General features: G+C 70.1%; 152 protein-coding genes, 1 tRNA gene and 3 pseudogenes (1 of these 156 only partly in view). 31 read left to right on the top strand and 125 right to left on the bottom strand.

All coding sequences use genetic code 11. From position 1 onward, the window contains the following. Nucleotides 1-62 precede the first annotated feature (62 nt). Genes ACEXOX_RS45095 through ACEXOX_RS45085 form a run of 3 tightly spaced genes read right to left on the bottom strand, consistent with a single transcriptional unit; the run spans nt 63 to nt 1,182 of the window. Complete coding sequence (locus ACEXOX_RS45095; protein WP_406526925.1) at nt 63-530, bottom strand: ATP-binding protein; 468 nt, start codon at nt 528-530, stop codon at nt 63-65. Next, complete coding sequence (locus ACEXOX_RS45090; RefSeq protein WP_406526924.1) at nt 527-979, bottom strand: hypothetical protein; 453 nt, start codon at nt 977-979, stop codon at nt 527-529. The genes ACEXOX_RS45095 and ACEXOX_RS45090 overlap by 4 nt, the downstream gene beginning before the upstream one ends. Beyond that, nucleotides 976-1,182: a hypothetical protein gene (locus tag ACEXOX_RS45085; RefSeq protein WP_406526923.1), complete on the bottom strand. Its 207-nt coding sequence runs from the start codon at nt 1,180-1,182 to the stop codon at nt 976-978. The genes ACEXOX_RS45090 and ACEXOX_RS45085 overlap by 4 nt, the downstream gene beginning before the upstream one ends. Nucleotides 1,183-1,441: 259 nt before the next feature. On the opposite strand from ACEXOX_RS45085, the gene ACEXOX_RS45080 reads away from it, so the two are divergent. After that, a complete protein-coding gene (locus tag ACEXOX_RS45080; RefSeq protein ID WP_406526922.1) occupies nt 1,442-2,302 on the top strand; it encodes a helix-turn-helix domain-containing protein in 861 nt (286 codons plus the stop codon). Further along, nucleotides 2,299-2,754, top strand: coding sequence for a DUF397 domain-containing protein (locus tag ACEXOX_RS45075; RefSeq protein ID WP_406526921.1), 456 nt, complete (start codon nt 2,299-2,301; stop codon nt 2,752-2,754). Before ACEXOX_RS45080 ends, ACEXOX_RS45075 begins: the two co-directional genes overlap by 4 nt. On the opposite strand, the gene ACEXOX_RS45070 is transcribed toward ACEXOX_RS45075, so the two are convergent. The 51 genes and pseudogenes from ACEXOX_RS45070 to ACEXOX_RS44820 all read right to left on the bottom strand — a co-directional run bounded on the left by ACEXOX_RS45070 (nt 2,695) and on the right by ACEXOX_RS44820 (nt 33,835). Then, on the bottom strand, nt 2,695-3,066 hold the full coding sequence (locus tag ACEXOX_RS45070; RefSeq protein WP_406526920.1) for a hypothetical protein: 372 nt from the start codon (nt 3,064-3,066) through the stop codon (nt 2,695-2,697). The genes ACEXOX_RS45075 and ACEXOX_RS45070 overlap by 60 nt on opposite strands. Next, nucleotides 3,020-5,569, bottom strand: coding sequence for a Helicase associated domain protein (locus ACEXOX_RS45065; RefSeq protein WP_406526919.1), 2,550 nt, complete (start codon nt 5,567-5,569; stop codon nt 3,020-3,022). The genes ACEXOX_RS45070 and ACEXOX_RS45065 overlap by 47 nt, the downstream gene beginning before the upstream one ends. Nucleotides 5,570-5,619: 50 nt before the next feature. After that, the gene (locus ACEXOX_RS45060; protein ID WP_406526783.1) at nt 5,620-6,078 is read right to left on the bottom strand and encodes a helix-turn-helix domain-containing protein; all 459 of its coding nucleotides are present in this window, start codon (nt 6,076-6,078) and stop codon (nt 5,620-5,622) included. A gap of 62 nt (nt 6,079-6,140) precedes the next feature. Continuing rightward, nucleotides 6,141-6,746, bottom strand: coding sequence for a hypothetical protein (locus ACEXOX_RS45055; RefSeq protein ID WP_406526782.1), 606 nt, complete (start codon nt 6,744-6,746; stop codon nt 6,141-6,143). Nucleotides 6,747-6,788: 42 nt separating this feature from the next. Further along, nucleotides 6,789-7,304 carry a hypothetical protein gene (locus tag ACEXOX_RS45050; protein WP_406526781.1) on the bottom strand — a complete coding sequence of 172 codons (516 nt, stop codon included), beginning with the start codon at nt 7,302-7,304 and terminating at the stop codon, nt 6,789-6,791. Nucleotides 7,305-7,624: 320 nt separating this feature from the next. Then, complete coding sequence (locus ACEXOX_RS45045) at nt 7,625-8,059, bottom strand: hypothetical protein (RefSeq protein WP_406526929.1); 435 nt, start codon at nt 8,057-8,059, stop codon at nt 7,625-7,627. After that, on the bottom strand, nt 7,978-8,238 hold the full coding sequence (locus tag ACEXOX_RS45040) for a hypothetical protein (protein ID WP_406526932.1): 261 nt from the start codon (nt 8,236-8,238) through the stop codon (nt 7,978-7,980). The genes ACEXOX_RS45045 and ACEXOX_RS45040 overlap by 82 nt, the downstream gene beginning before the upstream one ends. Next, complete coding sequence (locus tag ACEXOX_RS45035; RefSeq protein ID WP_406526918.1) at nt 8,235-8,705, bottom strand: hypothetical protein; 471 nt, start codon at nt 8,703-8,705, stop codon at nt 8,235-8,237. Before ACEXOX_RS45035 ends, ACEXOX_RS45040 begins: the two co-directional genes overlap by 4 nt. Beyond that, nucleotides 8,702-9,418 carry a DNA-methyltransferase gene (locus ACEXOX_RS45030; RefSeq protein ID WP_406526917.1) on the bottom strand — a complete coding sequence of 239 codons (717 nt, stop codon included), beginning with the start codon at nt 9,416-9,418 and terminating at the stop codon, nt 8,702-8,704. The genes ACEXOX_RS45035 and ACEXOX_RS45030 overlap by 4 nt, the downstream gene beginning before the upstream one ends. A gap of 217 nt (nt 9,419-9,635) precedes the next feature. Next, complete coding sequence (locus tag ACEXOX_RS45025; RefSeq protein ID WP_406526916.1) at nt 9,636-9,974, bottom strand: hypothetical protein; 339 nt, start codon at nt 9,972-9,974, stop codon at nt 9,636-9,638. Then, on the bottom strand, nt 9,971-10,108 hold the full coding sequence (locus ACEXOX_RS45020; protein ID WP_406526915.1) for a hypothetical protein: 138 nt from the start codon (nt 10,106-10,108) through the stop codon (nt 9,971-9,973). The genes ACEXOX_RS45025 and ACEXOX_RS45020 overlap by 4 nt, the downstream gene beginning before the upstream one ends. Further along, a complete protein-coding gene (locus tag ACEXOX_RS45015; protein WP_406526914.1) occupies nt 10,105-10,296 on the bottom strand; it encodes a hypothetical protein in 192 nt (63 codons plus the stop codon). The genes ACEXOX_RS45020 and ACEXOX_RS45015 overlap by 4 nt, the downstream gene beginning before the upstream one ends. Before the next feature lie 100 nt (nt 10,297-10,396). Continuing rightward, a complete protein-coding gene (locus tag ACEXOX_RS45010; RefSeq protein WP_406526928.1) occupies nt 10,397-10,648 on the bottom strand; it encodes a helix-turn-helix transcriptional regulator in 252 nt (83 codons plus the stop codon). Nucleotides 10,649-10,718: 70 nt separating this feature from the next. Beyond that, complete coding sequence (locus ACEXOX_RS45005) at nt 10,719-10,991, bottom strand: hypothetical protein (RefSeq protein WP_406526913.1); 273 nt, start codon at nt 10,989-10,991, stop codon at nt 10,719-10,721. Between the two features lie 160 nt (nt 10,992-11,151). Next, nucleotides 11,152-11,439: a hypothetical protein gene (locus ACEXOX_RS45000; RefSeq protein ID WP_406526912.1), complete on the bottom strand. Its 288-nt coding sequence runs from the start codon at nt 11,437-11,439 to the stop codon at nt 11,152-11,154. 54 nt (nt 11,440-11,493) lie between these two features. Continuing rightward, nucleotides 11,494-12,138 (bottom strand): hypothetical protein, encoded by a 645-nt coding sequence (locus tag ACEXOX_RS44995; protein ID WP_406526911.1) that lies wholly within the window; start codon nt 12,136-12,138, stop codon nt 11,494-11,496. 134 nt (nt 12,139-12,272) lie between these two features. Continuing rightward, a tRNA-Leu gene (locus ACEXOX_RS44990) sits at nt 12,273-12,347 on the bottom strand. A 204-nt stretch (nt 12,348-12,551) separates the two neighbouring features. Continuing rightward, nucleotides 12,552-13,040 carry a single-stranded DNA-binding protein gene (locus ACEXOX_RS44985; RefSeq protein WP_406526910.1) on the bottom strand — a complete coding sequence of 163 codons (489 nt, stop codon included), beginning with the start codon at nt 13,038-13,040 and terminating at the stop codon, nt 12,552-12,554. 27 nt (nt 13,041-13,067) lie between these two features. Further along, nucleotides 13,068-13,625: a hypothetical protein gene (locus ACEXOX_RS44980; protein ID WP_406526909.1), complete on the bottom strand. Its 558-nt coding sequence runs from the start codon at nt 13,623-13,625 to the stop codon at nt 13,068-13,070. Then, the gene (locus ACEXOX_RS44975; protein ID WP_406526908.1) at nt 13,622-14,428 is read right to left on the bottom strand and encodes a hypothetical protein; all 807 of its coding nucleotides are present in this window, start codon (nt 14,426-14,428) and stop codon (nt 13,622-13,624) included. The genes ACEXOX_RS44980 and ACEXOX_RS44975 overlap by 4 nt, the downstream gene beginning before the upstream one ends. A 113-nt stretch (nt 14,429-14,541) precedes the next feature. Further along, on the bottom strand, nt 14,542-15,009 hold the full coding sequence (locus ACEXOX_RS44970) for a WhiB family transcriptional regulator (RefSeq protein WP_406526927.1): 468 nt from the start codon (nt 15,007-15,009) through the stop codon (nt 14,542-14,544). After that, nucleotides 15,006-15,440 carry a hypothetical protein gene (locus tag ACEXOX_RS44965; RefSeq protein WP_406526931.1) on the bottom strand — a complete coding sequence of 145 codons (435 nt, stop codon included), beginning with the start codon at nt 15,438-15,440 and terminating at the stop codon, nt 15,006-15,008. Before ACEXOX_RS44965 ends, ACEXOX_RS44970 begins: the two co-directional genes overlap by 4 nt. A gap of 179 nt (nt 15,441-15,619) precedes the next feature. After that, complete coding sequence (locus tag ACEXOX_RS44960) at nt 15,620-15,799, bottom strand: hypothetical protein (protein WP_406526930.1); 180 nt, start codon at nt 15,797-15,799, stop codon at nt 15,620-15,622. A 41-nt stretch (nt 15,800-15,840) separates the two neighbouring features. Then, nucleotides 15,841-16,641: pseudogene (locus ACEXOX_RS44955) on the bottom strand (DUF5131 family protein); the annotation flags it as partial. A gap of 159 nt (nt 16,642-16,800) precedes the next feature. After that, complete coding sequence (locus tag ACEXOX_RS44950; RefSeq protein WP_406526907.1) at nt 16,801-17,100, bottom strand: hypothetical protein; 300 nt, start codon at nt 17,098-17,100, stop codon at nt 16,801-16,803. Next, on the bottom strand, nt 17,100-17,492 hold the full coding sequence (locus tag ACEXOX_RS44945; RefSeq protein ID WP_406526906.1) for a hypothetical protein: 393 nt from the start codon (nt 17,490-17,492) through the stop codon (nt 17,100-17,102). The genes ACEXOX_RS44950 and ACEXOX_RS44945 overlap by 1 nt, the downstream gene beginning before the upstream one ends. Nucleotides 17,493-17,794: 302 nt before the next feature. Next, entirely contained in the window at nt 17,795-18,232 is a 438-nt protein-coding gene (locus tag ACEXOX_RS44940) for a hypothetical protein (protein ID WP_406526905.1), read from the bottom strand. Between the two features lie 126 nt (nt 18,233-18,358). Further along, a complete protein-coding gene (locus ACEXOX_RS44935; RefSeq protein WP_406526904.1) occupies nt 18,359-18,697 on the bottom strand; it encodes a hypothetical protein in 339 nt (112 codons plus the stop codon). 173 nt (nt 18,698-18,870) lie between these two features. Next, complete coding sequence (locus ACEXOX_RS44930; RefSeq protein WP_406526903.1) at nt 18,871-19,116, bottom strand: hypothetical protein; 246 nt, start codon at nt 19,114-19,116, stop codon at nt 18,871-18,873. A gap of 143 nt (nt 19,117-19,259) precedes the next feature. Beyond that, nucleotides 19,260-19,934 (bottom strand): hypothetical protein, encoded by a 675-nt coding sequence (locus tag ACEXOX_RS44925; protein WP_406526902.1) that lies wholly within the window; start codon nt 19,932-19,934, stop codon nt 19,260-19,262. A gap of 112 nt (nt 19,935-20,046) precedes the next feature. Then, the gene (locus ACEXOX_RS44920; protein WP_406526901.1) at nt 20,047-20,316 is read right to left on the bottom strand and encodes a hypothetical protein; all 270 of its coding nucleotides are present in this window, start codon (nt 20,314-20,316) and stop codon (nt 20,047-20,049) included. A gap of 471 nt (nt 20,317-20,787) precedes the next feature. Then, entirely contained in the window at nt 20,788-21,882 is a 1,095-nt protein-coding gene (locus tag ACEXOX_RS44915) for a ParB/RepB/Spo0J family partition protein (RefSeq protein ID WP_406526900.1), read from the bottom strand. Beyond that, nucleotides 21,879-23,161 (bottom strand): annotated as a pseudogene (locus tag ACEXOX_RS44910) (ParA family protein). Before ACEXOX_RS44910 ends, ACEXOX_RS44915 begins: the two are co-directional and overlap by 4 nt. 110 nt (nt 23,162-23,271) lie before the next feature. Beyond that, entirely contained in the window at nt 23,272-23,700 is a 429-nt protein-coding gene (locus ACEXOX_RS44905; protein WP_406526899.1) for a DUF2493 domain-containing protein, read from the bottom strand. A gap of 7 nt (nt 23,701-23,707) precedes the next feature. After that, nucleotides 23,708-24,046 (bottom strand): hypothetical protein, encoded by a 339-nt coding sequence (locus tag ACEXOX_RS44900; protein WP_406526898.1) that lies wholly within the window; start codon nt 24,044-24,046, stop codon nt 23,708-23,710. A 12-nt stretch (nt 24,047-24,058) separates the two neighbouring features. Continuing rightward, nucleotides 24,059-24,859, bottom strand: coding sequence for a DciA family protein (locus ACEXOX_RS44895; RefSeq protein WP_406526897.1), 801 nt, complete (start codon nt 24,857-24,859; stop codon nt 24,059-24,061). A gap of 21 nt (nt 24,860-24,880) precedes the next feature. After that, on the bottom strand, nt 24,881-25,645 hold the full coding sequence (locus ACEXOX_RS44890; RefSeq protein ID WP_406526896.1) for a hypothetical protein: 765 nt from the start codon (nt 25,643-25,645) through the stop codon (nt 24,881-24,883). Nucleotides 25,646-25,731: 86 nt separating this feature from the next. After that, nucleotides 25,732-26,184, bottom strand: coding sequence for a hypothetical protein (locus tag ACEXOX_RS44885; protein WP_406526895.1), 453 nt, complete (start codon nt 26,182-26,184; stop codon nt 25,732-25,734). A gap of 354 nt (nt 26,185-26,538) precedes the next feature. Continuing rightward, nucleotides 26,539-26,997, bottom strand: coding sequence for a hypothetical protein (locus tag ACEXOX_RS44880; RefSeq protein ID WP_406526894.1), 459 nt, complete (start codon nt 26,995-26,997; stop codon nt 26,539-26,541). Beyond that, entirely contained in the window at nt 26,994-27,305 is a 312-nt protein-coding gene (locus tag ACEXOX_RS44875; RefSeq protein ID WP_406526893.1) for a hypothetical protein, read from the bottom strand. Before ACEXOX_RS44875 ends, ACEXOX_RS44880 begins: the two co-directional genes overlap by 4 nt. 26 nt (nt 27,306-27,331) lie before the next feature. Further along, complete coding sequence (locus ACEXOX_RS44870) at nt 27,332-27,847, bottom strand: DUF6221 family protein (protein ID WP_406526892.1); 516 nt, start codon at nt 27,845-27,847, stop codon at nt 27,332-27,334. 16 nt (nt 27,848-27,863) lie between these two features. After that, nucleotides 27,864-28,553 (bottom strand): hypothetical protein, encoded by a 690-nt coding sequence (locus ACEXOX_RS44865; protein ID WP_406526891.1) that lies wholly within the window; start codon nt 28,551-28,553, stop codon nt 27,864-27,866. 475 nt (nt 28,554-29,028) lie between these two features. After that, nucleotides 29,029-29,430 carry a hypothetical protein gene (locus tag ACEXOX_RS44860; protein ID WP_406526890.1) on the bottom strand — a complete coding sequence of 134 codons (402 nt, stop codon included), beginning with the start codon at nt 29,428-29,430 and terminating at the stop codon, nt 29,029-29,031. Then, nucleotides 29,427-29,831: a hypothetical protein gene (locus ACEXOX_RS44855; RefSeq protein WP_406526889.1), complete on the bottom strand. Its 405-nt coding sequence runs from the start codon at nt 29,829-29,831 to the stop codon at nt 29,427-29,429. The genes ACEXOX_RS44860 and ACEXOX_RS44855 overlap by 4 nt, the downstream gene beginning before the upstream one ends. After that, nucleotides 29,828-30,724 carry a WhiB family transcriptional regulator gene (locus ACEXOX_RS44850; RefSeq protein ID WP_406526888.1) on the bottom strand — a complete coding sequence of 299 codons (897 nt, stop codon included), beginning with the start codon at nt 30,722-30,724 and terminating at the stop codon, nt 29,828-29,830. The genes ACEXOX_RS44855 and ACEXOX_RS44850 overlap by 4 nt, the downstream gene beginning before the upstream one ends. Continuing rightward, nucleotides 30,717-30,998: a hypothetical protein gene (locus tag ACEXOX_RS44845; RefSeq protein ID WP_406526887.1), complete on the bottom strand. Its 282-nt coding sequence runs from the start codon at nt 30,996-30,998 to the stop codon at nt 30,717-30,719. The genes ACEXOX_RS44850 and ACEXOX_RS44845 overlap by 8 nt, the downstream gene beginning before the upstream one ends. Before the next feature lie 12 nt (nt 30,999-31,010). Next, nucleotides 31,011-31,310 carry a hypothetical protein gene (locus ACEXOX_RS44840; RefSeq protein WP_406526886.1) on the bottom strand — a complete coding sequence of 100 codons (300 nt, stop codon included), beginning with the start codon at nt 31,308-31,310 and terminating at the stop codon, nt 31,011-31,013. 176 nt (nt 31,311-31,486) lie between these two features. Further along, a complete protein-coding gene (locus tag ACEXOX_RS44835; protein WP_406526885.1) occupies nt 31,487-32,371 on the bottom strand; it encodes a hypothetical protein in 885 nt (294 codons plus the stop codon). Beyond that, nucleotides 32,368-32,574: a hypothetical protein gene (locus ACEXOX_RS44830; protein ID WP_406526884.1), complete on the bottom strand. Its 207-nt coding sequence runs from the start codon at nt 32,572-32,574 to the stop codon at nt 32,368-32,370. The genes ACEXOX_RS44835 and ACEXOX_RS44830 overlap by 4 nt, the downstream gene beginning before the upstream one ends. Nucleotides 32,575-32,597: 23 nt before the next feature. Then, the gene (locus ACEXOX_RS44825; RefSeq protein ID WP_406526883.1) at nt 32,598-33,245 is read right to left on the bottom strand and encodes a Rad52/Rad22 family DNA repair protein; all 648 of its coding nucleotides are present in this window, start codon (nt 33,243-33,245) and stop codon (nt 32,598-32,600) included. 86 nt (nt 33,246-33,331) lie between these two features. Further along, nucleotides 33,332-33,835, bottom strand: coding sequence for a hypothetical protein (locus tag ACEXOX_RS44820; RefSeq protein WP_406526882.1), 504 nt, complete (start codon nt 33,833-33,835; stop codon nt 33,332-33,334). A 221-nt stretch (nt 33,836-34,056) separates the two neighbouring features. On the opposite strand from ACEXOX_RS44820, the gene ACEXOX_RS44815 reads away from it, so the two are divergent. The 3 genes from ACEXOX_RS44815 to ACEXOX_RS44805 all read left to right on the top strand — a co-directional run bounded on the left by ACEXOX_RS44815 (nt 34,057) and on the right by ACEXOX_RS44805 (nt 35,406). After that, the gene (locus tag ACEXOX_RS44815; RefSeq protein WP_406526881.1) at nt 34,057-34,455 is read left to right on the top strand and encodes a WYL domain-containing protein; all 399 of its coding nucleotides are present in this window, start codon (nt 34,057-34,059) and stop codon (nt 34,453-34,455) included. A gap of 8 nt (nt 34,456-34,463) precedes the next feature. Continuing rightward, nucleotides 34,464-34,739, top strand: a complete 276-nt coding sequence (locus tag ACEXOX_RS44810; RefSeq protein WP_406526880.1) for a hypothetical protein — start codon at nt 34,464-34,466, stop codon at nt 34,737-34,739. A 511-nt stretch (nt 34,740-35,250) separates the two neighbouring features. Continuing rightward, nucleotides 35,251-35,406 (top strand): DUF6011 domain-containing protein, encoded by a 156-nt coding sequence (locus ACEXOX_RS44805; RefSeq protein ID WP_406526926.1) that lies wholly within the window; start codon nt 35,251-35,253, stop codon nt 35,404-35,406. Nucleotides 35,407-35,675: 269 nt separating this feature from the next. Here the strand turns inward: ACEXOX_RS44805 and ACEXOX_RS44800 are convergent, their stop codons facing one another. The 4 genes from ACEXOX_RS44800 to ACEXOX_RS44785 are packed head-to-tail and all read right to left on the bottom strand — an operon-like array spanning nt 35,676 to nt 38,216. After that, nucleotides 35,676-36,416 (bottom strand): hypothetical protein, encoded by a 741-nt coding sequence (locus ACEXOX_RS44800; protein ID WP_406526879.1) that lies wholly within the window; start codon nt 36,414-36,416, stop codon nt 35,676-35,678. Between the two features lie 48 nt (nt 36,417-36,464). Further along, on the bottom strand, nt 36,465-37,535 hold the full coding sequence (locus tag ACEXOX_RS44795; protein WP_406526878.1) for a tyrosine-type recombinase/integrase: 1,071 nt from the start codon (nt 37,533-37,535) through the stop codon (nt 36,465-36,467). Beyond that, nucleotides 37,528-37,866: a hypothetical protein gene (locus ACEXOX_RS44790; protein WP_406526877.1), complete on the bottom strand. Its 339-nt coding sequence runs from the start codon at nt 37,864-37,866 to the stop codon at nt 37,528-37,530. The genes ACEXOX_RS44795 and ACEXOX_RS44790 overlap by 8 nt, the downstream gene beginning before the upstream one ends. Continuing rightward, complete coding sequence (locus ACEXOX_RS44785; RefSeq protein WP_406526876.1) at nt 37,863-38,216, bottom strand: DUF6221 family protein; 354 nt, start codon at nt 38,214-38,216, stop codon at nt 37,863-37,865. The genes ACEXOX_RS44790 and ACEXOX_RS44785 overlap by 4 nt, the downstream gene beginning before the upstream one ends. Nucleotides 38,217-38,627: 411 nt before the next feature. Here ACEXOX_RS44785 and ACEXOX_RS44780 point away from each other — a divergent pair, with 411 nt between their 5' ends. After that, complete coding sequence (locus tag ACEXOX_RS44780) at nt 38,628-39,212, top strand: hypothetical protein (protein ID WP_406526875.1); 585 nt, start codon at nt 38,628-38,630, stop codon at nt 39,210-39,212. 11 nt (nt 39,213-39,223) lie between these two features. Continuing rightward, the gene (locus ACEXOX_RS44775; RefSeq protein WP_406526874.1) at nt 39,224-39,385 is read left to right on the top strand and encodes a hypothetical protein; all 162 of its coding nucleotides are present in this window, start codon (nt 39,224-39,226) and stop codon (nt 39,383-39,385) included. Between the two features lie 65 nt (nt 39,386-39,450). Here ACEXOX_RS44775 and ACEXOX_RS44770 read toward each other — a convergent pair whose 3' ends face one another. The 32 genes and pseudogenes from ACEXOX_RS44770 to ACEXOX_RS44615 form a co-directional block, all read right to left on the bottom strand. Next, complete coding sequence (locus ACEXOX_RS44770; protein WP_406526873.1) at nt 39,451-39,663, bottom strand: hypothetical protein; 213 nt, start codon at nt 39,661-39,663, stop codon at nt 39,451-39,453. Between the two features lie 1,041 nt (nt 39,664-40,704). Next, the gene (locus ACEXOX_RS44765; RefSeq protein ID WP_406526872.1) at nt 40,705-41,019 is read right to left on the bottom strand and encodes a hypothetical protein; all 315 of its coding nucleotides are present in this window, start codon (nt 41,017-41,019) and stop codon (nt 40,705-40,707) included. A 32-nt stretch (nt 41,020-41,051) separates the two neighbouring features. Next, nucleotides 41,052-41,417, bottom strand: a complete 366-nt coding sequence (locus tag ACEXOX_RS44760; RefSeq protein WP_406526871.1) for a hypothetical protein — start codon at nt 41,415-41,417, stop codon at nt 41,052-41,054. A gap of 30 nt (nt 41,418-41,447) precedes the next feature. Continuing rightward, nucleotides 41,448-42,818, bottom strand: a complete 1,371-nt coding sequence (locus tag ACEXOX_RS44755) for a peptidoglycan-binding protein (RefSeq protein ID WP_406526870.1) — start codon at nt 42,816-42,818, stop codon at nt 41,448-41,450. Continuing rightward, nucleotides 42,815-43,642 carry a hypothetical protein gene (locus ACEXOX_RS44750; protein ID WP_406526869.1) on the bottom strand — a complete coding sequence of 276 codons (828 nt, stop codon included), beginning with the start codon at nt 43,640-43,642 and terminating at the stop codon, nt 42,815-42,817. Before ACEXOX_RS44750 ends, ACEXOX_RS44755 begins: the two co-directional genes overlap by 4 nt. Before the next feature lie 120 nt (nt 43,643-43,762). After that, the gene (locus tag ACEXOX_RS44745) at nt 43,763-45,643 is read right to left on the bottom strand and encodes a hypothetical protein (RefSeq protein ID WP_406526868.1); all 1,881 of its coding nucleotides are present in this window, start codon (nt 45,641-45,643) and stop codon (nt 43,763-43,765) included. 1 nt (nt 45,644) lies between these two features. Then, complete coding sequence (locus ACEXOX_RS44740; protein WP_406526867.1) at nt 45,645-46,742, bottom strand: hypothetical protein; 1,098 nt, start codon at nt 46,740-46,742, stop codon at nt 45,645-45,647. Beyond that, nucleotides 46,742-47,704 carry a hypothetical protein gene (locus tag ACEXOX_RS44735; protein WP_406526866.1) on the bottom strand — a complete coding sequence of 321 codons (963 nt, stop codon included), beginning with the start codon at nt 47,702-47,704 and terminating at the stop codon, nt 46,742-46,744. Before ACEXOX_RS44735 ends, ACEXOX_RS44740 begins: the two co-directional genes overlap by 1 nt. Nucleotides 47,705-47,714: 10 nt before the next feature. Beyond that, complete coding sequence (locus tag ACEXOX_RS44730; RefSeq protein ID WP_406526865.1) at nt 47,715-48,611, bottom strand: hypothetical protein; 897 nt, start codon at nt 48,609-48,611, stop codon at nt 47,715-47,717. After that, on the bottom strand, nt 48,608-53,254 hold the full coding sequence (locus ACEXOX_RS44725; protein WP_406526864.1) for a hypothetical protein: 4,647 nt from the start codon (nt 53,252-53,254) through the stop codon (nt 48,608-48,610). Before ACEXOX_RS44725 ends, ACEXOX_RS44730 begins: the two co-directional genes overlap by 4 nt. Before the next feature lie 15 nt (nt 53,255-53,269). After that, nucleotides 53,270-53,614, bottom strand: coding sequence for a hypothetical protein (locus ACEXOX_RS44720; protein ID WP_406526863.1), 345 nt, complete (start codon nt 53,612-53,614; stop codon nt 53,270-53,272). Nucleotides 53,615-53,640: 26 nt separating this feature from the next. Beyond that, nucleotides 53,641-54,180: a hypothetical protein gene (locus ACEXOX_RS44715; protein WP_406526862.1), complete on the bottom strand. Its 540-nt coding sequence runs from the start codon at nt 54,178-54,180 to the stop codon at nt 53,641-53,643. Nucleotides 54,181-54,280: 100 nt separating this feature from the next. After that, on the bottom strand, nt 54,281-54,751 hold the full coding sequence (locus ACEXOX_RS44710; RefSeq protein ID WP_406526861.1) for a hypothetical protein: 471 nt from the start codon (nt 54,749-54,751) through the stop codon (nt 54,281-54,283). 126 nt (nt 54,752-54,877) lie between these two features. Further along, entirely contained in the window at nt 54,878-55,351 is a 474-nt protein-coding gene (locus ACEXOX_RS44705; protein ID WP_406526860.1) for a hypothetical protein, read from the bottom strand. Then, nucleotides 55,351-55,746 (bottom strand): HK97 gp10 family phage protein, encoded by a 396-nt coding sequence (locus ACEXOX_RS44700; RefSeq protein ID WP_406526859.1) that lies wholly within the window; start codon nt 55,744-55,746, stop codon nt 55,351-55,353. The genes ACEXOX_RS44705 and ACEXOX_RS44700 overlap by 1 nt, the downstream gene beginning before the upstream one ends. Continuing rightward, a complete protein-coding gene (locus ACEXOX_RS44695; RefSeq protein WP_406526858.1) occupies nt 55,746-56,186 on the bottom strand; it encodes a DUF6093 family protein in 441 nt (146 codons plus the stop codon). Before ACEXOX_RS44695 ends, ACEXOX_RS44700 begins: the two co-directional genes overlap by 1 nt. Beyond that, a complete protein-coding gene (locus tag ACEXOX_RS44690) occupies nt 56,186-56,563 on the bottom strand; it encodes a hypothetical protein (RefSeq protein ID WP_406526857.1) in 378 nt (125 codons plus the stop codon). Before ACEXOX_RS44690 ends, ACEXOX_RS44695 begins: the two co-directional genes overlap by 1 nt. Continuing rightward, complete coding sequence (locus ACEXOX_RS44685; RefSeq protein ID WP_406526856.1) at nt 56,556-56,831, bottom strand: hypothetical protein; 276 nt, start codon at nt 56,829-56,831, stop codon at nt 56,556-56,558. The genes ACEXOX_RS44690 and ACEXOX_RS44685 overlap by 8 nt, the downstream gene beginning before the upstream one ends. Before the next feature lie 33 nt (nt 56,832-56,864). Then, nucleotides 56,865-57,146: a hypothetical protein gene (locus tag ACEXOX_RS44680; protein WP_406526855.1), complete on the bottom strand. Its 282-nt coding sequence runs from the start codon at nt 57,144-57,146 to the stop codon at nt 56,865-56,867. 41 nt (nt 57,147-57,187) lie between these two features. Further along, the gene (locus ACEXOX_RS44675; RefSeq protein WP_406526854.1) at nt 57,188-57,529 is read right to left on the bottom strand and encodes a hypothetical protein; all 342 of its coding nucleotides are present in this window, start codon (nt 57,527-57,529) and stop codon (nt 57,188-57,190) included. Next, on the bottom strand, nt 57,526-58,353 hold the full coding sequence (locus ACEXOX_RS44670) for a hypothetical protein (protein ID WP_406526853.1): 828 nt from the start codon (nt 58,351-58,353) through the stop codon (nt 57,526-57,528). Before ACEXOX_RS44670 ends, ACEXOX_RS44675 begins: the two co-directional genes overlap by 4 nt. After that, nucleotides 58,350-58,682 (bottom strand): hypothetical protein, encoded by a 333-nt coding sequence (locus ACEXOX_RS44665; protein ID WP_406526852.1) that lies wholly within the window; start codon nt 58,680-58,682, stop codon nt 58,350-58,352. The genes ACEXOX_RS44670 and ACEXOX_RS44665 overlap by 4 nt, the downstream gene beginning before the upstream one ends. Before the next feature lie 78 nt (nt 58,683-58,760). Next, a complete protein-coding gene (locus ACEXOX_RS44660; RefSeq protein ID WP_406526851.1) occupies nt 58,761-59,057 on the bottom strand; it encodes a hypothetical protein in 297 nt (98 codons plus the stop codon). Between the two features lie 5 nt (nt 59,058-59,062). Continuing rightward, nucleotides 59,063-59,614 carry a major capsid protein gene (locus ACEXOX_RS44655; protein ID WP_406526850.1) on the bottom strand — a complete coding sequence of 184 codons (552 nt, stop codon included), beginning with the start codon at nt 59,612-59,614 and terminating at the stop codon, nt 59,063-59,065. Beyond that, a pseudogene (locus tag ACEXOX_RS44650) lies at nt 59,608-60,114 on the bottom strand (major capsid protein); the annotation flags it as partial. The gene ACEXOX_RS44655 and the pseudogene ACEXOX_RS44650, both read right to left, overlap by 7 nt. A gap of 18 nt (nt 60,115-60,132) precedes the next feature. Then, on the bottom strand, nt 60,133-60,882 hold the full coding sequence (locus tag ACEXOX_RS44645; RefSeq protein ID WP_406526849.1) for a hypothetical protein: 750 nt from the start codon (nt 60,880-60,882) through the stop codon (nt 60,133-60,135). Between the two features lie 115 nt (nt 60,883-60,997). Next, nucleotides 60,998-61,801: a hypothetical protein gene (locus ACEXOX_RS44640; protein WP_406526848.1), complete on the bottom strand. Its 804-nt coding sequence runs from the start codon at nt 61,799-61,801 to the stop codon at nt 60,998-61,000. 65 nt (nt 61,802-61,866) lie between these two features. Next, entirely contained in the window at nt 61,867-63,009 is a 1,143-nt protein-coding gene (locus tag ACEXOX_RS44635) for a hypothetical protein (protein ID WP_406526847.1), read from the bottom strand. Then, a complete protein-coding gene (locus ACEXOX_RS44630; protein ID WP_406526846.1) occupies nt 63,009-63,779 on the bottom strand; it encodes a hypothetical protein in 771 nt (256 codons plus the stop codon). The genes ACEXOX_RS44635 and ACEXOX_RS44630 overlap by 1 nt, the downstream gene beginning before the upstream one ends. Before the next feature lie 158 nt (nt 63,780-63,937). Beyond that, complete coding sequence (locus ACEXOX_RS44625) at nt 63,938-65,107, bottom strand: terminase large subunit domain-containing protein (protein WP_406526845.1); 1,170 nt, start codon at nt 65,105-65,107, stop codon at nt 63,938-63,940. Beyond that, the gene (locus ACEXOX_RS44620) at nt 65,104-65,472 is read right to left on the bottom strand and encodes a hypothetical protein (RefSeq protein ID WP_406526844.1); all 369 of its coding nucleotides are present in this window, start codon (nt 65,470-65,472) and stop codon (nt 65,104-65,106) included. Before ACEXOX_RS44620 ends, ACEXOX_RS44625 begins: the two co-directional genes overlap by 4 nt. Beyond that, nucleotides 65,444-65,980: a hypothetical protein gene (locus tag ACEXOX_RS44615; RefSeq protein ID WP_406526843.1), complete on the bottom strand. Its 537-nt coding sequence runs from the start codon at nt 65,978-65,980 to the stop codon at nt 65,444-65,446. The genes ACEXOX_RS44620 and ACEXOX_RS44615 overlap by 29 nt, the downstream gene beginning before the upstream one ends. A 122-nt stretch (nt 65,981-66,102) precedes the next feature. Between ACEXOX_RS44615 and ACEXOX_RS44610 the strand changes: the two genes are divergently transcribed. The 3 genes from ACEXOX_RS44610 to ACEXOX_RS44600 all read left to right on the top strand — a co-directional run bounded on the left by ACEXOX_RS44610 (nt 66,103) and on the right by ACEXOX_RS44600 (nt 67,877). After that, a complete protein-coding gene (locus tag ACEXOX_RS44610) occupies nt 66,103-66,795 on the top strand; it encodes a hypothetical protein (RefSeq protein ID WP_406526842.1) in 693 nt (230 codons plus the stop codon). A 398-nt stretch (nt 66,796-67,193) separates the two neighbouring features. After that, a complete protein-coding gene (locus ACEXOX_RS44605; protein WP_406526841.1) occupies nt 67,194-67,409 on the top strand; it encodes a hypothetical protein in 216 nt (71 codons plus the stop codon). Nucleotides 67,410-67,550: 141 nt separating this feature from the next. Continuing rightward, complete coding sequence (locus ACEXOX_RS44600; protein WP_406526840.1) at nt 67,551-67,877, top strand: DUF6233 domain-containing protein; 327 nt, start codon at nt 67,551-67,553, stop codon at nt 67,875-67,877. A 9-nt stretch (nt 67,878-67,886) separates the two neighbouring features. On the opposite strand, the gene ACEXOX_RS44595 is transcribed toward ACEXOX_RS44600, so the two are convergent. From ACEXOX_RS44595 to ACEXOX_RS44460, 28 genes are all read right to left on the bottom strand, one after another. After that, on the bottom strand, nt 67,887-68,549 hold the full coding sequence (locus tag ACEXOX_RS44595) for a restriction endonuclease (RefSeq protein WP_406526839.1): 663 nt from the start codon (nt 68,547-68,549) through the stop codon (nt 67,887-67,889). Between the two features lie 17 nt (nt 68,550-68,566). Beyond that, nucleotides 68,567-69,106 (bottom strand): hypothetical protein, encoded by a 540-nt coding sequence (locus ACEXOX_RS44590; RefSeq protein WP_406526838.1) that lies wholly within the window; start codon nt 69,104-69,106, stop codon nt 68,567-68,569. 30 nt (nt 69,107-69,136) lie between these two features. Continuing rightward, nucleotides 69,137-69,508 carry a hypothetical protein gene (locus tag ACEXOX_RS44585; protein WP_406526837.1) on the bottom strand — a complete coding sequence of 124 codons (372 nt, stop codon included), beginning with the start codon at nt 69,506-69,508 and terminating at the stop codon, nt 69,137-69,139. Then, the gene (locus ACEXOX_RS44580; protein ID WP_406526836.1) at nt 69,481-71,406 is read right to left on the bottom strand and encodes a hypothetical protein; all 1,926 of its coding nucleotides are present in this window, start codon (nt 71,404-71,406) and stop codon (nt 69,481-69,483) included. The genes ACEXOX_RS44585 and ACEXOX_RS44580 overlap by 28 nt, the downstream gene beginning before the upstream one ends. A gap of 39 nt (nt 71,407-71,445) precedes the next feature. After that, nucleotides 71,446-71,940 (bottom strand): conjugal transfer protein TraB, encoded by a 495-nt coding sequence (locus tag ACEXOX_RS44575; protein ID WP_406526835.1) that lies wholly within the window; start codon nt 71,938-71,940, stop codon nt 71,446-71,448. A gap of 9 nt (nt 71,941-71,949) precedes the next feature. Further along, nucleotides 71,950-72,180, bottom strand: coding sequence for a hypothetical protein (locus ACEXOX_RS44570; RefSeq protein WP_406526834.1), 231 nt, complete (start codon nt 72,178-72,180; stop codon nt 71,950-71,952). Continuing rightward, nucleotides 72,177-74,330, bottom strand: a complete 2,154-nt coding sequence (locus ACEXOX_RS44565; protein WP_406526833.1) for a hypothetical protein — start codon at nt 74,328-74,330, stop codon at nt 72,177-72,179. Before ACEXOX_RS44565 ends, ACEXOX_RS44570 begins: the two co-directional genes overlap by 4 nt. 306 nt (nt 74,331-74,636) lie before the next feature. Then, the gene (locus ACEXOX_RS44560; RefSeq protein WP_406526832.1) at nt 74,637-74,861 is read right to left on the bottom strand and encodes a hypothetical protein; all 225 of its coding nucleotides are present in this window, start codon (nt 74,859-74,861) and stop codon (nt 74,637-74,639) included. Then, on the bottom strand, nt 74,858-75,415 hold the full coding sequence (locus ACEXOX_RS44555) for a hypothetical protein (RefSeq protein ID WP_406526831.1): 558 nt from the start codon (nt 75,413-75,415) through the stop codon (nt 74,858-74,860). Before ACEXOX_RS44555 ends, ACEXOX_RS44560 begins: the two co-directional genes overlap by 4 nt. Before the next feature lie 14 nt (nt 75,416-75,429). Further along, the gene (locus ACEXOX_RS44550; protein WP_406526830.1) at nt 75,430-75,633 is read right to left on the bottom strand and encodes a hypothetical protein; all 204 of its coding nucleotides are present in this window, start codon (nt 75,631-75,633) and stop codon (nt 75,430-75,432) included. Then, nucleotides 75,630-76,109, bottom strand: a complete 480-nt coding sequence (locus tag ACEXOX_RS44545) for a hypothetical protein (RefSeq protein WP_406526829.1) — start codon at nt 76,107-76,109, stop codon at nt 75,630-75,632. The genes ACEXOX_RS44550 and ACEXOX_RS44545 overlap by 4 nt, the downstream gene beginning before the upstream one ends. Before the next feature lie 34 nt (nt 76,110-76,143). Continuing rightward, a complete protein-coding gene (locus tag ACEXOX_RS44540) occupies nt 76,144-77,085 on the bottom strand; it encodes a hypothetical protein (protein WP_406526828.1) in 942 nt (313 codons plus the stop codon). An 88-nt stretch (nt 77,086-77,173) separates the two neighbouring features. After that, nucleotides 77,174-77,350, bottom strand: coding sequence for a hypothetical protein (locus ACEXOX_RS44535; protein ID WP_406526827.1), 177 nt, complete (start codon nt 77,348-77,350; stop codon nt 77,174-77,176). Nucleotides 77,351-77,386: 36 nt separating this feature from the next. Beyond that, complete coding sequence (locus tag ACEXOX_RS44530) at nt 77,387-78,232, bottom strand: hypothetical protein (RefSeq protein ID WP_406526826.1); 846 nt, start codon at nt 78,230-78,232, stop codon at nt 77,387-77,389. Between the two features lie 18 nt (nt 78,233-78,250). Beyond that, nucleotides 78,251-78,499, bottom strand: coding sequence for a hypothetical protein (locus ACEXOX_RS44525; protein ID WP_406526825.1), 249 nt, complete (start codon nt 78,497-78,499; stop codon nt 78,251-78,253). Nucleotides 78,500-78,511: 12 nt separating this feature from the next. Next, the gene (locus tag ACEXOX_RS44520) at nt 78,512-78,742 is read right to left on the bottom strand and encodes a hypothetical protein (RefSeq protein ID WP_406526824.1); all 231 of its coding nucleotides are present in this window, start codon (nt 78,740-78,742) and stop codon (nt 78,512-78,514) included. 71 nt (nt 78,743-78,813) lie between these two features. After that, nucleotides 78,814-78,990 (bottom strand): hypothetical protein, encoded by a 177-nt coding sequence (locus tag ACEXOX_RS44515; protein WP_406526823.1) that lies wholly within the window; start codon nt 78,988-78,990, stop codon nt 78,814-78,816. Nucleotides 78,991-79,052: 62 nt separating this feature from the next. Next, the gene (locus tag ACEXOX_RS44510) at nt 79,053-79,247 is read right to left on the bottom strand and encodes a hypothetical protein (protein WP_406526822.1); all 195 of its coding nucleotides are present in this window, start codon (nt 79,245-79,247) and stop codon (nt 79,053-79,055) included. A gap of 12 nt (nt 79,248-79,259) precedes the next feature. Next, the gene (locus tag ACEXOX_RS44505; RefSeq protein WP_406526821.1) at nt 79,260-79,412 is read right to left on the bottom strand and encodes a hypothetical protein; all 153 of its coding nucleotides are present in this window, start codon (nt 79,410-79,412) and stop codon (nt 79,260-79,262) included. A 76-nt stretch (nt 79,413-79,488) separates the two neighbouring features. Beyond that, nucleotides 79,489-79,749, bottom strand: coding sequence for a hypothetical protein (locus tag ACEXOX_RS44500; protein WP_406526820.1), 261 nt, complete (start codon nt 79,747-79,749; stop codon nt 79,489-79,491). 22 nt (nt 79,750-79,771) lie between these two features. Next, on the bottom strand, nt 79,772-80,011 hold the full coding sequence (locus ACEXOX_RS44495) for a hypothetical protein (RefSeq protein ID WP_406526819.1): 240 nt from the start codon (nt 80,009-80,011) through the stop codon (nt 79,772-79,774). 21 nt (nt 80,012-80,032) lie between these two features. Further along, complete coding sequence (locus tag ACEXOX_RS44490) at nt 80,033-80,206, bottom strand: hypothetical protein (RefSeq protein WP_406526818.1); 174 nt, start codon at nt 80,204-80,206, stop codon at nt 80,033-80,035. Nucleotides 80,207-80,220: 14 nt separating this feature from the next. After that, on the bottom strand, nt 80,221-80,571 hold the full coding sequence (locus ACEXOX_RS44485) for a hypothetical protein (protein ID WP_406526817.1): 351 nt from the start codon (nt 80,569-80,571) through the stop codon (nt 80,221-80,223). Continuing rightward, the gene (locus ACEXOX_RS44480; protein WP_406526816.1) at nt 80,571-80,729 is read right to left on the bottom strand and encodes a hypothetical protein; all 159 of its coding nucleotides are present in this window, start codon (nt 80,727-80,729) and stop codon (nt 80,571-80,573) included. Before ACEXOX_RS44480 ends, ACEXOX_RS44485 begins: the two co-directional genes overlap by 1 nt. 76 nt (nt 80,730-80,805) lie before the next feature. Continuing rightward, complete coding sequence (locus ACEXOX_RS44475; protein ID WP_406526815.1) at nt 80,806-81,057, bottom strand: hypothetical protein; 252 nt, start codon at nt 81,055-81,057, stop codon at nt 80,806-80,808. Next, the gene (locus tag ACEXOX_RS44470) at nt 81,054-81,308 is read right to left on the bottom strand and encodes a hypothetical protein (RefSeq protein ID WP_406526814.1); all 255 of its coding nucleotides are present in this window, start codon (nt 81,306-81,308) and stop codon (nt 81,054-81,056) included. The genes ACEXOX_RS44475 and ACEXOX_RS44470 overlap by 4 nt, the downstream gene beginning before the upstream one ends. Then, a complete protein-coding gene (locus ACEXOX_RS44465) occupies nt 81,305-81,838 on the bottom strand; it encodes a hypothetical protein (protein ID WP_406526813.1) in 534 nt (177 codons plus the stop codon). Before ACEXOX_RS44465 ends, ACEXOX_RS44470 begins: the two co-directional genes overlap by 4 nt. Then, complete coding sequence (locus ACEXOX_RS44460) at nt 81,838-82,275, bottom strand: hypothetical protein (protein WP_406526812.1); 438 nt, start codon at nt 82,273-82,275, stop codon at nt 81,838-81,840. Before ACEXOX_RS44460 ends, ACEXOX_RS44465 begins: the two co-directional genes overlap by 1 nt. Before the next feature lie 226 nt (nt 82,276-82,501). On the opposite strand from ACEXOX_RS44460, the gene ACEXOX_RS44455 reads away from it, so the two are divergent. From ACEXOX_RS44455 to ACEXOX_RS44415, 9 genes are all read left to right on the top strand, one after another. Further along, nucleotides 82,502-82,732, top strand: coding sequence for a hypothetical protein (locus ACEXOX_RS44455; RefSeq protein ID WP_406526811.1), 231 nt, complete (start codon nt 82,502-82,504; stop codon nt 82,730-82,732). 172 nt (nt 82,733-82,904) lie between these two features. Then, complete coding sequence (locus ACEXOX_RS44450; protein ID WP_406526810.1) at nt 82,905-84,110, top strand: multiprotein-bridging factor 1 family protein; 1,206 nt, start codon at nt 82,905-82,907, stop codon at nt 84,108-84,110. Between the two features lie 196 nt (nt 84,111-84,306). Next, nucleotides 84,307-84,603, top strand: a complete 297-nt coding sequence (locus ACEXOX_RS44445) for a hypothetical protein (RefSeq protein WP_406526809.1) — start codon at nt 84,307-84,309, stop codon at nt 84,601-84,603. 230 nt (nt 84,604-84,833) lie between these two features. Continuing rightward, entirely contained in the window at nt 84,834-85,622 is a 789-nt protein-coding gene (locus ACEXOX_RS44440) for a hypothetical protein (RefSeq protein WP_406526808.1), read from the top strand. A gap of 71 nt (nt 85,623-85,693) precedes the next feature. After that, the gene (locus ACEXOX_RS44435) at nt 85,694-85,978 is read left to right on the top strand and encodes a hypothetical protein (protein WP_406526807.1); all 285 of its coding nucleotides are present in this window, start codon (nt 85,694-85,696) and stop codon (nt 85,976-85,978) included. A gap of 69 nt (nt 85,979-86,047) precedes the next feature. Continuing rightward, nucleotides 86,048-87,445, top strand: coding sequence for a replicative DNA helicase (gene dnaB, locus ACEXOX_RS44430; protein WP_406526806.1), 1,398 nt, complete (start codon nt 86,048-86,050; stop codon nt 87,443-87,445). A 52-nt stretch (nt 87,446-87,497) separates the two neighbouring features. Continuing rightward, nucleotides 87,498-88,451 (top strand): replicative DNA helicase, encoded by a 954-nt coding sequence (locus ACEXOX_RS44425; protein WP_406526805.1) that lies wholly within the window; start codon nt 87,498-87,500, stop codon nt 88,449-88,451. A 209-nt stretch (nt 88,452-88,660) separates the two neighbouring features. Then, nucleotides 88,661-88,825: a hypothetical protein gene (locus ACEXOX_RS44420; protein ID WP_406526804.1), complete on the top strand. Its 165-nt coding sequence runs from the start codon at nt 88,661-88,663 to the stop codon at nt 88,823-88,825. 188 nt (nt 88,826-89,013) lie between these two features. Then, entirely contained in the window at nt 89,014-89,184 is a 171-nt protein-coding gene (locus tag ACEXOX_RS44415; protein ID WP_406526803.1) for a hypothetical protein, read from the top strand. A gap of 28 nt (nt 89,185-89,212) precedes the next feature. Here ACEXOX_RS44415 and ACEXOX_RS44410 read toward each other — a convergent pair whose 3' ends face one another. Both ACEXOX_RS44410 and ACEXOX_RS44405 read right to left on the bottom strand, forming a co-directional pair. Beyond that, the gene (locus ACEXOX_RS44410) at nt 89,213-89,473 is read right to left on the bottom strand and encodes a type II toxin-antitoxin system RelE/ParE family toxin (protein WP_406526802.1); all 261 of its coding nucleotides are present in this window, start codon (nt 89,471-89,473) and stop codon (nt 89,213-89,215) included. Further along, on the bottom strand, nt 89,470-89,772 hold the full coding sequence (locus tag ACEXOX_RS44405; protein ID WP_406526801.1) for a hypothetical protein: 303 nt from the start codon (nt 89,770-89,772) through the stop codon (nt 89,470-89,472). Before ACEXOX_RS44405 ends, ACEXOX_RS44410 begins: the two co-directional genes overlap by 4 nt. Before the next feature lie 483 nt (nt 89,773-90,255). Between ACEXOX_RS44405 and ACEXOX_RS44400 the strand changes: the two genes are divergently transcribed. Then, nucleotides 90,256-90,888, top strand: a complete 633-nt coding sequence (locus ACEXOX_RS44400; RefSeq protein WP_406526800.1) for a hypothetical protein — start codon at nt 90,256-90,258, stop codon at nt 90,886-90,888. A 12-nt stretch (nt 90,889-90,900) separates the two neighbouring features. On the opposite strand, the gene ACEXOX_RS44395 is transcribed toward ACEXOX_RS44400, so the two are convergent. Then, nucleotides 90,901-91,065, bottom strand: coding sequence for a hypothetical protein (locus ACEXOX_RS44395; RefSeq protein ID WP_406526799.1), 165 nt, complete (start codon nt 91,063-91,065; stop codon nt 90,901-90,903). Between the two features lie 237 nt (nt 91,066-91,302). Between ACEXOX_RS44395 and ACEXOX_RS44390 the strand changes: the two genes are divergently transcribed. After that, on the top strand, nt 91,303-91,650 hold the full coding sequence (locus ACEXOX_RS44390; RefSeq protein WP_406526798.1) for a hypothetical protein: 348 nt from the start codon (nt 91,303-91,305) through the stop codon (nt 91,648-91,650). 66 nt (nt 91,651-91,716) lie between these two features. On the opposite strand, the gene ACEXOX_RS44385 is transcribed toward ACEXOX_RS44390, so the two are convergent. From ACEXOX_RS44385 to ACEXOX_RS44375, 3 genes are all read right to left on the bottom strand, one after another. Continuing rightward, a complete protein-coding gene (locus tag ACEXOX_RS44385; RefSeq protein ID WP_406526797.1) occupies nt 91,717-91,935 on the bottom strand; it encodes a hypothetical protein in 219 nt (72 codons plus the stop codon). After that, on the bottom strand, nt 91,926-92,528 hold the full coding sequence (locus ACEXOX_RS44380; protein WP_406526796.1) for a hypothetical protein: 603 nt from the start codon (nt 92,526-92,528) through the stop codon (nt 91,926-91,928). The genes ACEXOX_RS44385 and ACEXOX_RS44380 overlap by 10 nt, the downstream gene beginning before the upstream one ends. A 191-nt stretch (nt 92,529-92,719) precedes the next feature. Further along, nucleotides 92,720-93,112, bottom strand: a complete 393-nt coding sequence (locus tag ACEXOX_RS44375; protein WP_406526795.1) for a hypothetical protein — start codon at nt 93,110-93,112, stop codon at nt 92,720-92,722. An 89-nt stretch (nt 93,113-93,201) separates the two neighbouring features. Between ACEXOX_RS44375 and ACEXOX_RS44370 the strand changes: the two genes are divergently transcribed. From ACEXOX_RS44370 to ACEXOX_RS44325, 10 genes are all read left to right on the top strand, one after another. Beyond that, entirely contained in the window at nt 93,202-93,555 is a 354-nt protein-coding gene (locus ACEXOX_RS44370) for a hypothetical protein (protein ID WP_406526794.1), read from the top strand. Between the two features lie 88 nt (nt 93,556-93,643). Beyond that, nucleotides 93,644-94,408: a hypothetical protein gene (locus ACEXOX_RS44365; protein ID WP_406526793.1), complete on the top strand. Its 765-nt coding sequence runs from the start codon at nt 93,644-93,646 to the stop codon at nt 94,406-94,408. A gap of 141 nt (nt 94,409-94,549) precedes the next feature. Beyond that, nucleotides 94,550-94,714 (top strand): hypothetical protein, encoded by a 165-nt coding sequence (locus tag ACEXOX_RS44360; protein WP_406526792.1) that lies wholly within the window; start codon nt 94,550-94,552, stop codon nt 94,712-94,714. Then, entirely contained in the window at nt 94,711-95,208 is a 498-nt protein-coding gene (locus ACEXOX_RS44355) for a hypothetical protein (RefSeq protein ID WP_406526791.1), read from the top strand. Before ACEXOX_RS44360 ends, ACEXOX_RS44355 begins: the two co-directional genes overlap by 4 nt. After that, nucleotides 95,205-95,735, top strand: a complete 531-nt coding sequence (locus tag ACEXOX_RS44350; protein WP_406526790.1) for a hypothetical protein — start codon at nt 95,205-95,207, stop codon at nt 95,733-95,735. Before ACEXOX_RS44355 ends, ACEXOX_RS44350 begins: the two co-directional genes overlap by 4 nt. After that, on the top strand, nt 95,732-96,034 hold the full coding sequence (locus ACEXOX_RS44345) for a hypothetical protein (RefSeq protein WP_406526789.1): 303 nt from the start codon (nt 95,732-95,734) through the stop codon (nt 96,032-96,034). Before ACEXOX_RS44350 ends, ACEXOX_RS44345 begins: the two co-directional genes overlap by 4 nt. Continuing rightward, a complete protein-coding gene (locus ACEXOX_RS44340; protein WP_406526788.1) occupies nt 96,034-96,411 on the top strand; it encodes a DUF4326 domain-containing protein in 378 nt (125 codons plus the stop codon). The genes ACEXOX_RS44345 and ACEXOX_RS44340 overlap by 1 nt, the downstream gene beginning before the upstream one ends. Further along, entirely contained in the window at nt 96,411-96,731 is a 321-nt protein-coding gene (locus ACEXOX_RS44335) for a MazG-like family protein (protein WP_406526787.1), read from the top strand. The genes ACEXOX_RS44340 and ACEXOX_RS44335 overlap by 1 nt, the downstream gene beginning before the upstream one ends. A gap of 361 nt (nt 96,732-97,092) precedes the next feature. Then, nucleotides 97,093-97,923, top strand: coding sequence for a helix-turn-helix domain-containing protein (locus tag ACEXOX_RS44330; protein ID WP_406526786.1), 831 nt, complete (start codon nt 97,093-97,095; stop codon nt 97,921-97,923). An 87-nt stretch (nt 97,924-98,010) separates the two neighbouring features. Further along, nucleotides 98,011-99,060, top strand: coding sequence for a type III polyketide synthase (locus tag ACEXOX_RS44325; protein WP_406526785.1), 1,050 nt, complete (start codon nt 98,011-98,013; stop codon nt 99,058-99,060). Between the two features lie 146 nt (nt 99,061-99,206). Here the strand turns inward: ACEXOX_RS44325 and ACEXOX_RS44320 are convergent, their stop codons facing one another. Beyond that, a protein-coding gene (locus tag ACEXOX_RS44320; RefSeq protein ID WP_406526784.1) for a Helicase associated domain protein crosses the window boundary here: on the bottom strand, nt 99,207-101,319 show its 3' portion. Its footprint extends 437 nt past the window's final position; the window shows 2,113 of its 2,550 coding nt (coding positions 438-2,550); the start codon falls outside the window, past its right edge; the stop codon is at nt 99,207-99,209.

The raw sequence follows: 101,319 nt of genomic DNA, 5'->3' as shown, positions 1-101,319 counted from the left end.
ACCGTCTTTGACCGCCACCAGCAAGATCCGGTCGGCGCTGGTGTACGGATCGCGGGCCCCCGTCACGGTCCCTCCGCGGGCGCGGCCGGGCCGATGCGGAAGGCGGCGCGTACCAGCGTGCCGCCGCACAGGAGGCCGTGCCCCCAGGTCTCGGCGTGCTGGTCGACGTAGCGCAGCCCGCGGCCGAACTCCTCGGGCGGGGGGAACAGCCGGGAAGGGCCCCGGTCCAGGACCGCGACGGTGACGCGGCCGCCGCTCACCGAGACGGCCGCCGCGATCTTGTGACTGAACGTGTGACGCATCGCGTTGTCCGCCAGCTCGCTGGCCGCCTTCCCGGCGGTGTCCGCGACGGCGCCGGGCAGACCCCAGCCCCACCGCAGCATCACCGAGACCTTCACGTATGCGAGTTCGGCCGGCGCGGGGTCGGACCGGCGGAAGACCCATTTCTCACGTCGGCGCGGCTGCTCCGGGGGGACGATGCCCTGCGGCGGGACGGCGGCCAGCTCGGGCCGGGCGGGGTGGACGCTCACCGCTCCCCCTCGCGCACGCGGCGCAGGGCGGAGCGCAGCGTCTCGGGGTCGGCCAGGCGGCCGGAGCCGTCCGGTGCCGGTTCCCACCTGAAGCCGGGGTCGGGCTGGTCGGTCCCGGGGCGGGGCATGGCCACCCATCCGCCGGCGCCGATGGCCCGGGTGGGCGGCTCGTGCCATGCCCTGGCGGTGCCGGGCGGTACGAGGACGTAGGCACGGGCGCTGCCCTCGCGCAGTCCCCACAGCACGGGAGCGCCGGCGCGTTCGATGGCGTCCAGTTCGTCCAGCGCCTTGACGGCCAGGCTGCAGCCGATCCGGATTGCGTCCCACCGGGCCCCGGCGGGCAGCACCGCGAACCGGGTGGGCGTGGTGGCCCACTGGTTCCAGGCCGCGGTGGGGCTGGGGTGGGCGGCCGCCAGCCACAGCGTCCCGGCCGTATGACGTCGAGTCACCGGTGCCTCCCGCAGCCGTTCTTGCAGCGGAAGACGTCCCAGTCGCTGTGGGTGTCGCCGGAGACGATGCGTGCCGATCCGTTTCGGACCAGCTGCGCGGCGCCGCGCGGGGTGCCGCAGTCGATGCAGGCGTTGCCCTGCAGGCGGTTGAGGTCCGGAATGCCGCTGAGCAGGTCGTACTCACGTACCGGCGGGTGCCTCATGAAGCGCTCCTGTTCACCGCGCAACTCAAGATCAACAATATGCGATCGAGTCGCTACACAACGTGTTTGAAGAGTTCTAGAGTGGCCCTTCGTCAAGTGCTCCGCAAGTGCTCAGCAAGTGCTGAACACTTGCTCGCCTGCGTTTTCGACGCCAGGGAAGGGATCAGAGCTGATGGGTGCAGCGCGTCCGGGGGATACGGCAGACTGGAACTCAGCAAGTGCGCCACGTCAGCGCGGGCGACGGAGGTCAAGGGCGGGGATGGACACAGAACCGAGCAGTCCTACGGTGCATCGCCGCTCACTGGGCAAAGAACTGCGGTCACTGCGGACGGCCGCCGGCAAAGATCTCAAGGACGCGGCCGCCGCGCTGGGCTGCGACCCCACGCGCATCAGCAAGATTGAACGCGCGCGGGGCACGTTCGCCGTCCGCGAGGACGACGTCAACCGCCTGTGCGCCCTGTACGGCGTCACCGACGAACGCACCGTGCAACGCCTGCTGACGATGCTCAGCCGCAGCCAGAAACCCGGCTGGTGGGAAGCCTGGTCACTGCCGCCAGACCTCGAAGTTTTCATCGGTCTGGAGACCGACGCCACCACCGAACGCGCCTGGGAACCACTGCTCGTGCCCGGTCTGCTGCAACGGCCGGAGTACAGCCGGGCCGTGCTCAACTCGCCTCGGTCCCACCGGCCGGACGACGTCGAAGACCTGCTGCACCTCCGCGAAGGGCGCCAGCGGCTGCTGCACCGCAGCACCAGCCCCCTGGAGCTGTGGGCGATCCTGGACGAGAACGTACTGCGCCGCCCCATCGGTGGCCCGGACGTCATGCGAGATCAGCTGAGGCATCTTCACGACATGGTGGAGCTGCCGAACGTGACCGTCCAGGTGGTGCCTCTGTCACAAGAGGACAACGCCGGACTGGCCGGTGCTTTCACGCTCCTGCACTTCGCCGACGACCCCACAGTGGTCTACGTGGACAGCGCGGCCGGGAACCTCTACCTGGAAAAAGAACGTGACGCCCGCCGCTTCACCAAGACATTCGACCTGCTGACGGCCGCGGCCCTCGACCGCAGAAACTCACGCGCGCTCATCGAGCGCGCTGCGAAGGAGATCGGACCATGACCAGCCCGACCGGCGGCCGCACACCCGCCGCCGACCTCGCCCTCGACAACGCACGGTGGTTCAAGAGCACGGCCTCCAGCGCGAACGGCGGCTGCCTGGAGGTCGCCTACCTGGACGACGGACGCGTGGCCCTGCGCGACAACGAAGACCCGGACAACCCGCCGTTCGTCGTGACCCCCTCGTGTGGGAATGCTTCATCGACGGGGCAGCCAAGGGCGAATTCACCCTTCCCGCCTGATACATGTCCCCCAGCTCGTACACCCGTAGCTGACTGCCACTACGCCGATTCGAGACCGGCCCCGCAGCGCGCCCCTCTCCAGTTCGAGAGGGGCGTTGTCAGTGTCGCGTGCGAGGGTGTACGGATGGCCCGGCGGAGCTGGGCGCGGCGCATCTCATCCGGCTCTTCCCCACTCTGCCTCGATGCCGCAAAGCGGCTGGCGAACCTGGTGTGAACTGGTCACCAGGTTCGCCAGCCGCTGTTTCAGCCTAGGCGTGCCGTACCGGCCGGGGCAGGCGTTCACGCAACTTCCCGGCCCGGCGCAGCGGTCCACGTGCCGCACGTCCACACGGCCGTCCGCGTCCATTTCGGTGAAGCCCGGCACGGTGCGCCACGCGGCCAGCTTGCCGGGTGCCTGCCCGGTATCGGCTGTGCGGGGCTGCGTCAGCGTCAGCAGGTAGGCCACGACGTCGGCAAGGCTCTCGCCGGCGGGCTGCCGGTCACGTGCGCTTCGCTGAGTCTTCTTGGCGGCCGCCTTGTCCTTCATCGGTCCTCCTGAGGGTGGGGACAGTGCGGTTGCCGCGGGCCGGCCAGGTGCCGGTGGCACGGTAGTGCTTGACCTTGGTGCACAGGTAGGTGTGGCTGTAGCCAAGCGCCACGCCGATGCTGGACTGGGTGACGCCCTCCTCGACCAGTTCCAGGACGGCGGCGCCCAGCCGGGCGCCGGACAGGCCGGCGAGCCGGTGGTGCTCGTCGGGGCGCAGGTCGCGCAGGGGCGCGATGCGCCAGACCATGCCGCGCGCGTCCAGCGCGGCGCGGCGCTCGGCCGGGACGGGGCCGGCGCCGTCGCGGGTGCCGTGGTGCAGGTTGCGGTAGTAGGAGATGCGCGAGCCCAGACGGTAGCCGGTGTCGTCGGTGTAGTCCTTCTCCACGGTGGCCAGGCTGCCGTGCTGGGCGACGTAGCGGTCGCAGGCTGCCAGGAACTCGTTCCAGGTCCGGTCCGGGCCCGCGGTGAAGGACAGGCCCAGTTCCTCCAGCGAGACGCGCTCGGCCGGGTCCAGCCGCCCGGCGGATGCCTGCCGGCGCACCGCCTTCAGGCGCATGCCCAGGGGGTAGCCGTCGCCGGTGACGTAGGAGACGGGCACGTTCAGGTGGCCGTGTTCGCCGCGGTAGTCCTGGCACGCGGTGTACAGCTCCTGCCAGCGGGCGTCGCGGGCATCCCAGACCATGCCCAGGCCGTCGAGTTGCGTGCGGACGAACTCCGGGATGCGCTGCGAGCGGCTGCGGGTGCTGTTGACCTTCTGGCCGAGCCGGTAGCCGCCGGGCGAGAGGTAGCTCTGGGGTACCAGCGTGTGCCCGAACGCGGCCTTGAAGGCGCGCAGCTCTTCCAGGAACCGCGCCCACGGCAGTTCCGTGGTGTCCCAGACCATGCCGATCTTGTCGAGGGCTTCGACCCGGTCCGGGCGCAGCCAGCCCTTGCGCCGGTGATGGCGGGCGTTTTGGATCCACTGTCCCAGGCGGAAGCCGTCCTCGGTCAGGTGAGCCGAGGGGATGCGCAGGTGGTTGTTGGCGGTGTGGAAGGCGCGGGCGTGCCCGAAGCCGGTCCACCAGGCGGAGGTGGTCTGCCGTACGGTCAGCGCGGTGATCTTCGCCAGGATGTCGTCACTGGTGCCGGGCGGCATCTGCACGGTGATGCGCGAGGGCAGCTGCGGGTTCGTCTCGTGGCCCTTGGAGCGCTGGGTGTCCAGCTCGATGCCCAGGCTCTCGTCGTGGGCGCGCAGGGCCCGCAGCACCTGCCACAGGACGCGGTACTCGCCCGGATCCAGGTCGCCGACGGGCTCGCCCGAGTCCGGCACGACGATCGGCACGATGACCGTGGCGGTCGCGGCCGGGCCCGAGCGGCGCAGCGCCCGGCCGACGGCCTGGACGATGTCGACCTGCGAGCGCTTGGGGTGGGTGAACAGCACCGCATCGACGGCCGGCACGTCCACGCCCTCCGACAGGCAGCGCACGTTCGTCAGCACGGTCCAGGCGTCGGGCGGTTCGCGCAGCGTGTCCAGGATCCGCTCGCGCTGGGCGTGGGTGTGCTCGCCGGTGATGCGCTCGCTGTGGACCGCTCCGGCGGGCCGCTGGCCGGCGGGCAGCCGGGCCAGGGTGGCGGGCAGGGTGCGGGAGAACTCGGCGGCGGCGTCCAGCCGGTGGCAGAACGCCAGGACGCGGCGCAGGCCGTACTGGCGGGCGGCCTTGCCCAGCACCGCCTGCGCGGCCAGCACCCGGGCGTCGGGGGCACCGGGCTCCTGGACGTGCCGGTGTTCGTCATCGGTCAGCAGTTCCAGCAGTTCGCTCTCGCCGATCCCGGCGATGACCACCCGGTAGTCGTCCAGGTGGCCCTCGCTGATGGCGCGGGCCCACGGATAGCTGAACAGCACCGGGCCGAAGACGCCGGTGTCCGACATCGTCAGCCCGTCGCCGGTCTGTGCGCGCAGGTCGTCGATGCGGGGCGTCGCGGTCATGAACAGCCGCCTGCGCGCGGGCAGGAACGCGTCGTCCAGGATGCGGCGGGTGACGTAGTCGGCGCGGCCCGCCAGGTGATGGGCCTCGTCGTGCACGGCCAGGTCCGCTGTGACGTGCGCGTCGCGCAGCGCCTGGGCCAGCCGGTGCCCGGAGGCGTAGGTGGCCACCACCAGGCGCCGGCCAGCGCCCCCGAGAAGCCACTTAGTGATCCCGGCCGGGTCGGTGGACACCTGGGCCGGGATGTCCGCCAGGTGCGCGGGGGCGTCGGTGACGGTGTCGTCGCTGCACACAGCCAGCACCGCATCCACCCGGGACGCGGCACGCCACTCGGTGATGGTCTGGGCCACCAGGGCCAGCGACGGGGTGAAGACCACGAGGAGGCCCGTATCGGGGACCAGTCGGGCCGCGGCCCGCACCGACATCAGCGTCTTTCCGGAGCCGCAGGCCGCGTGTAACTGGCCGCGGGCCGCTCGGCCCGCGACGATCGCCTCGACCGCTTCCTGCTGGTAGGGGCGCAGCATCTTGGAGTCGCGCACGAACTCTTGCTGAGGGCTCGGGCCATGGGCAGCGCAGGAAGGCACGCGGCTCACCGGCCAGCCGTCTCCGCGGCCGCCGTGCGGCCGCGGAGACGGTCCTCGGTATCCGCGTACGCGATGGCCAGGCCCGGCACCCGCAGGGCGATACGGGCGACGACCGCGCGGTGCCAGGAGGCGGGGAACAGCGGGTCCAGCTCGGGGTGCGCCGCCCAGTACTCGGCATCCGTACGGTAGGTGAACAAGCCCGGTTCCGGCAGGTCCTGCAGTTTCTCCGCGGCCCCGGCGACGAACTCGCCGGTGCGCTGCTCCAGGTCCTCCATCTCCAGGCGCACCCCGTCCGGGATCTGGTACTTGCCGGCCTCCCAGTGCCGGACCGTGCGCGCGGACACCCCCAGGTGGCCGGACAGCCACTCGGGGGTCAGCCCCAGGTACTCGCGCACGACGCGGAACTCGGCGTCGGTCATCCGCTCGTCCTCGGGCATCCCCGGCGGATCGGTGTATTCAGTCATCGGTTCTCCAAGGTGATGCCGCCCCGGCTGTCGCCGGGGCGGCGCAGGATGAAAACGAGGGATCAGTCGTCGTCTTCCTCGCTGAGGCCGTCGCGCAGCTGCCGCAGGTAGTCGTCCACCCCTTCCAGCACGACCACGCTGCTGTCGCTGACGCTGGCCAGGTCCTGGCGGATCAGCTCCTCGATCTCCATCAGGCGGTCGTCGGTCGTCTCGGCGGTGATGCCGTACTCGTCGGCCTCGCACCTGTTGGTGGCGCCGTCCACGTCCCAGACCGTCACCTGGTCCGATTCCACGAAGCGGTCCTCCAGCAGCCCTTCCAGCTCCTCCTCGGCGGCCCGGGCATCCTCCCCGAGGCGGGCGACCAGGTTGTTGCCGTCCCAGACCTGTTCCCAGTCGGCGAGGATCCGGTCGGCCAGCGGCCTGATGTCGCGCATCGCCTGGTTGGCGGCCTCGGCGTGCAGCAGGGGAATACCGTAGCGGCGCTCGAAGCCGTAGTGGACGCTGAACGGCACGGCGTTGCCGATCTCGGCGTTGTAGCTGGCGAGCAGAACGCCCTCGCGCAGGTCCAGTTCGATGTAGCAGGGCTGGGGTTCGCTCTGGCCGGAGTACTGGCGGTACAGCTCGTCGGGGCTGGTGCACTCGATGACGCGGGTCGTGGTGGTGGTCATGCTGTCCCCCTTCGGGACGGAGCGGACGTGGCGGTGTCGGTGTCAGAGGGCGGCGATGGCGGCGCGGATGCCGGAGACGACGGCGGCCCAGACCTCTTCACGGGAGGCGACGCGCGACTCGGAGAAGCCGTAGCGGCCGTGCAGCTTGCCGTCGGCGGTGTCGAACCAGACCTTGTCGATGCAGCCAGCGAGCTTGTACGCCTGGGAGTTGGAGATGTGCTCGCCCTGCCAGGAGGCGGAGGAGATGTTGCCGGTGTTGTAGTGGCTGGTCTCCAGCCCGGCGAAGGCGGCCCAGTCGTTGAGGTAGACGCGGTCCTTGTCGCCGCGCTGCCAGCGCCTGCCGCCGATCGCGGTCATCGTCTCGACCGAGTACACGACCGCGGCGGTCTTGCGGGCGGGGCGCTTGAGGGCGCCGAGGGCGATGCGGTGGGCCAGGGAGGCGGCGTCGATGACCCAGCGGCCGGCCTGCTTGACGGCGGCGACGGCTCCGAGACGGCACCAGGTGCGGACGGTGGCGACGGTGACGCGGGCTTCGAGTGCGGCAGCGGTGGTGTTCATCGACCGGTTCCTTCCGGCGGGGTCTGGGGCTAATCCCCTGACCTCACAACACCAAGGTAGCTTCCAAATATGGAAGCCGCAAGGGGTAATCCCGAAATGGGTGCCCGAACGGTCTACCACCGCTGCCCACAACGAAGTTGACGCCCCCGGTGAAGTCGGAGGCGTCAACGTTTCGAAGGCGGCAGACCTGGTGCGTTCTCTGCATCGGGTCTGCCAGCCGGTCCCAAGTGCGGAGACCCCAGCTGTTACCCGGGGCCTCCGAAACCCGCCGGCCGACTCTCACCGTACGCCGCAGTACCCCGCCGGTCAGCCGTTCCCGCTCACTCCACATACCGGCGCAGCACCCGGGCCGCGATGCCCGCCACACGCTGCGCTTCCGCCAGGTCCGGTGTGCCGGCGTTGTCCAGCAGCAAGGCCACCAGCCGGTCGGCGGGTATCACGGTGACGCCCCGCAGGTGGAAGCCGCCGGACTCGACCGGGGCGTTGTGGACCGCGATGAGCGGCTGCACCGGGACGCCGAGGGCGCGGCTGATGAGCCCGGCTTCGTACAGGGCGGTGTCGATCTGCCGGTCCCGGTCGTACGTACCGTGGACCAGCCGGCCGCCGACCGGCCGGACGCGGGCGCGGGCGTGCCACAGCTTGGAGTCGACCGCGAACACCCGCCCGGACGGGGCTACCAGCACGTGGTCGACGTTCGCACGGCGAGCACCAGGGATGCTGCGGTCGTGTCCGCCCGCCCATCCGTGCTGGTGCAGTTGCGCGAGGAGTGCGGCGGTGCGCCGCTCCCCTCGGCACCCGCCGACCAGTTCCCGGCCCGGTGCCGGGCCTGCGCCAGCCCGGGTGTCACGTAGCCAGCCGCGGCCAGGGCCCGCTGCCACCAGCGTCCCCGGCCCACGACCGCGGCGTGCGCGGCCGCCGACGCACCCGCGTTCACCCGGGCACCTCCCCGGCCCGCAGGGCGGCCTCCTGGCGGATGGCGACGGCCGCGTCCGTGTCCGCCAGCACCTCGCCGACCGACTGCCCGGTCACGACCGCCAGGTGCCGGGCCAGAAACGATCGCTCCGTCTCGAGGCGCTCGATGACACCACGGAAGGCGTCCAGCACCACGCCGACCTCCTTCGCCGCGTCGTTCCAGGCCGTCACCCGCTCCATGGGGTGCGTGCCGATCGGATTGTCCGGGTCGGCGACGGGCTGCCCGCCCAGGTGTACGGACAGTGCCGCCACGGCCAAGCGCTCCTCAGGCGACGTCTGCCGCCGCGTGCAGGGCGGGGCAACAGCGCGGATGGCTCCTGCCGCGCACACCTCGCCGTTCGGGCCGTTCATCTCACCGCGGCACCAGCCGTGCTCCGTGAGGTAGTCCTTCGCTGTTCGGAGGAGGCCGGCGAGTTCTTCCCTGGTCATGCTGCTCCCTTCCTGAGCGGGTAGGTGTCGGGGCCGGAAGCGGTTTGGGCGTAGGCGGGGTCGATGTCGCAGCCTCGCCAGGTCAGGCCGAGAGCTGCCGCTGCGGTGCGGGAGGAGCCGGAGCCGGCGAAGGGGTCGATGACCAGTTCGCCAGGCCGGGCGATGCGCTGCAGGATGTGCTGATAGACCGCCGGCGGCTTCTCGTAGGGATGACGCCGCTTGGCCGGGTAGTCCGCTTCGATCACGTTGGGGATGGCGGCCCGGTCGACGGCATCGGGGGTGCCCCGCGACGCGACGAGGATCGGATCCCACGCCGACCGCAGCAGGTCGCCGGTGCCAGGACGTTTACGGGTCCAGGCGACACAGGTGGAGGCACGCAGCCCGACGGTGGTGGCCATGTAGCCGAGGTCGGGCATACGCCGCCAGTCCGCAAAGATCAGGACGATGCCGCCGGGACGCAGCGTCTTCGCAGCCAGGCCGAGGGTGCGGTTGAGGAACTGAAACGGCGCGAACACACTGCCAGCGGCGCCGTCTTCGCGGCCACGGACCGGGGATCCGACCGCGTAGGGCGGATCGAAGACCACAGCTGAGGCGCTGCCCGGCTCGATATCCGCGAGCCACTGCAGCGCGTCGCCGAATTCGATCGGGGGCACCGGAGCGGATGAAGTAACTGGGGCAGTCCCGCCTTCGAACAGCATCATTTCTTCAGGCATCAAGCGTCTCCAAGCCGAGGCGAGTAGGTGTCGGGGCCGGGGATGGTGGTGACGGGGCGGCTGCGGTACCTGAGCGGCCACTCGGGGATCGGGGAGTCGCAGGACGGCTGCCGTCCGGTTCCGAGGCAGGGGAAGCCGTGTCCGTGGCGCCACAGGGCACCGCCTGGGGTGAGTGCGATGCGGCGGCGGCACCACCGGCACCGGCCGCGGGCCGCTTTCACCGCACGGCCCTCGGTGCCCCGGCGGCGACCACACCCGCAGCGATCGTGATCCAGCCCTTGTGCCACGCCTGGTCGTACTGGTAGCCGGCCTGCGGAGTACTGGAGAGCCAGCCGCCCTGACCCGTACGGTGCGCGAACCGCACCATCCGCGTGGTCTGCTGCTTCTCGGGGTCTTCGGTCCAGCGTCCGCCGGACCGGTCCGCGGCGTAGTGCGTCACGGCGGACACGGCGAGCCCCGCCGCGGCGTACCGCCAGTCCAGGCGCAGACCGAGCCCACGGTCGGCTGCCGCAACCGCAAGCGCCTGGGTGAGGGTGTACGAGCCGACATGCCTCAAGCACGCGGCCCTCCCTCCCACCCTGGCGCGCCCTTCCCGCACGCGTCCCGGTCCACCTGCACCAGGTGGTCGGCGACCTCGTGGGAGGCGGTCAGCGCCGCGTACACGGCGGCGAACTGCAGGGCCCGGCTCACCGGCGGCCGCCCGTCAGACGGAAGGCGAACACGGTCAGACCGACCGCGGCGACGAGCAGCACGACAGCGGCGACGGGGAACGGCAGCCGGTCGGCGACGAGGTAGGCACCGGTCATGACAGCCGCAGCGACCACGACCGCGATGACGAGTTGGGCCCGATCGGACGGGTGCTGCTTGGTTTCGGGCATGACGAGTAGACCCCTTCCAGGGCGATGTGACAGTGGGTTACGGAATCGGTCGCGGTGGGTGTGTCAGCCCGCGTTCCCGGATACTTCGATCAACGAATGGTCACGCGCTGTGGCGGTGAACCGAGGTGCCGGCGGGCAGCATCTGCACCCCGGCGATCTCGTGAGGCTTCAGCAGCCCCCGTACCAGGGCAACCGCCACCGCGTGCGTACGGTCCTGGGCTCCGAGCTTTGCGTACGCCCGACGAAGCCCGTGGTTCACCGTGGTCGGCGTGATGTCAAGCCAGCGGGCAATGGTGACGTTGGTGTTGCCGTTCGCGGCGAGACGCAGCATCTCAAGCTCTCGGCGAGTCAGGTGAGCCCGGTGCTTGGCCGGGCCCTTGTATCGGGCGGCCGGGTGAGGGGCGGCACCTCCACAAGGATGGTCACGCGCTCTCCTCGACCAGTTCGTACGTGGCTTCGAAGATGTCCGGCTTGACCGGGTAGAACTCGCCCTTCACGCCCTTGACGATCCAGTCGCCGTCGGCGGCGTACATGGTGCCCTCGAGGGTGGGCACGGCGATGACGAGCATCCCGTGCTCGGTGCTGCTGTAGTCGTGGCCGCCGCACCACGCGATGAGAGCGGTGGCGGCGTCGTGGTCTTGCATGTCGATCCGCAGCGCCTCGATGACGATGGGCTTCTTGCGGAACTTCGGCATCACGGTCTCCTTCATCGGGGTGTGCGGGGTCGTTGGGTCCAGCGGACGAGGCAGGGAGCACGGCGGGTGCAGACGTGACCGCCCGGGACGGATGCGAAGCCGCGGCGCCCGGCACGGCCACACCACAAACAGCGACGCATGAGTCGGTTCTCTCCTTGGTTCAGGCGGCGTCGGGTACGGCAGCGGGATCGTACGTAGCGATATCGGGAAGATTTGTTACCTGCGCAGCCGCGGGATGCCCTGGGGTGCACTGCGATGACCGGCCCGATCGGCAGATGCGGATGACCAACTCGATCTGCTCGGCGTTCTTACAGGAGAACTCTGCTTCCCGCTCATCGTGGGGGGTACGCGCGTCCATCAGGAACGTGCGATTCCCGGAGCTGACCGACCGGCCGGCGGGCCACTCGCCCGGGTTGCGGAAGTCATAGTCGTTGTTACGCCAGTCCACGGCGATCTGCCGGTGTGCGGGGCACAGGTCCGTGGGTATCGGTGGTGTTGTCATTCACGCCACCCCCGCCCGGTGCCGCTTGCGAATGTGCGCGGACACTGACTTGAGCTGGGTCGGTTCCGTCTTGGCTCGCCGGTCCCGCCAGCCGCGGCGCGGCGTCTCGCCTTCCCACCACAAGGTCAGCACCGCAAGACGTGCCAGGCGTACATGCCGGTAGAAGGTGTTCAGACGCAGTCCCAGGGCGTCGGCGGCGGCCTGGTAGTCCTCGTGCAGGGCCAGTGCGTGCAGCGCGGTCTGATGCTGGGTGGTGAGCTGAGGCCATATCTGGATCAGTGCGGTGCGCTCCACGATGGGTGTCTCCGGGCTGGCGGTGGGTCGGGCGACGCTTTCCCAGTAGGCATGGAAGCGTGACGTGTCGGCGCGTCCTTGGTAGTGCTCGCCGCGGCCTCTGGGGACTCCTTGATGCTCGAGGCTGCGGCGGCTGACTGCGTCGGCGGCTCCGGCGGCCACGGTGATCAGTTCGGTGCCGGACGGCCATTCGTCGGCGGAGTAGATGTGTTCGACGATGGCGTGCCAGGCTGCGGCGTACCGCTCGTCGTCATCCAGGCCGCGGTAGTAGGGGCGCATGCTGATCCCCAGGCGGGCCAGTTGGTCGATGTCGATGGCGGTGTAGCCGTGACGGATCGGCTCGTGGTCCATACCGGTGTCCTCCCGGGGGTTGGTGGCGGGGCGTGGCGTACGTGCGGGTGCAGCACGGGGGTGAACTTCATGTCATCGATGCTGTACGGACCGGCAAGTGCCGTGGTCATTTCGGTTGTTGTTAGTTGGGGAGGGGCCCGGGACGGGATTCGAACCCGCACTTGATCCGCTTTTAAGGCGGCTGCGTCTGCCGGTTGCGCCACCCGGGCTGGAAGTGGCCCGGATGCGCACATCGGGGCCACGGTGAAGGTCCAGTTGCAGGTCACCCGGGCGACCGTGGTCGGGGATCGGGTTGTGGTGTGTCGACTCTTCGAGCATCCCATTTAACAAGTGCGTACGCAATAGTTAAACCTTGATCGGGGGCAGGCAAAAGGCCCGGCCCCACACAGGACCGGGCCCGCCGCACCCCCACCTCAGAACGGCGCGTCATCACCACCCCACCCGCCACCCGACGCCTGCCCACCCTGCGTCGTCCACGGGTCCTGCGCCGACGCCGCCCCCTGCGCCTGCCGCGCCTGGCCCACCTCCGGGCGGCTCGAGCTGGCCTTCGTCACCTTCGCCGTGGCGGTCTTCAGCGACGCCGCGACCTCGTCGGCCTCCAGCTCGTACACGGTGCGCTTGACGCCCTCACGGTCCTCGTACGAGCGCTGCTTCAGCCGGCCCTGCACCATCACCCGCGCCCCCTTGGTCAGGGACTCGGCGACGTGCTCGGCCTGCTGACGCCACACCGAACACGACAGGAACAGCGCCTCGCCGTCCTTCCACGCGCTGGTCTGCTTGTCGTAGGTCCGCGGCGTCGACGCCACGGTGAACTTCGCCACCGCCGCGCCCTGCGCTGTGAAACGCAGCTCAGGGTCCGCCGTCAGATTCCCGATGATCGTTATCACGCACTCGCCAGCCATGCTCTCTCCTCCAGGTCAGATGTACGGTCAGGCGGCGATCTCGCCGACCCGCTCCTTCGGCACGTAGCGCCCAACAGCACGCGCCCTCTTCTTCGCCCGGCCCCACGCCTGCATGACCGCCTCACGGTCCATCTGCAGCCGCTCGGCGACATCGTCGTACGACAGACCGCGCCGGATCCCCCGGTCCACACCCAGGGCCCGCTCAGAGGCGTTCAGAGGCTGCGGATCACCGGCCAGTGCGCGCTCGACCGCCACCTCGTCGATACCGCTCCTGCCCCGCCGGTCCGGCAACGCGGTACTCGCCATCTGCCGGATCGTCCGACTGGCCTTCGACGGCCACGGCAGCGGATCGCCATACTCATCGAAGTCGATCCAGGCGAACGCCTCCCCCAGGCTGCGCTCGGGGTCCGCCATTGCCGCCAGGACGACGGCCAGTGCTTCCAGCTCGTGCCGGCTCAAGGTGTGCAGCCGCTCGGTGATCTGTTGCCGGGCCTCTTCCCGCACCCCCACGACAAGGGCCGCTGCTTCCGGCCGCAGCCGTTCGACCAGGTCCCCGCACTCCTCGGCGGTCAGTTCCTGCGTCATGCCGCCACCTGCCCGATGGTGCGTGACCGGGGCGACTCGAGCTTGCGACGCCAAGGAACAGGCTGTCCTGCGTCGCGAGCGTCCTTCTTGATGCGCTCCCACGCCCGGGACACGGCTCGAGCCGACACCTCCATACGCACCGCGATATCCACCGGTGTCATCTCCGTCCACTCCATGAAGTGCTGGATCGCCTCCCGGCGCTCCGCGGCACCGAGCAGCACGCTCTCCCCCATCAGGAACCGCGCCACCGCCTCGGCGCCGGTCTCCACCTGCGGCTCGGACACATCCAGCATCGGCAGCGCGGCGGGGTCCTCGATCGTGTCGTCGTCCCACGCCAGCGGAGGAACCCAGCCCTTGGCCTGCGCATACAGCCGCGTCTTCACGGACCCGCCGACCGTCATCGACAGTTCGGCGTAAGCGCGCCGGATACCGGCGTTGCTCTGCACCCCGATCCGGGGGTGACGGCCGTTGACCAGGTCGCAGATGAAATCCCGGGACACCCCCGAGAGCTCGGCGATCTGCCGGTTGAAGTGGCCGATCGCGTACAGCGCCTGAACGCGGCGGACCGCACCCTCCGCTGGCACTGTGCCCACGGCGACCTTCACGCCGACCGGCACTGACAGGATCCGGTTCGCGGTACGGCGCAGCAGCGTCTTCTTGCGTCCCGACAGGGACCACCGGATCGCGGACGGGTCCACGCCGGCTTCCCGGGCCACCTGCTCAGCGGTCATCCCCGTCGCCATGAGCTGCTGGATGTGCGACACGACCGACTGCGCGGGGACGCTGCGCGGACGCCCGGCCATCCGGTCCAGGACCCGCTGCGTGGCAGCTCTCACAGCGGCCTTGGTGCACGGTTCACACCGGCATCCGTAGCCCGCATACCGGTTGCTGGTGCCGTGCGGCGAAGGCGGCGCGCTCATACCGGCACCGCCTCGGAGGCCGCGTCCAGAGCGTTCCGGGTGTCCAGCTCGCGCAGGGCCCGGTTCACGATCTGCGTGTTCAGACCGAGCTGTACGGCGATCTCCCGCCCGGTCAGCTTCTGGCCCCGCAGCCGCCGCAGGGCGGGCTCGTGTTCGCGGATGGCCTTCTTCCACTGGGCCTCGGGCTCGTGCACATACCGTGGACGCCGGCCGCTGAGCCGAATCCGTTCGTTCGGCCCCAGGCCTCCGTACACTCCCCAGTCGGCTTTCGTGGCCAGTGCGAACTGCAGGCAGTACTCGACTACCGGGCAGCCCTGGCAGATTTCCTTGGCTTCCGCGTGGAAGAAGGGGTCGTCGCTGGTGAACAGGTGGTAGTCCTCCGGGCCGCAGTTCTTGAACTCGTGCCAGGTGGTTGCGGTGGGCGCGGCGCGGCGGGTGTTGTGGGGCGGCGTGATGGTGGTCATTGGGTGGCTCCGGGCGGGTTGAGGAGGGCGAGGTGCTGGGGGTTCATCTGGTCGAGGTCGGTGATCCACAGGACGAATTGGGAGCCTTTGATGGGGGTGCCGATGCGGGGGTCGGGGCCGAGGAGGCGGGTGGAGTCGTCGTCGGGGAGGACGTGGGCGTCGACGAGTCCGTCGATGGCGGCTTTGGCGGTGGGGGCCCAGTTGCCGGGGTCGCGTCGGGTGGTGCGGGTGTGGGGGTGGATGACGTAGTAGGCGTGGGCGCGCTGGAGGTTGGGGATCTTCTGGGATCGGGCGATGGTCCAGGCGGTGGTGCGGATCGTTTTGATGAGTTCGGCTTTGCGTCGGTAGTGAAGGTTTTGGTTGGCGTTGAGGAGTTTGAGGCCGATGGGGAGTTCGATGCGCCACGTGGTGGTCGTGGTGAGGGTGGTCAAGGGGTGGGCTCCTGTGGGAGGGGAGTCGGGCCATGGTCGGAGGTGTACGGCTCCGCAGTGTGGGCAGCGTCGGGTGCGGAAGTGGGGGCCTCCGGTGCCGCGGATTTGGCGGGCGCGGCGGCGGGCTGTGCGGCGGCTGGGGAAGGTTCCCTTGCGGTAGCAGGCCGTCAGGTGCGGGTTCATCGCGGTGTGGGGAAGGCGTCGTGGGTGCGTCCGTCGAGTTCGCGGCCAGCGCGCTTCTTGCCGACTCGAGCGATCTCCACGCGGTGCCCCATGTCGTCGACGGGATCGCCGGTGAGAATCGCGCCGCGGGCGGTTCCACCGATGACGAGGTAGCCGGTGGGCGCGTACTCCCCCACTGCTTGAAGAAGAACGGGACGTTGTTCTCCTTGCACTGGTCACGAAGGCTGGTGGCCCAGTGGGGGGCCATGGGGCGGGCACCTCGGCCGGACTCGCCGCCGACAATCACCCAATCGAGTTTCCGGATGTGGCCGCTCTCGCAGCGGGCGTCGGCGCACCGGGCGCAGGCTTCGTCGTGTCCTTCGCCTTCGCAGCAGGTGCAGGCATCCCAGATGTGGTCGTTGATCCAGACGGGGCCGAGGAGGGGTTCGCAGGACAGGAAGCGGACGGCGGCCGGGGTTTCGAGGAGCACCGGGATGCGGAGGTCCGCGTGCTTCTGGTCCTCAACGCTCACGCCGAGCCACACGTTCGGGAGCGGCCATGCGCCGTCCGAAGAGAACAGGCTGACCTCAGTGCCGAACTCGCCGGTGGCGTTCTGGACCAGGCTGCGGAACCACACGCCGGGGGTGTAACCGCGCTCGGTGTCGACCTTGCTCGGGCCGGCCAGCAGGGAGCGCATCCGCCCGTGCCGCTTGGTGAGCAGTTGGTAGGTGTGCTGCGGGGTGGCCGCCATGACGGCGAATGCCTTGGCGATGTACTCGTCGGGGATGTCCCTGTGGAACAGGTCTGACATCGAATTTACGAAGACGCGGCGGGGCTTCTTCCAGGTGAGGGGGACGGTCAGCTTGTCGGGGCGAAGCTGGATGTCGAAGCCGTTCTCGAAGTAGTGGCCGGCGATGCCGCGCCAGCGCTCGGAGAAGGTGTCGGCGTAGCAGTTGTCGCAGCCCGGGGAGACCTTGGTGCAGCCGGTGACGGGGTTCCAGGTGGCGTCGGTCCATTCGATGGCGGAGTTGTCGGACACGGGGTCTCCTTTGCGGGGCCGGGGAGGCCGGTGGCTGTGGCGAGGGCGGTGCGGGCGTCGTGGTCGATGGCGGGGTTGTGGATGAACGCGGCGATGAGGGCGCTGATGCAGCGGAGGCGCTGGAGTTCGTCCTCCGCCGCTCTCAGGGCGCCGGCGAGGTCAGGCACTGGGGTGCGGGATGCCGGGCAGGGGCACGGCCGTGTCGGGGTCGGCGTCCAGGTAGTGGCGCTGCTCGGCGAGGCGGCCGTCGGCGACGTCGTGGGCCTGCTGGATTCGGTCCAGTTCGATGGCCATGAGGAGCTGGTCGCGCACCCGGCGGCAGTGCTCTTCGGTCGCGTTGTCCACGACCAGCCGCTTCTCCTGCCGGTCCCAGAGCGTCGCGAACACGCCGTTCCGGCCGATGACGTACCGCTCTGCGGGCGGTGCCTCGATCGCGGGGCGCGGGGTCGTTGTCGCCATCACTGGGCCTCCGTCCAGGGGCCGCGGCGTACGGTGCGCTTCACGAGGACGGGGTTCTTGCCGTTGGCGCGGTACAGGTCGCGTCGGTAGGTGGGGTTGTCGGGGGTGAAGTCCTGGTCGTCGATGTGGTCGTGGGTGTGGCAGTGGCAGGTGCCGGCGGGGAGGAGGACTGCGTATTCGGTGGCCTCGGTGGTGGTCAGGGTGGTGTGGGCCTTGGCGCGCTGGTGGTGCAGTTCCTCGCCGAGCCGGACGTACTCGGCGCGCAGCCGGTCGATCTCGGTGGCCAGTTCGGGCTCGGCCTCGCGCAGCACCTCGGCGAGCTTCGCGTTCACCAGCTCCGGGTCGATCAGGGCTCCGGTGAGGCGTGCGTACAGCCAGTCGCGGGCGCTCATGACGCACTCTCCTGGGTGTAGGCGAGTTCGGTTTCGGCGAGGGCGATGAGTTCCAGTCCGTGGCGGATGGCGAGGGTGGCGCTGGAGTAGCCGAGGGCGTAGGAGACGGCGGCCTTGTCGTGGAGGGGGATGTGGTCGGTGATGTTCTGGGAGCGGGCTTCGAGGACGTGGAGGGGGTGCCGGTGGTGTGTTCGTCGTAGGCGTCGGCGATGCCGGTGGCGTTGGCTTCGAGGTCGGTGTAGTTGTCGCCGTGGGGTACGGCGTGGAAGGCGGCGGTGGTCATGTGGGGTCTCCGTTGCTGGTCAGGCGGCGAGTGCGGTGGTGGGCTGGGGGTGGGCGAGGCGTGCGGCGCGGTGGAGGAGGCCGATGACCTCGCAGACGAGGGGTGGCTGGGTCTGGAAGACGGCGGTGCCTTCGGCCCAGCGGGTGATGTGCTCGATGTAGTCGGGGCGTCCGTTGGTGAGGGGCGGGCCGACCTGGGTGCGAAGTTCGATGGCCGCGGACACCCAGGTGATGGCGTCCATGGCGGCGTCGTGGGTGCGGATGGCCAGGCTGGTGAAGTCGGGGGTGAAGCGGGCGATTTCGGTGGGGGTGGTGCCGGTGGCGGCGCGGTAGAGGGCGCCGGCGAGGTCGAGGCGGCCGCGGGTGTCGGCGAAGTGGCGTACGGCGGGGTTCTGGTGGAGGCCGTGGTAGCTGATGTCGTCGGCGGCGGTGGTGAGGATGGTGGCGACGCTGAGCATGGGTGTCTCCCGTGCGGTGCTGGTGGTGTCCGGCCCGGCCGGGGGAGCTACTGCCGCCAGGGTGGGGATTTGGGGGCCGTCGGGTGTTCGACCGGGGCCGGGCCGGAGTTTGAGGGCGACGGGGTGTCAGTCGTCGCTGTGGGGGTGTTCGTCGGTGCAGGTGGGGCACTGCGGGAGGCCGTTGGCGGTGCGGTAGGTCGCTTCGTCGCCGATGGCGTCGCAGTAGCAGGTGTCGCAGGAGCACTCCACGAGTTCTGTGCCGTGGGGGACGGAGAGTCCGAGGGCTACGGCGGTGAGTTCGTGGATGGTGCGGAAGGCGGTGATGTCGCGCTGCTGGATGGCGTCGTGGGCTTTTTCGAGGGCGAGGTGCCAGGTGGTGCGCTGGTGCTCGGTGAGGTCTCGGTAGGAGGCGCTGGCGCGGGTGCTGGTGGCCGGGGGCGCGGGCAGGTCCATGACTGCGGTCATTGGGGTGCTCCTCAAGAGCGGTACTCCGTGAAGCTGTGGGCTTCGCGTTGTCGGCTCTGCCAGCATGACATTTAACGAGTGCGTACGCAATAGTTAAATCGGGTTCCGGACACACGAAAGCCCCGACCCGGGGACTGGGGGTCGGGGCTGGACAAGGGGCTACGGCCGGGCGGTCACCAGCCGCCCTTGGGAGTACGGCCGGCGTTCTCGTCCCGATGGGCGACCAGCACATCCGAGTAGCTGACCTCGTGGTGCCGGCCGCGCGGGTAGGTCGCGATGCCGTACTTGGCGATCCACCTTCGCAGGGTGGTCAGCGACGTCGGGAACGGCGTGATCCGCAGAAGGGCGAGGGCTTCCTCGAGGGAGACGAGGTCGTCCGGGATGGAGCGGATCTCGGGGGTGAGGGTGGTCAGGGCCATGGGGCCACTCCCGCGTTTCGGTGGCCATCGTCGTTCGCAGCGCCGACGACCGGCCGAATCGGGTACATCCACTACAGGTGGTGCGGTGATGCTGTGGTGCGCTCGTACTGCTGGTGATGCTCGTTGGACCTGCGAGCGGTCCGTCAGGTTGCGCGGCGGCTGCGCCGGGCTTCTCGTGCGGCCAGGTGACGGTCGGCGAGGTGCGCCAGAGACCACGTGGAGGGCCGCCCGTGGCGGTCGGTGCAGTAACGGTTCACGCAGACGGCGCGGCGGGCGGCGGCGCGCCACAGCAGTGCTCCCCAGCAGCCGCAGCCGGGGCAGGGCTCACGGCTGAGGACCGACTCGTCTCCGGCCGCGAGGGCGTGCTCCATGGCCTGGCGCACCAGCAGAGCATCGTGGTCGCGGCGGCGTTCGGCGTCCAGGTGGGCGGTGTGCTCTTCGGCCCAGGCGTAGACGGCGTCGGCGTCGTGCGGTGCGGGGCCGGCGGTGGGCACGGCCGTGTATGTGTGTGCGATGACTTCGCGGGCGGCGTTCTCGATGTAGTCGAGGAGGCCGAGGTCGAGGAGGGCCGGTGAGTGGACGCGGGTGGCGCGCGGTCCGGGGTCGGCGGGCCGGCCGGGGGTGTTCGGGCTTGGTGCTGTACGGCGCGGAGCCTGCGTGCCGCAGTGCTGCCGTAGTTGCTGGTGTTGTCGTCGGTTGTTCTTCCGCCCATGGTGTCCCCGCTTCCCAGAGGCGGCCCGTGCTGCGCGGGTGGTGGGGGCACCGTGGCGTGCGGCAGGCCGGAGTTGGTGACTCCCGGTTGTTACCGGACACCACATGATGGCATGGGATGGTCGCGAGTTGAACAAGATGCGACTGTTGATCTACTGACTGTGCACGTCGTAGCGAAGTCGTCACATGCGCCCCGCCGTTACCACCCGCCGGGGGTTGCTAGGCGTGACGGGTCTCGAGGTAGTCCGGGACCATGCGGGCGGCGTCGACCATGGCGCGCAGCCGGTGGTGCTCGCTCTCACCGAGGGCACCGGTACGAAGCGAGCCGTCCAGGAGCAGCACCATCGCCTCGAGGGCGATGTCGTAGGCGTCGGCGACGTCCGGGTCGGTGAGCGTCAGGCCGCGGGCGGTGTACAGGCCCTGGACGATGGTGGCGAGCCGCAGGTCGGTGTCGCCTGCGGGTGGTGTGGGGGCGGCGGGCGGTGCCATGGGCGCCTCCCCGGTCCGGGCCGGCGGGTCCGGCCGCTGATGTCGATGATCTCAGCGGTGGTGGCGGGGCTTGCCGGGGCGGGTGTGGTGGGCGGCGGTGTGGTGCCTGCCGGTGAGTGTCCGGGCATGGGCGTCTCCGCTCGGTCCGGCAGTGGGAAGGGCGCTCCCGGCCGGGCTGCCGGTGATCCCGGCCGGATGGCCAGAGTGCCATCTGCACATGATGTGCGGTAAGGGCGGATCGGCCTTTTTGATGCTCGTGTGACCCGGGAGGCGTAGGGTTTCGGCCCGCTGCTGGCGGTGGCGGGCTACGCCGCGGGGTGGACATGAGGACGCCCCCGGCCGGGATCCGCAACGGTTGTTTTGCCGACAACGCTACGTCCGTACCGGGGGCGGGAGACCTCACGAGCACACGCCCGTCAGATGACGGCAGTCTAGCCCCGCTGCTGACCACAGGGGTAGATGCGGTGACTGCTACCCCTGTGGGGTGGTGAGCTGCTCCGCACCTTCCTTGATCAGTTGAGCGAAGGCGTCGGGTTCCATGCGGGTGCGCAGGATGCGCAGCACCATCGGCGGGTCGTCGAAGGGCATCGAGTTCACCAGTACGAGGTCGGGCAGGTCATCCGCCGGTTCGGGGGCGTGGTGGCGGGTGGACTCGTTGCTTGGCTGCTTTTCTCCGCCCGGGTTTCCAGCCGGTACAGAGTGGTCAGTTGCAGGCGCTGGCCCTTCGTTGGGTGCGGGGGCGGCCTCGGGATTATCACGGCGTGATACTTGGGCCGGCATGTCGACGACCGCGCCGCTCCCGGCCGGAGGCGAAGACGTCGGCGCCGGGGCGGCACCCTCGGCCGCCTTCCTCTTGCGATGCGCGGTTTCGGCCCGCTCGTCGGCCTTGGCCTTCTGCTCCTCCGGCGAGAGCTTGCCCAGGTTGCGGACGTGCTCGACCTGACGCTCGCCCGTGACCAGGTCCTTCTGCAGTTCAGGAGACAGCTTCAGCAGGGACAGCTTGCTGGAGATGGTGTTCTGAGGAATGCCCAGCCGCTTGGAGGCTTTGGTCTGGCTTCCGTAGTAGTCGACCAGTGACTTCAGCGCTTGGGCTTCTTCCAGGTCCGTCATGTCGTCGCGGTGGTAGTTGGCGACGAAGGCAGCTTCGAGGAGGGCTTCGTCGCTGCTGACCCGGGCGTTGTCGACGCGGACCGGAATGGTGGCGAGACCGACGCGACGGGCCGCTTCGAGGCGGCGGTGGCCGTCGACGACGATGTACTGCGCTCCGTCGTCCAGGTCGTCGGCGCGGTCGGGCCGTTCGTGGAGGTAGGCCTCTACGGTGGCGATGACGATGGGCAGGATGACGCCGACTTCGCGGACGGAGTCCACGGTCTCTTGGAGTGCACGCAGGTGGTTGCGGGGGTTGTCGGGGTTGTCACTGATGAGGGTGACGGGCAGGTCGGTGATGGCGGCTTCTGCCGCGCCGGGGCCGTTGATGGCGCGGTCGGTCTCGTTGCGGCGGGAACTGCGTGCGGTGGTGGCCCGTCCGAAGGCCTGACTGTTGCCGAGCTGGGCTGCTTTGCTCACCGGGACGCCCCCATGGCGATCATGCGCATGGTGTTGGCCTGCTTGCTGGTGGGCGCGTACGCGAGCAGCGGTTTCTTCAGGCGGACTGCTTCCCGCTGTTCCTTCAGGTCGTCCAGGACGGCGAGCACCCTCTGGTCGGGCAGGTTGTTCCACTGCGCGAGCGAGGACGTGGCCACGTAGCCGCGGCGCGAGTCGTACTGGTTGACGACCAGGCCCAGGTAGTCGATTTCCAAGCCGAGGTCTTTTCGGAGGTCTTCGATCTGGTCGACGAGCATGTTGTAAGCGGTCGCCGACGAGTCCTCGGCCTGAACCGGGATGATGACGCCCGAGTGGCCGGCCTTCTCGTTGCGCCGGCGGCGCGCGTAGTAAAGGGCGGCATCCATGGCCAGCCCCAGGCTGGGCGGGGAATCGAGGACGATGAGGTCGTAGTCGTCCTCGAGGGGGCGCAGAGCGCGTTCGAGGGCTGCTTCCTTCTGGAAGCCGCGGGACTGGGCAGCGGTCAGGGCGAGTTTGGAGTCGAGCAGGAACCCGTCGAAGGCCCCGGGCAGCACGTCCAGGCGGCCCCGGAACCGCGGGTCGTCGATTTTGACGATGAGGTCGCGGATGTTCCCCTCGGCTTCGCCGACCATGTGCGTGACGAGGCTTTCGTCGCCGGGCGGGATCTGCGGGATGCCGAGCTGGTCGCTGAGGTGGCTTTGCGGGTCGTAGTCGACGACCAGGACGCGCTTGCCGCCGAAAGTCTGTTCGGCGATCTGGTTGAGCAGTTTGGTGCTGGTCTTGCCGATGCGCTTGAGGTCGTTGTCGCCCAGGGACTCGATGTAGCGGCGGAGGCAGGCGGTGCCGTCTTCGATGTCCTCGGCCTGGGACTCGGCGACACCGAGCGCCACAGTGGTCTTGCCGACTCCGCCCTTCTGGTTGGCGGCGACCCAGCGCTGAGGTTCGGTGGGCTGGTCGGCTTCCTTCGGCGAGGGGTGGTCGTCGAGCCAGGTGCGGATGCTCTGTGCCAGGCCCTGGATGTAGGACAGGTCGCGGTCGGTGCACACGGCTTTGAAGTCGTCGTACAGGCCCGGGGAAGCCAGGTGGAGAACGACTTGGCGCCGGCCGTGTCGACGTCGGGGCCGGGGGCCGTGCTGGTGCGCCAGGCTGTGATGGCCGCGGTGGCGGCCTCCTGGATGTCCAGGCCGAGTTCGGCGCAGCGGATCTTGAGTTCTTGCTGGAGTGCCGAGGTGAGCTTGGACGCCACCTTTTCCCGGTCACCACTGGGGTATGGAGAGGCCATGGCGTCACCTTACTGACTCGATCGAGTTGTGAGGTAACCGGTACGCGGAAGTCGTCCCGCTTTCACTCCCCGGCTCCGGGATTATCACGGCGTGATAATCCGAGGCGGGTCTACTCGGTGATACGGCGTACGGGCAGCCCGGCGGCCTGGGCGCGGGTGATGCAGTCGGCGGTGCCGCGGGAGCTGTCACGGTGGAAGGCGACGACGAGGTGGGCGCCGGCGTCGATGAGCTGTTGGTTGCGTCGGGGGCCGGCGGTGGGGCAGTAGTCGCCGCCGCGGGACCGCGGCCGCCGGTGCCCGGGTGGGCAGTCGGGCCCGCAGTGGCCCCAGTCGGCTTCGTGGACTTCGACGTCCAGGCCTGCGCCGCGGGCCCAGAGGTCGGCGAGGGTGTCGGCTCCGTCGGCGCCGCCGTGGACGATGACGATGCTGCGGTGGCCGAGCTGGGTGGCGTCGTGCCAGGTGTCGAGGAGGACGTCGGCGAGGAGCTGGGCGTCACTCCACGAGCGGCTGCCGGTCACCAAGATGCGGGCGTCGGGCACGGAGTTCCTAGTGGGAGATGCGGATGGTGGCCTTGGGGTGGGCCATGCAGGCGTCGCGCAGCTTAGTCAGATACCCCAGAGCGCCTTCGTAGCTGCCCCATCCGTTGGCGGGGTTCATGGTCTTGTAGTGGCCGGCGCGGAAGGTCATGTCGTCGACGGCCATCTGGAGGTCGGTCTGGTGGTCGCCTGCGGTTTTGCCGTGAAGGTCGGCGAGGCGGTAGCCGAGGGCTTCGTCCCACATGCCGGAGACGTTGCCGGTGTAGTTGCCGATGTCCTCGGGGCAGATGCGGTAGGGCTCGGGGTTGCCGGTGTCGACGGTCATCTCGAGGCAGATGTCGTAGCTCATGGTCGTCTCCGTTCAGGCGGTGCGTTGGAAGGCAGTGGGGATGGCAGGGGCGCGTCCGGCTTTCTGGTCGCGGGCGCGGCGGATGGCGGCTTGCCGGGTCTGCTCCGGGTCGGCGGCCGCGGTCTCCTCGAGGTCGGCGGCGAACCAGAACGCCTCGCGGTTCTCGGACTCCGGTTCGCGGTGGGCGCGCATGGCGCGGACCTGTTCTTCGGCGACGGCGCGGGTGCGTTGCTGTATCTCGGTGTCGGTGCGGTGGTCGGCGGCGGCTTGGTGGGCGGCTATCGCTGCGTGGTAGCCGGCGCATCCGTCGGCGCGGGCCTTGACCGGGGCCTCCTCTCGAGGGGCCGGGCTCTCTGCGGCAGGCGAAGTGGACATCTCCGGGAGGGGGCCGGGGGCGAGAACGCGGATGGACCGTACGGGCATGTCCTTGGCCTGGAGGCGGGCGATGAGCTGCCGCCCGAGGAGCCGCAGGTGCTGCGCGTAGGTGGGTGAGGCGGGCCGCAGGTCGAGGCGCCCGGTGTCGGGGTCGAAGTGGGCGGGGGCGACCTTTCCGGCGAGTTCGGGGCAGAGGGCGGGCCACTGCTCGAGGAGGCTGCCGCCGGCCACTCCGGTCTTCCAGCCCTGCTCCTCCTCCATCCGGCCCAGGACGCTGCCGAGTCCGACTGGGTCGCGGCGGTCGCTGGCCCGCTTGCGGACGGGGCGCGGTTTCCGCTTGGCGGGGGCGTGGCCGGGGATGGCCCAGGTGGTTTTCTTGTAGTCGGCGAGGACTTGGCGGGCGAGGTCGGCGCCGGACAGTTCTGCGGGTTCGGTCACGTCCTGGCCTTCGGGGTGTGGTCACGCATGGGTGGTCTGCTGGTCGGCGAGGTAGCGGTTGACGGCGGTGTTCGTGTACAGGCGGCGGGCCTGGTCTTCGCCCATGAGGTCGATGGCGAGGCCGATGACGTCCGGGTCCTGGGCGGCAGCGGCCCGCATGTCGATGACCTCGGCGCGGGTCAGGGACTCCAGGTCGATGCCGGGCTTGTCGGTGGTGATGAGGTCGGTCTCGTCGACTGCGGGCAGCATGGCGGTGGTGCGCTGGCGGATGAGTGCCTGGGCGCGGTCCCACTCCCGGCGGGCGACAGCGGTGCGGGGGCCGTCGCCGCCGAAGTTCTCGTAGTGGGCGCGGTTGTGGCGCTGCTGCTCGGCGGCACGGGACGCCTGCATGGCCTCGACGCACCGGCGCCGGGCAGCAGGAGTCGCCAGCAGCCGGACGGCACCCTTCAGACGGCGGGCCAGGGCACCGGAGGGGCGGCGGATGGTGTCGTCGGATCCAAGGGGCATCTGCTGGAGGTAGGCGCATACCTCGGTGGCGCTCCAGCCGGCGTCGGCGACGTGGCGGGTGACCCAGGCAATGCGGTCCCGGCTGGCGCGGCCGAGCCACGGGAGGGCGGTGATGAGTTCGGCGGCGAGCTGGTAGCGGCGTCCGACGCGGTTGGGGGTACGGCGGGTGTTGCTGGGCTTCTTGGGGGTGGGGGATTCGGTGCTCCCGCTTGCGAGCTTGCTCTCAGAGGGAAACCCAGATGTACCCGCAGTAGAAGCCGCTGAGGTACCACCCTGCATTGGGGTGCAACGCGGTCCCCGCTGAGAGGGCTTGCGGGAACGGCGGCGGCGGACCTTGCGGGCGGCCTTCTTCGCCAGCTTCCCGATCAGCGAGCGGCCTTCCTCGGCGATGCCGACCGGACGGCGGGTGTAGGCGGCGGCACCGTCCTCGAGGCGGGTGCGGATGCCGAGGGCGGTGTCGAAGGCCGGGGGATGACGCGCTCGTACACGGACGCCTGGCGGATGGCGGAGGTGATGCGGGTGCCCTTGGAGCGGTAGGCGAGGAGTCCTGTCTCGCGCAGCATGCCGAGGTGGTACTTCACCGTGCGCTCGGAGACCTTGACCTTGCGGGCGAGGTAGGCGATGCCGGGCCGGCACTCGGCGAGCGCGGCGATCTCCTGCGCGATGGCGATGGTGGTGGGGCCCCACTTCGGGCCGTGGGTGCGGCTGGGGGTGTAGAGGCCGGAGCCTGCGACCCAGTGGACGGCCTGCATCCAGGAGTAGGGACAGGTGGCGATGCGTCCGGCGCTGGTGCTGATCCACTGGTCGGCGGGTGCCACGTGGAGGCGGTTTTCGGGGCACTGGGTGCCGCCAGTTTCGTGTGACATTCGGCGCGAATCGCCCATGGCGGCGCGCTCGGGCTGACAAAGGGTGCTGCGGTCGTGCAAGATAACTCCTGTCGTCGCGCAAGCGGGCATGAAAAAGCCCGGCTTCTGCGGTGGTGGTTCCGGAAGAACCTGAAACGCCCGACGGGGTGGCACCCGATGGGCCTTAGCTCGGTCCTGGCAGACCGGGCCGTGGAAAAGGGCCGCAAGGTCCGGACAGTGGGTGGCACCACTGAACGGCGGTAGCGGCCGGCGGTTGAGGAAGCGCTCCCTGGCAGGGGAGCAGCAGGACCTCCCGCCCGATATGGACTACGTCATCTGATCCCCCTCAGTGGGTGGAGTCTGTCCCTGCGCCTGCTCGGCGAGGAAGTCATTGCGGAAGCCGCCACGCTCGGCGACGCGCAGCATGTCGCGGGACCAACTGCTAGGCCCGCTGGGGCCGTCCAAGGTCTCGTTCCATCCGGGCCGGTAGTCCGCGTGGTCGCGCCACATACGGAGGATGAAACGCAGAGTGGAGCATGGGAAACCTTCGGCGCCGTGACAGGTAAAGCACCGGGCCCAGCTTCGGCCCTGAGCATCGACGTAGGTAGCGTGCATCGTGACCACCAACCGGAGCGAGACGACACGATCCACGGCGGCATCACGCTCCGGCCCGGCAGGCAGACGTTCTGCCTCGGCCAGTTCCTCGGCGAGTCGGGCGTACGCGAAGTCTTCGGCTCGGAACTCCCAGCCGAAGTCGGGGTCGCCGGAGTGCAGGTAGCCGCTCATCGCTCGCCCTCCGTCTCAGTGGGTGGGGTCTGTCCCGCACTGGTAATGCGCGGGGAGCTTGTGGTGAGACGGCGCAGATGCGCCTCGCTGACGGTCTCTAGCCGGCCGGCCTCTTCCCGGAGAAGCTCAGCGGCGTTATGGGTGCCGTCGTCCAGCTTGTCGGCCTGGTCCCGGAGCCGAAGCGCAACGTGTTTTTCGACGGCCGACATGACGAGGCCGACCTCCCACTTCAGCGTTGACACACTTGATCGGTGACTGTGGGAGGTGATGGCGGCGGCGATGGTGTCGCTGAGTTCTTCTGTGGTCATAGGGCCAACTGCACCGGGGAGAACGCTCATCGCTCGGCCTCCGTCCAGCCGTAGCCCTCAGCGACCGCAAGGAGCGTCGGGCAGGGCGCGTACACCAGGTACTGGTAGCCGTCGCCGCCGGACTCACTGCACGTCGGGCACTGAAGGCTGTCCGGGAATCCGCTGCCGTCCGGCCGGGGCTCGTGCAACTCCAGGAGCTTGCGGTCGGCAGTGCAGCGGCGCAGGACCGACGCGGGGTCGTGCAGCGCGATGTACTGGGCCAAGTCATATGCGGCTGGAGTCGGCTTCATCCGAGCGATGGCTACGACTTCCCAGTGGGAACGGGCGGTGTCGTTCTCAGTTCCAGCGCCTGCCGCGTCCCACTCGTCGTACGGCTGCCGCTCCGTAGCGGCGCGCGCGATCGATTCGATGCGGGAGATGGCGTTCTCCGTCCAGGCGAGGATGTCTGGGAGCTTCTGCTGACGCTGGAGCCGAGCTTGCTTGTCCGCCAGGCTTTCGGTGGGGCGCTCAGGGTTGAGCATCCGGTTCGTTTCCTCGTTCATTACGCCCCCTGTCCGATCAGCGTGGGTCCGGACTGTTTGACGATTTCGCCGTTGGACGCGATGAGCCGCAGCTTCGGGAACGCCTGGACGGGCTCGTTGCCCGGCACGGTCGGCCACTCGTCCGCTGACAGGCCGTACGAGGGGGCTCCCACGAGGACTGGTGCTTGATCAGCTCCATGGCCTTGCGGTACTTGGGCTCCCAGTCCCAGGTGAAGAACAGCGGCAGCAGCCCGCCGGCGTTCGGGATCGGCTCGGGACGCTGGGTGAAGCTGTGACGGGCCCGCTCTTCGATGGGGCGAGCGTACTGCTGGCATCGCGGCCGGGAGCAGAACCCCCACTGCCGGGACCAGCCGGTGAACGGGTCGCACTCGGAGAAGCCGATGATGGTGTTGCGGCCGCACAGCCGGTTCACGCGCACCATGGGAGCCTGGCAGCCCCAGGGTGAGTCGTCATGGAGCGCCGGGTCGTAGCGGGGCGCGTCCTCGGCGACGAGCGTCCACATGGTCTTGTTGTCGGTGTTCAGCACCTCGCGGGCGCGTGTCCACTGGCCTTCGGCGGCTGGGTCGTGGCGTCGCGGGTCGCGCAGCGCTACCCAGCCGAGGGCCAGGATGAGGTCGCGGGTGCCCTGGGGCATGCGGCGTTCGCTGTAGACGCGGGAGGCGAGCTGGTCGTAGCGGAGCATTCCGTCGCGGTCGTCGGGGCTCATGCCGGCCCCTCCGCCGGTCACCGGAGGCCGTTGGTTGTGGGGACAGGGGCTCCGCTCAGCGACGCCGGTGTGATCTTCACGGCGGTGGCTTGAGTCCCACTGTCTGATAGCCCGGTGGTCCGGGTACTCTCGTGCATGTCGTCGACCTCTTTGCTGATCTCGGGGTTGGCGGCGGCCGGGGTGTCTCCCGGCAACGGCCCCGCCACGATCCCGGTTACCAGCCGGGGGAGCGGGGCCGCTCCATTTGCTCTGCAGTTTGAGTGGCCGTCGGGACCTGAGTGGTCGTCTGGCGCAAGGCTGAGCCTATCGCTTGACCTCGCCACTCCTCCACCCCCTTGCGTCACGTGTCGGAAACTGGTCGCACTTTCGTATCGGCTGGTCATGTCCGCCTCGTCTTTCCCGTGCCGGGGTGTCGTATAGAAATGTGGAATAAATAACCTGATCTTGCGTGGGGGCTGTGGCCTGCGGCCGGGCACTACGAGACATCGGCCAGCATGAGCAACTTGGTTTCTGCGGGTGGGTTCTGGGGTGCGGGGAGCCGGTGGACGGGGGTCGGTTTTCGGTCAGGTGCGTTGGCTCGTGCGCGGGTGGCGGCGGTGGTGCAGGGCGGGCAGCGGCAGGCGTGGTTGGTGTAGGTGCTGGGGTCGCCGTGCCGGAGGTTTTCCGGGGCGGTGCGTACGGCGCGTCCGGCGGTCTTGGCGTCGCGGAGCCGGTCGGCGAATGCGGTGTCGCGGCGGGCGAGGTGGTGGGGTGTGGTGCGGTCGATGCCGCACCGCGCGGCGGCGTCACCGAGACGGATGCCGGAGGTGATGAGGTTGAGGTAGGTGTCCTGTGCGGCCTGGTCGAAGGTGGCCGGTCGGCCGCGGCCGTGGGTCACCAGTGCTCTCCGCGCACCGTGGCGTCGTTCGTGTCGGTGTCGGCGGGGTGGGGGTGGGTGCGTCCGCAGGAGGCTGCCGTACGCACGCCGCGGGCCATGGCCGTGAACCCGGCGTCGGCGAGGGCGTGCTGGTGCTGGTCGAGTTCCTCCGGGCGCCACCGCGGCCCGAGCAGGGCCTTGCCCGCCCATATGCCGACGGTCAGGGCCTGGTTCCAGATGGCCTGGACGAGGTCGGGGTCGGCGTCGGGCCACAGGGCGTGCGGGAGCCGGTCGGGGTGTCCGGCGTGGGCGAGGAGTCCGGCGTCGAGGACGCCGGCGATGACGTGCGCCGAGTAGAGGTTGCGGGCGTGCAGGGTGTGGTCGGCCGCCGCGGTGTCCGGGGCTTGGGGGGTGGTGGTCATGCGGCGGTCTCCAGGGCGGGTGCGGGGTCGGGCAGGGGGAGGGTGAGGTGTTCGGCGGGTGCGGGCACGAGCCGCAGCCGCGGCCCGGTGGGTGCCGGCGGCGCGGTGCGGGCGGGTGTGGGGGTGGGCCAGGTGCGGGGCAGGTACTCGTAGCCCGGCAGCGGCAGCTGCACCGGCAGCTCCGGCCGCTTCGGGACCGGCATGCCGGGCGCGAGCCGGCGCTGCCTGGTGCCTTCGGTGTTGGGGGCGGCGGCGATCGGCCAGCGTCCGTCCCGCCGTACGCGGATGGGGCCGAGGACGCCGAGGCGGCGTGCCGCGGTGAGGAGCTGCTGGCGGGTGGCGGTCTCCCGGTCCAGGCCCAGCAGACCGGCGAGGATCGCCCGGTGCCAGTTGGCGGTGCGGACGTCCATGTCCGCCCGGTACGCCACGAGCCGCTCGTCGGTCTCGCGTGCGAGCGCGACCAGGACGGCCTGCTTCTGCGGCGTCGAGGCCTCGCGCAGGGCCCGTTCGCGCTGCTCGGCGGCCAGCTGCTCCTGGTACGCCACGTCCCGCGTACGGCGGGCCACGAGGTCGCGGTGACGCTCCAGGGACGTCATGGCGCCCCACACGCCCTCCGGCTCCGCCAGGCGCCCGTCGGCGGTGACGGACAGGGCGTACGTACGGCACGCGGCGAGGATCGGGCAGGCCCGGCATACCGCGACCGCGGCCTGCTCGCGCTCGCGGCGGTCGGCCGGTTCCTCCCCGCCGTCCTCCGAATGCGAAAGCCAGACGTTGACCGACACCGCGGTGTCGCCCTGGGCGCGGGACGGCTGGTCGGGGTCGGGGGCGCAGCCGCGGTAGCGGTAGTGGCGGTGCTCGGACAGGGTGAACCAGGCGCGGCGCGAGTCAGTCATGGCCGTCCCCCTCTCTGCGGCGGGTGTGCGGGTGGTGTGCGGCCAGGGCACGGTCGAGGACCGCGTCGGCGTCGGCGAGGACGGCGTGCGTGCGGTGGTGGTGGCGCTGCCCGTTACGGACGGCGGCGACGAAGGCGGCGGTGTCGCGGACGTGCGCGGCATCCGCCAGGCGGCGGGCGGCGCGTTCGGCGGTCAGGGCGCGGCGCAGCCGCCATCCGGCCACGAGGCCGGTGGTGAGGGTGAGCGCCAGCGCCACGAACAGGGCTGTGAGCATGGCGCTCACCTCCTATGCGGTGACGGAACGGCCCCCGCGGTGGCGGGGTTCGATGTGCGGGGTGTCGTAGAGGCCGGCCCACAGCGCGGCATGGTCGGCGACGATCGCTTCGGCGGTGCGCTGGACGTGCACCGCGGCCATGAAGCGCCGGTCGCGCTCCCGGCGCCGGCGCCGCCGGTCGAGGCGGCGCAGCAGCCGGCAGTACGCGGCCTGCGCACTGACCGCGGCGAGCAGGGGCAGCGCGGCCACCGCCAGACCTGCGGCCGCCAGGTCAGAACAGAGTTGGGTGGGCAGTCGCTTGAGTCGCTTCACGGGAGGACTCCTCCAGGGGCAGAGGGATATCGAGCTGCCCGTGACACGGGCCGGACAGCAGCAGATCGACCGGGACCGGCACGGGGCGGCGGGAAGACGGCGAAGGGGCGGGCGGTCCGACCGTCTCGGCCGCCACCTCCCGCCCCTCCACGTCCAGTTGACGGGCCAGGGCCACGTCAGGCTGCGGCTGCTTCAGTACGCCGGATCCGGCACTGTCCGGTGCCAAGTTCTTCCACGATGGCTCGCACGGTGGAGTAGCCCATGCCGAGCCGCTTGGCCATCTCGTAGTCGGAGACGCCGAGAGCGTGGAGGTGCCGGATCTCTTCCCTGCGGACCGCCGCACGCTCGTCGCGGTTGAGGCGCTGCGCCGCGCCCGTTTCGGGCACGGCATTGGGGTCATCGATGGTGTCGTCGTCCCATGCGCCGACCGGGGCCCAGCCCTGCCGCATGGCGTGGTTGCGGGCCCGGCTGTATGCCTGGGCGTCGACGCCGTGCTCGCGCGGGTCGGTGCGCCACAGCTGGTCGTACAGCGCGCGCACGGCGCGGGCGGTGCGGAGCACGACGCGGGCCCGGCGCAACGTGGAACCGAAGTTCGTGTCCGTCATGCCGAGCCGGACGGCCAGGTGGTGCTGCGGCCAGCCCGCGGCGACCAGCGCCTGCAGACGACGCCGGGTACCCGTCGCGTCGGCTGCGACAGCGGCGCCGAGGTTGTCCAGGGTCGGTTGGACGGCCAGCAGCGCTTGCGCGTTCTTGGGGCGCAGCCCCTTCGAGGGCGCCAGGTTCCGCTGCGGATGCCCGTACAGCAGCTTGGTCAGTACGCCGGTGGGCACATGTGCCAACGCGGCGATCCGCTTCCAGCCGATCCCGAACTCCATCAGCGCCCGGACGTGCCGGCGGACGGGTTCTGCGTCGACGTAGGGCTGCCAGGTGCCGTAAGCGATGGCGCGTTCGCGGTTGACGCGGTACTCGCTTTCGGCGAAGCAGCACGGATAGCAGCGGCAGTTGTCCAGCTTGTACTTCACGTACGTGCCGTGCTGGCGGTGAGTGTCTTCGGCGCTCACGCGGCGTTCCTCTCGCGACGGGCGGCTTCCAACTCGGCAATGCGGTTCTTCAGCAAGTCCTCGATGCGTGTCGGCGCCTGGTCGGGCCCAGCGGGTACCACCTCGTTGAGCAGGGCGGTCGCCTTGGCTTCCAGGAGGTTCTTGCGGGTGTCGTCGAGGTTGTTCCAGCCGTTGGCCACCTTGGGCTTGAACTTCTCCAGCACCAGGTTCTGCGTCTCCTGGGGCGTCAGCGCACGCTGGCTGGAGGGCTCAGGCTCGGCCGGAGGAGCTTGCGGCTCGGGCTGCACTGGCGGATCTTCCGGCTCAGGCTGCGGGGGTCGGCCTGCTTCTGCCATTCCTGCGGCGGATGCGCGGCGGAGAAGTTCACTACCGGGTCTTTCGATCCGTTGTTGTACAGGGACAGGCCGAACTGGTCGCCGAGGTTGGTGGCGCACCGCTTCAACGCCTGGGACAGGGCCGTCTTCATCGCCATGTCGTGGGCGTCGCCCAGCTTGGGCTGATTGATCGCGTCCCCAGCCGCGCCGTCCTCGAAGTGCGTGAGTTCGCTGCCGTCCGTGCTGTACAGGGTCAGGCGCACCTGGGCGCGGTAGACCACGGTCCACCGGGAGCGGTCCCCGTCCTTCTTCTCACGTTCGGCCACCAGGTCGAGCGAGACCGTTTCGATGGAGTAGCCGCCGAAACCGAAGATGCGGATCAGGTGGCGGCGGACGTCCCAGGCTTCGACGTGGGCCAGGCCCTGCTTGAGCTGTACGCGGCCGGGGGCGATGGCCTTGTGCAGCATCCGCAGCTGGTACGGGTTGAGGCGGGCGGCCTGGTTTTGGGTGTGCTGAGTGGGGCCCTCCGCGGTGGCGGGGGCCTGCACGGCGTCAGCCATGAGGTCTCTCCAGATATCAGGTTGTGTGTGGTGCAGCGGGGCGCGGGCACGGTGTCGGCGTCCGCACGGCGCACCCCGCCGGGCGGCTACCGGCGGGCCGGCGTCTTCGGCATCGGCATCCGCTGCAGCAGGTACTGCCGTACGACGTGCACCGCCTTCGGCGTCCAGTCCAGTTCGCCGGTCTCCTTGAGCTGTTTGCCGTGGGCATCGGCGCGGGAGCGCAGGTCGGGGTCGAGACGCAGGTTCAGGTTGCTCAAGACGGTGTCGCCGGTGTACGGGCCGCGTCCCAGGTTGACCGGCGTGAACTCGCCGGCCAGGAACCGGCGGAGGCCCTCGTGTGCTTCTTCCGTCAGGACCAGGTTCCGGTCGGCGGCGGCCTGGCGCAGGTGGTCGCGCTCCTCGCGGGGCATGTAGACCGCGACGTTGCGGGGCAGGGGGCTGGCGGCTTCGATGGCGCGGCGCAGCTTGCCCCAGCCGGTGGGAGCACACATCTCGTCCACGGCGTCCGCCAGGTCGGGGGCTCCGGTGTCGCGCAGATGGGCGGAGGCTCGGGACAGGCGGCGGAGCAGGTCGTCGTCCTTCTTGGGCACGGGGCGGGGTCCTCTCGGCGGTGCGCGCCGCTCGGACCGGGGGCGGCCGGGCGGGCGTGGGCGGGTGTTTCCCACAGTGTCCTCCATTTGGCTAGTGCGTACGCAACAGGCAAACCCGTACGGCTGGGCGGGTCCCGGTGGCTTCACCGTACCATTTAACTATTGCGTACGCACTCGTTAAATGGGAGAGTGGACCCACACCACCACCCAGGGGGACCCCGATGCGGCACACCAACCGGCAGACCACCCACCGCACCCTCACTGACCTCTACCGCGCCCTCGACCGCCGCACCGCCGTCACCCTCACCTACCGCGACACCGACGGTGAGATCACGGTGAGGACCGTGGAGCCCTACGACATCCGCACCACCAAGTCCGGCCGCATCGAGATCCGCGCCATGTGCCGACTCCGGGGCGACGCCCGCCGCTTCTACCTGCACCGGATCATCAGCTACACCTGCCACAGGATCGCCTTCGCCCTGGAACCCGCCGAGGCAACGACTCCCGCCGGACGCGTCATCATCGTCCGTACGCCCGCACAGCTCATCGCCCGCGAACTCGGCCGCGACTACCTGCCCGCCCACTGCATCAACCAGACTCAGGCCAGCCTCGCGGCTTAAGGAGCACCATGCCGAATCTGCACCTTGTCATCGACGTACCTGAACCGGGCGACTGGCACGGACGACTCGACGTGCTCGAAGCTCTGCAAGCCGCAGGGTGGATCCCCGACGAGGAGATGCCTCTCAGCATCCTCCGCCACCCGTCCGGCGCCGTCTGGTCAGTGACCAACGAGTCCGGCGACTCAGGACTAACGTGCACCAACGGGGCGAATCCCGACTTCCCCTGCGACACTCCGTCTGTCGTAGTTATTGCCGCCTGCCTGGCCGCCGCCGCGCAGAACTGACTCCGAACATGACGAAGGCCACCGCCCGAATTGGATGGTGGCCTGGACAGATGATGCGCGTACGCACAGCGTACCTTCCGAACTCGCCACAGCGCCACCACCAACCTAAGGAGCACGGGATGAAGGCCAGCGATGAAGCCATCCCGGCCCCAGGGATCAATCGAACCGTGGTTGGCGCTGAGATGGATCATGGTCTGGCTGTTGCAGCCTGAAGGGCGTTGACGCGGTTCTCGTACTCACGGCGGGCCTTGCGCTGGGCCGGGACCGCCGGAGCGCCCGGGCCTCCGTCGAGCGGCTGCGCACGGGCCGAGCTGGAAGGCAGCAGCAACAGGGAGGCCCGTGGGCCGTACCGCCGATCTGCTGTCTGCGGCCGCTGGGGCGCCCGATTTGTGACCTCGGTTCGGTCGAACCGAGGTCCCCAACTTCGTTTCGACCGAAATGAAGTTGGGGGAGGCCGTAGGGCATACATGCCTTACGAAAACGACCCCATGACCTACATGCCTGACTACGAATCTGCACCCGAGATAACTACTGCCGCCGCTGCCGACGCGAACTCCACGACGCAACCAGCAGAACACGCGGCATGGGCCCGGAATGCGATCCGCTCACCCGCGTCCAACACCACCCCACTACTGACGTCGTCCAGGACCCCATACCCGGTCTCTGATCAGCCAGCAGACTCCCGCTCCTGCGCCCACTCCGCGCCCCGCCGCCACTGCTCTATCCGCGACGGCAATGGCACCCACGGGCCCGGCCCTCGCCACTGCTCCGCCAACATCATGTTCAGCCGCTGCATCCCCGACGCAAAACTCATCGAGATGCCCTGCGCCCGCAACGGCAGGCCCGCCTCGTACGTCTGAAACTCTCCGCGAACCGGCCGTCCCCGCGCCTTCACCGTCACCCACAGCATCCCGTGATCTGCCCCCGTCAACCCGCCTACCAACCGGTCCCGGAAGCGCAGCCACCGACGCAGCGCCGCCGCCGTACCGGCCGACAGCACCGCCTCCCCCGACTGCGCCCGATCCCGCGCCGGCCCCTGCGGCGTCCACGCCGCCTCCACCCACGCACCCCCTCATCATCCAGATGCAGATGCTCCACCCGCCGCGACGCCAGATCCCCCGACCGCATCCGCGCATCCAACACCAGCCCCGCACACGCCAGCGACCTCGCCATCAGCGCATCCACCGGCTCATCCCTCATCGACAGGAGCAGCCGCCCGTAGACCGCTGCCAACTGCTCCTGGCCGGCCACCGGTGCCAGGTCCAGGCGCTGCCGGTACACCCGCGGCACCACCACCGCCACCCCGGCCTCCTCGCCCAGGATCACCAGGCAGTCCCGCAGCGTCGCGATCGTCGACCACGGCAGCGCACGGCCCGCCGCTGCCTTCAGGTCCGGGCTGCGGAAAACCCCCTCCGCCGCCAGCTCCAGGAACGCGTCCACCGCCTCCGGCGCGAGCAGTGCCTTCACCGACCGGCCACACCGGTCCGGCATGCCCTCATGCCCGACCGCACGGTCCAACTGCGCCAGCGTGGCCCGCAGCTGCTTCGCCCGCGAGCCGGACACCAGCCGGCCCCGCCTGAGCGGCGGCCGCCGCTCCCACGCCGCCTCATCCCGCGGCGCGACCCGCTCGACCAACGCCTCCAGACGCCGAATAGCCGCCGACTGCCTTTCGCTCACTCGTCCACTCCTTCCGCACCCGTGCAATCCCCGCCGCACGATGTCTGCTCAGTCGTCTGAGGGCAAGCGCTCCGCGATGCGCGCGGCGATGCGGTAGCCGGGGCTGTTGTCGAGCCGGCCGCGGCGCCGGTCGTAACGGCGCGTGGTACGGGGGTCCTTGTGGTCGGCAAAATCCTGAACGTGGTGGAGCTTGGCATCCGGGGCGTCCAGAGCATGCGTGACCGCATCGTGCTTGAGGACATGCGGATGGAACGTGGCCGCGTTGGCGATGCCCGCCCGGGCCGCGAGACGCCGGACCAGCCGCCACACGTACGTAGAGTCCAGCGGGTTGCCGGTGCGGGTCTGGAACAGCGGGCCACTGGTGCGGCCGCTGAGGTAGACGTCGATGGCGTGCCCGGTGGCTGGCGGTACCACCTTCGGTTTGCGCCGGCCGCCCTTGAGCCGGACGGTGAGGATGCGGTGGCCCTTGTCGTAGCCGAGGTCTTCCACGCGGGCGCTGAGCGCGGAGTCGAGCCGCAGCGCCACGGTATAGATGGCGAGCAGGAGGGCGTAGGAGCGGGGCCCGTCTTCGTACGCGGCGGTGAGCAGGAGCGCGGTCTCGTCTTCGGTGCTGCCCTGGGTGTCGGAGCCGTCCTGGTCGAGTTCGGGGCGGGCGACGAGGTCGAAGGGGTCGATGCCGTCGCCGAGGGCGCGGACGGCGTATTTGTGGAAGGAGGAGCAGGCGGAGAGCAGGTTGGCGCGGGCGGCGTCGGAGCGCGGCGGGCCGGTGGGGGCTTTCTGCCCGCGGAAGCCGCCTTTGACCGGTTGCAGGGTGGGCGCGGTCTCCAGGTGCCGGGAGAACGCTTCGGCGAGCGGGAAGCGGGCCTGAAGCGGGTGGGTGCCGGTTTCGCGGGCGTAGGTGTCCCACACGCGGTACTGGCGGACGTAGGTCTGGCGGGTGTTGCGGGTCTTCTGGCGGGCGATCCAGGCCCCGACGAGTGTGGGGTAGGGGTCGCCTGCGGGGTAGTGGTCGGCGAGTTCGGTGGCGAAGTCGAGGGCTTCGGGGGGCCAGTCGTCGGCGGCACTGCGGGTGCGCGCGGCGAGCTGGCCCCCGTTCTCTCTGGGAACGAGATCAGTCACGGTCGTGCTCCGCATGGATCGTCATCAGGTCGTCTTCGTCCCAGGTGCCCAGGATCTCGTCTTCGTGGATCGTGCCCCTGTGCCCCCGGTGGCGGATGCACTCGGCGTCGCACGCTTCCATCTCAGGCCAGAACACGGCGCGGGCGCCGCAGAGTTCGGCGGGCACGTCATAGGGCATCTCGGTGTCCCAGACGTGGCGGCACTGCTGGCATTCGATGATGGCGGTGTCACAGCCGCCGGAGGCCCCGAAGCCGCCCTCCATGCGCCCGCGCTCTTCAAGCTCGTCGCTGCCGCACTCGGGGCACCGCTTGTCGTGCCGGTTCAAGCTCACGGCCGCCACGCCTCGTTGTAGTCCGGGTGGTCGGCGTACACGGTGGCGAGGCACCGCACCGCCGCCGTTGCGGCGCTGATGGTGCCATCCTGGGAGTCAATACCTACGGCGTTCCGGACCGCGTCGGAGTGTGCTGCGTCGTAGAAGTCCAGGATCCTCTTCTTGGCGGCCACCTCTGCCAGGGCGCGCGCCGGGTCGTGGGTCGCCATGTGGGCGCGCACCTCGGGGGCGAGTTCCTTCCCGTAGATCTCGATGTCGTCGGCGTTCCACTGGCCGTTGCCCGCACATGCTTTGGCGATTCGCTCGTCTTCATCGAGGCGGTCGCGTAGGAACTGAACAAGGTCGTCCATCGGTCCTCCGTAGCCCGGCCGGTCTCTCGCCTGTGCGCGAGATCCACATAACAGTAATTATGTAGTAGGCAGCCTGCCGACGCTGCCTCAACGCCACGTCATGTCGGGTACAGGGGCGGGAGCAGAACCTCAAACCACCCTGGCAGGGAACACTCACCCGCCGTATGTGAGCTTATCGCGGACCAGGCACGAGATCAGGAAGGCATTACGCCGGACGGAGGCGATGAGGATCAGCTCAGCAGCCTGCACGGAGTCCATGTCGTCAGCGCGCCCTATGACGGTTCACCAGAAAACGGAGGCATGCCACCGTTTCTTCGCTGAGAGCCATCGTGCGCGGGAGGGGTGCAGGCAGCGGAATCACCCTCACGGAACCAGTTGTGTAGCGTTCGCAATACGTGTAGCGTATGCGTCATGAAGAAGACACCCGTCACCTACACCGACTTCAACGGCAACCCGAAAGCAACGCCCGGCCTCGCCCCCGACTTCACCAACGCGCTCATCCACGCCCTCAACAACCAGGTCAAGGTCGAACCACCGCAGCACGCGCAGAACTTCGACGACCTGATCGACACCCTCGCCCAGACCTCCCGCGTCATCCAGCACCTGGAAGCCTTCCGCGAACTCGTCATGGTCGCCGCCGACAAGACCAGCCCCCACGCCGACCGCAAGGCCATCGCCATCGCCGCCGCAATGCCCCCTCCCGCCTGTACCGCGTCCTGGACAAGCACGGGCAGCCCACCAACCGCAAGACCCTTGGGCAGGCAGCGGCCGGAGCATCTCGGGCAATCCGGGACTTCACTGGCACAGTCAACAAGGCCGTTCCGGCAGACCCACCCACCGAGAAGTGAGCCACCGAGCATGACCGAGACCATGGGTATTTACGACGATGGCGCGACCTACGGCCCATCCGAGACTGCGCACAACGACACGGTTATCAGCGACGGGATCTACGACGACGGCGCCGTGTACGGCCCGGATCCCACCACCGAGAAGTAAGGAAACCGGCCATGACTGAGGAAGAGTACGAGGAGAAGCGACAGCGACTGGAGGCGGACGCCGAGGACGCGCGCAAGGACCTCAACCGTGCTCGTGCCCGGTATGACGAGATCGCCAGCGCTCTTCGCGACCTGCGCCTGGAGTGGCGGGATCAGCAGACCGCCAAGCAGTAGCGGAGACGCAGAACGGTGCCCGGCCTGAGACAAGCAGGCCGGGCACCGCCACGTTCCACCCTAAGTCAGGCGTCAGGAGCGTCCGGCACCCGCAGCTCCGGCGGGTCTCGGAACTCCACATCGCCCACCGGCACACCGAACCGCTCCGCATACCGCAGCTGCTGCCACGCCAACGGCAACGGATAGTCCTCGTACGCGAACCCCACCACACCCTCCCGGCCCTTCACGTACACATGCTTCCGCGTGGCAGCGCCACCGCCGCCCAGCACGCCCGTCATCTCCACCGAGAACCCAGTGCCCTCGCACGCCCCCGGGCCCGCTCCGCACACGCCTCCATGAACGCCGACGACCCACACCCCGAACCGTCGTAGAAAAACGCCTCCACCGCCCGGCCCTCATCCCGCACCGACCGCTCGGCATAGATGCCAGCAGCCTGTACCGCAGCCAGAGCCTCCTCCCGACGCTCCACCGGACCCGTCAGCACTACGAACACCGCACCAGGAACATCCATTTGGGCAGCATGCCGGATCACCAGCCAAAGAGCCAGGGAAAAAGGAAACGACCAGGTCAAGGGCGGGCAGGGCTGGATAAGCGGAGCCTAAGCAAGATCAGGTTATTTATTCCACATTTCTATACGACACCGGATCAGGGTCGCCTCCGCTCCGGCGTCAGCCCCGCTACCTGTCCCGGAGTTGGTGACGGGTCCGGACTGGGCGCCCCGTCACGTCGGCATACCAACGCATCCGGATCATCCCGAGCGGGCTGCAGCGAATAACCGTCCGGGCACGCGGGCCCCGCCGGGCCTCGCTCTCCGGCGTCCCCCTTCTCGCCCGCAGGCCCCTGCGGGCCTTCTGCTCCGGCCGGCCCCGCTGGACCAGCCGGTCCGGGCTGGCCGTCGGCACCGTTACTGCCGTCCGCCCCATCCCCTCCCGCCGGACCCGGAGATCCCGCAGGACCTGAAGCCCCGTCCTGGCCGGACTTCCCGCTCGGCCCGTCCACGCCGTCATCCCCCGGCGGCCCCGCATCCCCGTCAGCTCCATCGGCTCCGTTCTTACCCGGCCGCCCCGACGGGCCCGGAGGCCCAGACGGACCGACGTCCCCCGGCCCACCCCTGGATCCCGGCGGACCCGCCACCGGCGTAGCACCCAACGCCTGGACCTGCGCCGCCAACTGATCCCTAGCCTCGTTCGCCGCCGTCAGCTGCCGCGACATGACCAGGAACCCCATCACGATGGCGGCCAGCGCCACCGCAGCAACGATCGCCCCGGCCGCCGCCAGGTAGTCACCACGCCGCCGCTGCTTCCCTGCCTGTGCCCTACTCACGCTCCAGCTCCTCGCAGCATCACCATCAGAGGCAGCACAATGCCGATCAGCGGGACGATGACCGACGCAATCATCCAACGGCGGGTCTGCGTGACCCGCTCCGCATCCTTCTCACGCTGCGCGGCCAGACCCTCCACCGCCCGGGTCAGATCAGCGATGTCCTTCTTCACGCTGGCCTGCTCGGGGTCGTACCGCTCAACGGACACGACCTTGTCCAGACGCATGCTGAGCTGCGCCATGTCGTCGCGGAAATCCCCGCGCATAAGCTGGATGAGCCGTCCCAGCTCTCCCAGAGACGGCTCATCAGGCATGAGGTGCTCCGTAGGGGGCTAACAAATGGCGGTCAGGAAACCGAACGTATGGATGCCTTGAGAGCGGCGGCCGGTACCGGCGCGGTGACCCTGTCACGCACCAACCAGAACTGCGCCACGATCGTGACGAACGCCATTGCAGCTGCCTGCCGCGCGCTGGACCAGTCCAGGCCGAGGTTCATGCCCAGCGCGAGGCCCGCCTGCGCGAACCCAGTCAGCGCGGCGATGACGCCGTCGTGCACCATGAACGCCAGGATCAGGCCCATGGCCGCCGCGGCGACCGCGTTGACAGCGGTCTGCGTGTCGGCGGACACCTCGATGACGAACGCCGAGACGAACTGGACGATGACGGATACGAGGGCCAGCCATGCGGAGGGCTCACGCCCGAGGATCTTCACGATGCATCTCCGATGAGTAGGTGGTGGAGGTCAGACGTTGGGGACGCGGAGCTTGTCCCAGCTGGCTTTGCCGGGGATGCCATCCGCGTCGGAGCCGGAGTAGCCGAGCTTCCTTTGAAAGGCGGCGTAGCTGGCCTTGTCGGCGTTGGTCCAGTTAGGCCCGGGTCCCTGGGAGTAGCGGCCGCACCCTTCGGCGACGAGGCGGCGGCCCATAGCCGTAATTACGGGGCTGTTGCGTCCGGCGTGGAAGAACGCAGCGCCGGGGAACGGCTCGTACGACGGTGCCGGGGTGGTGCCGGGTATCTTCAGCTTCTGCCCGACGGCCAGCTTGTTCGGGTCCTTGATGCCGTTGAGGGAGACCAGCCCGGCCACGGTGGTCTTGAACTTCGCAGCGATGCTGGAGAGCGTGTCGCCCTTCTGCACCGTGTACGTACCGGTGCTGGATCCGCTGTCGGAGTCGCCGCCGCTGCTTGTGCCGCCGGGTACCTTGGCGGTGTCGATGTTGCCCGGATCCCAGTGATCATTGCCAGGTACATGCGAATGCCCGTAGTGACCACCCTTCGACTGCCACGTCGCGCGGTCCCGCCTGGCTGCTGACGCAGTGGCCGCCGGCTTCCCGGCAGGCCAGGTGTCCGGGATGCCGTGCGCCCGCATCGCCGCGATGAGCCTCCGGAAGTTCGGCTTCTTCGCCGGGTCGAAACCGGAGGTCCACGGGGAGGCGGCCCGGCCCAGCACCTCGACCTGGATGCAAACCTTGCCCTCGCGGTTCGTACGGCGACTGCCGTCGTTGCGCAGGGCGCGGCCGGACTGAGTGAGCGGCCCGAATTGGCCCGTCCGGTCGGTCACCGGGTCGTAGATGACCTGCGGCTCCGCTCCGACCCGGATCAGGTACGCAGCGATGCTGGTGAAGTAGCTGCCGCCGGCCGGAGACTCGGTGGTGTGCCACACCGCCCTCGGCGGGTTGCCGGGGGTGTCCATGGCGCCGCCGATGGACTGGCCACCGAACTTCGCGACGCCGGAAATGTACGCCGGGCCCACGGCGCCACGTGGAGCGAAGTCCTCGGCGGTGTGGCTGTCGGTCGACTTCTTCTGCGCGAACTGTGCATTGTCCGGTGCCGCGTCCCCGCCGGAGTTCCTGGTGAGCGGCATAGGGTCCGGCTGCCGGACCTGGAACTCGGGGGCGTCGGTCGGTACGTATACGTCCAGGTCGCCGTCGTCGCGCAGCACCATGAACGACCCAGCCTGCCGGGGGTGCTCCCGTACGAAGCGCGGGGCGTCCTCGAGGGCCGCGATGGCGCGGACTTCGTCGGCATGCTCCTGGTCGACGGTGCCCAGGTAGGTGGTGGTGAGTTCGCTGGTCTCGGGGTCGAGGTGGTCGACCGCGACGTGGTAGGTCGTCATGCGCGGGATCCGTCCAAGCGGGGCTGGATGAGGTCGATGTCGGCGCGGAGGCGCTGGTAGAGGTCCAGGGAGAACCTGAATGAGCCGTGGTCCGACCAGGAGGCGGACCACGAGTTCTGGGCGCGCAGCACGGTGTGGTCGTAGGAGAGGTCACCGTCGATCCGGGCCACGGCTTCGAGAGCGGTGATGACGACCTCGTGGCCGCCGGCGACCGGTGAGCGGTCCCAGTCGGGGATGTCGTCCAGGAGGCCGTTGGCAGGCGGGGTGTCCCAGGCGGCGTACCAGGGCATGCCCATCAGCACCGGCCCGGTCTGCAGCAGCGCGCAGAGTTCTTCGGCGGTGGTGGCATGCCCGTACTGGTCGATGAGTCCGCGGGCGCGGAGGGCCTTGGCGGCGCCGAGGCCGGAGGAGCCGCAGTCCTGCGTCGGCCAGGTGTACTGGTGCCACTGGTCGCAGGTGGTGGCGTCGGCGTACAGGCCGATGGCCCAGGTCTCCGCCGCGGCCGCGTTGTCGGTGTCGAGGCCCGCGGCCGCGCACGCCTCCTTGGTCAGGATGGTGGAGAGGAGAACGGCGGCGGCGTTGCCCGTACACGAGGCGAGCGCATCCACATCGTCGACACCCGATCCGTTGAACAGGGCTTTTGTGTGGATGCCCTGGGCCAGGAGATTCGACTGGTCGAGGACGGGGATGCGGGGCTCCCACGCGGTCGGCCGGATCGGCTGCCCGTCGTAGCGCCGGCGGTAGGCGAGGCTACGCGAGTCGAGTACCTGGTGCCGGCCCAGCCCCGGGGATGGGTCGTACTCACGCACGGTCAGGTCGGGCACCGACCTTGCTCCTGCACTCCCCGCGCCTGAGCTGATGTGGCTGTGCGCCCTTTCATGGTGGCGGAAGGGGCGTCTGTGATCAGAGTAGGGCTGGTGTGGGGCGGCGTTGCCCCTGGTCGGTCAGGCGATGCGGATGACGCGCATCCAGGATCCGGCCCCCATCCGGTTGAAGGTGGTGGAGGAGGTGGACTGCGCCCAGGCGAGGGACAAGGTGCCGGCGCTGGTGGTGGTGACCGTGCCGATCTCCTGGGCGAGGACCAGGTTGGTGTTGATGTCGCGGCGGCCGTAGGTGACGGCGGTGCCGAAGCCGTGCGCGCCGGACCGCATGAGGATGCCGTCGGCGTTGATGTTCCCCGCGGTCGTGTTGGTGGCGGATGATGCAGGGCCCATGCAGCCTCTGAGGCCGGTTGCGCCGCTGGGCACCAGCCACTCCGTGACGACCAGCGCGAACTGGCTCCCGCCGAGCATCAGGTTGAATTCGACCGTGTACGTGGCGCTCGCGGCGAGGGAGACGGTCAGGTCCGGGTCGGCGGTCCGGATCGTGGTGCTGGCCCGGTCGGTGCTCCCGGTTTTGGTGATGATGACGGGTGTGTTCCGGGCGGTGACGGTGCCGGGGACGGTCAGCCCCGAGCTGGTGAACTGCGCGATGCTGCCGTTGGCGTTGACGTTCACGTACTCGCCGGTGACGAAGACGGCCGACAGGGAGCCGGTCGCACTGCCGTCCTTGGCGGACAGAGACAGGTAGGACGTGCCGGAGCTAGTGGACGCGCTGGCCGCGTCGATCGTGCTGTGCCCGAGTTCGCTGCTGCCCGTCGGCAGCGTGGTGATGATCGAGAATTTGCCGCCGTACGAGCCGGCCTTCGCGGGGAGCAAGGACAGGACAGAGTTGGTGTAGTTCCCTCCGGCGTCCTGGGAGATGGTGGGGGAGGCAAGGACGGTGATGGGCTGTGAGCTGGAGGTTCCCGCATTGAGCAGGCCGGGCATTGCCTCGCCTGCCGCGCCGGAGTAGAGCAGGACGGACGGGCGCTGGACGATAGGCAAAGGCGGTGTGGGGGTGACGACCACGCGGGATCCGCTGGCAGCAGTACGTAGGGTGCCGCCGGTCACGGTCGCGCCGTTGATGTCGGTGCCGGTGATGGTGCCGCCGGTGATGACTTTGCCGGTGATGGCGTCGGCGGCGATGGCGGTGGCGTCCACGCTCCCCGCGGCGAGCTTGCCGGCCGTCACCGCGTTGGCGTTCAGCTTGTCCGTGGTGATGGCCAGGGCCGCGATTTTCGCTGCGGTCACGGCCTCGGCGGCCAGCTTGTCGGTCAGCACGGCACCGGCGGCTATCTGACCTGCGAGGATCGCACCGGCCACGATCTTCTGGGTGGTGACGGCGTCGTCGCTGATCTCAGTGGTGCCGACTGCTGCGGCTGCGATTTTCGCGGCGGTGACGGCGTCGTTGGCGAGTTTCACCTCGGTGACGACGCCGTCCAGGATGTCGGTCGCGACGACGGGCGCCGGGCCGTACGGTCCGGCCTCGGCGGAGGAAGGCGAGGCGGCGCCGGACGTGTTGCGTGCCAGCAGGCGTAGGTACACCGGGTCGTCCGTCACCACGACCACGGTGGCGCCCTGCGCCGTCTCGATCGTGGACTGTAGCGTCCCCGCGGTCGGCGTGAACCCGGCGCTGGTGGAGGCGTGGACTTCGACGCGGGACCAATCCAGTGGGATGACCGCGCCGTCGGCGAACGCACCGTCCCAGGAGACCGTGACACCCCCCAGCACGGACGCCACGACCGGCGCGGACGGCGCCGGCGGCGGGGGGCCGTTGACGACCTGGACGCCGCTGGTGCCGTCCGCCTGCTGCCCGTAGATGGCACGCAGGCTCCCGCCGTCGTCACGCACTTCCAGGGACGCGTTGTCGATGCTTGCGCCGTGCGCGACCCGCTGTCCCTTGGCGATCGCGTCGAGCTTTCGGCGCAGCTCGTTCAGCTCGCGGGCGATGGAGCGGTCGGTCATGTCAGGCCACCTCCGGGGCGCCGTAGTGGAAACTGTCCGCCCGGGCGAGCGTGAGCGTGGCCTGGTCGGGGGCGTCGCTGGGCCGGTAGGACTCGGCGGTGATGCGGCACCAGCCCGACCAGTACGACCACTCGGTGTCCACCCGCACCAGCACGTCGTCCCCGATCTGCCACGACCCGAGCGGCGCGTTGGGGTGGTCCCGGACGGTGATCTCGGTGACCTCGCCCATCCAGATGCGCTTCTTGCGCTCGGCCGCGATCCGCCTGCCCAGGACGTCGGTGCCGTTGACGGTCGGCAACTCGAGGACGTACTCCATGCGCAGGCTGCCGTTGCGGACCCCGTCGACCGCGAACCGGGTGGCGGTGCCTTCGCCGGAGCCGCGGCCGATGACGACGTTTGCGTACTCGTCGCCGTCCCACTCCGGGCGCGGGGCGCCGACGATGTTCACGCCGGACCGGAAGCTGATGTCGGTGCGGCGGGCTCCGAGGCGCGGGTAGCCCAGCAGGAGGCGCTTCTTCACGGTGCCGTTGGTCTGGTACTCGCTGGCGCAGGTGTACTGCGGCATGCCGTCCTCGCCGACCAGGTGGTCGATGTGGTCGCCGAGCTTGGGGGTCTCGTACCAGTAGCTGTGCCACGGCTCCGCGGTCGTGCCGACTTTCGCGCTGGAGGTGGTGGTGTCCACGACGACGCCGAGGTTGCCGTCCGGCTGGCCCTGGGCGTACGCCCACACGTCGCGGATGATTTTGCACGGATCCGCGTTCACGTAGGGGCCGCGGCCGCCAAGCTCGCCGTGGTGGTCGTGGCGGCGCATCAGGTACGAGGACCAGCCCGCGGCCTCCACGTGCAGTTCGCGGCCTTCGCTGTCGATTCTCCAGATCAGCCCGCCCCAGCGGAGAAATCCGTCGGCCTCCGCGTAGATCAGGGACGTGGTGGGGATGACGGAGGCGTTGCTGGCCCGCAGGAACTTCGGCGACAAGCTGCCGGACAGGTGACCGGGGCCGTTCAGCTCCCGCCCGAACTCCACACCCGTCAGAGGCAGGGCGGGATGCAGCACCTCCCCCGTCAGGGCGTGCTGAATCCAGAAGCGCCAGCGGCCCACTACAGGCGCCCCTCAAGGAACTCCACGTCGACCTTGAACGTGGTCGCGCCGTCCACGCCGATTTTCCCGGCGTTGGTGGAGCGGGTCCGCATCCGCGAGAACAGGGACTGCGTAGTGCCGCGCATCGCCGCCCCCGCAGTGGTGGTCAGGTCGATCGTTTCGATCATCTCGATGTAGGCCCGGCGCACACCGGAGGCGTTGTCGTCGATGGAGACCCACTCGGCGGCTTCGACGCTGCCCAGCTTGAAGCGGAAGCCACCGAAGACGTACCCGTCGGACAAGTACAGGTTGGTGGCAGCGAAGATGACTTTCGCGGTGGCGGCCCAGGCTGGAATGGCGACCTTGACCATGGAGCCGGGCGGGGTCGCGGACCCGAGGGCGGGGAAGGTTTGCCAGGTCTCCGACGTCCCGGATATCTGCACCAGGCTGGTCGGGTAGTAGTACGGCAGCAGGATGCGCTCACGCCGGGGATTGGCGACTTTCCGCAGGTCAACGATCATGCTGTTGGTGATGGTCGCCGTGGACGCGGGGATGTCGATGCGGGCCAGCGGGATCGCCGAATAGCCCGACGGGACCGTGACCGCCGAGCTGCTGACGTTCGGGATCACGTCGAAGTACGCGCACTGGGAGGGGTTCTTGCTGCCCTCGTACTCGGGGTCCTCGACCCGCAGCACCACCATGTCGGACCGGGTGGTGCCGCCGGTGGCAGTGATGCCGACCGTGGCGCTGCCGATGTTGTAGGTGTTGTAACTGCCCTGCACCGGGGACACCCGACCGATGATCGTGGCAGAGCCGTCGGCGACCTGAACGCCGGCGCCGGGCGTGGACAGCGCGGTCACCTTCAGGTGGTCGCCCTCGGTAATGCCCTCATTCGCCCGGGACAGGTCCCGGACCATCATGCGGAACATTTGGGCGGTGTGCTCGCCGCCGGTCACCGCGATCGGCGTGCTTTCCAGTGCCATCGGTGTGCTCCTAGAGGGCCTTGTAGGCGGGCCACCAGGTGACGGCCAGCGTGGATGTGAGGGTCGGGTCCGTCGCGGTCCACTGAATCTCGTTCAGCCCTGGGGTCAGGACGAACTGGTCGATACGCGAGGTGGGCAGCAGAGGGACGCCACCGCCGTTGTCGCGCAGGACGGTCCGCCAGCCGGGGCGAGTGTCGATCTCAGCCCACTCCCCCGCGGCCAGGCTGACCTGAAGGGTCAGGGCCCGGCCGGAGGCGATGTGCCGGATGGTGGGGTTGGCGCACGGCCCGCTGATGCGGATGACGGGCCAGGTGTTCGCCGTGCCGGCGACCTGGAGGAAGCCGGGGCGGCCGACGGCGGATGGGTCACCGGCGATGGTGAACGGGAACATCAGGGGGAAGGTCATGCCGCCTTCGGTCAGGCCGCCGAGGGGCATGGACGTGGTGTCGGGCGTGTCTGCGTAGTAGAGGTAGTCGGCGGCCTGGAATTCGATGTCGACCGGGGCCCAGCCGTGCAGGTACTTCGACAGGTCCGGCTCGAGCTTGCGGAGCCGTCCGCGGACGACGCGTGCCGCGCGGCCGGGCAGCTTCAGCCGCAGGTCCACCGTGGCGCCGCCGACGCCGCGTACCGTCGCGCTGTCGACGGCTTCCTGGAGGGCGGCGAGCGTGTCCAGGACGGCCTGCGGGCTGCCGGGCGTCTTGATGGCGGTGTCCAGGCGCAGGGTGCGGCCGGAGTAGTAGTCGGTGCCGAGCCACAGCCCGTCCTCCCCGGGTGGCTCGACATCGCCGGTGCGCAGCTCGGGCTGGCCCAGACCTTCGATGGCGGCGATGGTCACCACGGTGCCTTTGCCGATGAGGACGCCGGCGAGTTCGTGCTGGCCGTCTTCCAGGGGGATGGGGGTGGTCATCGTGCGCCTCCTCGGGCCAGGCGCCGCAGCTGGTAGGCGGTGCGCGATTCGACCGCGCGGGCGGTGTCGGTGGCGGTGCCGCCGCTGCTGATCTGAAAGGTCTGGGTGCCGACGAGCGGTCCCTGTTCGCGGATGATGACGACGCGGGAGCCGGCGTCCTGCAGCCCGAGGCCGAAGCGCCCGGCGACATCCCCGAGGACCGCGGTCGCGGAGCGGCGCTTGTTCGCGCCGAGGGGGATGTACGCCTCTCCCCCGGTGGCCGGCTCGGCGAAGGTCACCGCCCCGGCCTTGGTGCCGTAGATGCCCGGCCGGATGCCGCCGTTGGCGTACGCCAGGCCTTTCTGCGCCTTGCCCAGGTCGGACAGGAAACGGGTGGCGCGGCCGCCGAGGCTGGAGGAGATCTGCGAGCGGGCCTTCGTGGCGACGGCGACGATGTCGTCCTCCCCCAGCCCGGTCGCCGCGGCCACGTCGTGGATGCCGGTGGTGCTCTTGCTGATGGCGGCGATGATCTGCACGAGCTGCGCGACCTGCTCGCTCGTGAGCGCGTTGTTCGCTGTCTTCGCCGCGGAGTTCGCCGAGGAGGCCTTCTTCCTGTCCTTCACCGCGGCCGCGGCAAGCTCCTGGGCCGCCTTGTCGTTCTGCGCGGCGAGCTGCTTGGCCAGGTCTCCGTAGCCAGCGGCGGACAGCTTGGCGAGGTCCGCGGCAAACGCGGCGTCGACCTTGTTGGCCGCGTTGAGCTGGCGGGTGTAGTCGGTCAGGCTGGCCCGAGCCGTCTTGGCCAGTCCTCTCAGATTCGCGGCCATCTCGTTGATGTACTTCGCCGACCCGTTGGCCATCTTCTTGGTCAGCGCGACACCGTCCTGACCCATGCTGGCCAGGGCGTCCGCGACGTCGGAGCCGACCCGGTCGGCGACCGTCTCCAGGTCCTTCGACCAGGCCGCGGTCGCCTTCGAGCTGGAGCGCAGCTTCGACTCGAGCGCCCCCAGGTCGAAGTACTGGACTTCTTTGCCTTTGACCTTCTTCGTCTTGTGGGCGGCGGATCCGGCGTCGGACGGGGAGTAGAGGCTGCCGCTGGTGGGGTCGTAGCGCCAGTCGGTGACACCGCCCGACGCGAAGCCAGGTACCGCTCCGCCGTCTGCGAAGCCCGGATACTTCCCCTTGTTGACCGCATCCAGGAACGGCAGACCGTATCGCCGTACCGCGGCCGCGCGAATTACGTATTCGCGGTCAGAGAGCCGGACAGGGCCAGCCGACATGAGCGTCAGGATCGAGTCGGATGTGTCGGACCCGGGCCCGCGGACGTAGCCACCAGCCGGGTACATCTGCACGTCGCCGCCAGATGCGTAGCCCGGCACTGGGCCGCCACGGGCCCGTCCGTACCGGTATCCGTCTGCGTAGGGGCCGTAGGTGTTTCGTTTGACCTCGTCGACGTACGTGGTCTTGAAGATGCTGACAGTGACCTGGCGCCCCTGAAGGCTGTTGATCGCCGCCTGGATCGCGGAGACGCTGGCGCGGGGACCACCGGTCGGCACTGAGACGGTGACCTGCTTGCCCTTGGTGCTCTGGATCTTGTAGCCCAGGAGTTCGAGCTGGCGGCGTCCCTCAGCAGTCGGGACGTTCATCGTGATCGTCTTGCCTCGCTGCTGCTGAACTGCTGACTTAAGGTTCTGCAAGTCGCGGATGGCGCCGCCGGTGGCCGCTGCCATTGCGATCGTTTTTCCACCGGGCATGGCCCTGATCTGACTGATCAGAGTGTCGAGATTCGCCCTGGCACCTGCAGTTTCTGCAGTGACCTGAACCCGGCCGTCTTCCAGGTGGGTGACCTTGAATCCCAGGGCGACCAGGTTGTCTTCAGCTACCTGGGTAAGTGCGTCGACCGTAACGGTCTTGCTCTTGGTCTTCGCCAGTTCCGCCTGGACGGACTGCAGTCCTGCGAGGGCATCCTCGCGCTTCATCTCGATCTGAGTGGACTTCTTGTCCGGGATCGTCAGGATGCTGGCAGCGAGAGCCTTGGCCTGGGCGCTGGTCAGGCCCATCTGCATGGCACTGGCAACGAGCTGATTGCGGCCGCGCTGGTAAATCCCGTTGATGGTCTCCCAAGGCGCATTGGCCTGACGGGCGCTGGCCGCGGCTTCGTCTGTCTTGGCTGCCAGGTCGTTGAGCGCTGTGGCGGCGTTGCGGGCCTTCTCCGAGTTGAGGTTCAGCTGCCCGCCGGTCATCGTCAGCGCGCCGGCGTTCTTCTTCGCGGCATCCGCGGCGGCGTCGATGGCCGCCTCGAAGCCGATCATTCCGCCGAGGCCCTGCTGCTGCGCGTTGTTCAGCTCCTGGATCGCCTGCCGCAGCCCGTCCGCGCTGGCTTTCTGCGCCTGGAGCTTCGCGGAGGTCTGCTGGGCCTGCTCGCCGAAGAGCCCCATGGCCGCTGCGGCGAGCTTCTGTTCTTCCTTGGCGTCGGCCAGGGCGCTGGTGTACTCGGGCAGCGCCTTCTGGATCTCGGCGGTGCTGTAGCCCTGCTTCTTCAGCGCGTTCGACAGCATCGTGAAGCCCTGCGCGGCGAGCTTCGGATTGCCGTTCTTGACCAGCGAGGCGAGCTTGGCGTCGAAGGACTCCAGGTCACCTGAGGCTTTCTTCCACTCCTCGTTGGAGTGGAAAGTGCCGTAGTCGTAGATGGTGTCGGCGAGGGAGGCGTCCTGGACCCGCTGGAAACTGTCGGCGAGGCGGCCCATGTCGACGCCGGCCAGGCGGCCGGTCGTCGACAGCTCGGTGAAAGCGCGGGTCATCTGTTCGGCGTTGTACGGCGTCTGCTTCCAGAACGCTTCGCCGATTTTCTGTCCGGCGTAGAACGCGGCGAACGCGGCGGCGGCGATGCCGACGGCCTTCGACATGGCGCTCATGCCGCCGACGAGGCCGGTGGCGGCGGTGGACAGGCCGCCGGCGCGGACGACGGCGAGGAAGTGCCCGATGCGGGCGATGGCCTGGCTGGAGGCCACTGCGGTGATGCCCGCCATACCGAGCTGGACCAGCTTGAGCGCGGCGTACATCTGGATGAAAGCGCTGATGGCCCCGGCGGGGACGGCGTTGACGAGCTGGGCGAGGGCGTTGACCAGCGTCAGCATGGTCACGCCCGCTTCGGAGGAGGCTTCCAGCAGATGCAGCAGCGCCTGACCGAGGTTGGTGAGGGTGTCGCCGACCTGCGGGCCGACGCTGCGGGCGTAGTCCATGAAGGACCGCAGCGCGGCGCTGCCGGGCGGCGCGCCGCCGGACAGGACCCGCATCAGGTGCACCAGCCCGTCGATGACCTTGTCGAGGGAGCCTGCGGCGAACTGGTCGAACTCGGCGAACAGCCGGTCGAAGGAGCCGCTGTTGATGCCGCCCGCGGTCAGGGTGATCAGCCGGTCGAACTGGGCGGCGGCGCTTTTGACCAGCGGTGTCAGTTTGGGGATGACGGCGCTGAGGGTCTGGAAGCCCTTGACCGCGACGGGCATGGTGTCGCCGGCCAGGGAGTCCGACCAGTCCTGGTACTGGGTCTTCAGGGAGGACAGGGCGGCGGACGCCTGCCGGGTCGGGGCGGGCATCGCGGCCAGCTGCCGCTGCAGGGCCATCTGGGCTTCCCCGGCCTCTTTGGAGGCGGCCCCGTGGTCGCGGACGGCTTCGTCGTACTTTTTCTGGGCGTCGGCTGCGTCTCCGAGGGCACCGACCTGCCCGGCCAGGGCGATGCCGAAGGCGGTGGCGCTGGCGCCCGCGGCCGCGGCGGTGGCGCTGAGACTGGCGGCTACCGCAACGGTGGACGCGGCGACCGGCACGGCCGCCGTGGACAGCGCCACCAGCAGGCCCAGCAGGCTGCGCACGCTCATGCTGGTGCTCTGGCTGGAGGAGCCGACACGGCCGATGCTGCCCCGCAGCCCGCCGAGGCTGCCGCCGACGCGCTGCACGGAACCGTCCAGGGAGTCCAGGTCGGTGCGCAGCGTGCGGGAACGGGTGGACAGGGTGTCCAGGCGGCCGTCGGCCCGCCCGGCAGCAGTGTTCACCGACCGTAGGCCGGCGGCCGCGGTGACGGCCTGGGTACGCAAGTCACCGAGTTCCTGCCCGGCCTCGCGGGCATGGCGCTGCAGGCTGCTCAGAGCGTGAGAGGTGTTCTGCGCGGCGTCGCGCAGCCGGTCCAGCCCGGCAGCGGCCTGGGTGGTGGCCCGCTGGAGACTGGCGGCGAAGCGGTCACCGTCGACGTGCAGTGGGATGGTGATGCGGTTACCGGCCCCGGCGGCGGTGACGGCGCGACGGACCTCCTGGCGGATGCGGGAGGCGTCCACCGTCAGAGGGACGCGGAGCCGATTGCCGGTGCCGGCCGAGGCAAGCGCCGTGCGGACCTGCTGACGCAGGCCCCGGCCGTCGATGCTGAGGGGGATGGTGATGCGCTGCCCGCCGGCGCCGCGGGCGGCCTGCTGGACTTCGCGGCGCAGGTTGCGGGCATCGACGGTGACGCCGATACGAATGGGGCTGCGGGCGGCCTGCCGCAGCTGGGTGATCTCGCGGCGGGCGGCGGCGATGTCGCGCTGGAGTTTGCGGGCTTCGGTGGAGGCGCGGCGCAGCGTGGTGACCAGGTCGCTGCCCTGGCCGGACAGGCGTACCGACAGGTTCCACTGGGACACGGCGCCTCCTTCCGGTCAGTGGCGGGTGGTGTGGGTGCGGGCGACCTCAAGGGCGGCGTGCACGGCGGTGGGGATGAGCAGCACTTTCACGCCGTGCCCCTCGTCGCCCTGGGGGACCTTCTTCTGCCGGTCGGCGAGGACCTGGCAGCCGACGCACCGGTGGGTGACGGCCCGGTAGGCGTCCTCGTCGCCGCCGGATTCCTCGTCCCATTCGGTCGGGCGGGTGCCGCAGCCGGAGCACACGGCGCGGGTGTAGGCGGCGTAGGCGAGGGCCTTGCGGCGGTCCAGGTCCGTCCAGGTGCCGTCACCGTGGCCGCGGAATCGGGAGTGGGGGATGCCCCAGCGGTCGCACAGCTCCATCTCCGCCCGGAACGCTGGGTCATCGGTCAGCCTTTTCCCAGGTCGGCCCGGGACTGGTGCTGGATGCTCCAGGCGGCGTGCCACAGGGCGCGGGCGTCGGCGGCGGACCAGGTGTCCAGGAGGTGCCGGGCGTACTCGACCGGCATGCCGTCCACGGAGGCAGCGGAGATCAGGGCCGGAGCGAAGGTCTCCATCTCGTAGTCCTCGCCGGCCTCTTCCTCCTTCTCGCTGGCCGGGTGCGCGTTCTGAAGGGCTTCAAGTTCCTGGCGGGCCAGGGCTTTGAAGTGCAGGCGAATGGCCCTCTGGTCGAACTCGGCCTGCACCGCAGCCAGGGCGTCGCGGGCGTCCTCGGCCCGCTTGCGGACCAGCGGGCGGTGGGGTTCGTCCTCGGGCTGGAGCCCGGCGAGGGCCGTCTCGGCGTCGTCGACGGCCGTCTTGGCGTGGGCCAGGCGCTGGCGGAGGTCGGCGTCGTCGCAGATGGTGAAGGTCGTGGTGGCCGGGGTGAGGGTGTCCAGGCGCTTGGCGAGGCGGTCCCAGGCGGTGGCGGTGGTCTTGCTGGTGGTCATCGGGTCTCCGCAGGGAAGGCCCGGCCGGGCGCGCGGCGCCCTTCCCAGTACGTCGGGCCCGGCCGGGGGCTGATGGGTGATGCGACGCGGGTACGTCAGGTCAGGTCATGGCCGGGACGGTCTGGTTGAAGGCGGGCCGGTCGGTGATGACGAACTGCACCTGGATCTGGGCGGCCTCGTTGTCCGTCGTGTACTGCTTCGAGTTCGAGGCGACCTTCACGGGGAAGATGTCCAGGCCCTTGTTGGCGGCGACGTCGCCCTTGGAGAAGATCGCCATGTAACCCACGGTGCCCTTGGCGAGATCGGTCTCGACGTCGTCCAGGAGGCTGTCCTCGTAGAGGGTCAGCGAGGAGTCCTCGGCGGAGTCGTCACCGTCGATCTTCTTGACGAAGGTCGACTCCATGTCGGGCGTCTCGATCGGCTGATTCTCCAGGGACCAGCCGTCGATCGCCGCGATGTGCTTGGTCAGGTCGGTGCCTGCCGTGATCTCGGCGCGGGTCGGCAGCAGTGCCGTGGACGCGATGATCGGCAGGAACTTGATTTTCGTGGTGCCCTTGCGGTTGAACCTCATCGTGGCCCCTCGGCGGTCCGGGGCCAGACAGGTGGGCCCCTGGTACACGTGTCGATGCGTGGGTCTCGGCCACGAAGTGGCACGTCCGCGATAGGGGCCGCCGCGGTGCGGTAGAGCCGCCTGATGTCAGGCGGCTGCTTCCAGGTAGAGCCGGAAGCGGATCACATACGTGATGATGGCATCTGTGGCGTCGGACGTTGCCCCGGCCTCGATATCGGCCTCCCGCCGGTAGCAGGAGACGCCCGGCAGGTTCAAGGCGTTGGCGTAGCCGGGGCTGCCGTCGGCCGGCCGGGCCAGCATGGCGGTGCGGGCCTTGTCGGCGAGCCATTCGGCCTGCTCGGCCGTGCCGCGGCTGTCGGGCTTGGCCGGGTCGGGCCCGGAGACGCAGGTGGCCTGGTAGACGGTGACCGCGGTCTGGTGCGCGTCGGCGAGGGTGCGGTCGTCGGTGGTGTGATCCAGCGGGTAGAGCAGGGTGTACGGCGGCGGGTACGCCTTGCCGGTGCTCGGGTTGATGGGCACGGTGATCTGGCCGACGGGCTTGCCGGTGGCTTGGGCGAGGAGCTGGGCGACGGCAGCGGTGACCGTTCGGCGCGCGATCATCAAGCGCCTCCGAAGATGTCGTCCAGCGCCTGCCGGAACGCGTGCTCGTATCCCGGCGAGAGGGCGTCCACGGCGGGGCCGACGTGCGGGAACGGCGGCTGGAAGTAGTGCCGGCCCAAGGAGTCGGTCATGTCGAAGAACCCGAACTCAAGGCGCCGGCCTTGTGGGGCGTTGGTGCCGACTTCCGCTCCCCCACCGTGCGGCACCGGGAACGCGTCGATCTCCCACGACGACCGGTACTGGCCCGTGATGACGTTCGGCCCTGGCCGCCCGGAGGCGTTGGCGCGGATGCGGCCGCGCAGCAGCATCGCCTGCCGGTGCACCGTGCGTTCCACCTCGGGCCCCACCCGGGCCGCCGCTTCCTCCAGCCGGTCGGCCAGCTCGTCCAGGTCCATCACACCTCCCTGCTCTGCTGCACCTGGTCCAAGAACGTGACGCGGACGGCGGAGAGGGTGCCAGCGAGGCTGGGGTCCTGGGCACGCCACTGGCGGCCGAGGAGCGCCGCATCGCCGCCCGCGTGCACGGACACGACCGTGATGAGCATGTCCTTCTCGGCGATCGGGGCGGACAGCGGCGTCAGCGCCCGGTACGGGGAGCGGGTCTCGGCAGGCCACGGCAGGTTGGGCACGGGAAGGCTGGTGTTGCCGGTGGCGGCGCTGGCGGCCTGCACGGCGCCGGGCCCCTCGTAGACGGTCGCGGCCTCGGGGTAGGTGTACTCCCCGGTGTCGGGGTCGAAGACGGGGGCGCCGGTGCCGGGCCGGGCGATGCGCACGGTGTCGAGGAGGATGAGGTCCTCGACGACCCGCGCGATCTGCGTGAGGTCCAGCCCGGCCATCAGGCGTCTCCGTCCCGTGCCCAGTCGGTGAGGACGGCGAGCATGGCTCGGGCGACCTCGGCTTTGCCGCCGCCGAAGTCCGCGCGGGACATCGCCGCCCGGTCCAGTTCCACCGGATCGACACTGGAAAGGAAGGCTCGCACGATGCCGGCCGGTGACTGCTGGACGCCGATCGCGACGCGGGCCAGGCCCTCCCACACCGCGCCGTCCGGCTGGCGGGTGTGCAGCACCAGGGTGGGCAGGGCCTCAGCGATGGAGTGGTGCAGCGTGTAGCCGGTCACCTGCCCTTGAGGCAGTTCGGTGTCGTCCAGGCGGATGGAGGCGTGGCCGGGCTGCGCGCTGATGCGCACGCCGTACGCGGCGGGCTGGTCAGTCATCGTCTTCCGCCCCGCACAGGGCGCAGGTGCATGACGCATCGTCGGCCTCCCGACCGTCTTTCCACCGGGCGTACTTCTCGGCGGCCAGGACGTCGGCTTCACCGCCTTGGATCCGGCCGCCCAGGGCGATCCCGAGGGCACCCCTCAGCCCGATGAGTTCGCCCTGCAACTGCGCGGACGCAAGAGGGTCGAGCGTTGGGGTGCGCACGTCGGAGTGCGTCAGGCGCCGGTGGTACTCGTGAAGGAGCGCTATGGCGGTCGCGTTCATGCAGGGTCTCCGGGGGCGGTGTCGGGGCGGTACTCACGAAGCTGGTGTCGGATCCCAGGGATGTTGCAGTGGCACGGTGCGTTGGCAGGTGACGGGCTCGCCGGTCAGGAAGTTGACCTCTCTGGTGCCGTCGGAGTTGCGGTAGTACTCGGTGAAGACAATGACGTCGATCGTCCATGCCTCTTCGCCAGACGTGGCCGTATGCAGACGCGGGACGGACAGCACGTAGATCGGGGCGGGTGCGACGTTGTTCGGGTCGATCCCGTTCGCGGTCAGCCAGGTGCAGATCTTCTGCCGCAGGTCTTCGTCGGGCATTCCGCCCCCGCCGTAGACCGTGCGTGCTGCCTGCGGGGGCATCACAGCAGGGCTCCGGCGTCGATTCGCATCAGGTGTTGTGCGAGGTAGTACTCGGCTCGGGCACCGCGCGTCCGCTCGGTGTCGCTGTCAGCGGCTGGGACATCGTGTCCCATCTGGCGTTCGGCGAGCGTCGTCCAGGCGTAGAAGTCGGCGAAGGTGACTGACTCGGAAGCCTTCTGCGCCTTCCACCGGGCGGCGCGGCGCCCCTGCTCCGGTAGCTGGTCCCACGTCTTGAAACGGCCGTCGTCCAGCGGGGAGCGGCCGTCTTGGATGTGGTGGTGGGCCAGCGTGAAGGCGTGCAGGGCGCGGGCCACGACTTCGAGGGCTTCAGGTGTGCTCATAGGGGCGCTCCGGAGTTGATGTTGGTGCGGCCGGTTAGGTCGATGCGAGGCAGGAACTCGCGCTGGCAGTTCGGGTGTGCCAGGGGATGAGCCAGGGCGTCGGCGACGGTGCGGACGGTGCGGTCGGCCCGATCGGAGTCGTCGTGCGTGGCCCATCCGCAGTCCGGGCCATCGCGGACCTCGAGGAACTGGATGCCGAGGTCGTCCAGCGCGGTGCGGGCGGCCCCGGCGTTCGCGGTGGACACGGTCTGCCAGGACAGGGCAGCGCTGGCCCAGGCGTGCACGGGGTGGCGGTGGTCACCGGCGTAGATGACGCGGTCCAGGGGATGGTCGGCGCGCAACTGGTCGGTGTCGAAGCCGCGGCCTCGGGCGGCGTCCAGGGCGGCGCGCAGGAAGGCGCGGGCCCGGCGGAGAGCTTCGCCGAGGCGGGAGATGAGGTCGACGTAGTACTGGGCCGCGAGCGTGGTGATGGCCTCTTGGTGGCGGCGGGTCCAGGTCCAGCGGCTGGTGGGCCGGTCGGCGTTGTCCAGCATCGTGAAGGCGCCTTCGCGGTAGGCGAGGGGCAGGTCGACGCTGGCCCAGCGTTCGGCGAAAGCGGTGACGGCCCGGTCGAAGGCGGCGAGCTGACGCTGGAAGACGGCGGTGGCGGCGCGGATGGCGGCACCACTGCCGCGGCCGGGCCGTACTGCGGTGAGTGCGGCGAGGAGGCGTTCCTGAGCGGTGGCAAGGATGCGCCAGGCTGCGGTGAGGCGTCCGGTGGCGTCCTGGATGAAGGCCAGGAGCCGGGCCCGGAGGGTCCGCCGGGTGCGGGTGGGCGTGGTCATCGGCGGGGCCGTTCGATGAGACGTACAACCGACCAGCCGAACCCGGATGGGTCGTCGGTGCTGGGTTCGTCCGGTGCGGGAGACCCGCCGCCCTCCAGATAGGCGATCTGCCGTTCGAGCGCCTTGATGTTCTCCGTGTACGCGACGGACACGACGGCGCTGACGCTGATGGAGGCGGGCTGTGCCAGCAGGTCGGCCTTGCGCTGGTAGAGCACCTCGAGGGCGACGGCGCGGGCACTGCCGAGGCGGGCGTAGCGGGTGTCGAGGTCGGCAGTGTCGGTGGCGGTGCCGAGCTGAGACAGCAGCCACTTCCGGGTCGCGTCGTCCACCGCAGGCTCCTCGGGTGTCGTGGTCGGGATGGGTGTGGGTGCGGGCCCTGGCGCGCCCCTGCCGGAGCCCGCACCGTGTCAGTCGCTGCTGCCCTCAGCTCCTGACGTCCGGCCCCGAGCCGGCCGGGTGGCCGCCGTCTTCTTCGCGGCGGCCGGCTTGTCGCCCGTCTCGTCCTTGGCGGAGTCGTCGGCGGGCTCGGTGGACTGCTCCTGGGCGGCTTTCTTGGCCGCGGCGGGGAGCTTGCCGTCCTCCCAGGCGTCGGGGTTGGTGACCAGGGCCGCCAGGCGCGGCTCCGGCTCCTCCCCCGCGTCCAGGAGGATGTCGCGGTGCTTGTCCGGGTCGCGGACCCAGGTGGCGCGGATCAGCTTCGCCATCACGATCAGCTCCCGGACAGGACAGTCGCGGAGATGTGGAAGTTGTTCACGTACAGCACCGGCATGGCGATGGCGTTGGCCGTGGTGGACAGCTGGACCGGGTTCTCCTTCTTCTCGATGGAGACGTAGATGCCCGGTTCCTGCGACGCCTCGATGCCGGGGTTCTCGCCGGGGTCGAGGTTGTCCTGCTCTGCGGTGATGCCGTACTGGGTCTCGGCCCACTGATTGGGGTTGGGCGGCACCATGGCCCACAGGCTTTCGGGGGTGACGCGGATGTACTTGTCGTCCTGCCAGACCTGCTCGTCGTAGATCTCGATCGGCGGCAGGTTCCAGCGGGCGCGCACCGCGTTGACGTCCGGCGGGGCGAGGGTGGCCGACGGCGTGGTCTCCGGGCTGGCGGAGTTGTAGAACGCCGAGCGGTACTCGATGTTCGAGGCGAGGACGGAGGCGGCACGCTCGGAGGTGATGACGCGGGCGGGCCGGGGGCGCCGACGCTCTTGAGGTAGCGGATCCAGGCCATCTCGTCGGTAAGCGGGGTGGCGGTGGGCTGGTCCCATGGCACGGCGGCGACCGGCTTGTTCGCCGTGGGCACGTTCCAGTCGACGTCCAGGCCGACACCGGGCAGGTCGACCAGGCCGGTGGCCAGGAGCTGGCCTGCCGCGATCTCCTGGGCGATCTTGACGGACATGAAGTGCCGGTCCAGGTCGTCGTACAGGGCGTCGATGAACTCCTGCTCGTCGGAGCCGCGCCGGGCCCGGTGCAGGATCAGGGAGAGTTCGCCCATCTCCAGCGTCTGGCCGACCGGGGGCAGCATGCCCTCGTTGACGACCCGCTCGGCCTGCCGCTTGGCCAGCGCGTGCGGAGCGTCGAAGGCCCGGAACTTGGCGGCGTTGACGCGCCGCTTGTTGGACTCGATGCGGAACTTCGGCCCGAAGATCTTCCGCTCCGGGATGACGCTGCGGGTCAGGGCGAAGGTGGGCGGGATTTCCTGGCCGTTGACGTAGGCGTTGATGTCCTCGGCGGTGACGTTCCGCAGGAGACGGTCAAGGATGCTCATGCTGATCGGTCTCCTCGGTTACCGGTAGTGGATGTTGACGCCGGGGCGGGTGCCGGCGACGTCCTTCGGGTCGAACGGGACCGGGCACTTGGCGGCGAAGACTTCGCCGAACCACAGCAGCGCGCCGGAGGTCTTGGCGGAGCCCGGGGCGAAGAGGGACTCGGTGGCGAGGAACCCGGCAAGCTTCTCGGTGCCGTCGGTGGCGGTCGCGGTGCCGCCGCCGGTGGTGGTGGTGACGGTGACGGCCGGGGAAGTGCCGCCGGTCAGGTTCGTGGCGGAGGCGGTCATCTGGGCGACGTTGTCGCCGAGGTACTGGCCCGCGAACGTGACGACGACGGGGGTGGCCGGGTGGGGACCGCCGGTGACGAGGACGTCCCCCGGGTTGATGTTGCTCAGGGCCTCGAGGGCGGCCTTGACCTGCGCGGCGGTCGCGTTGTAGGGGATGCTGGCGGTGGTCTGGCTGTTGAACGTCATCGTGTAGGTGCCGCCGGTCGGCGAGCCGGTGACGGTGACGGTCTGTGCTTCGGAGGTGGGCCCGGAGTACGGGGCGTACAGGCCGGTGGCGTCGATGAGGCCGAGCGGGATGCCGGACTTCAGGACGTTGCGGGGCTGCCACGGGGTGCCGGTCTCGTAGTGGACGCCGGCGACGAATTTGCTCAGGTCCAGGGTGATGGTGTTGGTGTCGTTGGTGCCGACCAGAGACGCGAGCCAGGGCCGGTCGGCCGTGGCGGTCTCGTTGAGCACGGTCATGGGCTGGAAGTCGTTCACTGCCCTCTCCTGGTGCAGGCGACGGATGTGTGGCGGCTCGGCACCTGCTGGTGCGCGTCCACGGGGAGAGGGCGTGGTCCCAGGTCGTGCAGGCGTTCAGGTCGTGCGGTGCGGGTCAGGCGTCGGAGCGGACCTTGCCGCGGCGGCGCAGCATCTCCAGGCCGCGTTCGCCGGGCTTGGGCTGGGAGGCGCCGGGCCGGGGCATCCCACCGGACGGAAGGCCGGTCGGTGCCGGAGGAGCGGCGCTCGGCGCGGGGGCGCTGTGCTGGGTTGCGCCGAAGAGGTTGGGCAGGCGGCCCTTCACCTTCTCGGCGGCCTCGGCGATGGTGGCCGGGTCGGCGTCCGGCTGGTCGCGCAGTTCCTGTTCGAGCAGGGCCAGGGCGTACTGCAGGTTGGGGCTGTCCTCGGTGTCGGCGGCGCCGAGGCGGGACAGGGCGCGCTCGCGGGTCAGCAGCCGCTTGTCGGCGGCTATGGCGGCGCGCTCCTGCTCGACCTGCTTCTTCTCTGCGGCGAGTTCGCGTTCGCGGCGTTCGGCTTCGCTGAGCTGGGCTTCCTGGGCCTGGCGCTGTTCGGTGATGAACTGGCGCAGCCCGTTGACGTCGTCGAAGCCGAGGTCGGAGGCGAGGGCCTGGCCGCCGGCGCGGCGCCCGGAGTCCTTCTCCCCGGCGAAGCGCTGGTCCAGCCAGGCCTGCGTGACGGCGAACTCGCCGTCGGGGAGGTTGGGGTCGGTGCGCGGCTTGGGCGGCTTGGAGGACTGGGGGCGGGGCATGTCGGCGGGGCTGGGCGCCGGGGCCTGGGGGGCGCCTGTGTTCTCGGCGGGTTCGGTGCCGCCGTCGGCGTAGAAGACATGGGGCGTCGGGGCGTAGGGGTGCGACCAGCCGGTGGCCGGGTGCGGGCGGTGCAGCGCGGGGCGGCGCATGGGGCGTAGTCCTCCCACAGGAGTTTGGTCAGGCCCCGCGCCTGCGATCAACGATGGCACAGTTCTCACTTCGTGTTGCCCCGGCCTTCCCCGGCCTGGCTGTCTTCGCTGGTCACAGCGCCGGTGGCGTCCTGTTCGCCGGTGTCCGGAGTGCCGGTGGCGGGCAGGACGACGGTGGGCGGTGTGGGGTCGGGCTCCAGGTCCTCGATGCCGAGGTACTTGGCGACCTCCTCCGTGCTGCCGGTGGCGTCCGCGAGGTCCTTGGCGTCGGCGAAGCGCCGCTTCTGGATGTTTTCGATCTCTTCGCCGATGTCGTCGATGGGGAAGCCGGCCTCGTCCAGCAGGCGGATGCCGGTCTCCAGGGACATCACGCCGTCGGTGACCGCGCCGCGGACCATTTCAAGGGTGGCGGCCTTGTCGGTGGGCTTGTAGGAGCCCCACACCAAGTGGGCGTCGAGGACGGGGCCGCTCCAGTCGGGGTGCTGGCCGGCCTGGAAGAGGCGTTGCACCATCTTGAACAGCAGCCGGTACTTGTGGTCGCGGGCCAGGTGCAGGGAGTCAATGAGCGGATCCATGGGTCCGTAGGACAGGGCGATGGAGAACCCGGAAGGGGCCTTGGTGGGGTCCAGGGTGCCCAGGGCGACGGCCGGCATCCGCGAGATCAGCGACATCCGGTCCCGCAGTTCCTCGGTCTTGTTGCGCAGCTCGGCGAGATTCCTGGAGGTGTCGACGGTGCTGAGGCTGCCGCCCTGCTCCATCTCGATCATCATGCCGGGGGTGGCGTGCAGGGCCCGCTCGGCCCGGTTGCGGCCGCTGCCGGGGCTGACGACTCCGATGATGGGTGATCCGGTCAGGGCGGAGGCCTGGGAGGAGTCGGTGTCGGTGCCCTGGATCTCGTCGAACAGCTGCATCAGGCGTGAGAGGGAGGACTCTCCCCAGTGCCCGTCCTCGGGGATGGTGTTGGGGGTGTGGATGACAGGGATGAAGTCCAGCTGGATGTCGAGGTGGTCGAGGACTTCCCCGGCTCCGCTTGTCAGGAAGGTGGCGTAGCGGTAGTCCAGGGTGTGGACGTCCTGGTCGGCTTTGATGTCGTCCAGGAGCCACTCGGCGTCGGTCAGGTAGCAGGTCAGGGTGGAGGGGGCGTCGTTCCACGGGTACTGGCGGCTGATGGTGCCGGCCTGCGGGTCATACAGGTCGCCGCCGGTCATCAGGGGGTGGTGCCGTCGGGGGCGAAGGCGGGCACCCGGACGGGCCGGCGCGGGTCGCTTTCGGTGTCGGAGACGGTGGCGGTGCCGATGGGGGCCAGTTCGTAGGTGATGCGCCGCAGCTTGGCCTTGGCGTCGGGGTCGCGGGGGTCGGCGTCGATGTCCCAGGCGAAGTGGATGCGGGTGGGGTAGTCGGCGCTGTCGCCTGCGTTGTCGGGCAGGTCGGGGAAGTAGAAGCCGGGGTCGACCACCGACAGGCGGGGGCGCTGCTTGGCGGCGTCCCAGCCCAGCAGGTAGACCCCGTCGCCTTCGCGGACGGTCTTGCGTTCGTTTTGCTGCAGGCGCAGAGCCAGCAGTTCGTCGACGGCCCACTGGCGCAGCCGCTCCTGTACGGCGGCGGCGTGGGCGGCTTCGGGGGCGGGGGTGGTGCCGTCGGCGGGTTCGGCGTCTTCGGCGCCGGCCACCGTGATGGTCTGCTCGGAGCCCAGCAGGTGGGAGACCAGGGCGTCGACGAGCATGGCGGGGTCGCCGAATTCGCGGCGTTCGCTGGCGTCGGTGCCGTCGTTGATGGCGGCGATCTGCCAGGCCTGGTTGTGGGCGTAGGCGGCGAAGAGGGTGTAGGCGGCCAGGCGGCGGCGGTCTTCGTCGGGGACCCAGCCGCGCATCGCGGCGGGGAAGATGTCCCGGTGGGGGCGCTGGTAGGCCGCATCGGCGTAGGCGCGCTTGTAGTTCAGCGGGCCCCACCGGTCGACGAGCAACTTGATCAGGCCCACGGGCCGCCCTCCTGGACGTGTTCGTCTGTCAGGCCCCGCGCCTTTCGATCAGCGTACGGGGGTGGGTGGGCGGTGTTGCCCCGGTCAGCGGCGGCCGGGCGGGGTGCGGCGCTGGTAGGTGCCGTACACGGTGCCGTCGTCGCCCTCGGCCAGTTCGGTCAGGGCGTGCACGGCGGCGTCCATGCGGTCCGGGGAGTCCATGCCGGGCATCCAGGTGACCATCTGGTCCTCCAGGCGTGTGAAGGCGCCGACGTGGTGGACGCGGTCCTGGGCGTAGAGCTGGGCGATGGGCTCGGCGCGCAGGCGTTTTCCTTTTTGGCGGTGACCGGGACGATGCGCGGCATGAGCATCCCGCGGGTCAGGCCGCGGCGGGTGAGGTCCTGCCAGGCCTGGGTGAGGACCTGGGCGGTCATGTCGCCGCCGAAGTTGGACTCCACCACGATTGCGTCGGCCTGCCAGGTGAGGGCCAGTTCGCAGGCGGTCAGGCCCCACTGGTCGGCGCCGAGGTTGTGCGACTGGTCCTCCAGGACGTAGTACTCCTCGCGGCGTTCGGGGCGGTCGTGCTGGGCGCCGTGCACGCTCTGGGCGGCGGCCGCGGCCGCGATGATGCCGACTTCGTCGTTGACGCTGCTGTCCCCGCCGGCCGGGTCGACGGCGACCACGACGCGGTGCAGGTCGATGCTGCGCAGCACGGCGGTGCTGATGCGGTTGGCGTCGATCCAGTGGCGGTCCCACACTCCGCCGGCCATGGGGCGCGGTTTCTGCTGGAACAGGGACCACCAAACGCGTTCGCCGACGGCGCGGCGGATCTTCTCCAGGGCGTTCAGGCCGTAGCGGGCGGGCCACAAGGGCTCTCCGATGCTCCGGCCGAGCGGGTCCTGGGGGTGATCGGCGACGGCGGGCAGGTCCAGGAGGGTCCAGTCGGCGGCGTCGTCCCCGGCCAGGATGCGTCCGGCGAGGTCGTCTTCGTGCCAGCGGGTCTGGATGACGATGATGGAGCCGCCGGGTTCGATGCGGGTCTGCAGGACGGAGGTCCACCATTCCCACAGGCGCCGGCGCATGGTCGGGGACTGGGCGTCCGCATCGTCCTTGATGGGGTCGTCCACGACGGCGAGATGGGCGCCCTTGCCGGTCAGACCGCCGCCGACGCCAGCGGTGACCAGGCCGCCTTCGAGGCGGTTGCCGGTCCGGTCGGCCAGGTCGAAGCGGTTGGCGGCCTTCGACCCGGCATGCAGGGCGATGCCGAGCTGGTCGCCGTAGGCGTTGATGGCGTCGCGGATCCACCGGCCGTGATCGTCGGCGAGGTCCGCGGAGTACGAGGCGATCATGACGCGACGTTCGGGATGCCGCGCCAGGAACCACAGGGGGCCCAGCGGGCGGCACGGCGGGACTTGCCGTGCCGCGGCGGCATGGTGATCAAGACTTTGCGGGGGACGCCGCGGGCGATGTCACGGAACACCTCGTCGATCAGGTCGAGATGCCGGGCCTGCATCTCCTTGCCGTCGGTCAGGACGGCGGCCATGGCGCCGGGTGAGCGGCGCAGCGCCATGGAGCGTTCCACGCTGGCCAGGACGGTGCGCAGTTCGGGGGTGGCGCTGTGGGTGATGGTGCGGCGCTGGGCCCGGTTCAGACGACGGTAGGCGGCGATCAGGTCGGTGTGGTCATCAGTTCTGGCCGGTGTGGCTGTCGTCATCGCTGTCCTCGGGGGTGTCTTCGGGGTCACCGTCGCCGGCCGCTCCGATGAGGCGGTGCAGTTCGGCGGCGGTGACGGGGCCGATGGGGACCGCTCCTCCATCGGGCCCGGACAGTTCGGCCTTGACGGGCATGTCGAGGCCGTTGAGTTTGGCGCGGCGATCCATCAGGCGCAGGACGGTGTCGACGGCCCGCATGTCCAGGGCGTGGTCGAGGACGTTGCCGTCCTTGTCGAAGACCGGGGAGGGCTGGGTGGCGCGGGGCCAGGCGGCTTCGAGGAGGGCGTCGAGGCGTTCGTTCTCCTGCTGCCGGTAGACCGAGACCTCGGCGGCTTCTTCGTCGCGGTGGGCTGCGAGGGCGCGGTTGAGGTCGCGGCGGGCGGCGGCGGGGCTGCTGTAGCCGAGGGTGAGGATCCGCTCGTCGTCGTAGCGGACTCCCTGGCGGCGTAGTTCGAGGAGCCGGGTGCGGCGGACGGTCGTCTCGTCTTGCTTGAGTTTGGATGCGGCCATGGCGGGGGCACTCCGTCTGGGCTGGTGCTGCTGTTGTCGGACAGGCCCCGCGCCTACCTGGATGATCCCTCGTTTTGGCGGGCGGCTTCCCCCGGTGAGGCACGGGTGCGATCCTCCCGGGCATGACATGGATGCATGGGGTGGGGTGTGCGGCTGCTGTGGTGGCTGCTGGTGTGCTGGTGGCGGGCTGTTCGGGTGGGGGCGGTGGTGAGAAGCCTGGGTCGGCGGAGACGACCGCGGGGGCAGCGGCGTCGAGTGCTGCGCCGAGCGCGCCGGAAACATCCTGGGAGGCGACGCTGGGCCAGTTCCCGGATACGCCGGCGGGGCGGCTGGACCGTACGGCGCAGGAGAAGGGCTGGACGGTGGACGGGCTGTATGCGTCGGCGTCGGCGTATGTGGCGGACATCTGCGAGTCGATGGGCGTGCAGGAGGGGTTCGGAACGGATCCGGGTGAGTGGCTGGCCACGGCGCAGGAGCCCAAGGGGGATGAGGAGGCGGTGTTGCGGGCGGGGATGCCGTCGATGTGCCCGAAGTGGTGGCCGGTGGCGAAGAAGGCGCTGGCGGGCGGGTTCGTGCGGTCGTACGGGGACGGCACGTACACGGTGAAGGCGAAGCCGCAGGGGGACGAGGAGATCGCTCCGGGCACGTACCGGGTGAAGGACGTGAAGGACTGCTACTGGGAGCGCACGTCGAAGGGCGGGGAGATCCTCGGCAACCAGTTCGCGACGGCCGCGCAGCAGATCACGGTGACGGTGCGCAGTACGGACGGGTCGTTCACGGCGCGGGGGTGCGGGCAGTGGCGGGCGGTGCAGTGACGAGGGGCGGCCCCGCCGCACGGGGGACGTGGTGGCGGGGCCGCGACCGCCGCGGCGTGGGCCGGGCGGCGGGCGCCCGTGCCTGGGGGTTCGCGCGGGCGCCGTATGGGGTGTGCACGGCCCGTTGGTCCTCGGCGCGGGGACACTAAGGTCCGCTGGGCCGTGCACTTCCTGATCGTGCACGAGGATCGGATGCTTGTCCGGGCCGTATTGCCCCGGTGCCCTGCCCAAGCCTGGAAAGGGGCCTGGGGTCCTAACTGTGACACCGGCCGCAAGGTACGGCCGCAGGCGGCATGATGATGGGGCGTGACCCAAGAACAGCCGGGGAGCCGGCACCCACAGATCCGTATTCACCGGTACGAGCAGGCCATCGCCATCAAATGGCCCGGCGAGGAGCGATGGTTCATGGCCTGGGGGACGGCGAGGCGACCGCCGAGTGGCGGGACAACCCGAACGACTCCCTCGGCTTCGACAGGCTCCGCTCAGACGATGAGTGGATGGATCCGGTGGCGGAGCACCGCAAGGACCTGACGCCCTGGACCGAGGCGATCCGGCGGGACGTGGCGTCGATCCAGCGGCTGCTCGGCAGCATGGAAGATCACCCCTGGGGCTGAGTGAGCTGGCGTCACCTCGTACCTTGCAGTCGGCGTCCCGGGTAGGACCGCGGGGCCAAAATGGGGCGGTCCCGTCGCACGGGGGAAGCGACGGGACCTGAACGCAGTGTGGCAGAAGCAGGAGCGTCCTATGCTCGCAGCATGAACGATCTGCCGCCGGATCTGACCCGTCTGCGCACTCTGGAGACCTGGCTCGAGCTGCAGCTCAAGGCCGTGCAGAAACGGATCGAGGCGATGGAGGAGCGGGAGCGCCTTCGGCCGGAGCCGGTCCGGGCGCCGCGGCCGGAGTGGCTGCTGGAGACGGAGCGGCTCGGCGGTACGAAGGGCGCTCCACTGCGGGTACACGAGGGCGGTTGTGCGCAGAGTAAGGGCAAGGAGATCACGCGGGAGCAGGCGGCGCAGTTCCTGACCGAGGGCATCGAGGCGTGCTTCGTGTGCCGGCCGGACAAGGCGCTGGGCATCGCCTGACGGCTGGGGTCAGTTCCAGGGGGCGGGTCCGCCGTTGGCCCACGTGGCGAGCGCCGGGCCGTCGATGAGGCGGATCGGCTGGGTGAGGCAGGCGTTGGCGCTGATTGCGTCGCGGGTGTAGCCGGATGTGGTGACGATGGCGGCGAGCTGGCAGCGGTGGTAGTCCCGGTAGGTGCCGTTCACCTGGTAGACGGCGTCGGCGGGGACGCGGTTGCGGGGGCTGTAGCGCTTGCACTGGATCGCGATGCGGTGCCCGGTGACGAGGGTGACCAGGACGTCCAGGGCCCGGTCGTTGGCGCCGCCTTCGACGGTGGCGGAGTGGACGTGGGGGTCGCGGCGGGCGAGGTCGGCGATGGCGTGCTCGAAGGCGGTGCCGTCCATGCGCTGGTAGTGGGCGAGGGTGCGGTCGTGGCGGCGCTGGCGGGGCAGGGTGACGCGGATCCGTCCGTTGAGTCGCGGGGCGTGTCCGCTGCGGGCGCGGACGGCGTAGGTGATGCCCGCCGCGGCGAGCAGGACCGTGGCGATGGCGGTCTGGACGGGCCAGGACTTGGCGACGAGGTAGAGGGCGAGCGGTGCGCCGATCAGCCAGCCCCAGGGGATGCGTACGGTGCGGGGCCGTCGGGCGGTGCGGTGGTGGCGGGTGCGGGTTCGGCGGCGTACGGATGCGGTCATGGTCCCCCTGGTCTGGGTCAGTGGTGTCGGCGAGTGTTGGTGGTCTTGGCGATCAGACCCTTGGTGTTCTGGGTGAGGTGCGTGGTGTTCTGCACGACGGTGCCCTCGTAGTGGTCGTGCTGCTCGGTGTGCACGCCGCGGAAGCAGCGCACGGCGACGGCAACGGCGAGGACCAGGGCCACGGGCGCGGCCCCGCCGATGGCGAGGGGGACGGGGTCGGCCTGGCCCAGCACCCACAGCACAAGCGAGCTGGCCGCACCGAGGGGCAGGGAGGCGATGCCGCCGGCGAGCATCAGGCCGGAGGCGTCGGTGGCTTTCTGGCTCATGGGCGGCCTGCCGGGCTGCGGTACGGGCGGGGTGGTGCCGATGGCGGGCAGGGGTGTGGTGTCCCGGTAGGACGTGGGGATGGCCGGGGCCTGCTCGGCGGCGAGGGTGGTGTGGGCTTCGCTCATGGCGGCGTTGACGGCGTCCAGCAGGGCGCGGGCGGTTTCGTCGACGTGGGCCTGCCCGGCCTTGTCGGCGGTGGGCGGCTGGGTGGGGTCGGGCAGGGGAGTCACGGGGCGGGTTCTCCTTGGTAGGGGTGGGGGTCAGTTGGGGTTGATCTGGTAGGTGCCTCGGCGCAGGGCGATGAGGCGTTCGGCTTGGTGGAGTTCGCCGACGGCGTTGTTGACGCTGGCGGGCGACACGCCGTCCAGGGCGCGGCGGATGTCGCGGATGGCCCAGGGCTGGCCGTCGGCGAGGAGGTCGAGGATGCGGTCCTTGATGGTGCCGCTGGACGGCGCGTCGTCGTCTTCGTCGTCGTCCAGAAGGGCGGTCTGTCCGTCCGTGACGCCCTGGACGGCTTCGCCGCTGTCTTCGCCTGCGAGGAGGGCCTCGGCGAATGCCAGCCACCGTGCATAGGACTGCTGAAAGACGGCGTCCTCCTCCGGAGTCAGGCGCGGGATGGGGCGAGACTCCATGAGGGCGATGAGGCCGGGGTAGGTCTTGTTCTCTTTGCGGGCGAACCAGGTCCGGCCGAGGAAGACGCTGCCACTCTGGATGATGTTGGCCATGCCCGCGGTGCTGGGCCCCTTCTTGACCTGCTTGCCGTGGAAGGCCGCGTCGATGTCGCTGCCGGAGCCGACCTTGAAGTGGCGGGCGATGGGTTCCGGGAGGACGCCGGGGGCAAGACGCCGTCCGACGCCATGTGCTGGGTGGTGCTGGAGTTGGTGCGCCCGAGCCAGACGGTGCCGTTCTTGGCGTTGGCGCGGATGCGGTCCTTGTCACCGAGGTCGGCGAGGTGGATGGACTGGGCGGCGAAGCGGATGCCCTTGCCGAGCTTGCGGCCGGTGGACTGGTTGTCGCCGACGAGGCCGGTGACCCACTTGCGGAAGGGCTTGGGCACGGTGGCGTCTGCGGACAGGATGCGGTTCAGCTCGTCGAGGGTGTCGTTGGTGATGCGCCAGGGCTTGCCCGGTTCGAAGGAGCCCCAGCCGTTGGCGGCGCTGACCTTCTCCCGGTATTTGCCCAGGTCGTTGGATGCGGCCAGGGTGGCGGCTGTCGCGGCGATGCCTTTGCCGAAGTGGTAGATGCGGCCGTCGGCTTCCGGGATGGACATGCCGTCTTGGGCGTCGGCGGCGATGGAGACGATGCCATTGATGCGTTCGGCGGCCAGGATCGTCAGCAGGGTGACGGACTTGCCGGCGCCGGGGGCGCCGACCATGAGGTCGGTGACAGCTCCGATCTCGGGGTCGTACAGAGGGATGCGTGCTTCACGGCCGTCGGGGCGCAGGCCGATGGCGATGGTGCCGTCGGCGTCCATGGTGAGGTCTTCAAGTGTGGCTTCGCGGACGGTCTGGAGCGGATGGTTCTTGTAGATGGAGACGAGGCCGTCGGCAAGCCCATCGGTTTCGATCATCACGAGGCTGGGGTCCTTGTAGTCGAGGGAGCGGGCGATCTGCTTCTGGTTGAGCTGGATGAACTGTTCGTCGGGTGCGGTGACGCGCAGGGCGATGCGGTTGGGTTCGCGCCGGTATCCGGCAAGGTTCATGCCGGCGGCGCCGCCGTTCGGGCGGGCGATCTTTTCGTTCCACAGGCGCACCATCGGGTCGGCGCTGTGCTGCTCGAGGGCATCCAGGGTGGGGCGGGCGGTCAGGAGTTTGCGGCCGGGGCCGGAGCCCTGGATGAGGGAGAGGGTGACGGTGCCGGGCGGCAGGTCGAAGACCGCGGCGAGGGTGGTGGCGTTGAGGTCGGGGACAGCGTCGCCGGCTTCGGCGATGACGATGCCCCAGAAGTCCGGAACCAGCTGGCCGTCCGGGTCTTCGTACTGGGTGACGCTGGTCAGGCGGGTGGTGCCGGTGGCTTTGGCGGTTTCCCACTGGTGGGCGCGGTAGGCGGGGTAGCTGTCCGGTACCGGGGTCTGGTTCTGGGCCGGTGAGGGGGCGGGCGGGGGGACGTCCAGGACGAAGTGCTCGGGGGTGAGGCGGGCGGAGTGCGTGAGCGGGGTCGTGGCGGCCATGGCGGCGCCCCAGGCGGGGGCCAGGAGCCACTCCCACCACGGGCCGCCGGGGGTGAGGAGAGGGGTGAGGTAGGCGCCGGCGCCGGCGAGGAGGGGCAGGGCGCGCTGGGCGGCCTGGAGGAAGCTCCAGCCGCGGGGTTCGGTGTCCCACTGGCGCCACAGCCACCGGGTGGTGAGCAGGCCGAGGGCAGCGGCTCCGACGTGGGCGGGCCAGAAGTCGGTGTGCGGGCCGAGGGCCAGGCCGAGGGCGGCGGCGCCGTAGGTGAGGCGTTCGAGGCGCTTGCGGCGGCGGATGCTGTGCGCGGGCACGGGCCGCGGCGCTGCCGGGAGGGCGGTCAGGGGCTGGTCGACGAGGGCCACGGCGCGGCGTGTCCTTTCTGGTCAGGGGCGGGGGCTGGGTCAGCGGACTTCGTTGAAGCCGGGCTTGGGCTGGTCGTACTCGGAGGCCCGGGCGACTTCGTAGATGCCGCCGTACTGGGCCTGGTGGGCGTCGCGCACGCCCTGGGCGTCGGCTTCCACCCGGTCGGCAGCGTTCGTGACCTCGCCGGCGGCCTCGGCGACCCGGTCGAAAGCGGCGGCGACCTCCAGGGTCTGCGCCTGGAATCGGGCATCGGCCCCTGCCTGGTGGAGGTGGCCGGACAGGCGGCGGGCCCGGTCGGCGTCATCGTGCATCCGGGCCTTGAGCAGGTGCAGCCGCTCTTTGAGGAGCGCGGCAGCTCCGGCCAGGGCGATGACGCGCCCGGCGAGGGAGACGAAGTTCAAGATGCCGTGCAGGGCAGCGGACCAGCCGGTGGGTGCGGTGTCGTTGCGGACCGCGGGCACGGTGCTGGGTTCGGCGGCTTCGGCGCCGGTCTGCACGGATGTCGGCTCGATGGCGTTGCTGTCGTCGCTCACAGGGCGTCCTCAGCTCTGGTTGTGGATCGGGGCGGACGGGGTGGTCAGGCCCGCGTCGGCGGTGGCCTGCGTGAAGGGCCGGTAGGCGTCGTTGAGGTCGTCGTTGGCGGCCTCCGCCATCTCCGCGGCCTCCAAAGAGGAGATCTGCATCTCGTCGGCCATACGGGCCAGGAGGTCCATGGATTCCGACAGGCGGGCCATCGAGCCGGTGAACAGGCGTCCGATGAGGTTGTGGTTCACGGCGAGGTCTGCGGTGAACGCATCGAGGACGTCGCGCAGGGCGCGGGCCCGGTCAGAGAGCTTGAGGCACTGTTCGTGGGTCTGGAAGCCGTCGGCGGAGAAGACGTCGTACTCATCCAGCGCGTCGTCGAGGGTGATCTCGGTGGCGTGCTGGGCGTCCATGTGCTGGGCGGCGTGGGCGACGGTGGTGCTGTGCTGGTGGGCCATGGTGCGGGCCTCCTTGAGGCGGGGGTCGGTCGGGGCGGAGGCGGAAGCAAGGGCGCGGGTGGGGGGCACGGGGCGGGGGCGGGTGGTGCCCGGCCGCTGGGTGTGGGGGGTGCGGGCCGGGGGAGGGCGCCCTGGCCTTGGGTGAGGGCGTCGGGCTCCCAGCGGCGGGCCTGCGCGCCGACGTAGTCGTCGCGTTCGACGGTGACGGTGGTGGGGCCGGTGCTGGCGGCGTGCTCGAAGGGGCTGCGCCGCGGACCGGCCTGCCCGCTGGTTGGACCGCCGGTCTGCGTCCGGTGGTTCTGCCCGCGGCTGGCGTTCGGGCCCGGGGCTCCGGTGCTGCCGGGCTTGGGGCCGGCGGCCCAGGCGTCGTAGGCGTTGCGGGCGCGGTTGCGCATCCGGGTCCAGCGGTCCTTGCTTCCGGTACGCGCCTGGGAGGTGCGTGCTTGGGAGGTGCGTGCTTGGGAGGTGCCGGGTCCCGTCTTCGGCCCGCCCGGGCCCGTCCTGGGTGTGCTCTTCGGTGACGGCTTGGTCTTGTTCTGGTTCTGGGTGTTCTTCTTGGTGCGCTGTTTGTGGTTCTTCCACAGCGGCGGCACGCCGGCGGTCCGCTGGTTCCACCGGGCTCCGGCGGCCGTGGCGGTGTTGTGCTTGAGGGCGTCCCAGAGGCTGGTGCGGCGCGGGCCGCGTGTGCTGCCGGTGTTCTTGCTCCCGCCGGAGTGCTTGTTCGGGCGGGGTGCTTTGGGTGTCTTGGGGGTGTTGGTGTGCGGGCCCTTTGCCCCGCCAGCCGTGGGCTGCTGGGTGGGGCCGGGCCCCTTGGTCTTCTTCGCTGACTGGTTTGGGGTGTTTTTCTTGTTCTGCGGGGTCTTGGTGCTGTTCTTGGGGCCTTTGGGGGTGGTGTCCTTCCACAGTGCGGGCGCGTCGGGGTTCTTGCGGCGCTGCTTGAGCCGCCGGGCGGCGGACTTCTGCGCCGTGTCCTTCAGCGCTTCCGGCAAGGTGGTGCGGCCGGCATCACGAGCCCCGTTGCGGTGCGTCTTGTGCTGCTTCTTCAGGCTGGGGCCGGCGCCCTGGGAGGTGCGCTGCGGCGTCTTCGTGCGGTTCCTGCGATCCCTGGAGGAGCCGCCACCGGCGCTGTCCGTACCGCGGGAGGACGTACCGCCGAATCCGGTACCGGAACGGCGGTCCTTACCACCGCCGCGGCCGCCGGAGTTCGTGGTGCCCTTCGCACCGCTGCCGAAGCCGCCCCCCGAGCCGCCGGACGCGGAGCGGTCCTTCGTCCCCGCGCCGCCACCTCCGTGGCGGCCGCGCCCGGACGCCCCGCGGTCACTGCCACCGGACCCGCGGACCCGCGATCCGCCGCCCTTCGCCCCTCCCCCGCCGCCGGACAAGCCGGACCCGGCACCCGAGCGGCCGTGCGGGCCCACCCCCGGCTTATTGCCGCGGCCGGGTCCCGTGCCGGACGCACCCGACGAACCCGAACCGCTCCTGCCCCCACCGCCGGACCGCTGACCGCCGCTTCCGCCACCGCCGGCCGTCTTGCGGCCGAACTCCAGGCCCGAGGGCACGCGATTCTGCTGCTTGGCGCGCTGCTGCGCCGCCTTGTCGCCGATCCCGTGCATCGCCTGCTCGTGCTTGGCCTGCGCCGCCTCGCTCGCGAATCCTGCTTGCTCCATGGCCAGCTGGTGCTTGAGGCGGGCCTGGCGCAGCGGGGCGCCCTCGGCGCGCTTCTGCATCCGCCGCTGGCGCCAGTCCTCCAGGGCGATGCTGGTGCCGCGCAGCGCGGCAACGGCCACCGCGAGAATGGCGGCCATGGACAGGGAACCCGTCCGGCCGCCCGCGTCCTGGGAGGTGTCGCCGGGGCCGCGGAAGGTGTCCGGCAGCCCGCCCTCGGGGCTCGGGGTGGCCGTCGCCGGGGCCAGGCTGAAGTCCGCAGCCGGAAGCGCGTCCACGATGTCCAGGGGGCTGCGCCGGGTCTGCTCCCCCGTTCCGCTTGCGCCTTCTGCGGGGGTGGAACTTCGGTAGGCGAGGTGTCCGGGGAGCCGGAGGGCGACCCCGCGGCGGGGCTCAGACGGAAGCCGAGCCGGGGGAAGTTCAGGATGCGGGCATCGCCGCCGCGGGTGGAATCGTCGCTCATGACGCCTCCTTTCGGGGTTGACAGGCTGTAGTCGGGTGCGGCACCCTCGCGCGTGCGCGTTGCGCACGCGCGTTGGGCGGTTCATCACCTCGTTTCCGGCGGGTGATGATGACGAATCCGGTCACTGCGTGTAGTCCCGGTAGAAGTTGTTGAGGTGGGCCGCCAGCCGGTTCGCGACCTCCGGATCGCCGGCTTCGAGTGCGTCCTTGGCGAGCTTGCGGCACACGTTCGTCCAGAACGTGATGAGGTGCAGCGGACCGCGTTCCGCGGCCTTCGCCTGGGCCGCGTTGTAGTGCTCCGCTTGGTTGGCGAGGGTCTGCTGCTGGGCCTTGGCCAGCGTGGTCACAGGGCCTCCGGGAACAGGTCGGTGATGTTCGGCAGCGGCTGGTTGGCGGCGCCTGTGGTCGGCAGGGAGTAGGGCTGCGGGCTGACGTACTGGGGCGGCGGGGCGGCCGGCTGCGGGGGTGTGACGGGCGGCCCGTACGCGGTGTCGGGGGCGGCGAGGGAGTGGGCTGACTCGGTCAGGGATCGGTCGACGACGGCGCGGGCTTTGACCCGGGTCAGGGCCCGCATCTGGCGGCGGGCCTGCTTCTTCTCCAGGGCCTTCGCACGGCGTTCGGGCAGCTTCAGGACGTCGTACTTGTAGCCGGAGTTGATGCCTTCGCATCCGGCGGCGGCCTTTTGCAGGAGCTCGGCGACCTTGTCGAAGCGCTTGCCCATCTTGCGGGCCCGACGCCGGGCGGATCCGGGCTTGTCGCCTTCGATGACCTGGGCTGCGAGGCGTTCTCGCACGATCTGGCCGAGCTGGCGGATCTGCGCGGCGTCGTTCCTGAGGGTGGCGAGCTGTTCGTTGGTGTAGTCGCGCATGCCCTGTTGGGTCATCAGGTGGTCGGTGTCCATGGCATACGTCCTGGTCAGTCGCGGTTTTCGGCGGGGAGTTCGAGGCGGAGGTGGCACACGTCGGTGCTGGTCGCGAGCCGTTCGGCGAAGTAGGCGCGCACGTGGCCGACTGCTTCGTTGAGGGCGTCGAGTACGCCGTCGAGGGTGACGTTGTCCCACTCGTAGCGGGCGCCTTCGGGTCCGGTGGCCGGGGGCTGGTTGCGTGCTTCGTTGCTCATGCGGCGGCTCCGGGGGCGGTGAGGGCCTGGCCGGTGCAGTTGGCGGCGTGCTTGCGGACGCGTTCGAGGGCGTGGGAGTACCAGAGGTCGGGGTGGCCTTCGGGGCATCCGGTGCAGGTCCAGCGGGTGTTGAGCCGGTCGGCGTCCCAGGGGTCGGTGGGGCGGGGCTGGGTGGCGGTGATTTCGACGGGGGCGCCGGCGCGGTTGGTGATGCGGTACCAGACGTGGCCGGTGCCGGTGGTGGGGAGGTCGGGGCGCAGCGTGTAGGTGGCGGTGCGGCAGGTTTCATGGAGGAGGCCAGCGTCGTGCAGGGCGGACAGGGCGTTGCGGGCGCGGGTCCAGCCGAGGCCGGGGTGGATGTCGGTGAGCGTGAAGGGGGTGATGACCTGGTCGGGGTCGAAGTCGTCCAGGTGGGTGCGGAGCCAGTCGGTGAGCTGGTCGGGGGTCAGGGGCTGGGGGGCGGATCGGGTGGTCATGTCGGTCTCCTGTCGGTGTCGGGCGGGGTGGCGGTCAGGGGGTGGGTGGTTGCGGATTGTTACCGGTGACCTTGGTGTGGACGTCCTTGTACAGGGCGCGGATGTCGTCGGTCTTCAGCCCGTATCCGGCCTCGCGCCACGCCTTCTCGAAGGCGTTCTGGGAGGGGGCCGGGCCGGTGCCGCGGAGGTCGAAGTAGAGGTCGAAGGCGAGCCTGCGACGGTCGGCTTCGCCTGCGTCGGGCCTCTTGTTCGCCTGTGCCTCGCCGGGGTTTGCGCCGGGCGTGCCTGCACCGTGACCGGAGGTGCGCCCTGGTGCGCCCCCGCTGGTCAGAGGGCTGTCGTCGTCGGCTGCCGGGGCGGGTGCGCCCTGATCTTCTACAGCGGGGCGCAGGGACTGCAGGGCGTAGGTCTCGTCCCGCTTCGGGAGGCTCTTGAAGGCGCCCATACGGTCGATGCGGGAGGTGATCTGCAGCTCGATGCCGAGCTGGTCGAGGGTGTCGTCCAGGCCGTGGAAGGAAGCGTCGCCGGCGCGCATGAGGGCCTTGTCGTAGCGGCTCTTGGGCATCCACCAGGGCTTACCGAGCGTGGCGAGGACGACGATGCGGTCCTGGGCGTTGCGGCGGCTGATGGACTGGGCGTCGGCGCCGCGGGAGCCGATGCCGAGGCGGGACTCGAGGCGCTTGAGGCGGTCGCGCCAGGCGCGGGCGAGGAGCCCGTCCGACTTGATCTCGATCTTCTTGAGCTTCGTCTCGAGGCCGAGGAGCTTGTGCAGGCCGTAGGCGAGCATGACGGGGCCGACGATGCGGACGGCGGCGGTGCCGATGTCCTCGCCCTCGAAGCGGACGACTTCGATGGCGCCGATGGCCTGGGCGAAGACGAGGAAGTACGCGGCGCGGGCGGCGCCCTTGTCGTTGAACGCCCAGGAGTACACGGACAGGCCCAGCACGATGGCTTCGAGGACGAGGCCGACCGTCATGTGCCAGGGGAGTCCATGTGGAGGCGTTTGTCGGCGAAGCGGGAGGAGGTGTTGGTGGACAGGGCGAGGCCGGCGGTGACGACGAGGCTCATGCCGAGGAAGCCGATGATGCGGCGGCGGGGGTCTTGCCGTGGGGCTTGCGGCGTTCGGTGCGTCCTCGGAGGGCGGCGATGCGGTAGCCGAAGGCGAGGGTGAGGAGGGCGAGCAGGGCGGCCCATGCCGCTACGGGCACCTGCTCGACCGTGTGCTGCAGCTGGGGAAGCATGGGCCGGTCTCCTTTCGGGGTGGTGGTGCGGGGTCGTCAGGCGCGGTAGACGGGCGGGCGGATGCCCGCGCGGAGCTCGCGGATGATCGAGCAGGGGCCCTTGGTGGCGCAGTACGCGTCGTCGGTGTCCGGCAGCGGGTTGCTGGTCATGCCGAGGCGGTCCTTGGCTACGGTGTTGACGACGCGCAGCATTTCGCCGCCGTTGGGGCGGCAGGGGCTGTTCTGCCCGCCGACACCGTGCCGGTGCGCGTTCACGATGTGCTGCCGGGCCTGGCGGGCGGCCCACCGACGCCGATCGGGGCCGGTGTTCTCGTGGACGTGGCCCGAGTCGTGGAACGTGTCCAGGTGGCAGGCGGTGCAGTGGTAGGTGACCATGTGGGCCGGTTCGCTGTCGCGTAGCCACTTGCCTTCGAACTCGTAGACGATGACCTCGGCGCCCGGCACCTCGGTGTGCGCGAAGGCGGTGACGAGGCCGACGCCGTCCGCGATGGCACCGCGCGCCTGCACGTTCCAGAAGACGCGGGGCAGGAAGTCGTCCCAGCCCTTGCCATGGGGCCACTGGGCGTACACGACGCCCTGCGAGGCGTCGAACGTCGCTGTGCCGTCGGTGTTCTGGCGCTTGTACTGCTCGATCTGGTCGACCGACCCGAAGTAGGTGGCGCTGAACTCCTCGGACTCCAGGAAGACCAGCCCGTAACCCTCGGGGCGGGTGTCGTGGCCGTTGTCCTTCAGGATCTCGACCATGTCGTCGTAGCCGGGATTGCCGGGGGCGATGGTGCCGATGAGCGGCAGCCGGTAGTAGTCGCAGCTGGTGACGTGGGTCGGGTTGGTGTCGCTGACGTTGTGCGGCGTGCCGTACGTGTTCCGGATCGTGACGTTCATGGGCTGGCTCCTTTCGGGTTACAGGTCGGGGTCGGTGAGGCGGCGGCCGTGGGCGAGGAGTTCGGCGGTGAGGGCGTCGCGGGCTTCGTCGTCGGTGAGGCGGATGCCGGTGGCGCCGTAGGTGTAGGCGGTGAGGTCGGCGGGGGTGGGGTCGCAGGGGCCGTGGAGGCGGATGTGCCGGGCGCAGCGCATGGCGCGGCGGCGCCGTCGGGCTTGGCGGTAGCGGTCGATGTCGCCGGTCAGGGCGAGGGCGAGGAGGTCGGGCACCGGGTCTCCTGGTCAGGTGGTGGGGCGGGGCAGCTGGCGGCAGTTCTTGGCGTGGGTGTCGGCCCAGCTGGTGACGGCGGCCGCGTAGCCGTTGCTGTTGTGCGCTTCGCAGCCGCGGCGTTCGGCGGCGAATCCGTCGTCGGTGACGTCGACGGTGATGTTCGGGTCGGCGAGCGCGATGCCTGCGAGGGTGAGGTAGCGGTTGACGACGCCTGTGGGCCATGCGGTCTGCTGGGCGGCCATGGTTCGGTCCTTTCGGGTTCGGGATGCTGTGGGGGCCCGGTGTCGGCTGCCAGGCCCCGCGCGGTGGGTGGTCAGCGGCCGCGGGCGGCGTTGATGTCGTCGTTGGTGGCCCCGGCGGCGTGGGCTTCGTCGACGCGGTCGTTGGCGATGACGGCGGCGAGGTCGGCTTCGGGGCTGCCGAGGCCGTGCTGGTTGGTGGCGTCGATGAGGTGCTGGACGGCGTCGGCGGCGTTCTGGGCTGCGCTCATGGGAGGTCTCCTTCGGTGCGGGTCCGTCGTGTCGGCTCCGGCGGACTCTGCGGCAGGGGTGGTCAGCGAATGTCGGTGAGGACTCCGTGCTTGTCGACGTCCGCACGGGTGTCGCACTGGACGCAGGTGTGGGTGCTGCCCCCGCTCGGGTGCAGGGCGGTGGTCATGACGTTGCCTCCGCAGCACTTGAGTACGGGGTCGGTTCCGACCTCGTCGCCGGGGCTGAGCTTGAGGTGGTAGTCGGTGGTCACAGACATGTCGGGGCTCCTTCAGTCGTTGTCGTCGGTCTCGGTGACGGTGAGGTCGGGGTGGTGTTTGCGGGTGTGGGTGATGCGCTGTTCGGCGAGGTCGGGGGCGTTGGTGGCGAACTCGTCGAGGAAGGTGCCGTCGGCGTCTTCGACGCGGTAGCGGGTGAAGTCCATGGCGGGTCTCCTGTCGGCGGTGGGGTGCGGGGCCCGGTCCGTTGTCGGCTCCCGGCCGGGCCCCGCGGGAGGGTGGTCAGGCGACGCGCTGGTTTGCGACGCGGTGGCGGTCTTCGACAGTCGCGATGAGACCGGTGCTCTCAAGGGCGTAGTAGGTCTTGTGCGACCTGCCTTCCATGCGGATGGCTTCGAGGTCGAAGAGCAGGCGGGCTGCGGCGAAGTGGGCCTGGGCCTGGGCTGCGCGGGCGGCGGTCCATTCGGCGCGGTCAGCGCGGCCGTTGAGGAGTTGTTCGCCCTTGGCGAGGTGGTCGGCGGCGGTCATCGGCTGGGTGTCCATGGCTGCTCCTGGGTTGTGGTGGTCAGGCGTTGAAGGTGATGCCGTGGCTGCCGCCGGTGATGTGCACGCCGTCCGTGCCGTCGTCCTGGACGTTGCTGGCGGTGTAGGTCGTGCCGGTGGTCGTGTTCACGCGGGTGTCGCCGGTGCCGGTGTGGAGGTTGTCGGTGGATCCGTCGGTGAAGGTGTTGACGTGTCCGGCCTGGTAGGCGGTGCCGTGGATCTCGGCGTCACCGGTGATCTCGTTGCGTACGTTGCGGGGCATGGCGTCTCCTGGGTGTGGTGGTCAGGCGGTCTGCTCGTCGGGGACGACCTTGAACTTGTCGCCGTTGGCGGCGTAGACGACGTGGACGTGTTCTCCTGCGGCGCGGAGGACTTCGACGACGGCGTCGAGCATCGGCAGGGAGCGGGCGGAGCCGGCGGGCAGCTCACGCGGCAGGGACACGATGGACGTGGACATCGGTGTTGCCTCCTTCAGGGCTGGTCCGGGTCGATGTCGGCGGCTGCTTCGTCGGCGAGAAACCGCGGCAGGGCCTCGAGGTGGACGGCGAGCGCTTCGATGTGGGCCAGGGCGGCGTGGCGCTGTTCGCAGGGCAGGACCGCGATGCCGGGGCCGGTGATCAGGGTGCGGAGGACCGCGGGGAGGAGCGCGAGGATGCTGTCGTCTCCAGCGAGGCGGGTCAGGACGGCGCTGGTGGTGTCGGCGTCCAGGCCGGTCGCCTCGTGGAGTTCACAGAGACCGGCCAGGATCTTGTCGAGTGCGGGGTGAGCACCGGCCAGGTCAGCGAAGGGCCCGGTGACCTGACCGGCCGTGCAGAGCGTCATCACTGGTCGCCGCCCTCGAAGGTGCGGGTGATGCCGTAGGTGTCGGCGTTCGGCTCGGGCTCGTTCTCCCGGGCGGCGGAGCCGTGCTGGCGGGCGTACGTCTGGATGGCGCGGGGCCGGTAGTCGGCGAAGCACAGGGCGACGAGGGGGTGTCCCACCAGCCGAGGAAGACGGCGTCGATGTCGGCGACCAGCTCGGGGCTGACCGGGCCGGGCTGCGGGTTCGGCAGGGAGGTCATCGCGCGCCTCCGGTGGTGCGGGAGGTCTTGGCCGCCTCGTAGGTGGCGGCGGTGACCAGGGCCAGGGTCAGGCCGGCGCCCGTCACGGTGCCCGGCAGGTCGTGCTGGGTGACGGCGGCCAGGGAGGCGCAGGCGGCGGCCATCGCCCACAGGGCGGGCAGGGCGTAGGCGGGGGTGCGGGGGTGAAGGCAGGACAGGAGTCCGGCGGCGGCCAGGGCGGTGGTCAGGAACGACAGGACGGTGGTCACCGAGTGCCTCCTGTCTTGCGGAGGGTGCGGGAGCGCAGCAGGTCGTGCGCGGCGGCGCAGGCCAGGACCACGGCGAGGATCAGGGTGGTCCAGGTCCAGGCGATGTTGCGGTCGGCGGCGTAGGTGACGGCCGCGCAGGTGGAGGAGCCGGACAGCAGGGCGGCGGCGATCCACCGGGGGGCGCTGCGGTGGGCGGCGGCCAGCAGGGCCAGGCCGAAGAAGCACAGGCCGAGCGCGGTGAGGATGCTCATGAGGTGCCTCCGGTGGGCCGGTAGGAGCGCAGGTCGGCGTCGTCGCGGTGGTCCTGGGCGTCACGCCGGGACTGTGCGGCCGCGTAGTCCGCGGCGTCCTGGGCCCGGCCGGTGACGACCCGCAGCGCGGGACGGTTCGAGTCGCCGATGCCGGCGGACTGCTGCTTTACGGCGGCCGCCCGGTTCTCCGCCAGCATCAGACGGGTGACCGTGCCCAGCGCCATCGCCATCAGCTCCGCAATCTCCGCGGGCATCTGCGCGGCGAAGTCGTCCTGGCCGGTCTCCTGGTCGGTGACCGCGATGCGGGTCACCGGGGACAGGTCACCGTCGATGTAGTCCAGGCCCGCCTTCGCGAAGGCGTGGAAGGCGTTGGACAGCAGGCGGGTGGCGGAGGCCGGGGACGACGGCACGTCTTCGGCGAGGCGCTGCGTGTGCGCCATGGCCTCGCGCAGCTCGTCGTCGTGGCGGGCGCGGCGCAGGAACTCGTCCGGCTGCGGCAGGTACGCGATACGGGAGTCGACGGTGGTCATCACGCGGTCACCACCCGGATGCTGCGACCGTCGATCGTGGCCATAGCCGGGAGCCGGTAGACCACGGGGCCCGCCACGGACAGCTTCTGGCCGGGCCGGATCGGACCGCCCGCCGCGCGGGCCGCGTCCATCACCACGGCGGCGTCGACGGTGACCATGCCGGTCTCGCCGTACACGTCGGCCAGGACCATGCCGATGCGGTCGTCATGGGCGGGCACCACACGCAGAAGCGTGGCGGTGACCGAGACCGTGATGCCGTCGGCGGTCTGGTTCAGGATGCGGTCGGTGTCGGTCTTCAGCTCATCGTCGAAGACCTGAACGGTCAGCTTGCCCGGCCTGGCGGACGGGGCGGTCGGCTGGGGGTAGTCGGTGGCCTCGGCGCCGATGGCGTGCGGGGCGATGGTGCTTGTGGTCGATGCGCAAGTAGCATCATTCATGGTTCGACTCCTGATAGCGCAGGTGATCGAGCTGTCCCGTCAGGAGGTCAGAGCCCTGTTGGGACACACGACCCCGGATCGGCGAGAGCTGACCGGGGTCGTCCTGTTGTGCTGACACGACCGTAGCAACTTCCTTGTTCAAATACAAGGAAGTGTGGGAGGATTCCTTATGCCCGACTCCCCCGAGGGAGCAGAAGTCCAGAGAGAGAAGGGAGCACCAGACTTGGTGTCGTTCGCCGACATGCCCGCGCGGCTGGAAGAGAGCGGCCTCAAGCGGATCAGTGCACAGCGGATCCGGCAGCTCGCCGAGTCCGACCCCGACTGGCCCGTCCCGATGGACAAGGCCGTGAAGGTGGGGCGCGTACGCGTCTTCGACTGGAACGTCCTCGAGCCCTACTTCGCGAATCGGAAGTCCCGCCAAGGACAGCGAACCGACATCGGGAAGGAAGACTCGTAGACCAGCCAGGGAGGCTTCATCTTTCACGCCTCCCATGCCAGCACCGGACCGCACCCCCAGCGCCTCACGGCGTGTTTACAACCAGCAGCAACGGCGTTTGACAACAGCTCAAGTCCCGGCATTTCCGGCAAACGCCACCCGAGGATCAATGGAGAGGAGGAACACTCACCACATGCCGACCTTCCCGGAGCAACTCCGTACCCGCCGCCTCAAGGCGGGCCTGTCGCTGGCCGATCTGGCCGAGCGGACGCACTACAACCGCTCGTACCTGCACCACGTTGAGTCCGGGCGCCGGCCCGCCAACGAGCACGTGGCCGCCAAGACCGACGTAGCGCTCAACGCCGACGGCGCGCTGTACACGGCATGGGAGCGGGACGACGCCGTACGACGCCGGGACGCGGCCTTGCGCCGCACCAGGGCGGCGGCCCTGGCCATCTCCAGGGACCTGTGCTCGCTGGCAGACCTGGACATAGGAGAGCTGCACGCAGGCGTGGAAGAGACTGCGGTCGACTACCTGTCCACAGCGCCGGCGCCGATGATGGACCGCGCGCACACGCTCCAGGCCGAGGCGTACGAACGGATCCGGTCCGGCCATCACCGCCCGCAGGACCGTTCCGACCTGTACGTGACGACCGGACGCCTGTCGGGTGTCCTGGCGTACGCGCTGCTCGACATAGGGGAACCGGGCGAGGCTCTGAACCATGCAGCCGCGGCCGCGCGGTGCGCCGAGTGTGCGGGCGACGCGGAACTGGCGGCATGGGTAGCGGGCACCCGCTCGCTGATCGCCCGGTTCATGGGTGACTACGGCCTCGCGCTGGAGTTCGCCCGGGACGGCTACCAGTGGGTGGGCGGCGGCAACGGGACCGCGGAGGCGCGGCTCAGGTGCGGCGAGGCCCAGTGCCTGGCGAACCTCGGCAACTCGGTGGCGGCGAACGCCGCTCTCGACAGCGCCGAGGAGGCCCGCGGCCGGATACGCCGGCCCGACGAGCTGGGCGGCCTGTTCGGATTCTCGGTGGCCAAGCAGCGCTACTACGCCGGGTCCTCGCTGATCTGGCTGGACGGCGGGCACGACGCTGAGCGCGCTGAGCGGGAAGCGACGGCGGCGATCGAGCTGTGGCAGGCGTCGGCTCCGGAGGAACGGTCGCTTGACGACGAGCGCCTGGCACACGTCTACCTGGCCACGGCCCGGGTGCAGCTCGGGGATGTGGAGGGCGCGGCGGCGGCGGTACGGCCGGTGCTGTCGCTGCCGGTCGAGGACCAGATCTCGTGGATCGTGAAGCGGATGGATCGGCTGTCGAGCATGTTGTCGGCCCCGAGGTTCCAGGGGAACCGGACGGCGGCGGAGACTGTCGAGGCCATCAAGCAGCTGGCGGCGTGATGAGGAGGAGCACGATGCGCGGACCGCCGTGAACATGAAGTGAGCGGACGACCGGTTGGCCCCGGCCGCCCGCCCTATGCCCTGGCGCAAATTCGCAGCAGCGCCAGAACTGACACACCAACCCTGTGAGGAAGGCCGTCTCTGTGAGCCTAACCGTTTTCCAGGGACTCCGTAAAAGTCTCCGGAGGCCCGCACCATGACCTCCTGGAAGCCGGAGGACCTGCCCCTCGTCGCCACGTTCAGCGAGGTAGCAGACCTTCTACGCCAGTACGGACTGGACGAGAACGCCACTGGCGACACAGTCCGCTACCGGGCCCGCACCGACGAGAAATGGCCGATCGGCGAAGGCAAGCCGTACGCCTGGGCGAAGGTCGCGAACGCCGTCAAAGCGATGCCGCCCGGCCCCGTGCTCGAGCTGTACGAACAGCATCCCCGGCCAGCTGGCCGCCGCGGGCCGGACAAGAAGCCCCGCAAGCCACGGGAACCGAAGTGAGCCGGTTATCTGGCTACAGCCACGCGCGTGGTAGTCCAGAACGCGAAACGGCCGACGGAAGTTCGCAGCTCCGCCGACCGTCCAAGCGCACACAGCGAGTCCTACCTCGCTGCATCAACAGATCCACCCCTAGGAAGGCGATCCATGCCGAGGGTACCCGTATCACCTGCCCGCTTCACCAGTAGTCCTTCAGTCAACGTTGTGATCCCCCGCACGGCGGAGGGGACAGCGTGACGGTCAACGATCCGGCCACACCGGACTTCGGGGCCAACGAGTCTGTCGCCATCGTGGCCCGTGGGCCGGTGGCGGGCGTTCAGTTGCATGCGCACATGGAGTTCGGTCCGTTCGCATTGACGCACCCGCTGGACACCAAGGTCGTCATCCAGTTGATGTTCATGTTCGCCGAGCAGAGCCGGCAGCGGCCCGGTGAGCCCCTTCGGGTGACACCGGTGACGGTCCTGGAGCGTCTGCGGGAGATGGGCGTCGTCAGCGGCAACGGTGCCCGCGTCGTGGGCCGGGACGCCGTGTACGAGTCGTTCACGCGGATCGCGGCGAAAGGCTACATCCGGCGGTTGATGGCGCGGGACGAGCGCGGCCGGAAGACCGGGGTGGCGTACGAGTTCTACGACTTCCCCGAGTACAACCCGGAGATTCAGGAGGCGCGTCGCTCAGGGCGCTTCGAGCAGCTGTTTCCCCAGGTCAGCTCCACTTCCGGCAATGCCGGATCCGGTAACGCCGGAAACAATAACGGACATAACTGCACAAATAAGCGATCCGCCCAGGCCGGAACCACTTCCGGCATTGCCGGATACGGTGATGCCGGATCCGGCAATGCCGACGCCGCATTGCCCCAGGTCAGCTCCACTTCCGGCAATGCCGGAAACCCCCACACCCCCGGGGGAGGTGGATACCTCCTCCCCTACCCCCTCACAGGCGACGCGCGGGAACACCCGTCACCGATGGAGGAGGGGAAGCCGGCTGCACACCAGAAGACCTTCAGGAGGCGGCCCGGTTCCTGAAGCTGCTCAAGAAGCCGTGGCATGCCGGACGGGACACCGCCGAGCGGTGCGCGCCGTTGCTGCTCCGCCTGATGCGGGAGATGGGTTGGCCCGGTATCCGCGTCCTGGACGAGATGGACCGGCGGCTGCTCGAGCAGTGCGTCACGAAGGACCCTGACGGGATCACGCGGCACGCGCACGTGCTGCCGAAGCGCATCCGGGACCTCCCCCTGTACGAAGCGGTCCGCCACTCCCCGACGAAGGGCCCGTCCCGGCCCCAGAAGGCCTCTCAGGCGCAACGGGAGGAGCAGCAGGGGAAGTTGTCCACCCGCAGCATCACCAGCCTCCTGGACGGCCTCCAGAAGCCTTCGGTCTGACACGCGCCGCGGCGCCCGGGTTCCTCGCCAGGCCGGGCGCCGCGTCTACCTCCGCAACGGGAGATCCCTGTGACTGTAGTGCCGCACCAGAAGACCAGCCTCACCCGCCACGACGACGGGCACGATCCGACCCTGGACTCTGCTGGGCGTACTCCCCAGCACGACATCGGCGCAGAGAAGACCGCCCTCGCCGCCATGATGTTCTCCCCCGACGCCGTCCTCGATTGCCAGAGTGCCGTACGCGAAGAGGACTACTACCTGCCCGCTCACCGCATCCTGCACAACCTCATGGTCGAGCGGCACTCCAAGGGCCTGCCCAACGCCTACCCGCTGCTCGCCGACGAGCTTGAACGCCGCGGCCAGCTACACGCAGCCGGCGGCCGCGACTACCTCACCGAGGTCTCCCTGGCCCTGGAGACCGGAGCCGTCGGCGAGCACTACGCAGGCATCGTCCACCGCAAAGCCGTCCTGCGCCGCCTGACCGAAGCCGGCGTGCGCATCATGCAGGCCGGCTTCCGCGGCGAAGGCAGTACCGACGAACTCCTCGCCCGGGCCACCGCCGAGATCGCCACCGTCGCCGAAGGCGCGGCCGCCAGCAATGAACACGACTTCGTCCTCCCAGCAGAAGCCCTCGCCGATGCCCTCGACTACATCGAGCAGGCCCGGCACCGCCAAGGCATCTCCGGCCTAGCCACCGGCTACACCGACTTCGACGAGCTCACCCAGGGGCTGCAGCCCGGCCAGCTCGTCGTCATCGCCGGCCGGCCCGGCATGGGCAAGTCCACCGTCGCCATGGACATCGCCCGCTCCTGCGCCATCAAGCAGCAGATCCCCGCCGCGTTCGTCTCCCTCGAGATGCCGGTCCGTGAACTGATGATGCGGCTCATCTCCGCCGAGGGGCGGATCGCACTGCACCACATTCGCTCGGGGCAACTCACCGACGAGGACATGCAGCGCATGGACCAGGCCGTCCCGCGTATCTACCGGGCCCAGCTGCACATCAACGACTGCGAACGCACGTACACCGCGATCCAGGCGAAGCTGCGGCGGCTGAAGGCCAAGCACCCAGACATCGGCGTCATCGTGATCGACTACCTCCAGCTCATGAAGCTGGGCGGGCAACGCCCCGAGTCGCGGCAGCAGGAGGTCTCTGAGATCAGCAGCAGCCTCAAACTGCTGGCCAAGGAACTCCAGGTGCCGATCATTGCGCTGGCACAGCTCAACCGTGGTCCCGAGATGCGCAGCGACAAGAAGCCGATGGTCTCCGACCTGCGGGAGTCCGGTGCGATCGAGCAGGACGCGGATCTGGTGATCCTGCTGCACCGCGACGACGCGTATGAATCGGAGTCACCGCGGGCCGGAGAGGTAGACCTGATCGTTGGCAAGCACCGCAACGGCCCCACCGCAACGATCACTGTGGCTGCTCAGCTGCACTACAGCCGGTTCGTGGACATGGCGCAGACGTGAACACCGGACCGCTCCGTCTCGGAATACTGATGGGCAGCCTGGGAGGGGAAGCATGACCGACGAGATCCAGACCGAAGACTCCACAGAGCCTGTGGGAGCCGACGACGAGCATCCCGACCTGTTCGGCGTGGTGGTGGAAGGCGCTCTCGACGACATCGAGTCCGCTGGCCAAGCCCAAGGGGCAGAGGAAGCCCTCTGGCCGCCTATGGACGACGCTCAGCTCCCCGGCTTGCCCACCGGCTTCACGGATCTTGACTCGCTGACCGGCGGTCTGTGCCGCGGAAGCCTGACCGTCATCGCATCGCGCCCCTCCATGGGGCGCACGACGCTGCTGACCGACGTGTGCCGGCACGTCAGCGTCAAGCTCAATGTCCCGGTCGGCGTCTTCACCCTCGAGGAGACCCGCCACCAGTTCGTCCACCGCGTCCTGACCGCCGAGTCCCGTGTCGTCGGCTACCACATGCGCACCGGGAAGATGATCCAAGAGGACTGGACCCGCCTGGCCCGGCGGATGCCCGAGCTCGCGGCTACCCCGATGTATCTGAAGGCTCCTGGGCGTATCACTATGGCCGAGCTGGCCGAGCAGGCTGAGGAACTGGTGCGGGAGCAGGGCGTCCGCCTGATTGCAGTTGACGGCATCCAGGACATCCGGCCCGAGAAGCGTAGCGACCTGCGGGAGCGGGAGGTGGGCGACGTGGTGCGCGACCTGAAGACCATGGCCCGGGAACTGGACGTAGCGGTTCTGGCCACCTCCCACCTCAACCGCGGGCCGGAGAACAGGATCGACAAGAAGCCTCGACTGGACGACCTGCGGGAGTCGGGAGCGATCACTTTCGCCGCCGACACCGTCATTCTTCTTCACCGCGAGGACTACTACTTGAAGGAGTCCCCGCGGGCGGGCGAGGCTGACCTGATCGTGGCCAAGCATCGGCACGGGCCGACGGCATACATCACAGTGGCGTTCCAGGCCCATTATGGGCGTTTTGTGGATCTGCCACGGACGTGACCACGACTGCGTCCCTCACGGTAGTGACGGAAGGGGCGTTTGGGTGAGGCGAGTCAGTCCCACGTTTCCGTTGTGAACCCGTGTGACGACTGAGACGATGGGGGAACCCCGACGGCGATATGGCCGCCGACGGGGCCCCACATACCCCGCCTCGAGAGGACAAGGGCAAGCACCCAGCTTGTCTCTACGAATCCTCTCGGAGGTAGACCATGACCAGCCAAGCTCTCACCCAGCACCCCGACGACCCCACCCACTACGTCCTGTTCTTCGCGCTGCTGGCCCTCCCCCAGGAGCAGCTCCAGCACCTCGAGGCAGCACTCGCCCTGGCGTGGACGGTCGGGAACCTGATCCGGATGCACTGCGGCGAGCGATAACGCAGCGACGCCCCCGCCGGGCTTCTGGCGGGGGCGGACGCGCTTGCATCCCCGGGCGTGCGGGCCACCGGACACTGAGCACTGCATTCGTGTCGGTTCATCTCCGGCCGAGCGGAGAACCCCACCATAAGCAGACGCCGAGCGGCTCCTCCACAGAACACGCCGAAACCGGCAATACAGTACCAATCATGACGAGCAGCACACCGTGCCCGAACACCCCGCCTGGCGCCCCCATTGCACAGGCGCAAGAACCGCACAACGGCCTGCCGAACTGGCTTGCGCAGCAGCTCCTTGCTGAGCAGGACGACATCGGCGCTCTGCCCGACCATTGGCGCGACGAAATCCCCTTCAACGACTGACCATCCTGCTTGCCGATTCGGCGAGGTATCAGTCGGCGAGGGGCGTCTGCACGCTGACGACCGTCACGGTGACCGTCAGGTCGCTGACGAGCACCACGGCGATGGCACCGGCACGGCCGGCGGACCGCATCCGCACCGGCCCGTCATCCTCCAGCCCGTACGGGCCGCTGTGCCGGTCCGGATCATCCCGCAGGTCGCGGAAGAGGCCGTGCAGCGCGCGCTGCGTCTCGAGAGGCAGCTTCTCGATCTGCCGCCGGATGCCCGGCGGGACGACCAGACGGTAGGTCACGCGGCGTCGGTCTCCGCTCGCCTCAGGCTCTCGCCCCACTGCGTCATCCACTCATCCGTGGTGCCGTCGTCCGCGAGGTCGGCCGGCAGCTCGCCGTCATGCTTCCTGGCGTACCGGAGGAGGGCTTCCATCTCCGGGCGGGAGGCGTCGTAGCGCTCCACGAGACTCCCCCACCGGGCAAAGACGGCAGGCAGCTCGTCCAGGGTCGCCAGGTGCGCCTCGCGCAGGAACTCCTGCCGCAGCTCCGGGGCCGGGAGGGCATGGGCGAGGGAATCGATCGTCCACAACGGCCCGCTCATGAGGTCCCCTCGGTGCGTGCGACGTGCTCCGGCCGCGCGGTGCCGCGTGCGCGGATCCGGCGAGCTTCATCAAGAACACGATCGGTGACGTCGATCCACTCGCCGGGGGCTGCTCGCCTCGGGCCTCGTAGGCGGCAAGTTCCCGGCCGCGCTGGACTGCAGCGAGGGTGTCCTTGGCGATGCGCTCCCACTTGGCGAAGACGGTGAGGAGCTGGTGCGCCGGCGCCCGGTTGATCTCGCTCAGAAAGCGCTGCACGAGGTCAGGGTCGGCGAGGGCATCGCGGATGCTCTCGATGGTCCACGGCTCGCTGCTCATGCCGTCCTCCAGGTCGGGGAGACACCACACTAGCGACGCCGATGACCCCCCGTCCCGATGTCGGGGACGTTCCGGTCGCGAAGAACGGCTCGCCCTCCCCCGGTGGGACGGTTGCGTGCCGCGTAGTCTCTGCCGTGCGCCGCCACACCCCCGCCGAGGAGAGCCCAGTGAGCCAGAATCCCGCCCGTCATCTGGCCGACGCCGCCGAGCACGTCCGCGCCTTCCACCACGCCTCCCACACCACCGCCACCGGCTGGGAGAACCCCGGCGACTCCTACACCGCCCTCGGCTCCCTCGACCGCCTGACCGGCATGCTGCAACAGGCCGTGCGGCAGTCGGTCTGGCCCGTCCTGGACACCTTCGAGTGCGGCCGCATCCACATCCAGGGCGGCGGACGCCCCGACCGGGCTGTCCGTGAGCTGGTGGCCGCCCGCGACGAAGCGATGGCCGCGGCCGCCGCCCTGACCGCCGCCGTCCAGCGGATGCACACCGCCACCGGCCCCATGGGCCTGGACACCGCCGGCCCCCGGAGTTCGAGGACGAGGTCTGACATGGGCGGCCCCCAGAACCGGTACAGCGCCGAAGGGCGCTCCCCGACGTGGCCGTACACCGTCCGCCTGTACCACGGGCGCCTGGATCACCGAGCCCGTCAGCGTCCCGACAGGACCTACGAGATCGCCTGCTCCGGCAGCGTCTTCACCGCCGAATCCGGGAACCTCACCCGGCCACTGCGCTACCGGTCCTGCCGGGCCTGCACCCGCACTGTGAACGCTGCCGTCAGGCGGGTGATGTCGGGATGAGGCCCCCTCCGTTCAGTCGGCTTCGGTCCACGGCCCGTCCGGCGTGATGTTCGTGCCGCCGCAGTCCCAGCAGTCCCACTCCTCCGGCAGCTCATACCGCGTGCCCCAGAACCCGGCCTGCTCCCCCCACAGGACGTTGTCCGCCTCGCACCAGCCGCACACGAACTCGAAGTTCACCAGGCTCCCCTCCCCTGCCCGTACGGGCCGCCTTCTTGATAGCAGGAGCAGGGCGCGGCGACGAGAGACCGCCCGGCCGAACCCTGGCCGGGCCCTGCTTGGTGTCACTCCCAGATGCCGATCCGGTCCAGGTGCCCGTCCAGCCCTCGTTCGGGCCGGAAGTAATCAGGACGAGCGACATGTCGAACGCATCTCGCATTCGGTCACCAGAGCGTGCCCGGCCGCCGTTATGCAGGCATGGACCGTGTCTTCTTCTACGAAGTCTTCGCCCGCGGCGGCAGGCTCGCCCTGAACACTGCCCTGACGCAGCTCGCCGACCGCCTGCCGCAGGACCAGTGGGAAGCGGCCCAGCACGCCGTCGCCCAGGCCCTGGACGACCACGCAACAGCCCTGGAGGCGCTCCTCGACCAGAGGCAGGCCACAGCGAGAGACCTCAAGCGGCAGGCGGAGCGGGACCGCTGGGAGAACGACATGCTGCGCAGGCTCTTGTCCGACGACTTTCCCGGATCCCCGGACGGGCCTCGGCAAGGGGATGCCCCGCAGCGTCCCGGCGAGGACGATGGGGATACGACGGCGCGGAGGTGACCCGGCATGGCGGTAGTGGACCCCCGGTGGATCCCGGTACTCGAGCAGACTGGCGCTCCCCCGGCTTCAACCTCCGACAGCGGTCGCACTGACGGCATCGGCGAGGGCCTGGTGACGGGCGTTGGAGCGGCGCGCCCCCTGCTCGCCCACGCCGGCCGTCAGGGCCCGGCAGCGCAGCGCACACCACGTCCCTACGGCCTCCGGCGGGGCGGCCCGCCACGCGGGCTGCTGAAGCGCCCAGGCGTGCGCGGTGTCGGCGGTGTGGCCGTCCTCCATCAGCCGCACCGCTGTCTCCGCGACATCGGCCCAGGCGGGGCCGCGGGCGGGCATCGCCCAGTCCACCAGCCACGCCCGCCCCCGCTCCCGCCGCTGACAAGCAGGTTGTGCGGGTTGACGTCCGCGTGCACCAGCGCGTCACCGCCGAGCAGGGCCAGTTCGGCTGCCGAGCCGTGCCGGGCCCACCGCTCCGCGTACGGCGGAAGTCCCGCAGGCGCGTCCAGGACGGCCGCCGCGGTCAGGAGAGCGGCAACGGCCGGCAGGTCCGCCGACCCGGGCTCAAGACGGGCGTGCCGTCCTTGGATGTGGTCGAACAGCAGCACATCCCAGCCTCCGGTCCGGACCCGGTGCCGCAGCCGCGGTCCGACCGTCCGTACCACCGGGGCTAAGGCCTGCTCCGTGTCCTGCCCGGCCAGCTCCGGCCCGCCCGGGGCGCACAGTCCCTTGGCGAACACCGTGCCCCCGCCCGCCCCGGACTCCAGGGCAGTGGCGAGCTGGCAGTTGAACCCGGCCCCGACATCACGGGCCGCCGCCACCGGCCCCACACGGCCGGCCACGGCGTCCCGGACGGCGGCGGGCAGGTCATCCCAGGAAAGACGCATCGGCGTCAATTCTGGGTGGCGCCGCACTTGCGGCACCGGTTCGCTCCGCTCCACACCACCCATTCGTGGTCGCATGCATCGCTCATACCGGCCTCCTCGTCGTCCTGCCGGTAGTGAACTGCCGGACCGGGGCGTGCGGGAGGGCGCGCACACGCCGCACGACAGCATCCGCACGGGGCACCATGTCCGGACTACACGGTGGGCGGCAGGTACCGGCCCCCGTCGGCGTACTCCACCTCGCCGCGGCCGCACCCCGACACCTCACTGTGCACGAACAGCACCCCGGCGTCCCGGACGTACTCGCGTACCCACTGCTCGTACACCCGCTCCGCCTCCTCCGGGCCGTCCACGGCGGCCATCCGGCTGCGGTGGCCGGTCGCCTGCACCACCACCCACTGGCCGTCCGGCAGGCCGTCCACCTGCCCGGCCCACACCGCCTCCAGCCCCGTCTCCGGCGTGGTGCTCTCGGACTGAAGCAGGCGCTGGTCATCCAAACTGTTGGCCGGCCATACCTCGCAGTAGGCCTCGTGCTGCTCGTCGGTCAGCGTGTCCAGGCCGGTCGCCGAGTCGTAGAGAAGTCGCATACCGGCATCGTGACAGCGCATCCGCCTCACCCGCGGGCACGCCGCGCGTCTGCCCGGTCACGGATTCGAACAGGGGTACCCTTCCGGGAGTGAGCTACGACTTCCCCGACGACCTCCTGCACGCCCAGCGCGACCTCGACCAGGCCACCGCCGACCTGCACGCCCTCTACGCCACGCTGCCCATCAGCGCCGAGCCCACCGAGGCGTACCGCGACGACCGCGAGACCGGCTACTGGCACGCGCGCGAGCGTCCCGCCTCCCCGGGCTGGACCGAGGAGCAGAAGCGGCAGGTCGCCGACGCCCGGGCCCGGCGCCTGGAGCTGACCAGCGCGGTCGTCACGCACGTGTTCTGGGCCACGCTGGGCGGCCCGGACGCGGTGAAGGCCCGCTCCGCCCTCAAGCACGCCACCGAGGCCGCCGCCGAGGGACCCGAAAGCACCTGAGCGCCCCGCCGCAAGGCCGAGAAGGGGCCGGTGAGGGCCGGGGCAATGCGGCCCAGCGGGCGCCCGGTTTCGCGGATACCACGGTGGGATGCGCCTTCTCCGTGCCGCCGCCACCGCCGGCGCCTCCCTCGCCCTCCTCCTCACCACCGCGACGCCCGCCGCCCCCGCGGACACCCAGCCCCCGCCGCCGGCCATCCAGCGGGCCATGCGCGCCGCCCTCACCTCCATCACCCCGCAGTACGCCGGCACCGGGTGGCGGATCGCCGACCGGCTCGGCGTCCGCTCCATCCACCCCACCCAGCCCTACGTGGTCACCTTCCCCAGTGAGGAACTCCGGGCCCGCTACACGCCCTACCTGAGCGCGGCCGTCGCGCAGCTGCAGCAGCTCGGCGTGCACATCACCCTCGGCGGCATCGAGACCCCGGACCTGACCCGCTGCCCGCCGCGCGGCCACATCCAGTACACCGAGGCCTACCAGCCCCTCGGCAAACCGGGCTACTCCCAAGGCCTGCCCTGCTACGACACCGTGGACCACTCGGCGTGGGGCGGGTGGGTGCGGATCGACTCCGAGTACTGGGACGGCTCCTGGTACATCACCGAACAGGGCCGCTTCCACGTGTTCGTGCACGAGATGCTGCACGCCCTCGGCCTGGACCACCCCAACACCGACCTGAACGGGGACGGGGCGGTGGCGGCGTACGAGTGCGTGCAGGACAGCGCCGGGGTGACGCCGCTGATGTGCTCGCCGAACGGCGGCTACCGTGACGATGTTCGCGCCGGGCTGCTCACCCCGTTCGATGCGGCGGGGATACGGCAGGCGCTGAAGAACGCGGTGCTGACCGGGGTGAGATAGCTAGAGCTAGCCAGACGTCCCGGTTCTTCGGGTGCGGTGCCCCGCCCCCGTTATTTAACTATTGCGTACGCACTCGTTAAATGGGAGGGTGGACCCACACCACCACCCCAAGGAGACATCCCTGTACGCCAAGGAACAGCCGTGAGCACACCGCAGCCCGTGCGCTGCCGCTACTGCCGCATCCCGCTCCAGCCCGACCGCGCCTACTGGTGGGACGACCGGCCCGAATGCCGCGACGCGTTCCGCTGCACCAACCGCATCACACGCCAGCAGAAGACCATCTCCGGCACCAAGGAACGCAAGTGACCGACACCCCGCCGCCCGACGAGCGCAGCCAGCGGTACCTGGAAGCCCTCAACCGGGACGCCGAGGAACCCCGCGACCAGAGGCAGGGCATCATCCCCGCGGTGATGGCCGTCGCAGACGCCGAGATGAAGCACCTGCGGGATCGTGCCAACAAGGCCGAGGCCGCCATCGCGCGGGTCGAGTCCTACGCCCACGAACTGCGGCACAAGGACGCCATGGGCCTCCTCGCCGCCCTGGACGCGCCAGCGGATGAGCCCGGCAAGGAATGCTGCGGCAGCAAGGTCGGCCACTACCCCGGCTGTCCCGCCAACGCCGCGCCCGCCAAGGAGGGCCCGCACCGCTACCTGTCCACCGGCTGCCTGCACGGCGAACACGACTACTGCCAGTCCCACACGGGGCTCTCCGGCGCCAAGGCCCCAGCCGTTTGCAAGTTCTGCAAAGCCCCTTGCCAGTGTCCGTGCCACCGCATTACGCCCGCCGAGGAGAAGCCGTGACCGACGACAGTCCGACCAAGCCGTTCGTGCTCCGCAAGCGCTCCATCCCCGACCGGCTCCGCCACGCCTCCCAAACGTTGGTCAAAGTCGTCGACCAGATCGCCAGCGGAACCCCCGGCGACCACCGCGGCACCCTCATCGGCACTTCCTTCACCCTCGACCAGACCGCCGACGAGATAGAGCAGCAGCAGGCCGACACCGCCAGCGAGTACCTGGCCCTGGCCCAGCACACCGACACCACCTGCGAAGCCGCCGTCGCCCTCGACCGCGTCCGGGCCCTGCACACCCGCAACGAGGACGCCGACTACTGCAACCTGTGCGCCGACCACGGCGACATCGGCTGGCCCTGCGCCACGATCGCCGCCCTCGACACGCCGACCGACCGGTGCGCCGCGTGCGGGCATCCAGCAGACCAGCACACCGAGGCCGACGAACCCGTTTCCGTCGGACAGTGCCGTACGTGCGTCGCGCAGGGCGATGAGGACGACGCCGGGCACGACTACGACCCGCCCAAGGAGGCGTCATGACCGACAAGCCGGCGCTCCCCAAGGGCCCCTTCGACCCCTTTCTACGGACCCGTGTCGACACCAGCACCGGCAGTGCCTTCGCCGATGCCCACCGCATCGCCACCCGAGCCGCGACCTGCTGGCTGCTCAGCCCTGAAGGCCCCTACAAGAAGCCGATGACGATGGCGAACATCGTGGACAGCGCGGTTCACGAGGCGTTGCTGCATCTGCTGGAGCTGGGGTTCGTCGACATCGACGAGGCGCGGATGCGCGCGGCCCGGGGCTGGCCGATGGGGCGCCGCGACACTAAGGAGGCGTGATGCCGTCCCGTATCCAGCGCCGCCGCACGCGGGGATGGCGTGCTCTCGAAGGCGCCGTGTACGTCGGGCGTGGAACCCGCTGGGGGAACCCGTACGTCGTCGTGCAGACCCGTACCGGAACCGGCTGGGCCGTGCACTGGGCCGGCCACCGCGGCCAGACGCCACCGCACGGCCTCAAGACCGAGGTGCCCGCCAACCATCAGCGCGACGCTCACGCCCTGGCCGTCGAACTCCACGCCGTATGGTTCTTCTCCCAGCCCGAGCTGGTTGATCGGGCCCAGCGGGAGCTGGCGGGCCGGGACCTGATGTGCTGGTGCCACGAGAGCCTGCCGTGTCATGCGGACGTGCTGCTGCGCATCGCCAACAAGGAGGCGTGATGCTGACCCCCGACCACTGGGCGACGATCCGCCGCCTCGTCGCCTGGCTCGATCAGGAGAACGGCCGAAGCCAGCACGAGACCACCCTGCGCCTGCTGAAGCTCACCGAGGAAGCCGGCGAGGTCGCCCAGGCGTGGATCGGCGTCATCGGGCAGAACCCGCGCAAGGGCGTCACCCACACCCGTGCGGACGTGGCCGAGGAACTGTGTGACGTCATCGTCACGGCCGCCGTTGCCCTGGCCTCCATCACCGACGATCCCGCGACTGTGCTGGACGGGAAGCTCGACAAGATTGCCGCCCGTTCGGGGGTGGCCACCTGAGGCCGGTCGGCCGACTTCGTGAAGTCGTTGCCCGTTCAACCCATCACTCGAACGAGCGATCGACAAATGTGGTAGCGGCGGGCTACACCTATCAGCCATGTCATATGCCAGAGCCCGCGTAGGTCGTGACAGTCCGGGTGAACCCGCGTTGGCAGGCTGCGAACTACCAACGCGGCCCCACCCGGCACTGCCATGCCACGCCCCAGCGGTACCCGCCGGGACGCTGCGGGTACCCGATCGATGCCCGCAGCAACAGAATGCCTGAACGTTCAACTCCGCACACCTGAAGCCTTTTCACCTGAAAAACCACCACCCGCCACCACCTACACCACACGCACCAGACGTGATAACGGGGGCCCGCATGGACAAGGAAGCACTCAAAGACCTGCTCGAGACCCGCCGCGGCCTCATCGACCCCGAATCCGTCGGCCTCCAGCGCCCCCACCGCCAGGGCCGCCGCGCCGCCGGCCTCTCCCAGCCCCAGGTCGACGAAGCCATGCACCGCTCCCTGGGCAGCTACGCCGCCCTGGTCTCCGGCCGCAACGCCAACCCGTCCTACGACCTGCTGCGCGACGTCGCCAAAGTCCTCGCGCTGACCGAGCAGGAGTGGGTGGCCGCCTACCGCTACGCCCGCGGCGAGGACCCCCCGGCCATCCTCCACGACCGCTCCGGGCGGGAGATCCCCGGCATGTGGCAGGACATCCTGGACGGCATCTCCCACATGGCGTACGTGACGGACTGCTCCTACAACCTCGTCGCCACCAACCGGCACTTCCGGGCACTGTTCCCCGTCACCGGCGTCCCGCCCAACATGATCGAGTGGATGCTGCTGCACCCCGACGCCCGCCGCATCCTCGTCGACTGGAAAACGGTGTGGGCCCCCTACGTCCTGCCGCAGCTGCGCGCGGCACGGGCCGCCCTGCCCGACGACCACACCCTCGCCCGCATCGAGCGCGCCGTCAGAGCCGACCCCGAGGCCGGCGCCCTCTACCAGTACAAGGGCAACGCCCAGGTCCACCCGGACGGCAACGAACGCCCGCTGGACCACCCGTCGCGGGGCCGGGGCTGGGTCGCTATCGGCGCCGCCGAGCCGATGTCGTCCCCGTACTCCAAAGTCATGATCGTGCCGTTCTACGTGGGCGCCACCCCGAGCAGCATCCGCAAGCCCTACCTGCGGGCAAAAGCGTCATAACACCGTGACCTGGGCATAGGGCAACCCGTAGCGGATTCAACCGTAGGGTGAGGCCCCGCCAAGGACTGCAGAAGCGGAGAGCCTCTGATGCCCGCCTACATCTCACGCCCCGCCCTAGCCCTGCCCCCGCACAAGGTCACCACCGAAGAGATCTGCGCGGACATCGCCGCCCGCCACCCGGACCATCCCCGGCTCGGGGCCGTGCTGCGAACGGTCCGCAACGTCGGCGTCACCACCAGGTTCTTCGCCCAGCCCCTCAACTCGCCCACCGTGTCCGGTAACGCGGTCCTCGAGGAGCGCGGCACCCAGGCGTTCGCCGACGCCGTGAACCTCGCCGAGAAGGCCGCCCGCAGCGCCCTCGGCGACACCGCGCTCTCCCCCGCGGACGTGGACTGCATCATCACCAGCCACACCGTCTCCTGGGCCGTCCCCAACCTCGACCTGCATCTCATCGACCGCCTCGGCCTGCGCCCCGACATCCGCCGCCAGGCATACGGCAGCCTCGGCTGCATCGGCGGCGCCCACGCCCTCGCCATGGCCGCCGACCAGGTCGCCGCACGCCCCGGCTCCCGCGTCCTGGTCGTCGTCGCCGAGACCCTGTCCTCGATCTACCACCACACGGACACCAGCATCGACGCCATGATCTACAAGGCGCTGTTCGGGGACAGCGGCGGCGCCTGCATCGTCACCGACGAACCCCACGGGCCGGGCCTGCGGATCGACGACACCTGGCACTACTACCTGCCGCACTCCCGGGACCGCTACTGGGGACGCCTCGACCGCGAGGGCTTCCACTTCGATTCCACCAAGGCCGCCACCGCCGCACCCGCCGACGCCATGCCCGCTCTCACCGCATGGCTCGCCACCCAGCCCCACCAGGACTTCGACTTCGTCCTCGCGCACGCCGGCGGACCCGCCATCCTCAACACCATCGCCGCCGGACTCGGCTTGGACCGCGAGGATCTGCGGCACTCCTGGGACAGCCTCGCCGAGACCGGCAACCTCGGCGGCATCTCGGTCCTGGACGTGCTGCGCCGCACCCACGAGAATCCACCCGCCGACGGCGCGGCCGGCTTCATGCTGGCGTACGGGCCCGGCTTCACCACCAGCGCTCTCACCGGCACCTGGACCAGGTGACACCGGGCACTGTCAGTGCCGCGTGCGAGGGTGTACGGATGGCCCGGCGGAGCCCGCACCGAACTCGAAGCCGATGCACCCGCCGGGCCTACAGATCCACCCCAGTGGTACGGGGCGGCAAGCAGCTCTCGCCGACGGGCTGCCGGTCACGTGCGCTTCGCTGGGACCTCTGGGCGGCCGCCTTGTCCTTCATCGGTCCTCCTGGGAGTGGGGATGGTGCGGTTGCCGCGGGCCGGCCAGGTGCCGGTGGCACGGTAGTGCTTGACCTTGGTGCACAGGTAGGTGTGGCTGTAGCCAAGCGCCACGCCGATGCTGGACTGGGTGACGCCCTCCTCGACCAGTTCCAGGACGGCGGCGCCCAGCCGGGCGCCGGACAGGCCGGCGAGCCGGTGGTGCTCGTCGGGGCGCAGGTCGCGCAGGGGCGCGATGCGCCAGACCATGCCGCGCGCGTCCAGCGCGGCGCGGCGCTCGGCCGGGACGGGGCCGGCGCCGTCGCGGGTGCCGTGGTGCAGGTTGCGGTAGTAGGAGATGCGCGAGCCCAGACGGTAGCCGGTGTCGTCGGTGTAGTCCTTCTCCACGGTGGCCAGGCTGCCGTGCTGGGCGACGTAGCGGTCGCAGGCTGCCAGGAACTCGTTCCAGGTCCGGTCCGGGCCCGCGGTGAAGGACAGGCCCAGTTCCTCCAGCGAGACGCGCTCGGCCGGGTCCAGCCGCCCGGCGGATGCCTGCCGGCGCACCGCCTTCAGGCGCATGCCCAGGGGGTAGCCGTCGCCGGTGACGTAGGAGACGGGCACGTTCAGGTGGCCGTGTTCGCCGCGGTAGTCCTGGCACGCGGTGTACAGCTCCTGCCAGCGGGCGTCGCGGGCATCCCAGACCATGCCCAGGCCGTCGAGTTGCGTGCGGACGAACTCCGGGATGCGCTGCGAGCGGCTGCGGGTGCTGTTGACCTTCTGGCCGAGCCGGTAGCCGCCGGGCGAGAGGTAGCTCTGGGGTACCAGCGTGTGCCCGAACGCGGCCTTGAAGGCGCGCAGCTCTTCCAGGAACCGCGCCCACGGCAGTTCCGTGGTGTCCCAGACCATGCCGATCTTGTCGAGGGCTTCGACCCGGTCCGGGCGCAGCCAGCCCTTGCGCCGGTGATGGCGGGCGTTTTGGATCCACTGTCCCAGGCGGAAGCCGTCCTCGGTCAGGTGAGCCGAGGGGATGCGCAGGTGGTTGTTGGCGGTGTGGAAGGCGCGGGCGTGCCCGAAGCCGGTCCACCAGGCGGAGGTGGTCTGCCGTACGGTCAGCGCGGTGATCTTCGCCAGGATGTCGTCACTGGTGCCGGGCGGCATCTGCACGGTGATGCGCGAGGGCAGCTGCGGGTTCGTCTCGTGGCCCTTGGAGCGCTGGGTGTCCAGCTCGATGCCCAGGCTCTCGTCGTGGGCGCGCAGGGCCCGCAGCACCTGCCACAGGACGCGGTACTCGCCCGGATCCAGGTCGCCGACGGGCTCGCCCGAGTCCGGCACGACGATCGGCACGATGACCGTGGCGGTCGCGGCCGGGCCCGAGCGGCGCAGCGCCCGGCCGACGGCCTGGACGATGTCGACCTGCGAGCGCTTGGGGTGGGTGAACAGCACCGCATCGACGGCCGGCACGTCCACGCCCTCCGACAGGCAGCGCACGTTCGTCAGCACGGTCCAGGCGTCGGGCGGTTCGCGCAGCGTGTCCAGGATCCGCTCGCGCTGGGCGTGGGTGTGCTCGCCGGTGATGCGCTCGCTGTGGACCGCTCCGGCGGGCCGCTGGCCGGCGGGCAGCCGGGCCAGGGTGGCGGGCAGGGTGCGGGAGAACTCGGCGGCGGCGTCCAGCCGGTGGCAGAACGCCAGGACGCGGCGCAGGCCGTACTGGCGGGCGGCCTTGCCCAGCACCGCCTGCGCGGCCAGCACCCGGGCGTCGGGGGCACCGGGCTCCTGGACGTGCCGGTGTTCGTCATCGGTCAGCAGTTCCAGCAGTTCGCTCTCGCCGATCCCGGCGATGACCACCCGGTAGTCGTCCAGGTGGCCCTCGCTGATGGCGCGGGCCCACGGATAGCTGAACAGCACCGGGCCGAAGACGCCGGTGTCCGACATCGTCAGCCCGTCGCCGGTCTGTGCGCGCAGGTCGTCGATGCGGGGCGTCGCGGTCATGAACAGCCGCCTGCGCGCGGGCAGGAACGCGTCGTCCAGGATGCGGCGGGTGACGTAGTCGGCGCGGCCCGCCAGGTGATGGGCCTCGTCGTGCACGGCC

Origin of the sequence: Streptomyces sp. Ac-502 (assembly GCF_045222935.1) — a bacterium.
In the GTDB taxonomy this organism is placed as follows: domain Bacteria; phylum Actinomycetota; class Actinomycetes; order Streptomycetales; family Streptomycetaceae; genus Streptomyces; species Streptomyces monomycini.
Note: the sequence above shows the minus strand (reverse complement) of the source record. Positions and strands in the feature narration are given on the sequence as shown.

Excerpts from the sequence above, each read along its gene's own strand:
- ACEXOX_RS45085 (WP_406526923.1), bottom strand. The coding sequence starts at position 1,182 with ATGAGGCACCCGCCGGTACGTGAGTACGACCTGCTCAGCGGCATTCCG.
- ACEXOX_RS44460 (WP_406526812.1), bottom strand. The coding sequence starts at position 82,275 with ATGAATGATGCTACTTGCGCATCGACCACAAGCACCATCGCCCCGCAC.
- ACEXOX_RS45005 (WP_406526913.1), bottom strand. The coding sequence starts at position 10,991 with ATGCCGAAGTTCCGCAAGAAGCCCATCGTCATCGAGGCGCTGCGGATC.
- ACEXOX_RS44970 (WP_406526927.1), bottom strand. The coding sequence starts at position 15,009 with ATGACCACCATCACGCCGCCCCACAACACCCGCCGCGCCGCGCCCACC.
- ACEXOX_RS44720 (WP_406526863.1), bottom strand. The coding sequence starts at position 53,614 with ATGGAGCTGTGCGACCGCTGGGGCATCCCCCACTCCCGATTCCGCGGC.
- ACEXOX_RS44710 (WP_406526861.1), bottom strand. The coding sequence starts at position 54,751 with ATGAGGTTCAACCGCAAGGGCACCACGAAAATCAAGTTCCTGCCGATC.
- ACEXOX_RS44500 (WP_406526820.1), bottom strand. The coding sequence starts at position 79,749 with ATGGACACCCAGCCGATGACCGCCGCCGACCACCTCGCCAAGGGCGAA.
- ACEXOX_RS44765 (WP_406526872.1), bottom strand. The coding sequence starts at position 41,019 with ATGCCTGATGAGCCGTCTCTGGGAGAGCTGGGACGGCTCATCCAGCTT.
- ACEXOX_RS44775 (WP_406526874.1), top strand. The coding sequence starts at position 39,224 with ATGACTGAGGAAGAGTACGAGGAGAAGCGACAGCGACTGGAGGCGGAC.
- ACEXOX_RS44620 (WP_406526844.1), bottom strand. The coding sequence starts at position 65,472 with ATGACGACAGCCACACCGGCCAGAACTGATGACCACACCGACCTGATC.
- ACEXOX_RS44735 (WP_406526866.1), bottom strand. The coding sequence starts at position 47,704 with ATGGCACTGGAAAGCACGCCGATCGCGGTGACCGGCGGCGAGCACACC.
- ACEXOX_RS44510 (WP_406526822.1), bottom strand. The coding sequence starts at position 79,247 with ATGTCTGTGACCACCGACTACCACCTCAAGCTCAGCCCCGGCGACGAG.
- ACEXOX_RS44825 (WP_406526883.1), bottom strand. The coding sequence starts at position 33,245 with ATGGCTGACGCCGTGCAGGCCCCCGCCACCGCGGAGGGCCCCACTCAG.
- ACEXOX_RS44950 (WP_406526907.1), bottom strand. The coding sequence starts at position 17,100 with ATGGCGACAACGACCCCGCGCCCCGCGATCGAGGCACCGCCCGCAGAG.
- ACEXOX_RS44975 (WP_406526908.1), bottom strand. The coding sequence starts at position 14,428 with ATGGCCGGGCGTCCGCGCAGCGTCCCCGCGCAGTCGGTCGTGTCGCAC.
- ACEXOX_RS44670 (WP_406526853.1), bottom strand. The coding sequence starts at position 58,353 with ATGACCACGCCCACCCGCACCCGGCGGACCCTCCGGGCCCGGCTCCTG.
- ACEXOX_RS44340 (WP_406526788.1), top strand. The coding sequence starts at position 96,034 with ATGCCGTCCCGTATCCAGCGCCGCCGCACGCGGGGATGGCGTGCTCTC.
- ACEXOX_RS44865 (WP_406526891.1), bottom strand. The coding sequence starts at position 28,553 with ATGAGCCCCGACGACCGCGACGGAATGCTCCGCTACGACCAGCTCGCC.
- ACEXOX_RS44550 (WP_406526830.1), bottom strand. The coding sequence starts at position 75,633 with ATGAGCAACGAAGCACGCAACCAGCCCCCGGCCACCGGACCCGAAGGC.
- ACEXOX_RS44465 (WP_406526813.1), bottom strand. The coding sequence starts at position 81,838 with ATGACCACCGTCGACTCCCGTATCGCGTACCTGCCGCAGCCGGACGAG.
- ACEXOX_RS44470 (WP_406526814.1), bottom strand. The coding sequence starts at position 81,308 with ATGAGCATCCTCACCGCGCTCGGCCTGTGCTTCTTCGGCCTGGCCCTG.
- ACEXOX_RS44810 (WP_406526880.1), top strand. The coding sequence starts at position 34,464 with ATGCCGAATCTGCACCTTGTCATCGACGTACCTGAACCGGGCGACTGG.
- ACEXOX_RS44705 (WP_406526860.1), bottom strand. The coding sequence starts at position 55,351 with ATGATCGCGCGCCGAACGGTCACCGCTGCCGTCGCCCAGCTCCTCGCC.
- ACEXOX_RS44415 (WP_406526803.1), top strand. The coding sequence starts at position 89,014 with ATGACGAGCAGCACACCGTGCCCGAACACCCCGCCTGGCGCCCCCATT.
- ACEXOX_RS44595 (WP_406526839.1), bottom strand. The coding sequence starts at position 68,549 with ATGACCGCATCCGTACGCCGCCGAACCCGCACCCGCCACCACCGCACC.
- ACEXOX_RS44695 (WP_406526858.1), bottom strand. The coding sequence starts at position 56,186 with ATGGCCGGGCTGGACCTCACGCAGATCGCGCGGGTCGTCGAGGACCTC.
- ACEXOX_RS44880 (WP_406526894.1), bottom strand. The coding sequence starts at position 26,997 with ATGAGCGGCTACCTGCACTCCGGCGACCCCGACTTCGGCTGGGAGTTC.
- ACEXOX_RS44660 (WP_406526851.1), bottom strand. The coding sequence starts at position 59,057 with ATGGCGAAGCTGATCCGCGCCACCTGGGTCCGCGACCCGGACAAGCAC.
- ACEXOX_RS45075 (WP_406526921.1), top strand. The coding sequence starts at position 2,299 with ATGACCAGCCCGACCGGCGGCCGCACACCCGCCGCCGACCTCGCCCTC.
- ACEXOX_RS44390 (WP_406526798.1), top strand. The coding sequence starts at position 91,303 with ATGGACCGTGTCTTCTTCTACGAAGTCTTCGCCCGCGGCGGCAGGCTC.
- ACEXOX_RS45055 (WP_406526782.1), bottom strand. The coding sequence starts at position 6,746 with ATGACCACCACCACGACCCGCGTCATCGAGTGCACCAGCCCCGACGAG.
- ACEXOX_RS44555 (WP_406526831.1), bottom strand. The coding sequence starts at position 75,415 with ATGGACACCGACCACCTGATGACCCAACAGGGCATGCGCGACTACACC.
- ACEXOX_RS44605 (WP_406526841.1), top strand. The coding sequence starts at position 67,194 with ATGGTTCATGGCCTGGGGGACGGCGAGGCGACCGCCGAGTGGCGGGAC.
- ACEXOX_RS45050 (WP_406526781.1), bottom strand. The coding sequence starts at position 7,304 with ATGAACACCACCGCTGCCGCACTCGAAGCCCGCGTCACCGTCGCCACC.
- ACEXOX_RS44535 (WP_406526827.1), bottom strand. The coding sequence starts at position 77,350 with ATGCTTCCCCAGCTGCAGCACACGGTCGAGCAGGTGCCCGTAGCGGCA.
- ACEXOX_RS44875 (WP_406526893.1), bottom strand. The coding sequence starts at position 27,305 with ATGACCACAGAAGAACTCAGCGACACCATCGCCGCCGCCATCACCTCC.
- ACEXOX_RS44530 (WP_406526826.1), bottom strand. The coding sequence starts at position 78,232 with ATGAACGTCACGATCCGGAACACGTACGGCACGCCGCACAACGTCAGC.
- ACEXOX_RS44850 (WP_406526888.1), bottom strand. The coding sequence starts at position 30,724 with ATGACTGACTCGCGCCGCGCCTGGTTCACCCTGTCCGAGCACCGCCAC.
- ACEXOX_RS44600 (WP_406526840.1), top strand. The coding sequence starts at position 67,551 with ATGAACGATCTGCCGCCGGATCTGACCCGTCTGCGCACTCTGGAGACC.
- ACEXOX_RS44755 (WP_406526870.1), bottom strand. The coding sequence starts at position 42,818 with ATGACGACCTACCACGTCGCGGTCGACCACCTCGACCCCGAGACCAGC.
- ACEXOX_RS44625 (WP_406526845.1), bottom strand. The coding sequence starts at position 65,107 with ATGATCGCCTCGTACTCCGCGGACCTCGCCGACGATCACGGCCGGTGG.
- ACEXOX_RS44515 (WP_406526823.1), bottom strand. The coding sequence starts at position 78,990 with ATGAGCGCAGCCCAGAACGCCGCCGACGCCGTCCAGCACCTCATCGAC.
- ACEXOX_RS44505 (WP_406526821.1), bottom strand. The coding sequence starts at position 79,412 with ATGGACTTCACCCGCTACCGCGTCGAAGACGCCGACGGCACCTTCCTC.
- ACEXOX_RS44785 (WP_406526876.1), bottom strand. The coding sequence starts at position 38,216 with ATGGACGACCTTGTTCAGTTCCTACGCGACCGCCTCGATGAAGACGAG.
- ACEXOX_RS44450 (WP_406526810.1), top strand. The coding sequence starts at position 82,905 with ATGCCGACCTTCCCGGAGCAACTCCGTACCCGCCGCCTCAAGGCGGGC.
- ACEXOX_RS44920 (WP_406526901.1), bottom strand. The coding sequence starts at position 20,316 with ATGGCACCGCCCGCCGCCCCCACACCACCCGCAGGCGACACCGACCTG.
- ACEXOX_RS44345 (WP_406526789.1), top strand. The coding sequence starts at position 95,732 with ATGACCGACAAGCCGGCGCTCCCCAAGGGCCCCTTCGACCCCTTTCTA.
- ACEXOX_RS44945 (WP_406526906.1), bottom strand. The coding sequence starts at position 17,492 with ATGAGCGCCCGCGACTGGCTGTACGCACGCCTCACCGGAGCCCTGATC.
- ACEXOX_RS44900 (WP_406526898.1), bottom strand. The coding sequence starts at position 24,046 with ATGAGCTACGACATCTGCCTCGAGATGACCGTCGACACCGGCAACCCC.
- ACEXOX_RS44585 (WP_406526837.1), bottom strand. The coding sequence starts at position 69,508 with ATGGAGTCTCGCCCCATCCCGCGCCTGACTCCGGAGGAGGACGCCGTC.
- ACEXOX_RS45030 (WP_406526917.1), bottom strand. The coding sequence starts at position 9,418 with ATGCCTGAAGAAATGATGCTGTTCGAAGGCGGGACTGCCCCAGTTACT.
- ACEXOX_RS44935 (WP_406526904.1), bottom strand. The coding sequence starts at position 18,697 with ATGACCGCAGTCATGGACCTGCCCGCGCCCCCGGCCACCAGCACCCGC.
- ACEXOX_RS44405 (WP_406526801.1), bottom strand. The coding sequence starts at position 89,772 with ATGAGCGGGCCGTTGTGGACGATCGATTCCCTCGCCCATGCCCTCCCG.
- ACEXOX_RS44680 (WP_406526855.1), bottom strand. The coding sequence starts at position 57,146 with ATGCCCGACGAAGACCTGCGGCAGAAGATCTGCACCTGGCTGACCGCG.
- ACEXOX_RS44870 (WP_406526892.1), bottom strand. The coding sequence starts at position 27,847 with ATGAACGAGGAAACGAACCGGATGCTCAACCCTGAGCGCCCCACCGAA.
- ACEXOX_RS44685 (WP_406526856.1), bottom strand. The coding sequence starts at position 56,831 with ATGAACGCGACCGCCATAGCGCTCCTTCACGAGTACCACCGGCGCCTG.
- ACEXOX_RS44540 (WP_406526828.1), bottom strand. The coding sequence starts at position 77,085 with ATGACGGTCGGCCTCGTCCTCGAAGCCATCGTGCTGGGCCTGTCCGTG.
- ACEXOX_RS44890 (WP_406526896.1), bottom strand. The coding sequence starts at position 25,645 with ATGCAGGGTGGTACCTCAGCGGCTTCTACTGCGGGTACATCTGGGTTT.
- ACEXOX_RS44745 (WP_406526868.1), bottom strand. The coding sequence starts at position 45,643 with ATGACCGACCGCTCCATCGCCCGCGAGCTGAACGAGCTGCGCCGAAAG.
- ACEXOX_RS44420 (WP_406526804.1), top strand. The coding sequence starts at position 88,661 with ATGACCAGCCAAGCTCTCACCCAGCACCCCGACGACCCCACCCACTAC.
- ACEXOX_RS44985 (WP_406526910.1), bottom strand. The coding sequence starts at position 13,040 with ATGGCTGGCGAGTGCGTGATAACGATCATCGGGAATCTGACGGCGGAC.
- ACEXOX_RS45080 (WP_406526922.1), top strand. The coding sequence starts at position 1,442 with ATGGACACAGAACCGAGCAGTCCTACGGTGCATCGCCGCTCACTGGGC.
- ACEXOX_RS44610 (WP_406526842.1), top strand. The coding sequence starts at position 66,103 with ATGACATGGATGCATGGGGTGGGGTGTGCGGCTGCTGTGGTGGCTGCT.
- ACEXOX_RS44425 (WP_406526805.1), top strand. The coding sequence starts at position 87,498 with ATGACCGACGAGATCCAGACCGAAGACTCCACAGAGCCTGTGGGAGCC.
- ACEXOX_RS44655 (WP_406526850.1), bottom strand. The coding sequence starts at position 59,614 with ATGGGACCAGCCCACCGCCACCCCGCTTACCGACGAGATGGCCTGGAT.
- ACEXOX_RS44780 (WP_406526875.1), top strand. The coding sequence starts at position 38,628 with ATGAAGAAGACACCCGTCACCTACACCGACTTCAACGGCAACCCGAAA.
- ACEXOX_RS44845 (WP_406526887.1), bottom strand. The coding sequence starts at position 30,998 with ATGCTCACAGCCCTGTTCGTGGCGCTGGCGCTCACCCTCACCACCGGC.
- ACEXOX_RS44770 (WP_406526873.1), bottom strand. The coding sequence starts at position 39,663 with ATGACGGGCGTGCTGGGCGGCGGTGGCGCTGCCACGCGGAAGCATGTG.
- ACEXOX_RS44925 (WP_406526902.1), bottom strand. The coding sequence starts at position 19,934 with ATGTGGTGTCCGGTAACAACCGGGAGTCACCAACTCCGGCCTGCCGCA.
- ACEXOX_RS44715 (WP_406526862.1), bottom strand. The coding sequence starts at position 54,180 with ATGACCACCAGCAAGACCACCGCCACCGCCTGGGACCGCCTCGCCAAG.
- ACEXOX_RS45060 (WP_406526783.1), bottom strand. The coding sequence starts at position 6,078 with ATGACTGAATACACCGATCCGCCGGGGATGCCCGAGGACGAGCGGATG.
- ACEXOX_RS44335 (WP_406526787.1), top strand. The coding sequence starts at position 96,411 with ATGCTGACCCCCGACCACTGGGCGACGATCCGCCGCCTCGTCGCCTGG.
- ACEXOX_RS44490 (WP_406526818.1), bottom strand. The coding sequence starts at position 80,206 with ATGTCCACGTCCATCGTGTCCCTGCCGCGTGAGCTGCCCGCCGGCTCC.
- ACEXOX_RS44700 (WP_406526859.1), bottom strand. The coding sequence starts at position 55,746 with ATGGACCTGGACGAGCTGGCCGACCGGCTGGAGGAAGCGGCGGCCCGG.
- ACEXOX_RS44940 (WP_406526905.1), bottom strand. The coding sequence starts at position 18,232 with ATGCTCAGCGTCGCCACCATCCTCACCACCGCCGCCGACGACATCAGC.
- ACEXOX_RS45035 (WP_406526918.1), bottom strand. The coding sequence starts at position 8,705 with ATGACCAGGGAAGAACTCGCCGGCCTCCTCCGAACAGCGAAGGACTAC.
- ACEXOX_RS44520 (WP_406526824.1), bottom strand. The coding sequence starts at position 78,742 with ATGGCCGCCCAGCAGACCGCATGGCCCACAGGCGTCGTCAACCGCTAC.
- ACEXOX_RS44730 (WP_406526865.1), bottom strand. The coding sequence starts at position 48,611 with ATGACCACCCCCATCCCCCTGGAAGACGGCCAGCACGAACTCGCCGGC.
- ACEXOX_RS44690 (WP_406526857.1), bottom strand. The coding sequence starts at position 56,563 with ATGACTGACCAGCCCGCCGCGTACGGCGTGCGCATCAGCGCGCAGCCC.
- ACEXOX_RS44615 (WP_406526843.1), bottom strand. The coding sequence starts at position 65,980 with ATGGCCGCATCCAAACTCAAGCAAGACGAGACGACCGTCCGCCGCACC.
- ACEXOX_RS44485 (WP_406526817.1), bottom strand. The coding sequence starts at position 80,571 with ATGACGCTCTGCACGGCCGGTCAGGTCACCGGGCCCTTCGCTGACCTG.
- ACEXOX_RS44995 (WP_406526911.1), bottom strand. The coding sequence starts at position 12,138 with ATGGACCACGAGCCGATCCGTCACGGCTACACCGCCATCGACATCGAC.
- ACEXOX_RS44435 (WP_406526807.1), top strand. The coding sequence starts at position 85,694 with ATGCGGGAGATGGGTTGGCCCGGTATCCGCGTCCTGGACGAGATGGAC.
- ACEXOX_RS44495 (WP_406526819.1), bottom strand. The coding sequence starts at position 80,011 with ATGCCCCGCAACGTACGCAACGAGATCACCGGTGACGCCGAGATCCAC.
- ACEXOX_RS44545 (WP_406526829.1), bottom strand. The coding sequence starts at position 76,109 with ATGACCACCCGATCCGCCCCCCAGCCCCTGACCCCCGACCAGCTCACC.
- ACEXOX_RS44380 (WP_406526796.1), bottom strand. The coding sequence starts at position 92,528 with ATGCGTCTTTCCTGGGATGACCTGCCCGCCGCCGTCCGGGACGCCGTG.
- ACEXOX_RS44365 (WP_406526793.1), top strand. The coding sequence starts at position 93,644 with ATGCGCCTTCTCCGTGCCGCCGCCACCGCCGGCGCCTCCCTCGCCCTC.
- ACEXOX_RS45015 (WP_406526914.1), bottom strand. The coding sequence starts at position 10,296 with ATGCCCGAAACCAAGCAGCACCCGTCCGATCGGGCCCAACTCGTCATC.
- ACEXOX_RS44815 (WP_406526881.1), top strand. The coding sequence starts at position 34,057 with ATGCGGCACACCAACCGGCAGACCACCCACCGCACCCTCACTGACCTC.
- ACEXOX_RS44445 (WP_406526809.1), top strand. The coding sequence starts at position 84,307 with ATGACCTCCTGGAAGCCGGAGGACCTGCCCCTCGTCGCCACGTTCAGC.
- ACEXOX_RS44855 (WP_406526889.1), bottom strand. The coding sequence starts at position 29,831 with ATGACCACCACCCCCCAAGCCCCGGACACCGCGGCGGCCGACCACACC.
- ACEXOX_RS44635 (WP_406526847.1), bottom strand. The coding sequence starts at position 63,009 with ATGACCGGCGGCGACCTGTATGACCCGCAGGCCGGCACCATCAGCCGC.
- ACEXOX_RS44330 (WP_406526786.1), top strand. The coding sequence starts at position 97,093 with ATGGACAAGGAAGCACTCAAAGACCTGCTCGAGACCCGCCGCGGCCTC.
- ACEXOX_RS44325 (WP_406526785.1), top strand. The coding sequence starts at position 98,011 with ATGCCCGCCTACATCTCACGCCCCGCCCTAGCCCTGCCCCCGCACAAG.
- ACEXOX_RS44930 (WP_406526903.1), bottom strand. The coding sequence starts at position 19,116 with ATGGCCCTGACCACCCTCACCCCCGAGATCCGCTCCATCCCGGACGAC.
- ACEXOX_RS44675 (WP_406526854.1), bottom strand. The coding sequence starts at position 57,529 with ATGAGCACACCTGAAGCCCTCGAAGTCGTGGCCCGCGCCCTGCACGCC.
- ACEXOX_RS44980 (WP_406526909.1), bottom strand. The coding sequence starts at position 13,625 with ATGACGCAGGAACTGACCGCCGAGGAGTGCGGGGACCTGGTCGAACGG.
- ACEXOX_RS44640 (WP_406526848.1), bottom strand. The coding sequence starts at position 61,801 with ATGCGCCGCCCCGCGCTGCACCGCCCGCACCCGGCCACCGGCTGGTCG.
- ACEXOX_RS45070 (WP_406526920.1), bottom strand. The coding sequence starts at position 3,066 with ATGAAGGACAAGGCGGCCGCCAAGAAGACTCAGCGAAGCGCACGTGAC.
- ACEXOX_RS44375 (WP_406526795.1), bottom strand. The coding sequence starts at position 93,112 with ATGCGACTTCTCTACGACTCGGCGACCGGCCTGGACACGCTGACCGAC.